This window comes from Aquirufa avitistagni (assembly GCF_042715545.1).
Taxonomy (GTDB): domain Bacteria; phylum Bacteroidota; class Bacteroidia; order Cytophagales; family Spirosomataceae; genus Aquirufa; species Aquirufa avitistagni.
On sequence record NZ_JBBKXZ010000003.1, the window covers coordinates 57,672 to 173,014 of the forward strand.

97 protein-coding genes and 1 riboswitch (2 of these 98 cut by a window edge) are annotated in these 115,343 nt (G+C 42.7%); of the genes, 46 read left to right on the top strand and 51 right to left on the bottom strand.

What is annotated here, in order from left to right; genetic code table 11:
* A protein-coding gene (locus tag U0R10_RS08685; protein ID WP_377983578.1) for a DHH family phosphoesterase crosses the window boundary here: on the bottom strand, positions 1-639 show its 5' portion. 390 nt of this gene lie to the left of the window's left edge; 639 of the gene's 1,029 nt are visible here — the first part of the coding sequence; it begins with the start codon at positions 637-639; its stop codon lies beyond the left edge, outside the window.
* Between the two features lie 76 nt (positions 640-715).
* Here U0R10_RS08685 and U0R10_RS08690 point away from each other — a divergent pair, with 76 nt between their 5' ends.
* Positions 716-1,135, top strand: coding sequence for a nucleoside-diphosphate kinase (locus U0R10_RS08690; RefSeq protein WP_377983579.1), 420 nt, complete (start codon positions 716-718; stop codon positions 1,133-1,135).
* Positions 1,136-1,137: 2 nt separating this feature from the next.
* Here the strand turns inward: U0R10_RS08690 and U0R10_RS08695 are convergent, their stop codons facing one another.
* Positions 1,138-2,769 carry an ArnT family glycosyltransferase gene (locus U0R10_RS08695; RefSeq protein WP_377983580.1) on the bottom strand — a complete coding sequence of 544 codons (1,632 nt, stop codon included), beginning with the start codon at positions 2,767-2,769 and terminating at the stop codon, positions 1,138-1,140.
* Positions 2,762-3,385: a phosphatase PAP2 family protein gene (locus tag U0R10_RS08700; protein WP_377983581.1), complete on the bottom strand. Its 624-nt coding sequence runs from the start codon at positions 3,383-3,385 to the stop codon at positions 2,762-2,764. The genes U0R10_RS08695 and U0R10_RS08700 overlap by 8 nt, the downstream gene beginning before the upstream one ends.
* A gap of 103 nt (positions 3,386-3,488) precedes the next feature.
* On the opposite strand from U0R10_RS08700, the gene U0R10_RS08705 reads away from it, so the two are divergent.
* From U0R10_RS08705 to ftsA, 17 genes are all read left to right on the top strand, one after another.
* Positions 3,489-4,031: a YceD family protein gene (locus U0R10_RS08705; protein ID WP_377983582.1), complete on the top strand. Its 543-nt coding sequence runs from the start codon at positions 3,489-3,491 to the stop codon at positions 4,029-4,031.
* A gap of 18 nt (positions 4,032-4,049) precedes the next feature.
* Positions 4,050-4,241, top strand: coding sequence for a 50S ribosomal protein L32 (rpmF, locus tag U0R10_RS08710; RefSeq protein WP_315577081.1), 192 nt, complete (start codon positions 4,050-4,052; stop codon positions 4,239-4,241).
* 128 nt (positions 4,242-4,369) lie between these two features.
* Positions 4,370-5,314: a phosphate acyltransferase PlsX gene (plsX, locus tag U0R10_RS08715; protein ID WP_377983583.1), complete on the top strand. Its 945-nt coding sequence runs from the start codon at positions 4,370-4,372 to the stop codon at positions 5,312-5,314.
* A gap of 6 nt (positions 5,315-5,320) precedes the next feature.
* Positions 5,321-6,322 carry a beta-ketoacyl-ACP synthase III gene (locus U0R10_RS08720; protein ID WP_377983584.1) on the top strand — a complete coding sequence of 334 codons (1,002 nt, stop codon included), beginning with the start codon at positions 5,321-5,323 and terminating at the stop codon, positions 6,320-6,322.
* Positions 6,323-6,334: 12 nt separating this feature from the next.
* Positions 6,335-6,898, top strand: a complete 564-nt coding sequence (gene efp / locus U0R10_RS08725; protein ID WP_377983585.1) for an elongation factor P — start codon at positions 6,335-6,337, stop codon at positions 6,896-6,898.
* A 50-nt stretch (positions 6,899-6,948) separates the two neighbouring features.
* Positions 6,949-7,398, top strand: a complete 450-nt coding sequence (gene accB, locus U0R10_RS08730) for an acetyl-CoA carboxylase biotin carboxyl carrier protein (protein WP_377983586.1) — start codon at positions 6,949-6,951, stop codon at positions 7,396-7,398.
* A 59-nt stretch (positions 7,399-7,457) separates the two neighbouring features.
* Positions 7,458-8,801 (top strand): acetyl-CoA carboxylase biotin carboxylase subunit, encoded by a 1,344-nt coding sequence (accC, locus tag U0R10_RS08735; protein ID WP_377983859.1) that lies wholly within the window; start codon positions 7,458-7,460, stop codon positions 8,799-8,801.
* A gap of 218 nt (positions 8,802-9,019) precedes the next feature.
* Positions 9,020-9,463, top strand: coding sequence for a 50S ribosomal protein L13 (rplM, locus tag U0R10_RS08740; protein ID WP_377983587.1), 444 nt, complete (start codon positions 9,020-9,022; stop codon positions 9,461-9,463).
* A 12-nt stretch (positions 9,464-9,475) separates the two neighbouring features.
* Positions 9,476-9,865: a 30S ribosomal protein S9 gene (rpsI, locus tag U0R10_RS08745; RefSeq protein WP_377983588.1), complete on the top strand. Its 390-nt coding sequence runs from the start codon at positions 9,476-9,478 to the stop codon at positions 9,863-9,865.
* Between the two features lie 78 nt (positions 9,866-9,943).
* The gene (rpsB, locus tag U0R10_RS08750) at positions 9,944-10,753 is read left to right on the top strand and encodes a 30S ribosomal protein S2 (RefSeq protein ID WP_377983589.1); all 810 of its coding nucleotides are present in this window, start codon (positions 9,944-9,946) and stop codon (positions 10,751-10,753) included.
* Between the two features lie 14 nt (positions 10,754-10,767).
* Positions 10,768-11,601, top strand: coding sequence for a translation elongation factor Ts (gene tsf, locus U0R10_RS08755; protein ID WP_377983590.1), 834 nt, complete (start codon positions 10,768-10,770; stop codon positions 11,599-11,601).
* A gap of 148 nt (positions 11,602-11,749) precedes the next feature.
* On the top strand, positions 11,750-13,081 hold the full coding sequence (gene murD / locus U0R10_RS08760) for a UDP-N-acetylmuramoyl-L-alanine--D-glutamate ligase (protein ID WP_377983591.1): 1,332 nt from the start codon (positions 11,750-11,752) through the stop codon (positions 13,079-13,081).
* A complete protein-coding gene (locus U0R10_RS08765) occupies positions 13,071-14,255 on the top strand; it encodes an FtsW/RodA/SpoVE family cell cycle protein (protein ID WP_377983592.1) in 1,185 nt (394 codons plus the stop codon). Before murD ends, U0R10_RS08765 begins: the two co-directional genes overlap by 11 nt.
* Before the next feature lie 5 nt (positions 14,256-14,260).
* On the top strand, positions 14,261-15,364 hold the full coding sequence (murG, locus tag U0R10_RS08770; RefSeq protein ID WP_377983860.1) for an undecaprenyldiphospho-muramoylpentapeptide beta-N-acetylglucosaminyltransferase: 1,104 nt from the start codon (positions 14,261-14,263) through the stop codon (positions 15,362-15,364).
* Positions 15,355-16,734, top strand: a complete 1,380-nt coding sequence (gene murC / locus U0R10_RS08775) for a UDP-N-acetylmuramate--L-alanine ligase (RefSeq protein ID WP_377983593.1) — start codon at positions 15,355-15,357, stop codon at positions 16,732-16,734. Before murG ends, murC begins: the two co-directional genes overlap by 10 nt.
* A 1-nt stretch (position 16,735) precedes the next feature.
* Positions 16,736-17,527 (top strand): cell division protein FtsQ/DivIB, encoded by a 792-nt coding sequence (locus U0R10_RS08780; RefSeq protein ID WP_377983594.1) that lies wholly within the window; start codon positions 16,736-16,738, stop codon positions 17,525-17,527.
* 70 nt (positions 17,528-17,597) lie between these two features.
* Positions 17,598-18,911 (top strand): cell division protein FtsA, encoded by a 1,314-nt coding sequence (gene ftsA, locus U0R10_RS08785; protein WP_377983595.1) that lies wholly within the window; start codon positions 17,598-17,600, stop codon positions 18,909-18,911.
* Here ftsA and U0R10_RS08790 read toward each other — a convergent pair.
* From U0R10_RS08790 to U0R10_RS08810, 5 genes are all read right to left on the bottom strand, one after another.
* Complete coding sequence (locus U0R10_RS08790; RefSeq protein ID WP_377983596.1) at positions 18,908-20,137, bottom strand: DEAD/DEAH box helicase; 1,230 nt, start codon at positions 20,135-20,137, stop codon at positions 18,908-18,910. The genes ftsA and U0R10_RS08790 overlap by 4 nt on opposite strands.
* Before the next feature lie 97 nt (positions 20,138-20,234).
* A complete protein-coding gene (lpcA, locus tag U0R10_RS08795) occupies positions 20,235-20,819 on the bottom strand; it encodes a D-sedoheptulose 7-phosphate isomerase (protein ID WP_377983861.1) in 585 nt (194 codons plus the stop codon).
* A 27-nt stretch (positions 20,820-20,846) separates the two neighbouring features.
* Complete coding sequence (locus U0R10_RS08800; protein WP_377983597.1) at positions 20,847-21,605, bottom strand: TPM domain-containing protein; 759 nt, start codon at positions 21,603-21,605, stop codon at positions 20,847-20,849.
* Positions 21,583-22,008: a TPM domain-containing protein gene (locus tag U0R10_RS08805; protein WP_377983598.1), complete on the bottom strand. Its 426-nt coding sequence runs from the start codon at positions 22,006-22,008 to the stop codon at positions 21,583-21,585. The genes U0R10_RS08800 and U0R10_RS08805 overlap by 23 nt, the downstream gene beginning before the upstream one ends.
* Before the next feature lies 1 nt (position 22,009).
* On the bottom strand, positions 22,010-22,603 hold the full coding sequence (locus tag U0R10_RS08810; protein ID WP_377983599.1) for a LemA family protein: 594 nt from the start codon (positions 22,601-22,603) through the stop codon (positions 22,010-22,012).
* Between the two features lie 137 nt (positions 22,604-22,740).
* On the opposite strand from U0R10_RS08810, the gene U0R10_RS08815 reads away from it, so the two are divergent.
* Positions 22,741-24,801, top strand: a complete 2,061-nt coding sequence (locus tag U0R10_RS08815) for a S9 family peptidase (RefSeq protein WP_377983600.1) — start codon at positions 22,741-22,743, stop codon at positions 24,799-24,801.
* Here the strand turns inward: U0R10_RS08815 and prmC are convergent.
* Positions 24,776-25,624 carry a peptide chain release factor N(5)-glutamine methyltransferase gene (gene prmC / locus U0R10_RS08820; protein ID WP_377983601.1) on the bottom strand — a complete coding sequence of 283 codons (849 nt, stop codon included), beginning with the start codon at positions 25,622-25,624 and terminating at the stop codon, positions 24,776-24,778. The genes U0R10_RS08815 and prmC overlap by 26 nt on opposite strands.
* Positions 25,625-25,754: 130 nt before the next feature.
* Between prmC and U0R10_RS08825 the strand changes: the two genes are divergently transcribed.
* The 3 genes from U0R10_RS08825 to U0R10_RS08835 are packed head-to-tail and all read left to right on the top strand — an operon-like array spanning position 25,755 to position 29,049.
* Positions 25,755-26,318, top strand: a complete 564-nt coding sequence (locus U0R10_RS08825; RefSeq protein ID WP_377983602.1) for a gluconate 2-dehydrogenase subunit 3 family protein — start codon at positions 25,755-25,757, stop codon at positions 26,316-26,318.
* Complete coding sequence (locus U0R10_RS08830; RefSeq protein WP_377983603.1) at positions 26,315-28,027, top strand: GMC oxidoreductase; 1,713 nt, start codon at positions 26,315-26,317, stop codon at positions 28,025-28,027. The genes U0R10_RS08825 and U0R10_RS08830 overlap by 4 nt, the downstream gene beginning before the upstream one ends.
* A gap of 32 nt (positions 28,028-28,059) precedes the next feature.
* Positions 28,060-29,049 carry an SMP-30/gluconolactonase/LRE family protein gene (locus U0R10_RS08835; RefSeq protein WP_377983604.1) on the top strand — a complete coding sequence of 330 codons (990 nt, stop codon included), beginning with the start codon at positions 28,060-28,062 and terminating at the stop codon, positions 29,047-29,049.
* 21 nt (positions 29,050-29,070) lie between these two features.
* Here the strand turns inward: U0R10_RS08835 and U0R10_RS08840 are convergent, their stop codons facing one another.
* The gene (locus U0R10_RS08840) at positions 29,071-29,778 is read right to left on the bottom strand and encodes a 3-keto-disaccharide hydrolase (protein WP_377983605.1); all 708 of its coding nucleotides are present in this window, start codon (positions 29,776-29,778) and stop codon (positions 29,071-29,073) included.
* A 125-nt stretch (positions 29,779-29,903) separates the two neighbouring features.
* Between U0R10_RS08840 and rimO the strand changes: the two genes are divergently transcribed.
* The gene (rimO, locus tag U0R10_RS08845) at positions 29,904-31,226 is read left to right on the top strand and encodes a 30S ribosomal protein S12 methylthiotransferase RimO (RefSeq protein ID WP_377983606.1); all 1,323 of its coding nucleotides are present in this window, start codon (positions 29,904-29,906) and stop codon (positions 31,224-31,226) included.
* Here the strand turns inward: rimO and U0R10_RS08850 are convergent.
* Both U0R10_RS08850 and rpmB read right to left on the bottom strand, forming a co-directional pair.
* Complete coding sequence (locus U0R10_RS08850) at positions 31,223-32,293, bottom strand: ThiF family adenylyltransferase (RefSeq protein WP_377983607.1); 1,071 nt, start codon at positions 32,291-32,293, stop codon at positions 31,223-31,225. The genes rimO and U0R10_RS08850 overlap by 4 nt on opposite strands.
* Before the next feature lie 64 nt (positions 32,294-32,357).
* Positions 32,358-32,597 (bottom strand): 50S ribosomal protein L28, encoded by a 240-nt coding sequence (gene rpmB / locus U0R10_RS08855; protein WP_377983608.1) that lies wholly within the window; start codon positions 32,595-32,597, stop codon positions 32,358-32,360.
* A 137-nt stretch (positions 32,598-32,734) separates the two neighbouring features.
* Here rpmB and U0R10_RS08860 point away from each other — a divergent pair, with 137 nt between their 5' ends.
* Complete coding sequence (locus U0R10_RS08860) at positions 32,735-33,847, top strand: endonuclease/exonuclease/phosphatase family protein (RefSeq protein ID WP_377983609.1); 1,113 nt, start codon at positions 32,735-32,737, stop codon at positions 33,845-33,847.
* Here U0R10_RS08860 and U0R10_RS08865 read toward each other — a convergent pair.
* Positions 33,839-35,080: an aspartyl protease family protein gene (locus U0R10_RS08865; RefSeq protein ID WP_377983610.1), complete on the bottom strand. Its 1,242-nt coding sequence runs from the start codon at positions 35,078-35,080 to the stop codon at positions 33,839-33,841. The two genes, U0R10_RS08860 and U0R10_RS08865, sit on opposite strands and share 9 nt — an antisense overlap.
* 56 nt (positions 35,081-35,136) lie before the next feature.
* Between U0R10_RS08865 and U0R10_RS08870 the strand changes: the two genes are divergently transcribed.
* Entirely contained in the window at positions 35,137-36,456 is a 1,320-nt protein-coding gene (locus tag U0R10_RS08870; protein ID WP_377983611.1) for an APC family permease, read from the top strand.
* Here the strand turns inward: U0R10_RS08870 and U0R10_RS08875 are convergent.
* Entirely contained in the window at positions 36,439-37,680 is a 1,242-nt protein-coding gene (locus U0R10_RS08875) for a D-alanyl-D-alanine carboxypeptidase (protein ID WP_377983612.1), read from the bottom strand. The two genes, U0R10_RS08870 and U0R10_RS08875, sit on opposite strands and share 18 nt — an antisense overlap.
* A 63-nt stretch (positions 37,681-37,743) precedes the next feature.
* Here U0R10_RS08875 and U0R10_RS08880 point away from each other — a divergent pair, with 63 nt between their 5' ends.
* On the top strand, positions 37,744-39,162 hold the full coding sequence (locus tag U0R10_RS08880) for a high affinity choline transporter 1 (protein ID WP_377983613.1): 1,419 nt from the start codon (positions 37,744-37,746) through the stop codon (positions 39,160-39,162).
* Here U0R10_RS08880 and U0R10_RS08885 read toward each other — a convergent pair.
* On the bottom strand, positions 39,107-39,547 hold the full coding sequence (locus tag U0R10_RS08885; RefSeq protein WP_377983614.1) for an NUDIX domain-containing protein: 441 nt from the start codon (positions 39,545-39,547) through the stop codon (positions 39,107-39,109). The genes U0R10_RS08880 and U0R10_RS08885 overlap by 56 nt on opposite strands.
* Before the next feature lie 76 nt (positions 39,548-39,623).
* On the opposite strand from U0R10_RS08885, the gene U0R10_RS08890 reads away from it, so the two are divergent.
* Positions 39,624-40,718, top strand: a complete 1,095-nt coding sequence (locus U0R10_RS08890; protein WP_377983615.1) for a Nif3-like dinuclear metal center hexameric protein — start codon at positions 39,624-39,626, stop codon at positions 40,716-40,718.
* A gap of 40 nt (positions 40,719-40,758) precedes the next feature.
* The gene (locus U0R10_RS08895; RefSeq protein WP_377983616.1) at positions 40,759-41,583 is read left to right on the top strand and encodes a zinc ribbon domain-containing protein; all 825 of its coding nucleotides are present in this window, start codon (positions 40,759-40,761) and stop codon (positions 41,581-41,583) included.
* Positions 41,584-41,657: 74 nt separating this feature from the next.
* Here the strand turns inward: U0R10_RS08895 and accD are convergent, their stop codons facing one another.
* The 7 genes from accD to U0R10_RS08930 form a co-directional block, all read right to left on the bottom strand.
* Positions 41,658-42,500: an acetyl-CoA carboxylase, carboxyltransferase subunit beta gene (gene accD, locus U0R10_RS08900; RefSeq protein WP_377983617.1), complete on the bottom strand. Its 843-nt coding sequence runs from the start codon at positions 42,498-42,500 to the stop codon at positions 41,658-41,660.
* Between the two features lie 81 nt (positions 42,501-42,581).
* Complete coding sequence (locus tag U0R10_RS08905) at positions 42,582-45,506, bottom strand: T9SS type A sorting domain-containing protein (protein WP_377983618.1); 2,925 nt, start codon at positions 45,504-45,506, stop codon at positions 42,582-42,584.
* Positions 45,507-45,526: 20 nt separating this feature from the next.
* The gene (locus tag U0R10_RS08910; protein WP_377983619.1) at positions 45,527-46,177 is read right to left on the bottom strand and encodes an HAD family hydrolase; all 651 of its coding nucleotides are present in this window, start codon (positions 46,175-46,177) and stop codon (positions 45,527-45,529) included.
* Between the two features lie 3 nt (positions 46,178-46,180).
* Positions 46,181-46,942, bottom strand: a complete 762-nt coding sequence (locus U0R10_RS08915; protein ID WP_377983862.1) for an MBL fold metallo-hydrolase — start codon at positions 46,940-46,942, stop codon at positions 46,181-46,183.
* A gap of 13 nt (positions 46,943-46,955) precedes the next feature.
* Complete coding sequence (locus U0R10_RS08920; protein ID WP_377983620.1) at positions 46,956-47,324, bottom strand: response regulator; 369 nt, start codon at positions 47,322-47,324, stop codon at positions 46,956-46,958.
* A gap of 122 nt (positions 47,325-47,446) precedes the next feature.
* Positions 47,447-47,956 carry a DUF2911 domain-containing protein gene (locus U0R10_RS08925; RefSeq protein ID WP_377983621.1) on the bottom strand — a complete coding sequence of 170 codons (510 nt, stop codon included), beginning with the start codon at positions 47,954-47,956 and terminating at the stop codon, positions 47,447-47,449.
* A gap of 21 nt (positions 47,957-47,977) precedes the next feature.
* Positions 47,978-50,212, bottom strand: a complete 2,235-nt coding sequence (locus U0R10_RS08930; RefSeq protein WP_377983622.1) for a DUF5916 domain-containing protein — start codon at positions 50,210-50,212, stop codon at positions 47,978-47,980.
* A gap of 109 nt (positions 50,213-50,321) precedes the next feature.
* Between U0R10_RS08930 and U0R10_RS08935 the strand changes: the two genes are divergently transcribed.
* Complete coding sequence (locus U0R10_RS08935; protein ID WP_377983623.1) at positions 50,322-51,038, top strand: YebC/PmpR family DNA-binding transcriptional regulator; 717 nt, start codon at positions 50,322-50,324, stop codon at positions 51,036-51,038.
* Positions 51,039-51,163: 125 nt separating this feature from the next.
* On the opposite strand, the gene U0R10_RS08940 is transcribed toward U0R10_RS08935, so the two are convergent.
* From U0R10_RS08940 to U0R10_RS08970, 7 genes are read right to left on the bottom strand one after another with little or no spacing between them, the layout of a single operon-like run.
* The gene (locus tag U0R10_RS08940; protein ID WP_377983624.1) at positions 51,164-51,877 is read right to left on the bottom strand and encodes an NUDIX hydrolase; all 714 of its coding nucleotides are present in this window, start codon (positions 51,875-51,877) and stop codon (positions 51,164-51,166) included.
* On the bottom strand, positions 51,867-52,508 hold the full coding sequence (locus U0R10_RS08945; RefSeq protein WP_377983625.1) for a GDSL-type esterase/lipase family protein: 642 nt from the start codon (positions 52,506-52,508) through the stop codon (positions 51,867-51,869). The genes U0R10_RS08940 and U0R10_RS08945 overlap by 11 nt, the downstream gene beginning before the upstream one ends.
* Positions 52,501-53,493, bottom strand: a complete 993-nt coding sequence (locus tag U0R10_RS08950; protein WP_377983626.1) for a Gfo/Idh/MocA family protein — start codon at positions 53,491-53,493, stop codon at positions 52,501-52,503. Before U0R10_RS08950 ends, U0R10_RS08945 begins: the two co-directional genes overlap by 8 nt.
* Positions 53,494-53,505: 12 nt before the next feature.
* The gene (locus tag U0R10_RS08955) at positions 53,506-54,582 is read right to left on the bottom strand and encodes an aminotransferase class V-fold PLP-dependent enzyme (RefSeq protein WP_377983627.1); all 1,077 of its coding nucleotides are present in this window, start codon (positions 54,580-54,582) and stop codon (positions 53,506-53,508) included.
* A 1-nt stretch (position 54,583) separates the two neighbouring features.
* A complete protein-coding gene (serA, locus tag U0R10_RS08960; protein WP_377983628.1) occupies positions 54,584-56,494 on the bottom strand; it encodes a phosphoglycerate dehydrogenase in 1,911 nt (636 codons plus the stop codon).
* A gap of 4 nt (positions 56,495-56,498) precedes the next feature.
* Entirely contained in the window at positions 56,499-57,452 is a 954-nt protein-coding gene (locus tag U0R10_RS08965) for a YheT family hydrolase (RefSeq protein WP_377983629.1), read from the bottom strand.
* Positions 57,452-58,276, bottom strand: coding sequence for an SDR family oxidoreductase (locus U0R10_RS08970; protein ID WP_377983630.1), 825 nt, complete (start codon positions 58,274-58,276; stop codon positions 57,452-57,454). Before U0R10_RS08970 ends, U0R10_RS08965 begins: the two co-directional genes overlap by 1 nt.
* A gap of 107 nt (positions 58,277-58,383) precedes the next feature.
* Here U0R10_RS08970 and hemA point away from each other — a divergent pair, with 107 nt between their 5' ends.
* The 4 genes from hemA to U0R10_RS08990 all read left to right on the top strand — a co-directional run bounded on the left by hemA (position 58,384) and on the right by U0R10_RS08990 (position 62,303).
* Positions 58,384-59,655: a glutamyl-tRNA reductase gene (hemA, locus tag U0R10_RS08975; RefSeq protein WP_377983631.1), complete on the top strand. Its 1,272-nt coding sequence runs from the start codon at positions 58,384-58,386 to the stop codon at positions 59,653-59,655.
* Between the two features lie 4 nt (positions 59,656-59,659).
* Positions 59,660-60,121: a regulatory protein RecX gene (locus tag U0R10_RS08980; RefSeq protein WP_377983632.1), complete on the top strand. Its 462-nt coding sequence runs from the start codon at positions 59,660-59,662 to the stop codon at positions 60,119-60,121.
* Positions 60,122-60,277: 156 nt separating this feature from the next.
* Positions 60,278-61,453, top strand: a complete 1,176-nt coding sequence (locus U0R10_RS08985; RefSeq protein WP_377983633.1) for a pyridoxal phosphate-dependent aminotransferase — start codon at positions 60,278-60,280, stop codon at positions 61,451-61,453.
* Positions 61,443-62,303, top strand: coding sequence for a prephenate dehydrogenase (locus U0R10_RS08990; RefSeq protein ID WP_377983634.1), 861 nt, complete (start codon positions 61,443-61,445; stop codon positions 62,301-62,303). The genes U0R10_RS08985 and U0R10_RS08990 overlap by 11 nt, the downstream gene beginning before the upstream one ends.
* A 32-nt stretch (positions 62,304-62,335) precedes the next feature.
* Here U0R10_RS08990 and U0R10_RS08995 read toward each other — a convergent pair whose 3' ends face one another.
* From U0R10_RS08995 to yidD, 10 genes are all read right to left on the bottom strand, one after another.
* Entirely contained in the window at positions 62,336-64,279 is a 1,944-nt protein-coding gene (locus U0R10_RS08995) for a M1 family metallopeptidase (RefSeq protein ID WP_377983635.1), read from the bottom strand.
* A gap of 27 nt (positions 64,280-64,306) precedes the next feature.
* Positions 64,307-66,073 (bottom strand): acyl-CoA dehydrogenase, encoded by a 1,767-nt coding sequence (locus U0R10_RS09000; protein ID WP_377983636.1) that lies wholly within the window; start codon positions 66,071-66,073, stop codon positions 64,307-64,309.
* Between the two features lie 146 nt (positions 66,074-66,219).
* The gene (locus U0R10_RS09005) at positions 66,220-67,278 is read right to left on the bottom strand and encodes a DUF4249 domain-containing protein (RefSeq protein WP_377983637.1); all 1,059 of its coding nucleotides are present in this window, start codon (positions 67,276-67,278) and stop codon (positions 66,220-66,222) included.
* Positions 67,278-69,782: a TonB-dependent receptor gene (locus tag U0R10_RS09010; RefSeq protein WP_377983638.1), complete on the bottom strand. Its 2,505-nt coding sequence runs from the start codon at positions 69,780-69,782 to the stop codon at positions 67,278-67,280. Before U0R10_RS09010 ends, U0R10_RS09005 begins: the two co-directional genes overlap by 1 nt.
* Entirely contained in the window at positions 69,779-71,260 is a 1,482-nt protein-coding gene (locus tag U0R10_RS09015) for an FG-GAP repeat domain-containing protein (RefSeq protein ID WP_377983639.1), read from the bottom strand. The genes U0R10_RS09010 and U0R10_RS09015 overlap by 4 nt, the downstream gene beginning before the upstream one ends.
* Complete coding sequence (locus U0R10_RS09020) at positions 71,260-74,553, bottom strand: VCBS repeat-containing protein (RefSeq protein WP_377983640.1); 3,294 nt, start codon at positions 74,551-74,553, stop codon at positions 71,260-71,262. Before U0R10_RS09020 ends, U0R10_RS09015 begins: the two co-directional genes overlap by 1 nt.
* Positions 74,554-74,561: 8 nt before the next feature.
* Complete coding sequence (locus U0R10_RS09025) at positions 74,562-77,864, bottom strand: VCBS repeat-containing protein (RefSeq protein ID WP_377983641.1); 3,303 nt, start codon at positions 77,862-77,864, stop codon at positions 74,562-74,564.
* 102 nt (positions 77,865-77,966) lie between these two features.
* Positions 77,967-79,436: a RagB/SusD family nutrient uptake outer membrane protein gene (locus tag U0R10_RS09030; RefSeq protein WP_377983642.1), complete on the bottom strand. Its 1,470-nt coding sequence runs from the start codon at positions 79,434-79,436 to the stop codon at positions 77,967-77,969.
* A gap of 56 nt (positions 79,437-79,492) precedes the next feature.
* On the bottom strand, positions 79,493-82,492 hold the full coding sequence (locus U0R10_RS09035; RefSeq protein WP_377983643.1) for a SusC/RagA family TonB-linked outer membrane protein: 3,000 nt from the start codon (positions 82,490-82,492) through the stop codon (positions 79,493-79,495).
* Between the two features lie 459 nt (positions 82,493-82,951).
* Positions 82,952-83,161: a membrane protein insertion efficiency factor YidD gene (yidD, locus tag U0R10_RS09040; protein WP_377983644.1), complete on the bottom strand. Its 210-nt coding sequence runs from the start codon at positions 83,159-83,161 to the stop codon at positions 82,952-82,954.
* Positions 83,162-83,245: 84 nt separating this feature from the next.
* Here yidD and U0R10_RS09045 point away from each other — a divergent pair, with 84 nt between their 5' ends.
* Together U0R10_RS09045 and U0R10_RS09050 are read left to right on the top strand one after the other, a co-directional pair.
* Positions 83,246-84,511 (top strand): serine hydrolase domain-containing protein, encoded by a 1,266-nt coding sequence (locus U0R10_RS09045; protein WP_377983645.1) that lies wholly within the window; start codon positions 83,246-83,248, stop codon positions 84,509-84,511.
* 8 nt (positions 84,512-84,519) lie between these two features.
* Positions 84,520-85,050 (top strand): nuclear transport factor 2 family protein, encoded by a 531-nt coding sequence (locus U0R10_RS09050; RefSeq protein WP_377983646.1) that lies wholly within the window; start codon positions 84,520-84,522, stop codon positions 85,048-85,050.
* A 130-nt stretch (positions 85,051-85,180) separates the two neighbouring features.
* Here the strand turns inward: U0R10_RS09050 and U0R10_RS09055 are convergent, their stop codons facing one another.
* Positions 85,181-86,008, bottom strand: coding sequence for an inositol oxygenase family protein (locus U0R10_RS09055; RefSeq protein ID WP_377983647.1), 828 nt, complete (start codon positions 86,006-86,008; stop codon positions 85,181-85,183).
* Between the two features lie 39 nt (positions 86,009-86,047).
* Positions 86,048-86,518 carry a DUF3592 domain-containing protein gene (locus U0R10_RS09060; protein ID WP_377983648.1) on the bottom strand — a complete coding sequence of 157 codons (471 nt, stop codon included), beginning with the start codon at positions 86,516-86,518 and terminating at the stop codon, positions 86,048-86,050.
* Positions 86,519-86,825: 307 nt separating this feature from the next.
* Here U0R10_RS09060 and U0R10_RS09065 point away from each other — a divergent pair, with 307 nt between their 5' ends.
* Positions 86,826-88,013 carry a nucleoside permease gene (locus tag U0R10_RS09065; RefSeq protein WP_377983649.1) on the top strand — a complete coding sequence of 396 codons (1,188 nt, stop codon included), beginning with the start codon at positions 86,826-86,828 and terminating at the stop codon, positions 88,011-88,013.
* Here the strand turns inward: U0R10_RS09065 and U0R10_RS09070 are convergent.
* The gene (locus U0R10_RS09070) at positions 88,010-88,807 is read right to left on the bottom strand and encodes an SDR family oxidoreductase (protein ID WP_377983650.1); all 798 of its coding nucleotides are present in this window, start codon (positions 88,805-88,807) and stop codon (positions 88,010-88,012) included. The two genes, U0R10_RS09065 and U0R10_RS09070, sit on opposite strands and share 4 nt — an antisense overlap.
* A 70-nt stretch (positions 88,808-88,877) precedes the next feature.
* Positions 88,878-89,957, bottom strand: a complete 1,080-nt coding sequence (locus U0R10_RS09075) for a homoserine O-acetyltransferase family protein (protein WP_377983651.1) — start codon at positions 89,955-89,957, stop codon at positions 88,878-88,880.
* A 4-nt stretch (positions 89,958-89,961) separates the two neighbouring features.
* A riboswitch (SAM riboswitch) is annotated at positions 89,962-90,078 on the bottom strand.
* An 80-nt stretch (positions 90,079-90,158) separates the two neighbouring features.
* Between U0R10_RS09075 and U0R10_RS09080 the strand changes: the two genes are divergently transcribed.
* The 6 genes from U0R10_RS09080 to U0R10_RS09105 all read left to right on the top strand — a co-directional run bounded on the left by U0R10_RS09080 (position 90,159) and on the right by U0R10_RS09105 (position 93,572).
* Positions 90,159-90,518 (top strand): hypothetical protein, encoded by a 360-nt coding sequence (locus U0R10_RS09080; RefSeq protein WP_377983652.1) that lies wholly within the window; start codon positions 90,159-90,161, stop codon positions 90,516-90,518.
* A gap of 127 nt (positions 90,519-90,645) precedes the next feature.
* Entirely contained in the window at positions 90,646-91,704 is a 1,059-nt protein-coding gene (atpB, locus tag U0R10_RS09085) for a F0F1 ATP synthase subunit A (protein WP_377983653.1), read from the top strand.
* A 35-nt stretch (positions 91,705-91,739) separates the two neighbouring features.
* Positions 91,740-91,985: an ATP synthase F0 subunit C gene (gene atpE / locus U0R10_RS09090; protein ID WP_377983654.1), complete on the top strand. Its 246-nt coding sequence runs from the start codon at positions 91,740-91,742 to the stop codon at positions 91,983-91,985.
* Between the two features lie 129 nt (positions 91,986-92,114).
* On the top strand, positions 92,115-92,609 hold the full coding sequence (gene atpF, locus U0R10_RS09095) for a F0F1 ATP synthase subunit B (RefSeq protein ID WP_377983655.1): 495 nt from the start codon (positions 92,115-92,117) through the stop codon (positions 92,607-92,609).
* Between the two features lie 11 nt (positions 92,610-92,620).
* Positions 92,621-93,157 (top strand): ATP synthase F1 subunit delta, encoded by a 537-nt coding sequence (atpH, locus tag U0R10_RS09100; RefSeq protein ID WP_377983656.1) that lies wholly within the window; start codon positions 92,621-92,623, stop codon positions 93,155-93,157.
* Between the two features lie 43 nt (positions 93,158-93,200).
* A complete protein-coding gene (locus tag U0R10_RS09105; RefSeq protein WP_377983657.1) occupies positions 93,201-93,572 on the top strand; it encodes a DUF423 domain-containing protein in 372 nt (123 codons plus the stop codon).
* Here the strand turns inward: U0R10_RS09105 and U0R10_RS09110 are convergent, their stop codons facing one another.
* From U0R10_RS09110 to U0R10_RS09130, 5 genes are read right to left on the bottom strand one after another with little or no spacing between them, the layout of a single operon-like run.
* A complete protein-coding gene (locus U0R10_RS09110; protein WP_377983658.1) occupies positions 93,573-94,595 on the bottom strand; it encodes a hypothetical protein in 1,023 nt (340 codons plus the stop codon).
* Positions 94,595-95,827 carry an MFS transporter gene (locus U0R10_RS09115; protein ID WP_377983659.1) on the bottom strand — a complete coding sequence of 411 codons (1,233 nt, stop codon included), beginning with the start codon at positions 95,825-95,827 and terminating at the stop codon, positions 94,595-94,597. Before U0R10_RS09115 ends, U0R10_RS09110 begins: the two co-directional genes overlap by 1 nt.
* Before the next feature lies 1 nt (position 95,828).
* A complete protein-coding gene (gene rodA / locus U0R10_RS09120; RefSeq protein WP_377983660.1) occupies positions 95,829-97,121 on the bottom strand; it encodes a rod shape-determining protein RodA in 1,293 nt (430 codons plus the stop codon).
* Positions 97,118-98,983, bottom strand: a complete 1,866-nt coding sequence (locus tag U0R10_RS09125) for a penicillin-binding transpeptidase domain-containing protein (RefSeq protein ID WP_377983661.1) — start codon at positions 98,981-98,983, stop codon at positions 97,118-97,120. Before U0R10_RS09125 ends, rodA begins: the two co-directional genes overlap by 4 nt.
* A gap of 51 nt (positions 98,984-99,034) precedes the next feature.
* Positions 99,035-99,220, bottom strand: coding sequence for an AtpZ/AtpI family protein (locus U0R10_RS09130; protein ID WP_377983662.1), 186 nt, complete (start codon positions 99,218-99,220; stop codon positions 99,035-99,037).
* A 95-nt stretch (positions 99,221-99,315) separates the two neighbouring features.
* On the opposite strand from U0R10_RS09130, the gene porW reads away from it, so the two are divergent.
* The 3 genes from porW to U0R10_RS09145 are packed head-to-tail and all read left to right on the top strand — an operon-like array spanning position 99,316 to position 105,198.
* On the top strand, positions 99,316-101,409 hold the full coding sequence (porW, locus tag U0R10_RS09135) for a type IX secretion system periplasmic lipoprotein PorW/SprE (RefSeq protein WP_377983663.1): 2,094 nt from the start codon (positions 99,316-99,318) through the stop codon (positions 101,407-101,409).
* 1 nt (position 101,410) lies between these two features.
* Positions 101,411-103,723, top strand: a complete 2,313-nt coding sequence (locus tag U0R10_RS09140) for a penicillin-binding protein 1A (protein ID WP_377983664.1) — start codon at positions 101,411-101,413, stop codon at positions 103,721-103,723.
* Positions 103,724-103,725: 2 nt separating this feature from the next.
* Entirely contained in the window at positions 103,726-105,198 is a 1,473-nt protein-coding gene (locus U0R10_RS09145) for an FG-GAP repeat domain-containing protein (protein WP_377983665.1), read from the top strand.
* Here U0R10_RS09145 and U0R10_RS09150 read toward each other — a convergent pair.
* The 3 genes from U0R10_RS09150 to U0R10_RS09160 all read right to left on the bottom strand — a co-directional run bounded on the left by U0R10_RS09150 (position 105,187) and on the right by U0R10_RS09160 (position 113,722).
* Entirely contained in the window at positions 105,187-108,675 is a 3,489-nt protein-coding gene (locus U0R10_RS09150; RefSeq protein ID WP_377983666.1) for a VCBS repeat-containing protein, read from the bottom strand. The two genes, U0R10_RS09145 and U0R10_RS09150, sit on opposite strands and share 12 nt — an antisense overlap.
* Before the next feature lie 79 nt (positions 108,676-108,754).
* Positions 108,755-110,506 carry a RagB/SusD family nutrient uptake outer membrane protein gene (locus tag U0R10_RS09155; RefSeq protein ID WP_377983667.1) on the bottom strand — a complete coding sequence of 584 codons (1,752 nt, stop codon included), beginning with the start codon at positions 110,504-110,506 and terminating at the stop codon, positions 108,755-108,757.
* Positions 110,507-110,536: 30 nt separating this feature from the next.
* Complete coding sequence (locus U0R10_RS09160; protein WP_377983863.1) at positions 110,537-113,722, bottom strand: SusC/RagA family TonB-linked outer membrane protein; 3,186 nt, start codon at positions 113,720-113,722, stop codon at positions 110,537-110,539.
* Positions 113,723-114,269: 547 nt separating this feature from the next.
* On the opposite strand from U0R10_RS09160, the gene uvrC reads away from it, so the two are divergent.
* Positions 114,270-115,343: the 5' portion of an excinuclease ABC subunit UvrC gene (gene uvrC, locus U0R10_RS09165; protein ID WP_377983668.1), read on the top strand. It continues 744 nt past the right edge of the window; 1,074 of the gene's 1,818 nt are visible here — the first part of the coding sequence; it begins with the start codon at positions 114,270-114,272; its stop codon lies off the right edge, out of view.

Below are 115,343 nucleotides of genomic sequence, written 5' to 3' on the forward strand. Positions count from 1 at the left end.
TTGCAAGCTCGCAGAATCAAAAACCTTGCGATGTACCGCATTCGTATTGACCCCCTTATTTATCAATGCCGCAACCACCTCATGCACGTGCGCCGTCGTATTCGGATGTCTAAATGATCCTGTATCCGTCATGATACCTGAATATAAACAAGAGCCCATTTCGGTATCAATGAGATCGCCATCTCCCCACTCTTGAATCAAATCAAATATCAATTCGCAGGTAGATGCCGCAACCGTTCGGTGGTAATAATAATCCGCAAAATCCTCTGGGTCTAGATGATGATCAATCACCACTTTCTGACAACGTGCCGCTTCCACCCATTTGGCTAATCCATGCAATCGCTGCATGCCAGAAAAATCCAAGCAAAAAATCCAATCTGCACGCTGGATTAATGCTTCAATTTGAACTTTATGTAAAATATTTTCGAAATCCAATATATCAGCAGCGCCGGGCATCCAGGTTAGGTTGGCCGACAAGCCTGATGGAACCACAACAATTGCATCTAATCCCTTCTTAATCAAGTACTTCTGCCATGCAAGCGTAGAGCCAATTGCATCAGAGTCAGGATTAAAATGCGTCGTGATAACAATTTGTTGGCCTGGAACTAAGGCGGCACGGAGTGCTGTAATTGAAGACATATAGCTGGGTAAAGCCCCTATGATTTGGGCGTTCGCAAAGTTAAAGATAAATTTGTCAAAAAGTAGAAAAAACGAAATGCCAACAAACAGAACATTTACCATGATTAAACCCGATGCCATCTTGGATGGGTTTACGGGTCCAATCATTCAACAAATTGAAGAAGCGGGATTTAAGATCGTCGCGATGAAAAAAGTACATTTGAGCGCAGCGGATGCGGGCAAATTTTATGAGGTTCATAAAGAAAGACCATTCTATGGAGAACTTTGTGAATACATGTCTTCGAATCCGATCATTCCTATGGTCTTAGAAAAGGAAAATGCAGTAGAAGATTTTCGTGTACTAATTGGGGCCACAGACCCTGCCAAAGCAGCAGAAGGAACTATTCGGAAAAGATTCGCACGCTCATTGGGCTCGAATGCGATTCACGGATCTGATTCCGATGAAAATGCAGCGATTGAAGGAGCTTTCTTCTTTACCGCAACTGAATTAAAATAAGCCTATTTGTGCTTATAGAATAAAAATCCATTCTCTTCCTTGATCAAAATCAAGTTCGGATGGTAACGGTAACGATCCTCGGCATTCGTCTTCATCACCAAATAGGTGGGGCGATCTGTCGAGGATTGTTTCATTAACTCCTCCCCCGATGGACTATAGGCCTGCTTTTGAAAATACAGGAGGTGAGCGAAAGATTTAAAGCCAACCGGCTCGATGTAGACCTTTTGGCCAACATGTGAAATGTAAAAATCCAACGGAGTTGCCTGCGTGTATCCCTCAATTTTCGGCACGACGACAGCCATGTACAGGATAATAACCATAATCACAGCGCCCATCATGCGGGCGATGTGTTTGAATTGTATGTGCTTCTGCCAAACCGTCCCTAGCACCACTACCCCGAAAAACGCACCAATTCCTACTTCCCAGCCCTCCCAGTAGACTGGAGCTTGCAAATTACCTTGGACAAAAACATCTTTTATGTATACACTGTAAGCTCCTGCATGCCTCCCAATCCATGGAACTAGAGAAAAAACAGTAGCCAAAATCAAGCCAACTGAAGCTAAAAAGATCGTATATCCGCGTTTCCAGGTCCAGGTCCCTGCCAACCAATCATGCAAAACGAGCGCAGAAAAATAGGTTAATGGCAACCAGCACATACTTGAATAATGCACGATTTTCGTTTTGACGAGGCTAAAGAGAATCAACACAACCCAAAACAATACTTGCATCCATTGACTTAAACGAGCTGGTTGATTGCGCGAAAACAAGCGCGGACCCGCCCAGATCGAGATCGGAAAACAACCCAAGAGTAAAACAAAAAAATGATAATAAAACGGTTGGCCATGACCGGCATCTCCGGTCGTCAACAAGCGTATTTGATAGGCAAAAAAGTCAACTAAAATTCCCCAACCGAACTGCCAAACAATCAAGGCATACCACGTGACAAAAAGGGAAATTGCCAGTAGTGCGGCCAATACCACCCCAGAAAATAAGCGCTTGAAATGGGTCAAAACCTCAGCCCGATGGATCACAGCAAAAACAAAAATGGTCAAGCCCCAGAGTAAAAGTGCCACGGGGCCTTTGGTTAGCATCCCTAATCCGATGCAGATACCGGCCCAAACGGCTGATTTCAACGAAATGGGATTCGCATAAAATTGGCTTATTTGATATACCCCCAGAAAAATAAACAGATTAAATAATGGGTCAATGATACCTGAACTGGCGTACACATGAGGTGTGATGGCCGCGAGGTAGGAAAATGCCCAGAGGTGCCCCATGCGTTCGGATACATGCTTCGACCCGATTCGATAAACGACTAACAAAGTTGCGATGCCAATGAATGCATTGGGAAAGCGAGCAGCAAATTCCATGGATGTCCATGCTGACTCAGTAAACGTGCCAAAAAACTGAAAACTCAACACTTGAAGCCACATAAACAGAGGTGGCTTTTCCCAAAACGGCTGAAAGTTAATTTGGACGCTGAGGTAATCTCCGCTGACCATCATCTCGCGTGCAGACTCGGCAAAATTAATTTCGTCCCAGTCAAACAAGTGAGAAGCCCCCAAAAAAGGAATGTAAATAAGCGCCCCGATGATTGACCAAAACAAATACGGTTTTCGCAGCAACTTAGACATGATTCGCATGAGGTTTATAAAGCATAAAATAATAGACAAGCGCCGAACTCAGAAATCCAATACCGGCACCTACCGCAACATCGATCGGAAAATGCTGCATGAGATACATACGCGAGTAGCCTACGCCCATCGCTAAAATAGCCATACCCAAGCTCCAGCTGCGTGATTTTCCCAACAAAGCAAACCAAAAAAACATGAACCAAGCCGCGGCAGTATGCCCGGAAGGAAAGCTATTCTGGGTGTGAACTTCGACACCAGGAACGAGATACCATGGTAAATGAAGTTGCTCAAAAAAGGCAATTGGGCGCAAGGAATTTGGAAAAATCAGATGTTTGATGCCTTGAACAAGTAGCGTCGAAACGGCATACGAAGTCAAATAAGGGATAAAAAAAGTATGTTTCTTTCGATATAAGTTTACAGCTAGGGCTATCGGCAAGAATATCTCAGCTAGCGACGTCAAAAAACGAAACAAATAATCTGCCCAATCCGCATGATGGGCATTCACCCAGGTCATTTGTTCCAATCGGGAAAACTGGCATATAACTGCGATGCAAAGGCTTTCAAAAGCCAAAAAGGCTAAGCTAAAGGTCCACAAAGATTTTTTCGATTGGGTCATCCGTTCAAAGGTCGGAAGATTTTATGAAAAAGGTAAGCGTCACACTTGCTGTTTCCGAAAATTTACCTAATTTTGCATTCCTTTTTTTAACACAAGCCGTGTCATGAAAGTTTTAGAAGCGTACCAGATACCCATCATTTCATTAGAAGATAAAGCGTATCAATACACTTTTAGCGGAGATGATTCATTTTTCGCAGCTTTTGAGCAGGATTGGGTAGAGAAAGGCACATTTAATGTGACGGTTGACTTAATGAAGTCGGCCTTAATGATTCAGGTTCAGTTACAGATTACAGGTTCTTTAGAACTAACCTGCGATCGATCACTGGAGCGTTTCGATTCTCCGATTGCGGTGAATGAAAAACTTATTTTTAAGTATTCAGACCACAATGAGGACATGGGAGACAATTTATTTTTATTGGACCGCAAGGAGCCCAAATTAGATTTATCGCAAGATATTTTTGATTTCATCGCCTTGGAAGTCCCGATGAAAAAATTGCATCCCAAGTTTTTAGCGGAAGGAGCAGATACCGAAACGGATGAATTTATTTACACAACAGATCGTGCGGATGCGAGTCCGTCACAGTCGGCAGAAGAAGCAACAGCCCCACGCTGGGCTGCACTTCAAAAACTAAAAGATTTAAAATAAAATTAATTAACAAATACGATGGCACATCCTAAACGAAAAATCTCTACTACACGTCGTGATACTAGAAGAGCACATGATTTCGGAACTCCTAAGCATTTAGGCGTAGACCCACAAACTGGCGAAACTCACCTATATCACCGTGCACACGTGCATGAGGGAAATTTATATTACAAAGGTAAAATGATTGTAGAAGGATATTCTGCACGTTAATTTTACCAGGCTAGCCAAAAAAATCAGTTTTTTTTGAATATTGCCGAAAAAATCCCGTTAAAATACTATTTTTTGACTAAAATTAATACTATTTTTGTCCTTAGATTTAGTATTTAAACACCTAGTGAATGAACATAGCAATCGACGTGATGGGCGGGGATTATGCCCCAGAAGCAGTAGTTGATGGGATTCTTTTAGCGATTTCAAACTTAGCCCCGGAAGAAACTATTCTGGCGGTAGGACCAGCCGATACAATTAATACATTACTGACTGAACGAGGTTATACGGGTAGTCAAATTCGCGTGATTCATGCGGAAGAAGTAATTGAAATGGGAGAACACCCCACCCGAGCATTATCGCAAAAACCCAATTCCAGCATCGGAATTGGGTTTGCGCTTTTAAAGGAGGGCAAAGCCGACATTTTCGCATCAGCCGGAAATACAGGCGCCATGATGGTAGGCTCACTATTCTCAGTCAAAACAATCGAAGGTATTCAGCGTCCAGCCATCGCAGGATTTATCCCACAAACGGATGGATCTCATGCGGTGATGTTGGATATTGGTGCAAATGCCGACTGCAAGCCGGAGATGCTTGATCAATGGGCGGTATTAGGTTCGGTGTATGCTTCGGCGACACGCGGAATCGATCGACCGCGCGTAGGATTGTTGAACATTGGCGAAGAAGAGCAAAAAGGATCCATCTTAACGCAAGCAACGCATGCTTTACTGAAAGCAAACGATAAACTAAATTTTGTTGGCAATCTAGAAGGAAAAGATGTTTTCCGCGGAAAGGCAGACGTAATTGTTACGGATGGTTTTACGGGAAATATTGTCCTGAAAATGGGGGAATCCATTTACAACATTATGAAGGAACAAGGAATGGTCAATGAATTTGTAGACCGGACCAATTATGAAAATTACGGAGGAAGCCCTATCATTGGTATCAATGGAAATGTCATCATTGCCCATGGAGCATCTAGCCCAACGGCCATTATGAACATGATTAAATTATGCCAAAACATAGTCAAATCGAATGTCTGCCAAAAAATTAAGGCAGCTTTCGAAAACAACTAATATAAGATGTCAAATAAAATAAGCGCAGCCATAACGGGAGTAGCAGGATACGTTCCGGATTATGTGCTCACGAATGAAGAGTTAGAGAAGTTAGTAGATACAAACGACGAGTGGATTACCTCACGCACGGGAATCAAAGAACGTCGCATCCTGAAAGGCGAAGGACAAGGTACTTCTGTCATGGGAGCGAAAGCGGTAGAGGATTTACTTCGCAAAACAAATACGACACCGGAAGAAGTGGACCTATTAATCTGTGCCACCGTAACGCCTGATTATCTATTCCCTTCCGCATCGAACATGATTTGCAAGGCAGTGGGTATTCGCGAAACAGCGTCATTTGATTTGGCAGCTGCTTGCTCTGGTTTTTTAAATGCCTTAGCAGTAGGATCCGCATTCATCGAGGCAGGCCGTTACAAAAAAGTCATTGTCGTAGGTGCAGATAAAATGTCGGCCATCGTCGATTACACAGACCGCACTACGTGCATTCTTTTTGGGGATGGCGCTGCAGCTGTTATGTTGGAGCCAAACACAGAAGGATTAGGCGTTCAAGATTTCATCTTGAAATCAGATGGCGAAGGTTGTGAAAGTTTGATGCAAAAAGGTGGCGGTAGCGCCTACCCTCCGACGCATGAAACTGTGGAGCAAAAATTACATTATATTCGTCAAGAAGGGCAAGCTGTCTACAAATTTGCGGTCACGCGTATGGCAAATGTGTCAGCAGAGATCATGGAGCGTAATCACTTGGTGGGAGATGACATTCGTTTCTTGGTTCCACATCAGGCTAACAAACGGATCATTGATGCCACGGCGAGCCGGATGGGCGTGAGTGAAGACAAGGTCATGTTGAATATTCAAAAATATGGCAACACGACAGCGGCGACAATTCCATTATGTTTATGGGATTATGAAAATCAATTGAAAAAAGGAGATAAATTAATTTTGGCAGCCTTCGGTGGCGGCTTTACGTGGGGTTCCGCTTACATAACGTGGGCATACGATCCAAAATAATCAACAAACACAATGGCAACTACAGCAGATATTAAAAATGGTATGGTGATCAAGTACAATGACGATTTATATTCGATCATTGAATTTCTTCACGTTAAACCAGGAAAAGGTCCGGCATTTGTTCGGACAAAATTACGTTCATTGACTTCGGGCAAAGTGATTGACAACACCTTCAATTCAGGGGTTTCAATTTATCCAGTTCGTGTGGAACGCAGAAAATATCAATTCATTTATAAAGATGAATTTGGATTTAACTTCATGGACAACGAGACCTTTGAGCAAATCTTATTAGGCGAAAATCTTTGCGTGATGGCGGATTTGATGAAAGAGGGACAAGAAGTGGAGATCTTAATCAATACGGAAAATGATTCAGCACTTTCATGCGAATTGCCTCCGTTTGTTGAATTGAAAGTTACTTACACGGAACCAGGGGTACGCGGAGATACAGCGAACTCACCTAAAAAACCAGCTACCGTGGAGACAGGGGCAACAATTACTGTGCCTATCTTTATTGAGCAAGATGAATTAATAAAAGTAGATACAAGAACTTATTCGTACGCGGAGCGCGTCAAATAATTTTATCTACATTTGTCAAAGTAAAAACGGTCACCTATTAACAAACCGAAATGGATACGAAAGAAATACAGCGATTATTAGATTACATCGCAAAATCTCCCCTAGCGGAAGTGAGCATTGAAACTGAAGGATTAAAAGTATCAGTGAAAAAAAATAGCGCAGTGGCACCCGTCGTTTCAGTTGCTGCAGCACCTGCACCCGTGGCAGCAGCGGCTCCGGCAGCACCTACAGCTCCCGTGGCAGCACCTGTTGCCGACAACCTATACACGGTAAAATCACCGATGATCGGTACATTCTACCGCGCAGCTGGTCCAGATAAAGATAATTTTGTGGAAGTTGGCTCAGAAATCGCACCAGGTAAAACCTTGTGTATGATTGAAGCTATGAAGTTGTTCAACGAGATCGATTCCGAAGTTTCTGGAAAAATCGTTCAAATTTTAGTGGACAATGCAAGCCCAGTGGAGTTTGACCAGCCCTTATTTGTAGTAGAAAAAGCTTAATTATGAGCCTGAAGCATACTTCGCATGGACTAAGTGTGCGCACAGACAAATCAAATTATATGTTTAAAAAAATACTCATTGCAAACCGAGGAGAGATTGCGTTACGCATCATTCGCACGTGCAAGGAAATGGGAATAAAAACAGTTGCCGTCTACTCGACAGCTGACCGAGAAAGTTTACACGTTCGCTTTGCGGATGAAGCCGTTTGTATCGGACCTCCTCCAAGTCGGGATTCCTATTTAAGTATACCGGCTTTAATTTCTGCCGCTGAAGTAACTGGCGCAGATGCGATTCACCCAGGTTATGGATTCTTATCTGAAAATGCGGAATTTTCTCGCATTTGTTCCGAGCATAGCATCAAGTTCATCGGTGCATCCGCAGAGATGATCAATCAAATGGGAGACAAAGCCACAGCCAAAGATACCATGAAGAAAGCGGGTGTTCCCGTAATCCCAGGTTCCGATGGATTGTTGGACACCGTCGAAGAAGCCATTGAATTAGCTAAAACAATCGTTTACCCGGTGATCATCAAGGCAACTGCCGGTGGTGGTGGACGCGGGATGCGTATCATCCGGGAGGAATCTGAATTCCGTAAATTATGGGATGATGCCAAAATGGAAGCAGCAGCGGCCTTTGGCAATGACGGTATGTACATGGAGAAATTCGTGGAAGAGCCGCGCCACATTGAAATTCAAGTGGTAGGCGATAAGTTTGGTAAAGTATGTCACCTCTCCGAGCGTGATTGTTCGATCCAGCGTCGTCACCAGAAATTATGTGAAGAAACTCCTTCTCCTGCGTTAACAGAAGAATTACGCACCAAAATGGGGAATGCAGCCATCGCGGGTGCAAGTGCTATTGGGTATGAAGGAGCAGGAACCATCGAATTTTTAGTGGACAAAAACGGTGACTTCTACTTCATGGAAATGAATACGCGTATCCAAGTAGAACACCCGATTACGGAAGAAGTGACTGATTTCGATTTGATTAAGGAGCAAATTAAAGTAGCAGCCGGAATCCCGATTTCAGGACAAAATTATTTCCCGAAATTATATGCGTTAGAATGCCGGATTAATGCGGAAGATCCTGCGAATGGATTCCGTCCTTCTCCAGGTAAAATCACGAATTTACACTTGCCAGGTGGCCACGGTGTTCGGATTGACTCACACGTCTACTCGGGCTATACGATTCCACCAAATTATGACTCGATGATTGCGAAAGTAATCGTGAGTGGTCAAAGTCGGGAAGAAGTATTGCGTCGCATGAAGCGTGCCTTACAAGAATTTGTGATTGAAGGTATCAAAACGACGATTCCATTCCACATTAAATTGATGGATGACCCTGGTTTTCAATCAGGTAAGTTCACGACAGCATTCATGGACACCTTCGATATGAGCGGTATCTAGTGTTTAAATGCACTTTTAAGGAAGGAGGCCTCGGCCTCCTTTTTTTATTCACAAATAATTTAGAATCAGGTTTGGATATTAGTTCTTGAATTTCTAAATTTGCACTCCCATTTTTCGATTGAATGCCCGTTTGAAAGATAAAATAGGTCATAATCAAATCCTTAAGGCAAATTCCGTGGTCTTGGTGGAAATGATTCAACAGTTAAACATTATTAATAGTGGATACTTTAAGTTACAAAACGATCTCTGCCAACAAAGCTACAGTTCAAAAGGACTGGGTGGTAGTAGACGCAGAAAACCAAATTTTAGGTCGTCTATGCTCTGAAATCGCGAAAATCATTCGTGGTAAGCACAAGGCTTCGTACACTCCTCACGTTGATTGTGGTGATCAAGTGATCGTCATCAATGCGGAGAAGATTCGTTTGACAGGTAAAAAAATGACTGACAAGGTTTACATCCGTCACACGGGGTATCCAGGTGGTCAGCGTTTTGCTACACCACGCGAGGTTTTAGTTAAAAACCCAAGAGGTGTTGTCGAGGCAGCCGTAAAAGGTATGTTGCCTAAGAATCGTTTAGGACGTTCTTTGTTCAACAACTTATTTGTGTACGCAGGATCTGAGCATCCACATGCAGCACAGCAACCTAAAGAAATCAAGTTTTAACGGACATTTAAAATGGCAGAAATAACAAATAAAATCGGTAGAAGAAAGACGGCAGTAGCGCGTATTTCGATGACACCAGGTAAAGGCCAAATCAAAATTAATGGCCGTACATTAACGGATTACTTCCCATCTGAGATTCTTCAGATTGTGGTAAACCAACCGTTCGCTTTAACGAACACAGTAGGTTCATTTGACGTAACTGCTAATATTGATGGCGGTGGTATCAAAGGACAAGCTGAAGCGCTTCGTATGGCGATTTCACGTGCACTTCAAACGCAAGATGCTGAATTACGTTCTCCTTTGAAAAAAGAAGGATTCTTAACGCGTGACCCTCGTATGGTTGAGCGTAAGAAACCAGGACGTGCGAAAGCTCGTAAGAGATTCCAGTTCTCTAAGCGTTAAAAAGGGTTCGTGGGAAAGGCTTGTCTGTTGCCGATGCCTTTTCCACATTTTTATTTTTCACATTCTTAAACAACCAAAATGGCACAATTAAGCTACAACGACTTGCTTGACGCAGGCGTTCACTTCGGTCACTTGACACGTAAGTGGGATCCAAAAATGGCTCCATACATCTTTATGGAGAAAAATGGTATCCACATCATTGATCTTAACAAAACTATTTCTAGCCTTGAAGAAGCAGCTGCAGCAATGCGTGCTATCGTTCGTTCTGGTCGTAAGATCATGTTCGTTGCGACAAAGAAACAAGCGCAAGAAATCGTAACAACAGAGGCAGATAAATTAAAGATGCCATACGTAACTGACCGTTGGTTAGGTGGTATGTTGACAAACTTCGCGACCGTACGTAAGTCGATCAAGAAAATGTCAAGCATCGACAAGATGTTAAAAGACGAAGTAATTGTTAAAACTCTAGCTAAGCGTGAGCGTTTAATGATGACTCGTGAGGAGGAGAAATTAAAGCGTGTGTTAGGTGGTATCACCGATTTGACACGTCTACCAGCGGCATTGTTCGTGATTGACGTGAAGCGTGAGCACATCGCGGTATCTGAAGCTAAGAAATTGGGTATCCCAGTTTTCGCTATGTGTGATACAAACTCAAATCCAGAATTAGTAGACTACCCTATCCCAGCTAATGATGATGCTTACAAGTCGATCGCAGTGATCGTGAAAGCAATCAGCCAAGCGATCGAAGAAGGTTTATCTGAGCGCAAGCAAGATAAAGATGACGCGCGCATCGCGGAAGAGGAAGAAGCAAAACGCGCAGTAGACGCGGATGCACAAGAAGCAGCTAAGGTAGCTGCCAAATATGAAAAAGAAGCAGAACAAGAATAACTAATATTCAAATTATGTCAATTACAGCCGCAGACGTTAATAAATTACGCCAAATGACTGGCGCCGGTATGATGGATTGCAAGAAAGCTTTGACAGAAGCCGATGGCGACTTCGAAGCAGCCGTAGACATCCTACGTAAAGCAGGTCAAAAAGTAGCAGCGAAACGTGCCGACAATGAAACAAATGAAGGTGTAGTTTTGATCGCTATGAACGCAGATCACTCAAACGGTAAATTAATTGCCCTTGCATGTGAGACTGAGCCAGTTTCTAAAGTAGATGCTTTCAACGATTTAGCTAAAAATATCTTAGATGCTGCCGTGAAATCTCACGCACCATCTGCACATGATTTATTAGCTGAGCCTTTAGCTGATGGCCGTTCTGTAGAAGGACATATCATCGACCTAACAGGTAAAATTGGCGAGAAAATTACATTAGCAGCTTACGAAAATATCTCAGCTGAGAAAGTAGTTTCTTACATTCACTCGAACAACAAAATCGGTGTTCTTGTAGCGTTCGAAAACGTTCAAGGAGCTGATGTTCAGGAAGTTGGCAAAGATATCGCGATGCAAATCACGGCTATGAAGCCAGTTGCTTTAGACAAAGACGGCGTTGATGCGGAAACAATCGAGCGTGAAATCGAGATTGGAAAAGACCAAGCACGTCAAGAAGGAAAGCCAGAAGCTATGTTGGAAAAAATCGCTGTAGGTAAACTAGAGAAATTCTACAAAGAGTCTACGTTATTGAACCAACAGTTCGTGAAAGATTCATCGATCACGATCCGTCAATATGTTGAATCAACGCAAAAAGGTCTTACGATCGCGTCATTCAAACGTATCGCTTTGGTATAATTCAACCAGCAGAATCATCAAAAGACCAGCCGAAACGCTGGTCTTTTTTTTGTGTAAAATTTCCTAGAAAAGCCGTAAATCAGGTTTGAAAAAATGACAGACATTTTCTAAATTGTAAACAAATTACGTTTAGTCAAAATCAGCGCGCATGGGCCATATTGTCATATTAGGAGGAGGAGAAAGTGGTGTTGGCGCAGCCCTTTTAGCCCAATCAAAAGGCTTTAGCGTTTTTCTTTCCGACCAAGGAAAACTAAAAGAACATTACCAAGATCAATTACGTCGTCAAGCCATTCCTTTCGAATCCGAAAAGCATACCGTATCCGAAATTTTAAAAGCGGACGAAATTATCATCAGTCCCGGAATACCCGAAAAAAGCGAACTCGTACAAACCATCAAGAAACAAGGAATACCTCTCGTTTCTGAAATTGAATTCGCCGCACGCTACACTAAAGCCAAATTGATCGCCATCACCGGAAGCAACGGCAAAACGACAACTACCCTACTCACCTACCACCTGCTCAAAGAAGCCGGATTCAACGTAGGCCTAGCAGGGAATATTGGTCAAAGCTTTGCTAAACAAGTCATGGACAACAGCTTCGACTATTTCGTACTCGAAATATCTAGCTTCCAATTAGATCGTTGCTTCGACTTTAAGCCGGATGTAGCCGTACTCATTAACATCACACCCGATCACCTCGATCGCTACGACTATAAATTCGAAAATTACATTCACTCCAAATTCCGAATCTTCCAAAATGCGAACACGCAAACCGCGTGTATCTATTGGGGAGACGACGAAGTGATCCAACAATACCAGGATTTAATTCCGCAAGCAGCACAGCTGAAGACTATTCATTTTGGCCAACAAGCCGGTGCGGCAAATATCACGGATGATGCAATTCAGTTTGCGTTTGGCCAGATTGAACGCGCCACTGCTCCGATTCAAGGACCACATAATGCCATCAACATGGCCGCTGCCGTTTTAGCGGCTACCGAAGCGGGCGTATCGTGGTCGGACATTCAAGCAAACCTAGGATCGTTTCAAAATGCACCGCACAGATTAGAACCTTGCGGCAACTGGCATGGAATTCAATTCATTAATGATTCGAAGGCCACCAATGTGGACGCGGTATTCTATGCGCTAAACTCCTTTCAAAAGAATTTAATTCTGATTATTGGCGGTGTAGACAAAGGCAACGAATACGACGTCCTAAACGATTTAGTCAAGTCAAAAGTGAAAGGCATGATTTGCCTGGGGACAGATAATGCTAAATTAATGGCACATTTTGGCGACCGAGTACCTCAGATCCTGTCGACAGATTCGCTGGAAACTGCAGTGTCAACGAGCATGCAATGGGGTGAATCAGGAGATATCGTACTCCTCTCGCCTGCCTGCGCTAGTTTTGATTTATTTAAAAATTACGAAGACCGCGGGGATCAATTTAAGGCAACCGTTAACCGATTAACTCATGGAAGCTAGAATAACCAATTTTATCAAAACGCGTTTAGCAGGCGACTACCAAATTTGGTTCATCGTTTTTCTGCTGAATATTTTTGGTTTACTTATTCAATTTTCTGCCAAAGGAAAAATGTTTATGGGGGGTCCTATGGTACCCATTTTCAACATCGCTAAATCGATATTCCTGCTGGCCGGATCCTTCGCGATCATGTCTTGGATTTCCCGCCAAAACTACCTGCGCGTAACCAAGTACAGTAACATCTTCCTGATTTTTTCTTGGATTCTCATCCTCGTTGCTTTCTTCTTTGGCGAAAATAAAGGAGGAGCCAGCCGCTGGATCGACCTAGGATTTATTAGTTTCATGCCGTCCGATATGGCGAAACTTTGCCTAACAATGAGTTTGGCGAAGATATTTTCGACCCGACAAGCCGACCAGAGTGCGTATAATTTCGGGGTTATCTTAGTCATTCTTATCCAAGTAGGCATCACCTGCTTCTTGGTTATGTTATCTAATTTCTCGACAGCCATTTTGATTTTCTTAACCAGTATCGTCCTGATGATTTTTGGCCGTGTACCATTTAAATCAATTTTCTTGATCGTAGGCATTGTAGGCTTCATAGCTGGCTCGGTGGTTACGTTGGGTATCGGCCAACGGGCAGCAACGGTAAAAGCACGTTTGGCAACATACGCGCAACGTACCTTATCGTCGAATAAAAATGGCTTAAAGAACCTAGAGGATAAAGACGAAAATTACCAACTTAAACGTAGCTGGTACGCGATTGCAACCGGTGCACTTATTCCTAAAGGACCAGGAAATAGTCAATATCGTTTCATTTTATCTCAAGCAGAATCTGATTTCGTTTACGCCATTATTTTGGAAGAATACGGTCTCATTATGGGACTAGCTATACCGCTGCTATTCCTCTGGTTTATGTGGCGAGGCTCCTCCGTGATTCGCTATAGTGGTAAACCACTCGGAGGTTTGCTTTCCGCCGGCTTAACATTTTCCATTGTAATTCAGGCGTTCATTAACATGCTGGTAGCGGTGGGTGCAGGTCCTGTGACGGGCCAACCGATGCCTATGATTTCTGCGGGAGGAACTTCGCTTGTATTTACAGCACTTAGTATTGGTCTGATTCTATCCATTAGTCGCGATAAGGAAATGGAAACAAAAGACCTTAAATCAGTTATTTAGTGAGCATTAAACGAATCATCATTTCTGGAGGCGGAACTGGAGGACATATCTATCCAGCGATCGCCATCGCCACGGCACTAAAAGACCAAGACCCTTCCCTCGAATTTCTATTCGTGGGCGCCGAAGGCAAAATGGAAATGGAAAAAGTTCCCAAAGCAGGTTTCAACATTCAAGGTTTACCGATCGTGGGCATCAACCGCCAGAACATGGCCAAAAACCTGATGTTTCCCTTTAAACTCATTCAAAGCTTACGCAAAGCATTTCAAATTATTGCAGAATTCAAACCCGATGTAGCCATCGGTGTGGGTGGTTATGCCTCAGGTCCGATGTTAATTGCCGCTTGGGTCAAAGGAATTCCTTTCTTCATCCAAGAGCAAAATTCGTTTGCAGGGATCACCAATAAAGCACTAAGCGGCAAAGCCAAACATATTTTCGTTGCTTACCCCGGCATGGAAAAATTCTTCGGGAAAGATAAAATTACCTTATCCGGAAATCCAGTACGAAAAGACTTAATTGACCTAGCTGGAAAAAAAGATAAAGCAAGCTCGTTTTTTGGTCTTGATCCGAATAAAAAAACAATCCTGGTTATCGGCGGTAGTCAAGGGGCTCGAAGCATCAATCTAGCCATCCAAAACGGATTAGCTGCCATAGCGGAAGCGGATGTCCAATTAATCTGGCAAACAGGGGTGTCGTTCGAAAATGAGGCAAAAAAGGCCTCAGGGGCCACTAATGGACTCAAAAGTTATGTGTCGGCCTTTATTTACGAGATGGATTTAGCGTATGCGATAGCCGACTTAGTGGTTTCCCGTGCTGGGGCGCTCAGTGTTTCTGAAATTTGTTTGGCAGGGAAACCGAGTATTTTGGTTCCATTCCCGAATGCTTCCGAAGATCATCAAACTGAAAATGCAAAAAGCCTGGTGAATAATGGGGCTGCCCGCTTAGTATTGGATAAAGATGCGCAAGCAGATTTGGTACCTACCGCATTAAAGACACTAACAGATAAAACTGTATTAACTGAATTGGGACTTCAAAGCTTAGCCATGGGTAAACCATACGCGGCCACAGAAATCGCCCAAGCTATTTTAAACGACATGAACCCATGCGCATAAACGTTTCCATGACAGACTTGAAACAAGTCTACTTTCTAGGCATCGGCGGCATAGGAATGTCGGCCATCGCCCGCTGGTTTCTGTACAACGGATACCCCGTCGCTGGCTATGACAAAACCGAAAGCCCATTAACGCGTACGCTCGCTAGCGAAGGAATGGTCATTCACTACGAAGATTCAGTTGATCAAATCCCGGCCATCTGCTTAGCTGAATCTGAGAAGTGTTTGTTTATTTATACGCCAGCGATTCCGGCCGACCACATTGAAAAGAATTATTTGTTGGCCGCCAACATCCCCTTGTGGAAGCGTTCGCAGATTTTAGGCTGGATCACGGAACAAATGCCCACGCTAGCCGTGGCAGGAACACACGGAAAAACAACGACTTCCTCATTATTGACCCATTTGTTAGTTCATGCCAAGCAAAATGTGACGGCATTTTTAGGTGGAATAACTCAGAATTACGGGACAAACTTCATTCCAAATCAAGGGCGTGAAAACATGGTTTGCGTGGTTGAGGCCGATGAATATGATCGATCGTTTTTGACATTACATCCCACGGCAGCGGTAGTTACATCAACGGATGCAGATCATTTAGACATCTACGGTGGAGCGGAACAAGTGCTTGAATCGTTCCAATTGTTTGTGGACCAAATCAAACCTGACGGATTTTTCATACAAAAATCAGGCTTGACACTAAGCTCGAAAGAAACGGGGTACACCTTTGGGATTAATCAAGGGGATTATCAAGCAACGAATATTCGCATTGAGAATCACCGCATGGTGTTTGACATGCTTTACCCAGGGGGTAAAATAACGGATATCCCGATGCGTATTCCTGGGTTTCACAACATTGAAAATGCCTTAGCAGCTAGTGCGTTAGCGATGCACCATGGTTTAGGACCTGATGAAATCAAAGCGGGAATTGCTTCATTTAAAGGGGTCAAACGCCGGTTTGAGTACCATGTAGAGACTGAGGACCATGTGATGATCGATGATTATGCACATCATCCGACCGAAATTAGTGCTTGCCTGACATCCGTGAAAGCTTTATATCCGGATGAAAAAATTGTTGCTATTTTTCAGCCCCATTTATTTTCGAGGACACGTGATTTCTTGGATGATTTTGGCAAGAGCTTGGCGATTGCAGATGAGATCTATTTATTAGACATTTACCCAGCCAGGGAATTACCAATTCCAGGCATTACATCGGAATTACTTTTGAGTAAAATTCCCCTGGAGAAAAAATCTGTCATCAGCAAAGAAGACTTTATTCAGCGTATGCAAGCCGATAAACCACGCTTATTAGTCACGATGGGTGCAGGAGATATTGACTTGCTTTTGAATGATTGTAAATTGGCCTTAACTTCGTAGCATGAGTCCCTCCACAAAAATCAAAATACAGCGTTTAAAAAAGATCCTGAGTATCGTAATACTCATGGGATTGGCGATTGCCGCTGTTGTCTATGAGGAGATCAGCTACAACGAAATAAAATGTACAGGACTCATCGTTAAGTTAGATTCTGAAAACGAAAAACCTTTGTTGGGCAAGCAGGATATTAATTTAATGGTGACCAATCAGGGGAGCGATTATTTTCTAAATAAGCCCTTGAATGAGATTTCGTTACATCAAATCGAACAACGTGTGAAGCGCATTCCACTGGTTAAATCCTGCGAAGCGCACCATGATTTTAGTGGAAAAATAATTATTTCGGTTAAAGAATATAGTCCTATTGCACGGATATTGCGCTTTACATCGGGGGAATCGAATTTGAGAGATCAGTATGTGACGCAAGAAGGCCGACTCATCTCCACGAGTGATTTGTTCACCCCGCGTATTTTAGTTGTCTCCGGACCATTCTTTAAGGACAGCCGGCGCGACCTACGCGACGCGCGCGGCAAAACGCTTTTACCCTTCTTGGAATTCATTAATCAGGATGAATTTTGGAAAGCACAAATTGCGCAAGTTATCGTGGCAGAGGATGGTGGAATTGTGATGGTACCCACCATGGGAAGAACGTATATAGACTTCGGTTTGCCTATTCACATCGAAACGAAATTTAAAAAACTGGCTTTATTTTATAAGAAAATCATTCCAAATAAAGGTTGGGATACCTACTCGTGGATACATCTAAAATATAAGAATCAGGTAATTTGTGATTATTAGGCATTTTAGGTAATTTCAAAGCTAAATCACCTTTCCGAGGTGAGTTCATTATACAATACATGTAATTTTTATGCGGAACGATTTGATCATTGGTCTAGATATTGGTAGTTCATTTGTTAAAGCAGTAGCGGGCAAGCAAAATGCACAAGGTCAGCTGGAGATAGTAGCCACTGGAAAAGCATCCACAACAGGATTCATTTTAAACGGTGAAATTGTCAATATCAATAAAACTTCCGCAGCTATTTCTGAGGCAATCAACCAAATTGCGGTTGCCCTACCTGGAAAATCAAAAGAGTATTATTTCTCGTCCAACTTATCAGGAAGTCATATTGCTGTTAGCCCGTATACGATCACGAAACAGCGTAAAAATCCATCTGAACCTGTCTCTGTTAAGGAGATTTTGGAGATTACAGAGGAAGCTAAAAAATCAATCGCGGAGAAAAATCCATGTGTATTGCACACGCTACCTACAGGTTTTACCGTAGGCTCATTACCTGAAACCTTAGATCCAGTAGGCCAAGTGGGTCCACGTATTCAAGGGGATTTCATGGTCATCACAGCGCGTCAAGATAAATTTGATTTATTCCGCAAGACCTTAGCTTCTGCGGAGTCAGACCACATTAAGGGTGGTAATTTATATTTTAGCCCCTTGGCTAGTTCAAGCTCGGTATTAAGTGCAGAAGAAAAGCAGCAAGGTGTTGTATTAGTGGATATTGGCAGTGGAACAACTGAAATTAGTATCTATCAAAACAGACGATTGAAGCATGCCAAAGTGTTAAACTGGGGTGGCGATCGCATTACAGAAGATATCAAAGTGGGGCTTGATGTGACTTTAGAGCACGCAGAAGCCTTGAAAGTAAATTTCGGTTCGGCACTTCAAAAATTGATTGAAATCAATGAGGTTGTCATGATTCCAGGAATGGCTGGACGTAAACCTACGCCGGTCTCCGTTCGGAATTTAGCGATCATTATCGAGGAGCGCATGAAGGAATTAGCTGCTGTTGTCATGGCAGAAATTCAAAAAACAACGAATGTTACGGCATTGCGTGGCGGAATCGTCCTATGTGGCGGTGGCGCAACCTTACCTTACATCGATGAATTATTCCAAAAAGTAACAGAGTTAGAGACGCGTGTGGGCATTCCAAATGCAACCGCATCCGACGAAATCAAAGATCCATCGTACGCTACGTCCGTGGGACTAGTCCAAGTATATTTCGACCAATTAGAAAATACGGATGATGCGGCACCTGAGACAAGCTCTCAAACGGATTATATCCCAACCAGTGGTAATTCGACGAAACAAAAGCCTCCATCGATCAAATCGATTTTCGGCCGTTTAGTTGAATCGCTTGTTGGCAGTGATGAAGAAGGCGGCGAATACTAATCCTTTTTACGCCAAGGTTTTTTCTTGCCTCCTTTTTTGAAACCTCCTCCTGAGAAAGCTGGCTTTTTCGATTCTGGACTATATTCAGGTACGGGTCCGAATTCTTCGGGTACGGCTGATTTGGTTACCTCTTTTTCCAATAAGCGCTCGATAGCCGCAAACTTCCGTTGTTCCGATTCCGTAATTAAGGTGTAGGCAGTTCCCTTCGTTTGGGCACGGGCCGTACGACCTATCCGGTGAATGTAATCTTCCCCGTCATTGGGCACGTCGTAATTGATAACTAATTCGATTTCATCGATATCGATTCCCCGACTCAAAATATCGGTGGCTACTAAAATCTTCGTTTTCTTATTTCGGAAATCTTGCAATACTTGCTCGCGCACATCTTGCTCCAAATCGGAGTGAATTTCTTCCACCGAGAAACGTGCACGCTTCAAGTCGGACGTCAAGGACTTCACATTCTGTTTCCGGGAACAGAAAACAATCACACGGGTATAATCCTGGCGTTTCAATAAATACTTCACCAAAGGACTTTTTTGCTTTTCATATACCACAAACGCTTCCTGGACAATAGCCTCCGGGGGTTTGGAAACGGCGATATTTACTTCTACGGGATCTTCCATCAACTTCCGAGCAAGATCGCGCATCTTCGGCGGCATGGTCGCAGAGAACAAGAGGTTTTGACGCACCTTAGGTAGGTGACCTGTGATCTTCATCAGGTCATCATGAAAACCCATATCGAGCATGCGGTCCGCCTCATCTAATACTAAGTATTTAACATGCGATAGATCTACATAACCCATATTTAAATGGGCAATCATGCGGCCAGGAGTACAAACTACGAGGTCGACCCCCGAAGTTAGTGCCGTCTTTTCAGTCGTAAATGAATTACCATCACCGCCACCATAAACCGGCATGCAGCTAACATTGGTAAAGTACCCTAAACCTTCCATGTTACCGGCAATTTGCACGGCAAGTTCACGAGTAGGTACAATAATCAAGGCATTGATGTGATCTTCGGAATGCTCTTCCGTTAAAATCTTATGGATGATTGGCAACAAAAACGCAGCCGTTTTCCCAGTACCTGTCTGCGCCGAAGCTAGGACGTCTTTCCCCGCTAAAATTGGCTTCATCACCTGCTCTTGCACAGGTGTCGCCGTCTTGTAGCCCATGGAATCAATCCCTTCTAATAATCGTTCGGCTAAGCCAAGTTCTTTGAATGTCAAAATGTTCTTTTTAAGACTTACAGTCACTATTCGCTAGTCACCAGTCATGTTATGTATATTATTTTACTTCTTACCTCTCACCTCTTAACTCTCACCTCTAAAAACCCATTTCCTTTTCAATCAATTGAATCAGAATATGAATCACTTTAATATGAATCTCTTGAATACGATCAGCGTAACCAAAATGGTCCACACGAATTTCGAAGACATTTTCGAAAGCGGCCAACTGACCCCCATCTTTTCCAGTTAATAAAACAACCGCCATACCTTTGGCTTGCGCGGCTTTTACGGCTTCAATGATGTTTGCAGAATTACCACTTGTTGACAGTCCAAACAGCACATCACCCGCATTTCCCAATCCTTCAATAAACCGAGAGAACACATAATTATATCCAAAATCATTACTCACGCAAGAGATATGCGATGGATCCGAAATGGCCAAAGCAGCTAAAGCTGGTCGGTTTTCCCGGTAACGGCCCGACAACTCCTCCGCGAAATGCATCGCATCGCAATGGCTTCCCCCATTTCCACAGGCAATGATTTTTTTGCCTTGTTGGAGTGCGCCAACTAAACATTGTGCTGCTTTTTCGATGGATTGAATTTTAGCTGGATTGCTAAAAAATTGATCTAAGACGTGTTGGGCTTCCTGAAGGTTTGCCTGGATAATATCTTTCAAATGAATCTAATTTTGCGTAAAGATACGCATTATTTAAAAATCCCCACCGGCTCCACCACCACCGAAATCTCCGCCTCCAAATCCACCAAAATCAAATCCGCCTCCACCTGATGAGCCACCCCGATCAAATCCACCACCGCCAAAAAACACGGGTGGGAAGAACATTCCGCCCCCGCGCGATCCAGGACCTGATCCGCCACCGCGATTTTTGTAAGCTTTGATGATCGAAATAATAATGAATACTAATACGATAATAAATACGACCGGTATACCCTCAGGATCATCCGAACCATCCGATTGAAATTGACCCGAAGCGCGTTGCATCATTTCAGTTGTGGCCATATCTAAACCACCATAATAATCACCGCGCTTAAATTTAGGCTTAAGAATTCGGTTGATAATCCGCTTACAAGTAGCGTCTGGTAAGACATCCTCGATGCCGCGTCCCGTCACAATCCGAATCTTTCGATTGTCCATGGACACCAAAATCACGACACCATTATTCTTGTCTTTTTGACCTACTCCCCACGATTTACCGATGGCCATCGCATAATCGTATGGATCAGAACCACCTGTGGTAGGCACAAGTACAACTGCAAATTGAGTGGATGTTGAATCTGCATACCCACGTAGCTTTTGCTCTAATTGTTGGACCTCATTCGCTTGCAGCAAACCCGCTTGATCCAACACATAACCCGAGGGTTTCGAAGGAATTTCCTGTCCGAAAAGGCTAAGCGAGACCAATAAAAATCCAATAATTAATCTAACGCTATTCCCCATACGAAAGCTCATCCGACAATTCATTTACATCTTCCCGTTGATACGGAAAATAAACAGCTAAAGCCTCTCCAATGCGGCGAACGCCTAAAGCAAGACCTGAACCATATTCATTTTTGGCTAATAAAGGGCGCATCTCATCCCGAATGGTTTCCCAAAATTCAAGAGGTACATTCGCATCAATTCCCTTATCGCCTATGATCGAGAACTTCCGATCTTTGACAGCCAAATACACCAAAACTCCATTTTGCAAATCCGTCTGGTGCATGCCTAATTGAAAAAAGAGCACCTTCGATCGTTCGATCGGGTGCCCTTCACAATGACTTTCCACATGCACACGAATCTCTCCAGAAGTCTTTTTTTCGGCCTCCTGAATCGCTTGAATAATTTCTGCTTCGTGCGCTGCGCTTAATTGCATCTTATTTCTTCTCGTCAAAATTTACTTCCGGCGCTTTTTCAGCACCTGCTTCTGCTTGGAAGAAGCCTTTCTCAGCAAATCCTGAGAAGGAAGCAATCAGGCTATTCGGGAAGGTTACGATTAACGAGTTGTAGTTTTTTACAGCCCCATTAAAACGATCACGCTCTTCTTTGATGCGGTTTTCAGTACCCTCTAACTGCGCTTGCAATTCAGAGAAATTCTCAGTCGCACGCAATTGTGGATAATTCTCCGCTACAACCATTAAACGAGATAAAGCACCTCCTAAAGAAGATTGAGCTGCTTGATATTTTTGCATATTCTCCGGACTCAAGTCCTTCGCATCTAATTTCATTTGCGTCGCAGATGCACGCGCCTGAATCACTGCTGTTAATGTCGACTTTTCAAAATTAGCTACTCCTTGTACCGTTTTTACCAAATTCGGGATTAAATCCGAACGTCTTTGATAAGCACTCTGTACGTTAGCCCAAGAAGCCTTTACTTCCTGATCACTTGTGGCCATGCTATTTCTCGATCCAATTCCCCAAAAAATCACCAAAGCAACTACGCCTAAACCAATCCAAATTTTCTTATTCATTGTTTTAAAATTTAAGGTTTTTTTGTCCTCGCAAAGGTATGCATAAATACATTTCCCTTGCGAATTTTTCCATCAAAATGCTTTTTCAAGGATAAACGTTCCTTTTCCCTCCATTATTTTATTTTTATCTTGTGCCCATGTTAAAAAATATTCCCAATCCTCCGCAAGCAACGGAAATTCCGCACGCATTAACGATACATGGTGACTGCCGACAAGACCCCTATTTTTGGCTAAATAATCCTGAAAATCCAGCAGTCATCGACTACCTCACGCAAGAAAACGCGTATACCGAGAGCGTACTCAAGCCTACCGAAGCGCTACAAAACGAGTTATTTGAGGAAATGAAGGGACGGATGGTTGCCGATGAACAATCAGTTCCCTATTTCAATGGCAAAGATTGGTTCTATCACCGCTATGAAACCGGTGGCGAATACCCATTGTATTGCCGGAAAAAAGGTAGCCTCGATGCGCCGGAAGAAATACTTTTGCACGGGAACCAATTAGGCAAAGACGAAGCCTATTTCGCCGTAGGCGGTTTGGCATTATCCGATAATGAACAAATGCTGGCTTATGCCACCGATACGGTGAGTCGGCGCAATTATACGGTTTACTTTAAAAACATGTTGACGGGGGAATTACTCGCCGACAAGATTGAAAATACCGAAGGAGGTTCCTATGCGTGGTCGGCAGATTCAAACTACTTTTTTTACCTACTGCGTGACCCACAAACTTTATTGGCCTCCAAGGTACTCCGCCATGAAATAGGTACAGATTCTTCGCTCGACGTGCTCGTTTATGAGGAAAAGAACGAGGAATGCTACATGGGGCTGAGCCGGAGCAAGTCGAAGGAATATATATTTTCGGTGTCGAGCCAACAAGGCGTTTATTCTGAATACCGGATTTTAAAGACAGACAATCCAACGGGGTCATTCGAGGTATTTCAACCAGGCGAACGTGGATTAGAATATTTTATTGAACACCAGGCGGATCGTTTTTTGATTCGAACGAATTTTCAAGAGGCGACCAATTTTCAATTAATGGCTTGCCCAGTAGATGGTCCCACCCACAAGTCGCATTGGCAAACCGTGGTTGCCCATCGCCCCGATGTTTTCCTAGAGGATTTTGATGCGACGACCGCGTGGATTGCCTTAGAAGTAAAAACAAATGGCCTCTCGCAAATTCAATTGATTCAAGGGGATTCCAATGAATTCATTCGAATGGAAGAGGACGTTTTTCAAGTCAACATTGGCATAAATGCACACTATTCAAGTCATACCCTTCGCTACAATTACACCTCATTAACCTGTCCAAATTCAGTTTTGGAATATGACGGAGCCACGAAAAAGTCAACCTTATTGAAGGAAGACCGGGTGCTTGGGGGATTTGACAAAAACGAATACCAGTCGGAGCGCCTCTGGGCCACCGCGCGTGACGGGGTAAAAGTGCCCATTTCGTTGGTCTATAAAAAAGGATACCAAAAAGGTCCGCTCCTACTGTATGCTTACGGCTCATACGGTTACAGCATGGATCCTTATTTTTCTTCCAGTCGTTTGTCCTTGTTGGATCGTGGATTTGCGTTCGCGATTGCGCATATTCGCGGCGGGCAGGAAATGGGGCGCCACTGGTATGAGGATGGAAAAATGATGCGTAAAATGAATACGTTCACTGACTTCATCGATTGTGGAAAGCATTTGGTTAGCATCGGTCAAGTGGACGCGCACCGCTTATTTGCCCAAGGCGGATCTGCCGGTGGGATGCTGATGGGTGGAATTATCAACATGGCCCCTGAATTGTTCGCGGGCGTAATTGCAGCGGTACCGTTTGTGGATGTCGTGACCACGATGTTGGATGAAACGATTCCGTTGACGACAGGTGAATGGGAAGAATGGGGAAATCCGAAAAACGAGGAACATTACCACTACATGAAATCGTATTCGCCCTATGACAATGTGACGGCGCAAAATTACCCACATGTATTTGTGACTACAGGTTTACATGATTCGCAAGTTCAGTATTGGGAACCTGCCAAATGGGTCGCTAAACTACGTAAGTTAAAAACCGATGACAAGATCTTATTGCTCGACTGTGATATGTCGGCCGGTCACGGTGGCGCCTCGGGACGTTACAAACGCTTTAAGGATATTGCCAAAGATTTCGCGTTTTTGATTGGCATTAATGAGACGATCGCTGCGCAATAAGCATGCGATCGTTGCCATGAAAATCTTTTAAAAGTTGGACGTTTTCAAATCCTTGTGCTTCCGCCATGGCAACGTTTTGTGCACCAAAAGCTCGATTAATTTCAAAGCAAAGGTATCCTCCGGGATTCAATCGCTCCTGAGACATTTCACCAATCACCCGGTAAAATTTCAGGGGATCTTCATCCGGAACAAACAAGGCCAAATGCGGCTCGTAGTCTAGAACGTGAGCTTCCATTTCCGCCTTTTCGGCGTCCAACACATAAGGCGGATTTGAAACGATGATGTCCCACATTTTTGCATCGTCTTGCCAGGCAAAAACATCTTGTTGCTGGAAAGTAACATGTGCGCCTAAATGACTGGCGTTTTCTTGTGCTTTCGCGATCGCTTCTGGAGCCACATCCCATGCACTGACCTGGGATTGGGGTGCTTCCAACGCCAGTGAAATCGCAATACAGCCGGAACCGGTACCTATATCTAAAACATGTGTAGTTTCAGAGCTTATCAATTTCAATACCTGACTAACTAGCTCTTCCGTTTCCGGTCGCGGAATCAGTGTATCGGAATTCAAGGAAAATAATCGGTCGTAAAAATAGGCTTTCCCTGTCACGTATTGTAGGGGTACCCCGGCGGCAAGTTGGGCCAAATCAGCTTTAAAATTGACCGGCTCCTCCACCGCTTTTTCCATCAAAATATCCAAGGTATTTACCCCGCATTTCATGTTCAAATATGCATGTGCAATGGCCTTAGCTTCCGTGGCTGGATAATTTGCGGCAATGGCCTGCTGAATTTGTTGAGATAATGCGTTTACTGATACAATGAACATACAATAAATTTCGTTTCTCTATTGAACTGAGCTTTGCCAATCCTGAAAGGTTTGGCAAAGCTACGGAACTCATAGTTGTTTGGCAAAGAAAAAAATTATCCTATATTTGAAACGTAAAATCCAATTAACTATGAACGTAAACAGAAGAGAAGCCATCCAGCGGGTAGCCATCCTCATGGGCGGCATGATTTCCGCCCCCGCCATGGCCGGCATTCAGGGACAAAAATCACATCCCACCTTCGTGCAATTCTCAGCTTCACAAGAATCATTAGTAGCTGAAATCGCCGATGTAATCATTCCAACAACCGATACACCAGGTGCCAAAGCGGCAGGCGTAGAAAAATTTGTCCTACGTGTAGTTCAAGATTGTTATCCAGAAGCAAGCCAAAAAACATTCGCGGCTGGGTTGGCGAAATTGGACGCCGACTGCCAAACGCGATTCGGTAAAGGCTTCGTGGATGCATCCTTAACGCAACGCAAAGACGCATTAACCACTTGCATGTTAGAATCCGATGCAGCACGCAAAAGCTCAAAAGGCCAACCGACCTTCTTCTTCATGATGAAGGAATTGACTACCACAGGCTATTTTACGTCTGAAATCGGGGCAACCAAAGCATTAGACTACCTGTCGATACCAGGTAAATTTGACGGCTGCATGCCATTATCTCCAACTCAAAAAACCTGGGCACTATGAATCTGAATATTGACGCAATCAAATCCATGACCTATGACGCCATCGTGGTGGGATCTGGAGTTTCCGGTGGTTATGCCGCCAAAGAATTAACTGAAAAAGGCATGCGGGTACTTGTTCTTGAAAAAGGCAAGAAATTCGACCACGTGACCGCCTACGAACCTAGCTATAAAGATCCTTGGGATTTTAAATATAATGGCTTACTGACCAACGAGCAGAAGGCTTCGCACCCAAAACTTTCCCGTGATTATCCGTACAACGAGATGACAGAGAAATATTGGATGAACGACGCTGACTCCATGTACAAAGAAGTAAAGCGTTTTGACTGGTTCCGTCCCGATATCGTAGGTGGAAAATCCATCATGTGGGGCCGCCAAACATATCGTTTATCTGATATTGATTTTGAAGCAAATCTAAAAGACGGCATCGCCGTTGACTGGCCGATTCGCTACAAAGACATCGCACCTTGGTATTCATACGTAGAGAAACACGTAGGTATTTCGGGAGAGGCATTGGGATTACCGCAATTGCCGGATTCGGAATTCTTGAAACCAATGGACATGTACTGTGTGGAAAAAGAAGTGCGTCAGCGCATCGAAAAGAATTTCCCGGGTCGTAACATGACGATTGGTCGGGTGGCCAACTTATCTGAAGCCAAAGAAGCACAATTGAAAATTGGCCGTTCTGCGTGTCAATACCGTAATAAATGTAGACTAGGTTGCCCTTATGGCGCTTATTTCAGTACGCAATCATGCACGTTGCCACCAGCAGCAAAAACAGGTTTATTGACACTGCGTCCAGATTCAGTGGTTTCTGAAATTTTGTTCGATAACGCTAAGCAAAAAGCAACCGGTGTACGTGTGATCGACACCGTTACTAAAGATGTACGTGAATACTACGCAAAAATCATCTTTGTTTGCGGTTCTACGGTAGCAACAACTGCGTTGTTATTAAATTCAAAATCATCTCGTTTCCAAAATGGATTAGGCAATGACTCCGGTGAATTAGGTCACAACCTAATGGATCACCACTTCAAAGTAGGCGCTTCAGGAACTTGGGAAGGCGATGAAGATAAATACTACATTGGCCGTCGCGCAAATGGTATCTACATTCCACGTTACCGGAACATCGGAAACGATAAGCGTGATTATTTACGTGGATTTGGTTACCAAGGTGGTGGCTCACGTGCCAGCTGGAATCGCGGCGTGAACGACATGAGCTTCGGTTCAGATTACAAAGATGCGATGACAAAACCAGGTCCATGGATGATGAACTTAGGTGGATTCGGCGAAACGCTACCGTATCACGAAAACAAAATGTATTTGGATCCGACGACCAAAGACAAGTGGGGAATCCCAGTGGTTGTCTTCGATGCTGAATTCAAAGAGAATGAGAAAAAGATGCGGAAAGATATGATGGAAGATGCCAAAGAAATGTTGGAAAGCGCAGGCTTGAAAAACGTTCGCGCATTCGACAATGGATCTTATCCAGGTATGGCCATTCACGAAATGGGAACAGCCCGCATGGGTCGCGATCCAAAAACATCCGTGTTAAATGGCAATAACCAAATGCACGGCGTGAAGAACGTATTTGTGACAGATGGCGCTTGCATGACTTCAACCTCATGCGTGAATCCGTCACTAACCTATATGGCACTGACAGCACGAGCGGCAGATTTCGCAGTCAAAGAAATCAAAAAACGTAACCTTTAATGAAATGGGCTTCGGCCCATTTTTTTTGCCTTATGAAAAAAATATTCACAACCCTCAGCCTGCTAACCCTCGGACTTACTGCTATGGCGCAATACCCAACGATAGGGAAGATTCACCGCTACGATGCGACACTCGACGCCTTGATCGATACAACAGCCAAAATTGAAATTGTGGCTAATGGATTTACGTGGTCGGAAGGGCCCGTTTGGGTGAAAAAAGAAGGGTATTTGCTCTTCACAGATGTCCCTGAAAATACCATTCACAAATGGTCAGAAGCGAAAGGACTTGAGGTTTTCTTGAAACCTTCCGGATATACAGGCACAGGCGTTTACTCACAAGAACCTGGCGCCAATGGCCTAATCATCAATAAAAAAGGGAATTTGGTTTCCTGTGAACATGGCGATCGCCGCATTGCCGAAATGCCCCTGAATCATCCAGAGCAGAAAAAAACATTAGCGCACCTCTATGAGGGCAAGCAACTAAATAGCCCAAATGATCTCGTTCAAAAGAAATCTGGTGACTATTATTTCACTGATCCACCCTATGGTTTACCTGGGCGTGGCAAACCAGAACCCGGCAAAGAACTCGATTTTCAAGGCGTATATCGAATCAATACCAAAGGAGAAATCAGTTTACAGATTAAGGACTTAGGCCGACCGAACGGTCTCGCATTCAATCCTGATGAAAGTATTTTGTATGTGGGAACCTCCGAACGACCAACACTCATCACGGCATACCCCGTGGATAAAGCAGGAAATCTAGGTGAAGGCAAACTGTTTTTCGACGCGGCGGAATTAGCCAAGCAAGGAATTCGAGGTGGCTACGATGGCATGAAAGTAGATGCCAAAGGCAATGTGTGGACCACCGGACCAGGTGGGGTTTTGATTATCAACGCATCGGGCAAATTACTGGGGCGCATCGCCACCGGTAACCCAAATTCAAATGTGGCTTTCGGGGGAGCAGATGGAAAATACCTCTTCATCACCTCCGACATGAACTTACTTCGCGTAAAAATAAAATAGGGGGCTTTCGCCCCCTATTTCTTATAATTCCTTAATCTTAATATTTCGGTACCAAACTGGATTTCCGTGATCTTGCAAAGCAATGCGCCCTTGCATATTCACCCCAAAACCTGGCATCGTTTTGAATTTAGAGCCGGCAACCATCGCCTTCCAATTCGCATCATCCGTACGTGTCTCCACCACTTTCGATCCATTTAAATACAATTGCAATAAGCCACGATTGTTGACAATACGTGCCGTATTCCACTCGCCCACTGGCTTAGTCACATTAACTGATGATTTAATCAAATCATATAAATCACCTGAATTATGCTTGTTGATTTTACCATCTGGATGACCTGCATCGTCTAAAACCTGCATTTCAGGGCCTGTATTGTATGTACTGTGGTATTTTACAGGATCTTCCGTAACGTTGAAGATGATTCCACTGTTTCCGTTTGGTGAGATTTTCCAATCAACCGAAAAATCGTAATTCACAAATTCCGCATCCGTGATTAAATCACCGCCATCTTTGCGCGCTAAATCAAATCCGATAACGCCATCCATAATCGTCCAAGAAGCGCCCACTTTACCTGGTTTACCGTAAGTATGCCAACCAGCAAATGTTTTACCATCAAACAATAATTTGAAACCTGCCTTCTTCTCTTGCTTGGAAAGTGTGTTTAGACCTTGCCCAAATGCCATCAAACCCGATGCCATACAAGCACAAAATAATATCAATTTTTTCATGAGTATAAATAAGTTTTTGAACTACAATACTAAAAAAAGAAATCTACACTTGTATCCCTCCGCGCAATATTTCCGCTGAAACCCTCCAAATTTATTCGTAAATTGCACGCTTATTCAACATACGTATGAAAACCAAAGTCAGTCCAAAGCCATCCATCAACATCGTTACACTCGGTTGCTCGAAAAATTTAGTCGATTCCGAAGTGTTATTTACCCAGTTGAAAGGCAATGGATTAGAGGTAACCCACGAAGCAAAAAAAGATACCGCTAACATCGTCGTGGTCAATACCTGTGGATTCATCGACAATGCTAAACAAGAATCAATCGATACTATTTTGCGCTATGCAGATGCCAAAGAAGCTGGCAAGATTGACAAACTATATGTAACTGGTTGCCTATCACACCGGTACAAAGATGATTTAGAAAAAGAAATCCCACTAGTAGATTCCTTCTTTGGGACAAACGAATTGCCCCGTTTATTGAAAGCGTTAAAAGCGGATTACAAACACGAGCTCGTGGGCGAACGCCTATTAACCACCCCAGCACATTACGCCTATTTGAAGATTGCCGAAGGTTGCGACCGCCCATGCAGTTTCTGCGCCATTCCATTAATGCGCGGCGGACACGTTTCGCGCCCCATGGATGAGTTGGTGAAAGAAGCGACTTCATTGGCCAAAAAAGGAACCAAAGAACTGATCTTAATTGCCCAAGATTTAACCTTTTACGGGTTGGATTTGAAGGGAGAAGGGAAATCAGGCCGACAATTAAAAGAGTTATTAGAACGTCTTTCCGATGTGCAAGGCGTGGAGTGGATTCGATTACAATATGCGTATCCAGCAGGTTTCCCAATGGAAATTTTGCAAACCATGGCTGAGCGTGAAAATATTTGCAATTACCTAGACATGCCACTTCAAAGTGGTTCAGACGCCATGTTGAAACACATGCGCCGTGGAATCACCCGCGAAAAAACAGAACAATTGATCACGGACATCCGTGAAAAAGTACCGAGTATTGCGTTGCGTACTACCTTAATTTCAGGCTACCCAGGTGAAACGGAAGCCGATTTCGAGGAAACGTATTCGTTTGTTGAACGCATGCGTTTTGACCGATTGGGGATCTTTAATTATTCGCACGAGGAAAATACCCACGCGTATTCGGTAGAAGATAACGTACCTGAGGAAGTGAAACAAGAGCGTTCGGATGAGATTATGGCGCTCCAACAAGGCATTTCGGAAGAATTGAATCAAGCGAAAATTGGAAAAACGTACAAAGTGATGGTTGACCGTAAGGAAAGCGGATTCTTTGTAGGCCGTACCGAACATGACTCCCCAGAAGTAGATAATGAGGTCTTAATTCCTGCGGAACAATATGCTCGTCAAGGAGATTTCGTTCAGGTGAAAATCAATAAGGCAGAGGAATTCGACTTATACGGCGATATCGTTTCTTAATAGCGCGGTATAGATGTGTCCACTTCCCGTGACCAAGCATCGATACCTCCAGCTAAATTCACCAAATTCGTAAATCCATGCGCCTGTAAGTGCTTCAACACATACATGGAACGCATGCCGTGATGACAAAGCACTACACCTTTAGCTTCTTTAGGAATTAGATCAATTTGTAAGGAATTCATTGGCATTTGAATCGAACCAGGTAGACTGGCTAAATCCCATTCAAACGGCTCACGTACATCCAGCACAAACTGAATCTCCCCAGATTGCAGTCGGCCAGCAGCTTCCAAAGCCGAAACTTCGATAGCCTCCACGGATTTAACAGGGAATATTCGATCCTCCGCATCCGCCGAACGCTCCATGCGAAATGTGTGCATCCGCATACTGCGTGAATCCCAGCGAAGTAAATTATTTTGGGCAGGAGAATCCATGCCAGTTAAATAGAAGATCGCTTCTTTGGCTTGCATTAAGCCGAGCATCCCTGGTAAAAATCCAAGCACACCCGCTTCGTTACAGCTCGGTATTTCGCCCGCACTTGGCTCATCGGGAAACAAACAGCGGTAGGTTGGCCCAGTCCCAAACGCATTACAAACAGCTAATTGCCCCTCCCAGGTATGAATAGCGGCATATACAAATGCCTTGCCGAACTTCACGCAACTATCATTAATCAAATAGCGGGTATCGAAATTATCCGTGCAGTCAATCACTAAATCAACATCCTGCACCAGACGATGATTAGCCAAAGAAAATTTAGCTTGAATGGCCTCCACGGAAACATGTGGATTGAGTGATTCGGCAAAAGCTTTGGCCAACAACGCCTTCGATTGCCCCACCTGATCGGTTCGGTAGATGATTTGTCGGCCTAAATTACTCAACTCCACCAGATCATGATCGATGATGGTCAGCTTACCCACTCCTGCCGCAGCTAAATAAGGAATCACGGCGACACCCAATCCTCCAGCGCCCACAATCAGCACGTGCGCATTTTTAAGACGCATTTGCTTTTCTGCATCCCATTCGGGAATGGCTAATTGTTTTTGGTAACGATTGATTTCTTCTGGTGACATGAGCAAATAAAAAAAGCCTCCTTGGTTTCAAGGAGGCTAATTTCGATAAAAATCTTGATATTATTTAGATCGACAAAGTACCCTTACGAGCAGAAGCGATTAACGTTTTCTCGAAACCGTTTTTGTTGATCGTACGAATTGCTTTCGCAGAAACTTTCATACGTACCCAAACACCTTCAGACTCTAAGAAAAACTTCTTTGTCTGCAAGTTTGGAAAAAACTTACGTTTTGTCTTATTGTTCGCGTGTGATACGTTGTTACCTACACGAGTTCTCTTTCCAGTTAATTGACAAACCTTTGCCATAATATGTTATTTTAAAAATTGAATGCGTTCTAAAAACTATTCCCCCTAAAAGGGATTGCAAAAGTAGGAAATAAATTGAAAAATCCCAAAGGTCAATACAAAATTTATAAAATGCATTTCAATGTGTATCTTTGGGCATGGCAAAGCGCAAGCAAGAAGAACCTGTTGTCAAGAAAATCATCTCCTCCGTCATCTGGCTGGGGACTTTGCCATTGTGTCTTTACACACTCCTCACCTACTTATTAAGTTACTCCCTCGTCATCGATCACTGGCTCGCCGGATTTATCATGATGACCTTGCCTTACGCACAATTACTTTGTTTTATCTCGTTGGTTTACTGGATTTTCCGTCGGGCCAAACGCGCCTTACTTCCCCTACTCGTATTAGCACTGGGTTACAGTTTTATTCAACGTAGTTTCGCTTGGAATACCTCGGTTAAATCGCCCAAATCTGCCATTCGCGTCATGAGCTATAATGTCTACGGCATGTATTCCAATAGTTTTGAAGCGAATAAAGAGAAAGTAAAAAACTTGAAAAAGTTTATGTTGGACTACAGTGCCGACATCAAATGCTTTCAAGAATTTTATTCCCATGCGGATCGGAAGGCGTATCGGTCCATCAATATGATGAAGGAGAATTATCCGCATTATGCATTTATTCCGCTGAAGGAAGAGTTGTTTGATGCCAATGAAAAAATGGGATTATCCATCTTTTCAAAATTCCCAATCATTCATCAGGAAGGAAAGCAATTTGGAAATTCAGCCAATGGTTATTTATTGGCCGACATCGTCGCCAAAGGAGATACATTTCGGGTCATTAATCTTCAATTATGGTCGATGGGCATTCGCGTCGGTAAAGTGACTGGCAAGATTCGCGATCAGGATTATGAAGATGCCAAACGTGAGGGACGCGGAATCGTAGCCTCGTTACGCAAGGGATTTATCCAACACAAGGATGAGATGATGCAGATCAATCGCCTGATTCAGCAGAGCCTCTACCCCGTGATTTTAGTGGGCGATTTAAATGAAACACCTTACGGGTGGGCCTATGGCACCTTGCGGGAGCGCTTGAAAAATTCGTTTGAAGAATCAGGACGAGGCTTTGGATTTACCTTAAATCGCAGCCCATTTTTCGTTCGGATAGACAACCAATTCTGCTCAGCAGAATGGCAAGTCACCCAATTTAGAACATTGCGAAACATCCGGTATACGGACCATTTCCCAGTAATAGCTGATTACACGCTAAAATAATTTACGCAATCGGAATCGTATCAGTCTGAATTCGCGCTCTCGGCGAATCATCAGCTCAATCGCACTACCCTCCTTTTTTTTCAGCATGCGGTAAATATCACCTAATCGAAATTGATCAACACGCTTGTTATTGATCATCCAAATTTCATCTCCAGGTAGCATACCAGCAACATCCGCGGGGGAGTCTGGATGAATGGTTTCCACCACAAACTTTCGGAAATCAGGACCTATGGCCCGCAAACCAAGTCCCGACATCCCATATTCAAAATCCTTTTTCCATAGCCTACCTATCGGCTTGATGACCACATACTGATCCAAGTAATGAAAGGTCAATGTAAAGCGACGAAAAAATTCACCCCCCAAACTAGCCTGCCAGGGATCTGCCGATTTACGAGCTGTCGAATCTGGAAATGTAGCTGGAACCTGCGACCATGACCACGGCCCTATCTCCAGTGCAGGCACGCGTCCCAAGCGACCGATGATTGGTCCATTTAATCCCTTTCCTAAATTAAACCGTTGCTTCGATAGCTGAAATTGTGTGCTATCGGATGCGCTTGCCTCGACCAATAACACATGGCCAGCACCGGTATCCATCAACAGCCGATTGGGTAATTTCCCTTTTAATCCCGTCAATCCCGCCTGATGTAAATAAGGCTTATTGTCGGTGAGATCAATGGGCAAACGCAAACCTTTTCGCCGCTTGTATCGATACCGACTAGGTTGCGTTAATATCAAGCGCGAATGCGCGTAATCGATGGTCACGACGACATTAGCAAATAACTCATAGCCAATAATCCCATGAATCTTGGTCCCGATTGAACTTGACAAATTCAATAAATCATCGTTGACATAAATCAAATTTTGATGCAGCGCATACGCCGGTCCCACTTGAAGTTTGGTATCGATGACCACATGGGCTTTGAGGGATTTGTGAATGCCTAAGCCATTTAATTCGACGGTGCGAATGGATGTTAGGCCCAGTTTGGTCACGACAGTGGTATCTGTTAATAACGTGGCTCCCAAGCCCGAGTCAACGAGAAAACGAAGGGTGTCTGAATGGTTAATGCGCAACGGAATTACCACCAGATTGGCATGCAATTCGAATGGAATTTCCACCGACTTCCTTCCTGAATTCCAATGAAAGCCAATAAACGATTCGCCTGCTGAAGTGGGGGCTTGGCTAAATGCCCCCAGCGTCACACATAAAAAACACCAACATAGGAATGTTCTCATCTTGGGCAAATTGGTCCCTGAATAACGGAAAATTAGTTTATTTTTGTTTCATCCTTATGAAGAAAAAATCCTCAAATCAGCTTTGGAAAGTTCTCGGAACGAGCTTCAGCGTAGCCGTGACAATCGGGGGTACCATAGGAACAGGCATTTTACGCAAGCCAGGACCCATCGCAGAACAATTACATAATCCATGGCTCATTATCTTTTTATGGGTAGCTGTGGCCATCTATGCACTTTTGGGTGTGAGCTGCGTGTTGGAATTAAGCTTATCTATTCCCAAAGCAGGTGCTTGGTACGGCTATGCTGAACGGGCATTTGGTCGATACATTGGGTTTATCGTGGGACTAAGTTCATGGCTGGGAACGGTCAGTGCGTTGGGATTCGGCTCGTATACATTCAGTGAATATTTAGCCCTTTTGATTCCTGCTTTGGAGCCCTATTTGATTTACAGTGCCGTCGGAATTCTCGTCATTTTGTGGGGCTTTCACCAGTTAGGTGTTGTGATGGCCGGGAAGTCACAAGAATGGTTAAGTGGGATCAAAGCCGTTGCCCTCCTACTTTTCATAGGCATTTGTTTCTGGTATGGTGAAGGGGGTGTTTGGGCCGAAAATGCACCTATTCCAAGTCAGAGTACCCTCTGGTCGGGAATTTTAGCGGCTCTATTGTCCATTTTTTATGCCTTCGATGGCTGGCATACGGCCGCCTATTTTACCGAAGAAAATAAGGATCCTGTAAACACCATGCCCAAATCCATGTTCATCGGCGTGATTTCCGTAGCCAGCATCTATGTATTAATCAATGTGGGGATTTTATATTCTATGTCGCTGGCAGATCTAAGCCAAAGCAAATTAGCGGCTTCTGACGCTATTGGGCACTATTTTGGACCGGGAGCTGGTCGGTGGATTACCACTTTTCTAATGCTCAGCATCTTAGGGATTTTAAATACCCAGGTCATGTTTGCTCCGCGAGTAATTTACTCCATGAGCCGCGATGGCCTATTTTTTCCGCAAGCATCACGCGTAAATGCGGCGGGTAGCCCAACTTTCGCTACGCACTTAACGGTGGGAACGGCCTGTTTATTTTTGTTTAGTAGTAAAGCCATCAGTGACCGACTTTCAGATATCGCAACCTTCTTTTTTGTGGCCAGTTATTTAGCAGGATTTGCTTCGTTGATTCGCTTGCGCAAGACAGAACCTGAGCTTCACCGACCATACCGCGTGTGGGCCTATCCGATGTTGCCCTGGTTATTGGTATTTATTTCAACTGCTTTTCTAGTGGGTACTTTGGTGCAAAACTTGAGTAGTCTACCCTTCGTGGGACTATTCATGCTCGTCAGTTATGGAATCTATAGATTCGTTTTAACGCAACGCGTTTAACAACGTAATCACATCCGCCTTACTCGCAGCGACTGAACGATTCGCCAAATTTGATAGGATACTAAAGCGGTACATGTTGCCTTTGGCATTCTGGTAAAAACCAGAAAGATCATACGTATTTCCAAATGAACCCGACTTGGCCCAAGCCGTACCGTGTTGGAGTTTAACATTGCGCATCGTACCTGATCGACCTGATTGCGGCAATAACACTTTCAATTTTTCCATCGGCACCTCATTTTCCAATTCCCGAAGGATCTGAATCATGTCTGTTGGCCGCACTAAATTATAGCGCGACAAGCCCGAACCATCCACCCAGCGGAGGTCGGCAACCACCGAATTTTCCTTTTTCAATTGCTCAATGATTTTGGCAGTGGGCCCTGACCAACCGCGTTTCGCGGCGATCAAATACAACAATTGTTCCGCAATTTGATTGTCGCTCGTATACATCATGGGAACAAGCAGGCTGTCGACGAGTCCAGCATAATGGATTTTTGCGGCAGCAGGTATCGCGCGCGTTTGAGTCACGATTGATTTCTGCAAGGTATCCGCTAATAAACGAGCCGTCAATTCTACCGAGGTCATAAATGGGATGGCTTGTTTAGGATAGGCCGTGGTGTCGGGCAAATCTAGGTGATTGGAGTCACGCGCACGCAACACCTCTTTTTGCTTGGTGATGCGTATATCTTGGCTAAATCGTTTCGGAGAAATCTGCCAAACACCCTCCTTTTTTTGTACACTAATTTGGTTGTTGTAGAGCGGCAAAAGCGAAATTTCCGCTGAGTAATCATCATTATAATCATCCCAAGCCCAGCCGTCACCTAAGGCTTTTACCTGACTTGCATCATCTGCGTAAACGAGTACTTTGTTACTTGCCTGTAATTTTTTCAGTAAGGCATCGCCTTTTAAATGGGGATGCATCAAACTGGGATCTCCCGTACCCCAGAAAAACAAGGTATCGGCGGTTTCATGATATTTGAATGACGGGATGGAATCGGAAAGATTTCGTTTGGCGAGGAGCATGGTGGCCAACTTCATATTGGAAGCAGGCATAAAAAACTGGTCAGCCTGATACGTAAATACGATATTTCCCGTGGCAACTTCTTCAATGAGTACGCCACTGAATTGCTTGGGAAGCGAGGTTGAATGAAAGGCTTTTTTGACGCGAAGCGAGGTACATGAACTTAAGAAGGCCAACAAAACTACGAGGTAGGTTAATTTAGTCATGCGTCAAATTTGGTCTTTAAAGGTACCAAAATTTCTGTATTTTCGCGTTTTCGCTCTGTTTAGATGCTCATCGGATTTGTTGTTTTTTACCTTCTTTTGAACTTGGTCGTTGGCTGGTGGGCCAGCCGGAAAGTCCATACCGCAAGCGATTTTGTGCTTGCAGGTCGTTCATTGCCGTATGCATTAGCCACGATGGTCACGTTTGCAACCTGGTTTGGATCCGAAACATTGCTAGGTGCGCCACGCGAATTTGTCCATGGCGGAGTTCTATCCATTATTGAAGAGCCTTTTGGCGCAGCGCTTGGTTTACTGATTGTGGGCATGATTTATGCCAAAAAACTATATCCCCTCCCCGTCCTCACCTTCAGTGATTATTTCCGCATTCGGTTCGGAGGATTATCCGAAAAGCTATCTGCCCTCGTGATGATTCCTTCGTATTTTGGTTGGATCTCTGCGCAATTGGTGGCCCTAGGATTAACCATGCATTTATTACTCCCAATTTCCACGGAATGGGGCATTGTAATCGGTGCTGTTTTAGTGATGACCTATACGCTGATGGGTGGAATGTGGTCGATTTCAATCACCGACTTCCTGCATAATCTAATCTTGATTGCCGGGCTTTTGTTTTTAGCTTATTTAATGTGGGACAAGATTCCAGATTGGCAGGTGTTTTTAGCGGAACAACCCAACGGTTTTTTCCGCTTCACTCCAAAAGAAAATACGACAACTTCTTGGTTGACCTATCTGGCGGCATGGATTACGATCGGGTTTGGGAGCATTCCGCAACAGGATATTTTCCAACGGGTGATGTCGGCCGCCTCCGGAAAAATCGCTGCCAAAGCCAGTATCACCGCGGGCATCATGTACATTTCCATTGCCTTGTTACCCTTGATGATTGCCTTGGTGGGTGTGCGTTTATATCCGGAATTGTGGCAGGATGATATGCTTTTGATTCCACATTTGGTAATGAAGTTCACACCTTATGCGATGCAGATTCTATTTTTAGGGGCTTTATTATCTGCCTTATTAAGCACGACAAGTGGGGCAATTTTAGCACCCGCGAGTGTTTTGGGTGAGAATCTTTGGAAGCCGATGTTGAAAAACCCATCGGACAAATCTGTTTTATTGGTCATTCGAATATCGGTCGTCTTGGTGACAGGGGCGTGTATCGTGATGGCGATCAGCCGACAAAACATTTTCGAGCTGGTGGGTGAGGCGTCGGCCTTTAGTTTAGTTTCACTGTTTATTCCGTTGAATGCGGGACTTTGGTGGAAACGTGCGAGTGCGATGGGCAGTCACTTAAGTATGTTGGGTGGTTTATTTGTCTGGGCCTACTTCCATTTTATTGCACCCACAGAAATTCCGTCGATTTGGTATGGTTTATTGGCCAGTGGATTGGGATTGTTGGTGGGAACTTACGTTTGGCCTAATCGATCCAAGGCTGATCAATCGTCCCCACATATCTCCCCTGCGACTGAGTAAAGATTAAATCTTGCAATTCCACCCCTACGTTTGGATACATGTGGACGTCGCTTAGTTGGGAAACAGGCAACCAAAGCACCTCCATAGCCGTCGTTTCATCCGGCTGAAGCACTGGAATTCCGCCAAGAATCTCACCAGAAAACAAAATATGAAGTGATGTGGGACGTTTGTCTGTTGCTTGAATTTCACCCATGAGCATTAATGGGCCCACTTCCACATCGATACCCAGCTCTTCCAAACATTCGCGGGCAACGGTTTCCGGGAATGATTCCCCAGGATCTGTATTTCCACCGGGCAGATTATAAATGAATTGCGTACCGTACTGGTACTTCATGACTAAAACGTGATTGTTTTCGAGGATTACTAAGGCAGGTCTACAACGCATGTGCTACTTAAATACTTGTCGAAATATACATTAATTTTTTTATTGTCTACCTTTGTCTGTCCTAAAACACAATGGTATGTTGGTACACGATATTTGTTCATCCATGGAAGCATGGGCGCCGCTCGCTTGGCAAGAGTCCTATGATAATTCAGGGTTGTTGACGGGTAACCGTTCGCAAAAAGTCACGGGCGTATTAGTCAGTTTTGATTGCACGGAGGCGGTAGTTGAGGAGGCGATTGCCCAAGGTTGTAATATGATTGTGGCACATCACCCCATTTTATTCAAGGGAATTAAGCAATTGACGGGGCGAGATTATGTGGAGCGGACGCTCATTTTAGCCATCAAAAATGACATTGCGATTTATGCATCGCATACAAATTTAGATCATGCGCCTAAGGGAGTCAGCTATCAGTTGGCCCAAAAACTGGGACTTCAAGCCGGTAAGGTCTTGCGTCCGATGCGTGATGCATTGCGCCAACTCACCTATTTTGTGCCTGAGACGGATGCGGAGCAAGTTCGACTAGCGCTGCATGCGGCGGGAGCTGGGAATATAGGGGAATATTCAGCGTGCAGTTTTTCAGGTGCGGGAACCGGTCGGTTTACGCCATCGGATGCCGCGAATCCCACTATCGGCCAGGCTGGCAAATCAGAAGAGGTCGCAGAGTTAAAAGTGGATATGTTATTCCCAAAACACCTCGAATCAACTGTTTTAGGTGCACTTTTCACGTCACACCCCTATGAGGAGGTTGCCTATTTTGTCACATCCTTGGGAAATTCGTGGCAAGATGTGGGCGCTGGCTTTGTGGGTGAATTACCTCAGGCCATGTCATCGAGCGAATTTACATCGTACATAAAAGAAAAGCTTGGCTTGACCTATTTTAGACATACGCCATGGATAGGCAAATCGATCAAACGAATTGCCTTGTGCGGAGGAGCGGGAAGCTTTTTATTGGCAGATGCCATTCGCACGCAGGCCGATGTTTACATAAGTGGTGATTTTAAATACCATGAGTTCTTTGATGCGGAAAATCACTTGACGATTTGTGATATTGGGCATTATGAATCCGAAGTCATGATAAAGGATACAATCCATGAATATTTATCAAATAATTTTAGTACTTTTGCCGTTCTGAAAAGTATGACCCACACCAATCCTGTGAGTCTTGCTTAGAGATTAGAGCGAATTAATATTTTCAAACGCAACAATAATAATGGCTACAGTTACCGAAACTACAATTGCCCAAAAGTTAGAAGCATTATTAAAGCTTCAAACCATTGATTCAGCCTTAGACAATATCAAGAAAGTACGAGGTGATTTACCTGAAGAGGTTCGTGATTTAGAGGATGAGATCGCAGGTTTAGAAACACGTTTAACAAAATTCCAATCTGAAATCGCATCATTTGAGGAGCAAATCGCAAATTACAAGGTTTCTAAAAAGGATTCTGAGAAGCTAATTGTCAAATACAAGGAGCAACAAATGAATGTACGTAACAACCGTGAGTTCGAAGCAATTTCGAAGGAGGTTGAGTTACAAGGTTTGGAAATGGAGATTGCAGATAAGCGCATTAAAGAGATTGATTTCAAAATTTTGAACAAAAATGATGAAGTTGCTGGCGTAGAATCTAACTTATTTGAGCGCAAAAAAGACCTTGAGATTAAGCAAAAAGAACTTGAGGTGATCATTGGTGAGAGCGAGGAAGACGAGCAAAAAGGCTTGAAAGATCGCGAAAAAGCGGTTAAGACCGTTGACGCTCGCCTATTGAAGTCTTATGAGAAATTACGTGGAAATGCGATTAATGGCCTAGCGGTTGTTTTAGTGAAGCGTGGTGCATGTGGTGGATGTTTTAGTTCAGTACCTCCACAACGTCAAACAGACATCAAAGACAAGAAAAAACTAATCGTTTGCGAACATTGCGGACGTATTTTAGCCGGTGTTGAGGATCCAATTCCTGCACCAGAAAAAGAGAAAAAACCTCGGGGTAAAGCTGCAACCGCAGCAGCAGCGGCAGCAGCAGCAGCGGCTACCGCAGAATAATTCCTCCAAAGGGACACAAAAAAAACCTGATGATTAATTTCATCAGGTTTTTTTATGGTTTAACTAAGCGTTTCTTACTTCAACATCTCTAGCAAGGCGCTCAACTTATCTTTCATCTCTTTGCGATCTACGATAAAATCCAAAAATCCGTGATCCAAAACAAAGTCGGCACTTTGAAAACCCTTCGGTAAATCCTTTCCAATCGTCTCTTTAATAACACGTGGTCCAGCAAAACCAATTAACGCGCCAGGCTCTGCGATATTAAAATCACCCAGCATCGCAAATGAAGCAGTAACTCCACCGGTAGTGGGGTCAGTCAACAAGGAAATATAAGGGATTTTAGCTTCCGCTAATAAGGCTAAGCGAGCAGACGTCTTCGCCATTTGCATTAAGGAGAACCCCGCTTCCATCATACGCGCCCCACCTGAACGTGAAATCATCAAGAATGGGGTTTTTGTTTTGAGGGAATGGTCAATCGCACGTGAAATTTTCTCTCCTACTACTGAACCCATCGAGCCACCAATAAAACTAAAATCCATGGCTGCAATCGTAATAGGTAAGCCATTCATCTCACCATAGGCTGCACGAACGGCATCTTTTAAGCCTGTCTTATCTTCCGTCGCTTTGACACGATCCGTATATTTCTTCGTATCTGTGAAATTCAATGGATCTCCAGAGCTCATCATGGGATCGATTTCCGTATACCTAGATTGATCAAATAATAACTCAAAATACTCTTGTGAGCCTATTTTTTCATGGTAATTACAGCTTGAACAGGTAAACGCGAATAAGCGGTGCTCACGTGTGTGAAGGGCTTTTTTGCACGATGGACATTGATACCAAAGACCATCTGGAGAATCACGTTTAAACTCTGTTGGGGTTTGAATCCCTTTATCCTTTCGCGTAAACCAAGACATAGACAATTTATTTAATGATACCGATTACTCGGATGAACTGCAAAGATAATTAAAAAGCTTCGCAAGGAAAAAACCACCTGGCTATTTCACCAAAATCACGCGCCGATTAATCACCCGTTTTTCCGTTCTAAGCTCTATGAAATACGAACCTGCTGCTTGTTCACTTAGGTCCAACAAATAATCTAGTTGGCTTTGAACAGGAATAGATTCCGGACGTAGCATCACTTTCCCCTGCATATCCAATACACGTAACATAACACTGCGTTCATCAGGCGCCAAGCTAGCTTGCACACGCAGACGACCATTGGTTGGGTTTGGACTCAGCGTAACACCAGCCCCTAACGCACTCGGCTCATTACTCAAAATAACAATGGTAATCGCATTCGATAAACCAGTCGCACACACAGCAGTCACCTGCGCTTTTACGGTGTAAACTCCCGGCTCGGTGGTGGTCAAAGTAGATGAATTTATGCCTGGAATCACATTTCCATTTCGGAACCAAATGAAGGTTACCCCAGGATACTCTGAAGTAACGGCAAGTACTTGCTCCGACTGCTTAAATAAAAATGGCACATTGAATGCGCATTTTTGGACTTCAGAACAGCCATTCGCATCTACTTTGTCACCTGGAGCTGTACCTAAACATTTATCAATCGAATCATCAACTCCATCTTTATCTAAATCTACGGGGATAATGGGTTCTTGAATCTTCAGATTATCAACAGACCAGCCCCAGCCATGTGCGCCTACATCCGCGTGTAAACGGAAACGTATCAGCACTTGATCTCCAGATTTAAACTTACCAGAGGAAAGTAAATTGATTTCACGACTTCTGATCAGTGCAGCTGTGGGTGTTGCGGTTGAATTCCCCTCATTATCTACTGCACTATTCCAGGCATTTAACCAGATGGAACTCGCATTTGAATCCCAACCATTCGTGAAATTAAACCAGGTTAATCCACCATCATTGGACCCTTGAACGATGACATAATCAAAGAAACTCCGGTTAATAGTTCCATTTGAATTCAAAAACGGTTCACCCGTATCTCCAGGCTCCACCAAGACAATCTCGTCAAAAGTCATGATGGATTTATTCGCATTTAACTTGATCGGCTTAAGCAAAACAGCATCTGAATTCGTAAACCGATCGGTTCCATTGCCTCCATCATACGATTCCTCTGAACCATCAGCATACGGATGCGCCGTTTGCAATGCGGATGTTGAAAATCCAGCAGCCCTTCCGATACTCATACCCTTCAAATAGAAATCCGTTGAATTCGAATCAAACGATTGTATGTAGGTAGTTTCCGTGGACAAAATACCCAGCACCTTAATCTCAAAAAATCCTGAACTCGGGCTTGTCACGGTATTGGCTATTTTGGCAGCATCTTGCACAATCACCCGATAGGTAATGACGTCTCCCGCTTTAATTTCGCCCGCGGTAAAATTGAATGCATTTGAAAAACTCGTAGTCGTACCTGCTACCAATTGAAAATCTTTACGCTTTAGCGGCCCTTTATTAATCGCATATTCCATATAAACCGCGCTCAAGCCGATATTGTCGGATGCCAAAAGCGTTGTCAACGGAACCGTAGTCTGTGAAGAAAAAATGTAGTTCAGTCGGTTTGCATACGCCACTTTAGGCTTAACCGTATCTGCACCAATCGCAAATTGGTAAAAACTACCAAAATTCGTATTCGCTATCACAGGTGCTTCCGCGGGCGTAGTCACTTTTTTACCAGATGACTCATTGGCCATCCAATAATACCTAACTGTCCGATTCCCTGCCGCTGGAGGTAATTTATAAGTATACACATTGCCTGCTCGGGTTAGAGGCATGGACGTGGCCGATAAAATACTTTTATCGATGGACAACATTAATTTGACTGAATTTTCGGCCAATAGGGTATCCGAATACACCGTGGCAGAAATGGAAATATCGGAAGTCGTATTTTCTGTATCGGGTAAATTTGCAGCAATGATATTGGTCGAATACCAACCAAAATCAGCGAAGGCGGATGTTACGATTGGACCAATCTCGGGAGTAATTTCACCTCGGGCAATCTGAGGTGTCATTAAGGAATTTGGATCTCCTACTTTATAGGTCGCTTGGTCTACGTGGTATACACTGGATCCAACTGAATAGGTACGCGGCGAATACAAAATAGCATTGGCACGCGAATTATTCTGCAGAATCTTAGGTGACACTAACTGAAGATTAGGCGACGTTATCGCCGACTTTAAAGCAATGGATGGATTAGGGATTTTGAGCGTATCTGTCACTGAAATACCTTCCGAATTTTGAATAAACTGATCAAAAATACCCGGAAGTCCATATTCTCCTTGGTTCTGATCATCACTTAAACCTAACTCTCCAATAAATCCGAGGCCATGTCCAAATTCATGCAAAACAACCGAGAAAAGATCAATTTGGCTGACCGTAGGCGCACCATCCGTTCCAATATACCAATCTGAAAAATCGGAATTAAAGGTTGCCACCACATCGGGATCTGTACCATTCAAATTGCGGTGAGACATCTTTTCGGCCAACGCGATGGGGTACCAGGTATTCAAGCGTTGAGCACCTGCAAAATTACGTACTGCGGTAGATGCGCCTGCGCTGCCTAAAACACCTTGGGCTAATGAGCGCCAACGAACAAAAATCTGAATCGGGACATCTGAAGTAAGTGTATTGGCCCATACCGCTGCAGCTTTCTCGAACACCGCTTTTACGTTGGCCGGCGGTGGCGTATCATACGAAACAAGTACATGAGTTGAACTTTGGGTCCCTTTGGTGGCAAAAGTAGCCATGGCTGCCCGATTTTTAGCCTCTTCTAAGATTCGCTGCGAATAACCTGCTGGCAATTCCCGGTGAATCCCCGACTTCTCAGGCGTATACTCTTCGACTTGTTGGCCCGGCTTAAACTCCATTGGGAAGCTTTTTTGCCCCAAGACAGATCCTGCCACACAGCAAAAAACAAGCACGAAAAAGTAAAATCTATTCATGGTATAAAATTAAGAACGTATTAATGAAAATTAATTAATGTCTCAAACAACTGCATAAAGTCGGGCCGAACCAAATCCGTATGCGCTAATTCCGTTGGGGTATGCGAAGTACTCATTCCGACCACACGCATCCCGGCAGCTTGACCCGCGGCAATACCTTGTAAAGAATCTTCGATAACCCAACAATCCACTGGGTCCACGCTTAATAAACTAGCAGCCTTCAGATAAATTTCAGGATCTGGCTTCCCTTTAAGAACCTCTGCACCGCCGATAATCGCATCGAATTGATCTCGAATACCTAAACCGTCCACGATGAAATCAATATTCCCAGGGCCAGCTGAAGTAGCTAACGCAGTTTTAATGCCTTGGTCTCGCAGATCTTTGAGGAATGTCAATAGACCTGGAGCTGGTTTGAGATGATCCCGATAAAATGCCCGGTAAATAAGCTCTTTTTCTTCCTCGAGTACCTCCACTTCAGCACGCGACAATTCCCGCTTATAAAACCATTCAAAGGTATCTTTGGAATTCATCCCGTTTAACTCTTGGTAAAAAATCTCTCGGGTCAGGGGAATTTGTTTGCGTTCACAAAAAAGCAACCAAGCGTCTACGTGATAGGGTAAGTTATCCACCACCACACCATCCATATCAAAAAGTACCGCTTGAAAATTCATGAGTTATACCGCTAAAGTCAATCCATCATAGGCCAAATGCACATGTGCCGGCAATTCTTTTTCCACCGCTGCATGCAAACCCATCATGTGACTGATATGGGTTATATAAGCCTTTTCTGGCTTGATTTTATCAATCACCTCGAGTGCTTCGTCGAGGGTAAAATGCGAAATATGCGTAGTTTTTCGAAGGGCATTAATCACCAGGACTTTAGATCCTTTGACTTTTTCTAGCTCTTCATCGGAGATAAAATTAGCATCCGTGATGTATGTAAAATCGCCAAAACGAAAGCCTAGCACATCTAAGTAATAATGCTTAACTAAAATGGGCGTGATGGTGACACCCGCAATCGTAAATGGCTGATTTTCAATTTCATGCACCTCGATTTCAGGCACACCTGGGTATTTATCTTCGGCAAAAGCATAGGCAAATTCACGCTTCAATTGCTCAATAACGGGTGCTTGTGCATACAAAGGAATACTCGACTTTTGGGCATAATTAAATCCCCGAATATCATCCATCCCGGCGGTATGATCCTTATGTTCGTGGGTATATAAAACGGCATCCACACGCTGAATACCCGCCCGTAATATTTGTTGGCGAAAATCAGGCCCCGTATCAATGATAAAACTTTTGCCTTCGGTTTCAATATGCATGGAAACACGGAGGCGCTGATCGCAAGGATCTGTGGAACGACAAACTTCACACGTACAGGCAATCATCGGAATCCCTTGAGAGGTCCCGGTACCCAGAAACCTAGCCTGGATCTGGGTCATCGAATTATTCCGTTAGTGACTTAACAGTCGAAACGAGCGCATCAAAATTAAGTGGCTTGGCCAAGAAATCATCGAAACCCACGGCTTTGAAATCTTCCATGGAATAATTGCGCGCATTTCCCGTAATGGCGATCATCGGGATTTTGGATTTTTTGGTATCAGCTAGCGCACGTACAGCTTTAGCGCAATCCATTCCATCCATAACGGGCATATTGATATCTAATAAAAGCACGTCAAAATCAGCTTTGGCTAATTCGTCTAACACTTGCTGACCATTTTTAACGGCGTGAATCTCAAAATTTTGAAATTCTAAAATTTTACGCGCTAAATTTTGAATGACAGAACTATCTTCGGCGATCAATACTTTTTTCATAGGAGTACGTTATACATGATAGAGGCAAACCTCACAATTGGGTAAAAATAGGGAAACAAAAGAAATTAAGCAATAAAAAAAGCGACCCTTTTGGAGTCGCTTTTAAAAAGAATTTGAATCACTTATTTCACATAGATGGAAACAGATGATTTATCCCAATCAAAGGTAATTTGTCCTTCTGGAGAAACACCGATGTTGAACTGCTCCGTCATCGCATGCTCGCTAACTTTTCCAGTTACACGCAATACATCTTTTTCAGCTTTGTACGTGTAAGCTCCCCATTGCTTTGGATCGCTATTAAAAATAATCGTCCATTCAGTAGCGCCAGGGATTGAAAACACAGAGTAAACACCTTTTGCTAATGGCTTACCTTGAATCGTCACATCATTCGAAAATTCGATTGTTGTTGCCTCATTTGCACCTGTTCTCCAAACTTCCCCAAAAGGAACGATGGCTTTTTGCTCTTTTGTACCAAATACCAAACGTCCTTTGACAGAAGGCTTTGCATACTTAACCATTACTTCGGTCTTACCCACCTTTTGAATAACAACAGCTGGTGGAGATGCTGGCGCTTTTTGCGCGAATGCACCAAAACTCAACACACTCATTAAAATAACCAAGTACTTTTTCATAATACGTTTTCGTTTAAATTTTTACAAATTAAGCCAATAATTCAATTTCAACACTACGGTTCGATCACGAATTTGAAAATTATTTGGACTGTAATTATCCGAATAAACAACAAATAAATCCGAAGCTGGCTTATAACGCCATTGCAAGCGCATGTATAGATTCATGAAATTGTTTTGTTGGTTCAACTGAAAGAAGGTCGCAAAAAATAATTTATTCGTAAACGTAATGTCTACTTTCGGACGAATGATCCAAAACTGCGAAGAGATCTTATTGGCGGCCACTTTATCCGTAGCAGGAATGTACACGTTTTGAATGTCGTTATAATCTACTGCCATGGATATAGCACCGAATGGCTGGAATCGATAACCGATATCTGCGGTGATTCCGGTACGCCAACCGTCACCGAAATATCCACCGAAACGGGAGGTGATTGCATACGTGAACAACTTGATAGGTGATGAACTATAGCGCATGTTTAACGCGTACCAATCATGCTCGGTACCTTTCAACACCTTCGCTTTTCGCATCCGGGTCGCATCGAAATCATCTTGCAACTTGACAAAATCATACGACAAATAAACCCCAAAGGTAGAACGATCCTTCATCGTTCCCTCGTAAGACACATAACTCGTGTTGTCCGTATACTGACCCTGATTATTCCACAAGTTCAGCGTCATGAGTTTTAATGAGGAATAAAATAAGTTGATGGACTTATTCTTCGGATAAAAGATTTTAGCTCCATCTGTCTGTACCTGAAAATAATTTACGCGGGGAACATATCCCGTTTCCGGATTATAATTCTCGCCGACCCACTGTTCTTTGATGGAAAAAACCCAATTGTTGTCTCCATAGATCAAAGATGCTGCTTGCGAAAAATCCCTAGGTTTGTCTAAAGGGCTTAATGTTTTGGCATAAAATAATGATCCAGTCCAAAAATTATTGGCTGACGCGAGGTTATATTCAAAGCCAACGTCCCGGTTATAGGATTGAAAACCATACTTTTTTTGCAATTCAGGTGTGCTAAACGACTGTTTATTTACCATGTACATGCCAAAATTTGATCGCGCAAATAACTTACGCTGCAAAGCGACCATCGAGTAATTTTGCGTTGGGATACCTTTCGCATCGATTCGCTCGGATTGGACATTCAATGCGCCGATGCGCCAATCTTGATTAAGCTTACCACTCAAACGGGCTCCATACGTAATGGGCGTTTGCTCATAATTTCCATTCTGAGGATTGATGGTTAAACCAATTCTTCTGGAGAAAAATGGCCGAATATTTTCCGTCCCAAAGCCATCAAATAAGTCCGAATTCTCGATAAAAAACTGCCTTCTTTCGGGATAAAATAATTCAAAGCGATCCAAGTTTGTTTGTTGGCGATCCACATCCACCTGCGAAAAATCTGGATTTATCGTCATGTCTAAATTCAATCCAGAATTGATCGCCACCTTGATATCCCCTCCAAATTGCTGCCGGAATGCCGTAGGCTTATCGGAACGGTAATTAGCTGAGACACCGGAAAGGGTATAAGGAATAACGGAGATATTCTTTTTGGGTGCTGGAGGCGGCGTATCCCAAACAAGTACCCCAGCATAGGCGAGCGATGCCGTGGGAAATTGACGTGGTACGGGCGCCCAAGCTGATTTTTCTTTGGCCTTTAAATCATAGCGGGAGAAGTTGATGCCCCAGCGCTTGATATTATCCTTATACCGAATCGACTTAAATGGAATGGCTGCCTCGAAAATCCATGAATCCTTTTTGTACGTGGTAGCGGATTCCCATTTGTTGTCCCAATTTAAATTGACACGAAAACCCTCTGACATTTGGCCGTCCCATTGCGCTCCTGCGGCATTCGCACCAAAAGCAAAACCGGTCGTTTTATCTTCAAACGTATCGATAAAGACTAAAAAATTATCATTCACGCCAAAGCCGAAATCCCGTTTCATCGATTCCACTACGTAAGCTCCTGGCTCTTTCAAAAAACATTCTGCTGAGATGTAGATGTATTTGTCGTCATACGCAATTTTGACATCTGTACGAACCTGCGCACACAAGGAGTCATAGGGATTACACATCACAAAATCGCTAACTGCTGCTGATTCCAACCACGCATTTTCATCCAAAATCCCGTCGACCCGAATAGGCCCCGTGCTTTTTTTAATATTTACTTGGAAACGTTCGTTGATTTTTTGCGCATTGGCAACATGAATAAAGCCAATTAACCAGCAGGTGAGAAGTAGCAGTCGATTCATACGTTTCAAATAGGTCTAACAGAAAATCAAAGATAAGTTATTTTCGTGAGGGACTTGTGGGTCTTATGGGGCTTGATTATTTTTGCACCATATTTAACCGAGACTACCCATGGGAAGAGCCTTCGAATTCCGAAAAGCGAGAAAGTTTAAACGTTGGGGCCAAATGGCCAAAACCTTCACTAAAATTGGCAAGGACATTGTTATTGCCGTGAAAGCGGGTGGTGGTGATCCCACTTCCAATTCGCGTTTACGTGCCATCATACAAAATGCGAAGGCAGTTAACATGCCTAAGGAGAATGTTGAAAGAGCCATCAAGCGGGCAACGTCCAAGGACCAGGAGGATTACAAAGAGATTGTATACGAAGGATATGCCCAGCATGGCATTGCGATATTAGTGGAAACTACCACAGATAACATTAACCGCACGGTGGCCAATATACGTTCTTCATTTACCAAATGTGGCGGATCCTTAGGAACTACGGGGATGTTGGACTTCATCTTCACCCGTAAATCAGTGTTTAAAATTGCTCCCAAACCGGAGATCGATTTGGAAGAATTGGAATTTGAGTTGATTGACTTAGGTGGCGACGAGGTTTTTTTAGATGAGGAGACGAATCAAATCAACATTTATGGGGAATTCACGGCTTTTGGTGGGATACAGAAATTTTTGGAGGAGCGTGGCTATGAATTAATGGGTGCGGATTTCGAACGTATTCCTGATGAAACGAAAGAATTATCTGACGCACAGGTTGCTGATGTTGAAAAACTCATCGAGCGACTCGAGGAGGATGACGATGTGCAGAACGTCTACCATAATATGGGATAAAGCAAAAGGCCAGGAAACTGGCCTTTTTTGTTGTATTCCATTTTTGAATAGGAAAAAGCTCTTTTCCCCCTTAGCTTTGGCAAACCTCAAAGGATTGCCAAAGCTTAAAACCATGAATCCGAGTCCTACGATTTTAAGCGGTATAAATACGGTGCTTTGTGTGCCCCTCCGGTGAATTTCTTTTCGATCCGCTCGAGAATATCTAAACTTAACATCTTCCGCTGAAAATTTGTCCGCACTAATTTCTTTCCTAAAATCGTCTCATACACCATTTGTATGTCAGACATGGTAAAGGTTTCCCCGAGTAAATTAAATGCGACTAATTTCTCATCTAATGATAGCCTTAATGCCTCCAAAGCCTTATTCACAATTTTATTATGATCTAAAAAGAGATGAGGCATGGCTACGATATCAACCCATTCCGCTGCATCAGAGAATTCTCCGGGATTAACCATCACTTTGGAATAGTCAACTAATGCATAATATCCGATGGTAATGTAACGTTTGGCCATCCAGGATAAATCATTATCCAGGGACCCCATCGCCGCATTAACACCACGATGCTCCTCCGCCGCCCGGTCATTGCGCGCTAAATCGCCAAAGGTATAAAATTGCTCCAGATATATATCCGACAATCCCGTACGCTCTAGCAATACACGAGCCGCCGCTTGATCGACATCCTCGTCAACACCCACAAAGCCTCCAGCCAGAGACCAGACACGTGTATTTTGAAATTTCAACAACAAGACCTTGAGTTGATCTTCATGAAAACCGAAAATCACACAGTCAACGGAAATTCCAGGTAACCAAAGTTCTGTTTGCTTAAATCTACTTAACATATTTTAGAACAAATGCGCGAATTTGATTCGCAAAAATCACATAGCCCTTCTCATTCAAATGAAGCTTGTCGGCCACAAAAATATCTTGCATCAACGACCCATCGGGCAAGAAAAATGGGGAATGCATATCAATAAAATATCCACCTTTTGACTGAATCAAACTATTCAGCTCGCGTTGTTTGGCCAATAAAGCGGTCCGAGCTAAACTTGGCCTTGCAGCCACAAAAACTAATTTTGCTCCGGGAACCTGCTTCGCTAAACGCGCTTTAAATTCATCATATTCAGCCGCAATGACTTCCGGTGTTTTCCCCTTCGCTAAATCATTGTCGCCCTCATACATGATCACCCACTTCGGCTGATATTTCACCACCATCCGATCAAAATAATACAAAGCATCCGCTAAGGTTGACCCGCCAAATCCCCGGTTAAAGGCTGGCGGCAGGCCCTGCATATCGGTAGCAAAAGTCTTCCAAAGACGAAAACTAGAAGAACCAATAAAAAGGATTTGTCCCTTGGCAGGCATGGCCAACGAATCTTGTTTCTCGTAAGCAACAATTTCCTTTTCAAACGGATATTGAGCTACTAATGAGGTACTTACAAAAAGTAATAAGGCAAAGAGTATCTTATTCATTTGGATATGTTAAACCGATTTGTGAACGAATTTCATCTAATAAACCCATCAATTCCTGACTAAATTGATGCGACATCCAGGCATTTTCCGTGCGACCTGCATGCAAATCTTCCTGCACTGCATCCGCCTCATAACTGTAGCCCCAACCTAAACGCTCCGTCTCCATCACAGTCTCCTCTCCCCCATAAATCGTCAAAGTCATCCCCTTCGTTTCATGAAAACGCGGATGCATATAAATTTTACCAAGCGTTCCATATACCGTGCAGGTCGTATCCGTTTGTGCTGCAAACGTCGAAAACAAACTTGCCGTAGCACCAGAGGCATATTTCGTCGCAATCGAGCAATTCATATCCACCCCAGATGGCGCCATGACGCCCGTCGCCTTCATTTCAAGCGGTTGGCCTAATAACAGTTTCGAAATAAATAAGGGGTAAATACCGATGTCCAACAACGATCCTCCAGTCAGATGTGGATTAAACCAACGAGCCTCCTCATCATATTCAGCCTTAAAGCCAAAATCAGCGACCACATGTTTGATATCACCAATAAGTCCTGAAGCAATGATTTCTTGTAATTTGGCAATAGACGGATGAAAACGCGTCCATAATGCCTCCATTAAAAACAACTTCTTTTCGCGCGCCTTCGCAATCATCGCAGCGACCTGCTTGCTATTGATAGCAAATGCCTTTTCGCATAATACAGGAATTCCCGCTTCCAAACACAGTATCGTATGTTCATAATGCAAGCCATGCGGTGAAGCAATATATACCACATCAATTTCTCCACTGGAAAGCATGTCTTCATATGAGCCAAATGCCTTCACGGAAGGGTCATAATGGGAAGCAAATTCCTGAGCCCGTTTGATATCTCGAGAGGAAACAGCGGCTAAATGGCCATTTTTGGCATGCGTAAGATCGTCGGCAAATTTACGCGCAATGCCTCCGCATGCGAGTATACCCCAACGAATGGGTTGATCTGTTTTCATAGTAGGTTTAACTTATAACGAACCCAATGTAGCTATTAAAGCCTCCACCTGGTCCAAATTTACTGCAGGAAAATTCGCAATACGTATTTGGGTCTCCTTCATTTTTCCATATCCCGCTCCCAAAATAAAATCACTTTTTGCCTGTACTTGTTTAATAACATCGCCAGCCATCTGCTTGCAGTTTAACACCACAACAGTCGCCGAACGATGTGACTCATTTGTTACAAATATGTCAAATTGGTCCGACTTCTTGGCAAAATCATATAATGCCTTTGCTTTGCGATCCGTTTCCTTCCGCATCACATCTACCCCAATACGATTGAAATCTTCGGCCACTTTCCCCAACACATAAATCCCCATCACATTAGGCGTTTCAGGTGTTTCAAAATTCTTGTAATTCTCCCAAAGACTCGGTAACGAATGATAGGTTCCCACCGTATCTCCGTGAAGTTTCATGCGCTCCGCCTTCGCTAGCATCTTTTCATTCGCAATCCAAACACCTAAACCTGCCGGCATTCCAAACGCTTTTTGCACCGAAAACATCGCCGAATCAACTAAATTGAAATCTAAATTCGGATAAGGAGCGGATGAAACCATGTCCACCATCACCAACTTATCTTTGTTTGCCTTCTTAATCTTATGAATCTCAGCTGCGCGCATCTGAACACCGGAACTGGTTTCATTGGCCGTGCAACAAATCAACTCCGCATATTCTGGCACCGTCACTTCTGCCGCATCAAAACCCTCACCAAAAGGCTTATGCATCGCATGCGCATATTTGTGAAGCTCTTGTGAGAAATCAAAAAACTTCTTAGAAAACGAGCCGTTCACTAAGTGAAAACTTTCATGCTCCACAGAATTCATAATCGCTCGCTCCCAAATTTCCGTAGCCGATCCTGTAAACAACACCGCAGTTTCTTTCGGCAAGGCAAATAATTGGCGCAACTGCTCATCGGCATGTTGGTAAATCTTACGAAATGCCGCCGAACGATGTGAAATCGATCCAATATTTTGACGAAATGCCGCTGCATAATGTGCCTCAACGGTAGGGAATAAGGCTGCAGGACCGGGTGTAAAAAACGTGCTCATATTAATATAACATTCTGAATTTGATCGTATTATCAATCAATTTCAACTCATTGACAATTTCCTCCGCATATTCTTTCGCGACATCCGTAATCACATAACCTGTCTGCTCCGTCGTTTTCAAATATTGACCGATGATATTCACATGGTATTTGGCAAATACATTATTAATTTGTGCCAAAATACCCGGCACATTGTGGTGTATATGCAACAAACGGTGTGCATTTTCCAAAGGTGGTAACTGCAGTTCTGGGAAATTCACCGAACCGTATGTACTACCATTGTTCATGAATTGCAACAACTTCGAAGGCACAAACTCCCCGATATTCGCCTGCGCTTCTTCTGTACTTCCACCAATGTGTGGCATCAAAATGACATTAGGCAAGCCTCGTAATTCATTGACAAATTCCTCATCGTTCGTTTTCGGTTCATACGGAAATACGTCGATTGCCGCACCCCAAATCTTACCTGATTTAATCGCCTCCACTAATGCGGGGATTTGAACGACGTGACCCCGTGATAAGTTCAAGAAGATCACATTGTCTTTCATCCAAGAAAACTCTTGCTTTCCGATGATGTCCGTATTTGATTTACGCCCATCTACGTGTAAACTCACGAAATCGACGGTCGACAATAATTCCTTTAAGCTATTACATTTTTTGGCGTTACCGAGCGCTAATTTGTCTACGATATCGAAGAAATAAACCTCCATACCTAATGCCTCCGCGATGACAGAAATCTGTGTACCGATATTTCCGTAACCAACTAAACCGATTTTCTTTCCGCGAATCTCGAATGAATTGGTCGCTGATTTATCCCAAACACCAGCGTGCATCTTCGTAGATTTTTCGAAAATGTTACGGGTCAACATCACCATTAAGCCAATCGATAATTCGACGACACTTCTTGTATTTGAATAAGGCGCATTAAATACGGCAATCCCGCGATTCTCACATTCCGCCAAATCAATTTGATTAGTACCGATGCAAAAAGCACCCACACACATCAATCGGGCTGCATTTGGATGCTCGAGTACCTTCTTTGTTAAATTAGTTTTTGAACGCAAACCGATGATCGAGACATCCTTGATTTTCTCAATCAATTCCTCCTCGTCTAGTGCCCCCTTCAACAGCTCAACCTGGAAACCTTCCTTCTTGAATAATTGAACAGCCGCTGGATGCACGTTCTCTAATAATAAAACTTTGATACGTGACTTTGGATAGGACTGTGCCCGACTTAAGCCATTGAGATATAAAAACTCATCCAAAGAGGGAACCACAAAATCCGCTTTATCAGTCACCGCTTTGCGTGAAACATTCTCTGTAAACGCGAAAAATTTATTCGCTAAACCGGCCTCGCGTAATTCATAATCTGTATATCCATCACCGATCACATAGACTTCTCCGTCTAAAGCTAATGATTGCAATAAACTAACTTTACCGCGATCTTGAGATAGCAAATTAGCTTGATCATATCCCGTAATGGTACCGTCGGCATCATAGGTAAACGTATTCGCGTACACATTTGCAGCAGCAATACCCATTTCTTCTACGACAGGAACGATAAAATCTTTGAAGCCGCTAGAGACAATTAAAATTTGATCTGCATGCTCTTTGATAAACGTTTTATTGCGCTTAAATGATTCTGAAATTTTGCCCTTTAAGAAAGTGATTAATTGGTCTACATGCGAACGATTCGCAGGCAATAACGCCACGCGATCTCGCAAAGAATCTGCGAATGAATAATTTCCGGTCATCCCTTTGTCGGTGATTTCGCGAATCTTTCCCACGATCTCAGCTTGTTTGGAATTCCCTTCTAACGCGATGCGCGCTAATTCATCGAGGCCCTCGACCTTGGTGAATGTACTGTCAAAATCGATGACAATCGTTAATTGTTCCAGCTCCTTAGTAGACATAATATCAAATTTCAATTTCCTTAAACCACCTGGCAGCCCGTTGTTCGGACCAAGTTTCTCCTCGATAATTCCGAGGATAAAACCCGCAATGTCCTCCTTGTTTGGGCAACTCAATCTGAACGTGATCAGACTGAATCGCTTCAGGAAGACATTCCTGCGACAAAAAAGGATCGTTTTTCGCATTCACCACGAGGGTTGGAACACGAATACCATCGAGGAAATACAAGGAACTATTTTGTTCATAATAATCCTCTGCATCCTTAAATCCATGTAATGGGCCTGTTATGACATCATCAAAATCGTACAAACTACCTATAGCGGAAAGCATAGACGGCGTAATATCCTGTGGATATCGGGCCGACTTTTCAGTCACTTTTTCTAATAGCGTTTGTAAGAAGCGATGTGTGTAGAGGCTGTTTTCCCGGCGAGTCAATTGCTGACTACTGCTGGAAAGGTGTAAAGGTACAGAAAATGCTACAGCTTTTCGAATGAATTTTGAAGCTTTTTCCGCGTGTTCGCCCAACCATTTTAGTGTCAAGTTGCCACCTAAACTGAATCCTGCCAGATAGATATCGCGTACGCCCAATGAAATGGCATGTTGAATCACGTGGTCTAAATCATCCGTAGCTCCACTGTGGTAAAAGCGCAAATTTCGATTGGGCTCACCTGAACAGCTCCGGTAATTCCATGCGAGCGCATGAAAATTCGGCAATGCGCGGATCAATCCCGTAACGTACGGTCGGCGACTACTCCCCTCCAATCCATGCGACACAATAACTAAGGGTTTTTGTGACAGCGTACCCCCTCGGATGTACCAATCTAAATCAACAAAGTCGCCATCTGGTAATTCCAATCGTTCCGTCTTCGGAAGCATGTCTGGAATTTTCCGAAAAAGTGCCGGGTAAATACTTTGTGAATGACCTTCAGGTAACCAAATAGGAGGCTTGTAACTGTGCATTAAATAAAAAAGTCTGGAATTAAAGAGCGATCATCCACCGTTGGATCCACTTTATAAGCGCTGAAGTCTGTTATGCCTTCTTCGGCCAGGACCGCATCATCGATAAAATAATGACCCGTACACGTCTTATGATCGCGTGATAAAATGACCGCTGCGGCATCCGCCATGATACTCGGCTTACGCGCATTGCGCATCATATCCGCATTCCCCACGGCAAATTCGATGGCAGCTGTCGCGATAATGGTACGCGGCCATAAAGAATTAAAAGCTACTTTACCTTCAAATTCCGCAGACATCCCTAACGTTACTAATGACATGCCAAATTTTGCCATCGAATAGGCGACATGATGCTTAAACCATCGTGCCTCAAAATTCAACGGAGGCGAAAGGGTTAGGACGTGTGGATTTGCCGACTTCATTAAGTGAGGTAGGCAGGCTTTAGAAACCAAAAAAGTCCCGCGGGCATTTACGCCATGCATCAGATCGAATCGCTTCATCTCTGTTTCTAGAGTCCCTGTCAACTGAATAGCTGATGCATTATTGATTAAAATATCGATACCTCCGAACGTGGCCACCGCTTGATTGACCGCTTCAAAAACCTGATTTTCATCACGAATGTCGACCATGCAAGGCAGGGCACGACCTCCTAAGCGTTCAATCTCTTCTGCGGCGGAAAAAATAGTCCCTTGTAATTTGGGATGAGGTTCAGCTGTTTTGGCAGCGATAATGATGTTTGCACCTAATGAGGCTAATTTTTTAGCTATTTCCAAACCAATACCTCGAGAGGAACCAGTAATGAAAACTGTTTTGTTTCTGAAGTCCATGTGCGTCTAATTAAACTTTATCTAAATTACGATTTTATTGCAAAGACTTGTCAAATTTTAATTTTTGCGTTGTACTTTTGTAAACTAGTTTTTGCACGAATAATCGAATGATCACACCGTTTAAGTCAGTAAGTATTTCTCATCGCAGCGCACCACTCACCATTCGGGAAATGGTTGCATTGAGCGAGGAAGAAAGTCGGGCATTTACACTCAAGTGTAAAGATTTATTCGGCCTACAAGAATTATTGATTGTATCGACGTGCAACCGCACCGAACTATATTACACCTCACAAGAATCCTTCTCAAATGACCTAATCAAGGCATTGCTAATCGAAAAAGGATTAACAAATACCAGCGATTATGTGCATTACTTCATCCAAATGGATGAAACAAACGATTCCTTGAAACACCTTTTTGAGGTTGCCACTGGCCTACAGTCCAAAGTGGTAGGTGATTTGCAGATTCCAAACCAGATAAAAAAAGCGTATCAATTGGCAGCCGACTTAAACATGGCCGGTCCATATTTGCATCGCTTAATGCATACCATTTTCTATTCGAATAAGCGTGTTGCGCAAGAAACCTCATTCCGTGACGGGGCTGCATCTGTTTCTTATGCGACCGTTGCCCTAGCGGAGGAACTAGCTCAAGCTATTGCTACACCTAAAATCTTAATCTTAGGATTAGGTGAAATTGGGATTGACGTATGTAAAAATTTAGAGGATAAAGATTTTGCTGAGGTGACGGTGATGAACCGGACCATCGAAAAAGCAGAACGCGTGGCACAAGGGAAAAACTTCCGTGTCGCTCCGTTTGAAGATATCTGCAAGGAAGTTGAAGCAGCTGACATTATCATATCCTCCGTGCGGACAGATGCTCCGATCATCACACAAGAGAAATTGAAAGGCATGCAATTACTTTCATTTAAATATTTCATCGATTTATCTGTTCCTCGGAGCATTGAAGAAGCCGTTGAAAAAGTATCAGGCATCTTGTTATATAACATCGATTCGTTGAAAGAACGTGCAGATGAGGCTTTAGCTGCCCGCATGGCATCCATTCCAGATGTGCGTGTCATCATCGAGGAAAGTATTGAAAGCTTCAATGATTGGTCTAAAGAGATGGAAGTTTCACCGACCATTCACAAATTAAAAGGTGCTTTGGAGCAAATCCGCAAGGAAGAAATCAATCGTCACCTGAAAGGTCTAAGTGCAGAAGAAGTAGAGAAACTAGAAAAAATCACAGCTTCTTTGGTACAAAAAATCATCAAGCAACCCATTATTCATTTGAAAGCAGCCTGCAAACGTGGGGATTCTGAAACGATGGTGGATGTATTGAATGACCTCTTCAACCTCGAGCAATTCGAAGAGCACGAATCCTAATCGCATGGACAGCGCAATACTGACTAAATTGGCCCGCTATTGCGCCTATCAGGAACGCTGCATCTCAGAAATCAAACTAAAAATTCAGGAATTAGACGGCACTGACCTGCAGGACGATTATATCCAGTGGTTGCAAGAAAACAATTACCTGAATGAGCAAAGATTCATTGGTCTATTTATCCGCTCCAAATTCAACCAGAAAAAGTGGGGACGCGGGAAAATTCAGTTTGAATTGCGTAAAAAAGGAATTTCAGATTCGGACATACAAGCGCATTGGGATGAAATTGCTGAAGGAGATTATACAGAAGCCCTAAAAGTCCTACTCGAAAAAAAAGCAACTTCGCTCAAATCAGGAACCCCGAACGAAAAATACCAAAAGTGTTACCGGACGGGTTTGTCCAAAGGCTTTGAGCCTAGTCTTGTTTCTCAGGTCTTGAAAGGTCTTTTTCCGAAGGGATTTGCATAAAATCATTTTTTTCCTACCTTTGAGACATGGATTTCAAATCAACTACTTATTACGCAGGTTATTATTACGCAGGATACTACGTCTGCGCGTAACCGGTTTGATAGGTTTTTGATGTTAACTTATTTTCGCCGGCCTGTGAGTCGGCATTTTTATTTTATGAGCTTTTCTATTTCACCCGCTTCGCGTTTACAGTCCGTAGAGGAATACTATTTCTCCACGAAACTCAAGCAAATCGCTGCATTACGCGCTGCCGGTATTCCGGTCATTAACCTAGGTATAGGCAGTCCAGACCTCGCTCCTGCTACGGAGACAATCGAGGCATTGACTGCGTCCGCAGCTAATCCTGCCAACCACGCCTATCAGGGGTATCAAGGAATTCCAGCTTTACGCGAGGCTTTTGCCGCGTTCTATGCCAAGCATTACGGTGTGACAGTCGATCCAGCTGCTGAAATATTGCCATTAATCGGCTCCAAAGAAGGCATCATGCACATCGCCATGGCCTATTTAGAGGCAGGAGATGTGACCTTGATTCCGAATCCGGGCTACCCAACTTACCAAGCAGCGTGTTCGCTGGCTGGGGCAACGGTTCAAGCATACGAGTTAACGGAAGCGAATGGTTGGCTACCTGATTTAGATGCGTTGGGCCAACAAGATTTATCGAAAGTAAAAATTATGTGGGTAAACTATCCGCACATGCCCACGGGTGCCAAAGCAGATATCGCATTTTTTACTAAACTGCGCGATTTCGCAATTCGCCATTCCATATTATTGGTCAATGATAATCCGTACAGTTTTATCTTGAATGACAATCCCGTTAGCATGTTGGCCGTTCCCGGCATGAAAGACGTAGCCATTGAATTAAACTCACTTTCCAAATCCCACAACATGGCCGGTTGGCGCATCGGTGCGGCTTTCGGTCGAGCGGAGTTATTGGGGCCGGTGTTGAAATTCAAGTCCAACATGGACTCTGGTATGTTTTTACCTTTACAAGAAGCCGCGGTAAAGGCTTTATCTGCAGATGCTCACTGGTTTGCGCGTCAAAATGAAATATACTTGTCACGTCAAAAGAAGGTATTTGAATTAATGGATCTTTTGGATTGCGTATATGATTCCGCACAAACTGGTATGTTTGTTTGGGCTCGCGTGCCAGCTTCCGTTGAATCTGGCTATGCACTATCCGACCAGGTATTGGATGAAAATGCGGTGTTTATCACCCCTGGGGGGATTTTTGGCACACAGGGCAACGGGTATGTGCGGATTTCGTTATGTGCCAAAGAAGAGGTTTTTCAAACGGCGATAGATCGCATTAAAACGCAGAGCAATGGAATCTAAGAAAGTAGGTATTATCGGAATTGGGTTAATAGGTGGATCCATCGCGAAAGGCTTGCGCGCATCTGGTTGGGCTTCAGAACTTATTGGAATTGAAGCTAATCCGGCCCACGCAATCAAGGCGCTTTCCCTGCGGTTAGTTGACGAAGTTTTACCTTTATCCGAAGCCATTGACCGTGTGGATATCTTTGTTTGCGCAACACCGGTAGATATTTTGGTACAAATCATTCCGAATGTTTTGGATCAATTAAAGCCGGGCCAAATCGTGATTGAAGTTGGCTCAACCAAAACACCCGTGTACGAAGCACTAAAAAATCACCCGAAACGTGCGCAATTTGTTTCGACCCACCCGATGGCTGGAACGGAATTTTCTGGACCGGAAGCTGCGGTGGATGGATTATTTGTAGGTAAACGTGGGGTTATTTGCGATAAGGAATTAAGTTCACCCGAAGCTATTGAGACCATTGAAAGTTTATACCGCGATGGATTGGGAATGAACTTGATTTACATGGAATCGATTGACCATGACGTACATACGGCCTATATCTCACATATATCGCATATTTGTTCGTTTGCGTTAGCCAATACGGTATTGGAAAAAGAAAAAAATGAGGAGCGTATTTTTGAATTAGCTTCGACCGGTTTTGAATCGACGGTACGTTTGGCGAAATCTTCTCCTGAAACGTGGAGTCAAATTTTTCATCAAAATCAAGAGAACCTGATGGATGTGCTAGATGAATACATCAATACCTTATTGAAATACAAAGGCTTGATGCTCTCCGGCAGTTATGACAAATTGAAAGATGAACTGGGTAAGGCCAATGATATTGGCCGAATCCTGAATAAGCAATAAAAAAAGCCCCGATGTGTGTCGGGGCTTTTTTATTAGTTTCCTCTTGGAGCCTTGTAAGCAATTGGCTTCCATGCATTATTCTTGCCATTGATATCTGGGAAGACATGGTCTGGATCAATTGTCACCGACTTGATCGGAAGATTCGTTGATGTCTTGAAGGTCCATGTAGCTCCACGCTGCCAAATTTCTACCGGGAACGTGAAACGTTCTTTCGTGCCACCCGCCATTTCTACTTCGACAATCGCTGGCATAGCCATCTTGTCTAGGTTTTCAATCGTGATTAAAGCGCCTTTGGCAGGATCTTGATCAATGTAAACGACATCTTTCACCGACTGATCAAGTTTCCATAATTCGTAGAACCAAGCACGCCAGAACCAACCTAAATCTTCGCCGGCGCCATCTTCCATCGCACGGAAGAAATCACGTGGTGTTGGGTGTTTGAAAGCCCAATTTTTGATATACTGCTTGAATGCGTAATCGAACCGATCAGCACCTAGGATATTTTCACGTAAAATTCGTAATCCAAAACCTGGTTTATTGTATGCCTCCCAACCTAAATTACGTGCTTGAATAACATCAGGAATCGACATGATCGGATCAGCTTCTGCACGGAACATGCGCGGAGCGATTTGATGCATATCAAACTTTGGATTCTTGTACTCGCCTTTATTGAAGGCATCTGTTGAGTAGAAATTGATAAACGTATTAAATCCTTCATCCATCCAAGCGAACTTACGTTCGTTTGTTCCTACGATCATCGGGAACCAGTTGTGACCAAATTCGTGATCCGTCACACCCCACAAAGAAGCGGTTTGGTCGCGGTAGCCACAGAAAATAATACCTGGATATTCCATACCTGAAACAATACCCGCGACATTTGTCGCGACTGGATACGTGTATTCATATAACCAATTTGAATAGTGTTCAATCGATGCCTTCACATATTCGGTAGAACGGGCCCAGGCTTTATCTCCGTCTGATTCAATTGGATAAACCGAAACTGCTGTAGCCTTTTTGCCGCTTGGCAAATTAATCATCGATGCATCTTGGATGAAGGCTTTCGATGTAGCGAAAGCTACGTCACGTGCATTTTTACAAGAAAACTTCCACGTCAAACGATCTTTAGCTGGACGCGATGCTGCATCAGTAACCTCAGCCGCTGAACGAATAACAACCGTTTTATCAGATGTTTTTGCGGCAGCCCAGCGCTTCATTTGCTCTGCTGTGTAAACCTCCGCTGGATTCAATAATTCACCCGAACCTACCACAATATGTGAAGCAGGCACATTGATGGAGTACTCAAAATTTCCATATTCTAGATAGAACTCGCCTGCACCTAAATATGGTAACACATTCCATCCTTCAATGTCATCATATACACACATGCGTGGAAACCATTGGGCAACCGTATATACATCACCGTTTTTAGTTTCCTGAATACCCATACGGTCTGAACCGTTTTTCGGGGAAGTAAATGAATAAACGATTTTGATTTTTGCGATACCCGCTTTCTCCACTAATGGAGTCGCTAAGCGTATTTGCATCCGCGTATCCTCCACAATAAAGTTGGCCGGTTTTCCATCAACCAATACACTTTCAATGGCATAACCTCCATCAAAAGCAACGTTACCAAAACGGCCACCCAACACAGGAGTAGTTTTGCCTCCGCGCGATTGCGTGTTAAACGAATTTTGGTCTAATTGTAACCAAAGAAAAGGTAATTTATCGGGAGAATAATTCTTGTAGGTAATCTCCACATCTCCTGAAATCTTGCGTTTGGTATCGTCTAAGGAAGCAGATATTTTATAATCAGCGACATTTTGCCAATACCCAGGGCCTGGAGTTCCAGCTGCAGAGCGCGCGGAAGAAACGGGGCCATAATTCCAAAGTGGATGAAATATTTCGTACGCATTGTATTGCGCGTTAGCTTGCAAGGAGCCTAGTAGCAATCCGAATGCAATGAGCTTTTTAAGCATAATGATGAAGTTTAAAGTCGATTAATTTTATTCAAAAATGGTTAAAATCTCGTCATCAAGCAAACGTTTTGTCAAACCTAAGGCCTTAGGAACCTCATAATGGTAGAAAAACTTCATGGTATGGATCTTATCTTGATAGAAAGCTTGTTCGCCGCTATTGTTTGCTAATGCCTCCGCTGCCACATTCCCTTGCTTCAACCATTGCCAAGCAACAACAATCAAGCCAAACAAATCCATGTACAAGGTAGAGTCGGCAAGGAATACATCCGGCTGAGCGGATTTGCTTAATTTATGCATGGTTACCTGATTGAGACTAGCTAATTCGTTGGCCAACATCTCTGCGTAGGGTTTCGTCTTATCCAGTGACATTCCTTTTTGGATATCGGCTTGGATCAATTTCACCAAAGCTTGTACTGCTTTTCCTTGGGCGCTTGGGATTCCACGACCCAATAAAGTTAATCCGTGAATACCGGTCGTTCCTTCATAAATGGACATAATCCGGGCATCACGTGACATTTGCTCCAGCGGAAAATCCTCGGTATATCCGTAACCTCCTAGCACTTGAAGCCCTTGATTAACGGCTAAAAATCCTTGCTCCGCGGGATATGTTTTCGCGACAGGAGTCATCAGATCTAATAAAATTTGTGCTTCTAATTGCGCATCCCCTTCCAAACATTTGGATAAATCCTCCCAAAGGAAACATTGGAAAAGTAATCCCATGGCTCCTTCAACAATTGATTTTTGGTAGTACAACATCCGCTGAACATCGGGATGATTTTGAATGAGCGTTGGTGGAGTCTCCGGATCTTTATTCGTCAACTTTCTTCCTTGGCTACGCTCTGATGCATATTGTTTGGAGAAATGATACGCGGCTGAGGCGATGTAGGCGCCGCCCATACCCACGCCTAAGCGTGCTTCGTTCATCATTTGGAACATGTACATGAGGCCTTTATTGGGCTCACCTACCAGATATCCGATTGAATCACCTTGATCGCCAAAAGACAAATGTAAAGCCGGTGTTGCCTTTTGACCCATTTTATGATAGAGACCCATCGACAAAACTTGGTTGGAAACCCATTGACCGTTTTCTTGTCGGCGCTTCGGAACCACAAACAACGAAATCCCTTTCGTTCCTTTGGGAGCTCCTTCTAAACGGGCTAAAACTAGGTGGATGATGTTTTCTGAAAAGTGATTATCACCTCCAGAGATGAATATTTTTTGCCCTTTGATGGCGTAGGAACCGTTTCCTAAATCTTTGGCAGTTGTCATCACATCGTTCAACGAACTTCCTGCTTGCGGCTCTGTCAAACACATGGTGCCTGTCCACTTACCGGAAAGCATGTTGGGAACATAGGCCTGCTTAAGTTCTTCTGATCCAAAACTAGCAATTAAGTGTGCGGCGCCATTACTGAGACCCGTAAACATAACAATGGAATTATTAGCCGCACCGCGAATAAATTCATGGGCACCACCGACGATCGAAGGGAGTTGTTGGCCCCCTTTTTCATACGAGAACGTAGCGCCAATCATCCCCGAATCACCCATTTCTTTTACATAAGCTTCTACGGAGTGATGAACTTGTACGGTACCGTCAATCAGTTCGGCTTGTTTGCGATCTGCATCTACAAAATGAGGGCGCAAGTGACGTTCGGCTATTTGCTCTGATGAGTCCAGGACCATGTCAAACATGTCTGGGGTGTAATCCGCATAACGTGGATAGTTACACAGTTGACCATAATTAAATACCTCTTTTAGGATAAAATCGAGGTTGCGGCGATCGTATTCTCTTGGCATACTTGTTCTGTTTAGATGGAAACAAATTTGCAGAGAAAAAATTTATTATGCAAGCATACTACTTTGGGCTTCCCCACCTACCTTTGGCAAACCTTGGAGGATTGCCAAAGGTAAGGAGGAGCGAGGAGAAAAACGGGAATTTTAAATCAGTAAACTGGTAAATTCAAACCGATATTATAGGGAATCCAAGCGGCCTGCCGACAATCCCACAAAGGTGAATCTTGATAACGCAACTTCTTGAAATTGACCAGATTGACGAGTTTTTGATAAGACGCTCCTGGGATTCCATTATAGCGATCCACGAGCACACGCTTTTTCGTCTTACCCGCCACCATAAAATAACCAAGTACCTGGCGATCCGGATTATTCAAACATGTCAAATTACCAATAATCTGCGCCGGGACTTTATCAAATATCCCACCACCTAAAGTGCGTTGATCCTCTTGACGCTTCCAATATTGATGCGTTGCCTTATCTACATGATACACCTCCATCTGCACAAACCACTCGGTAAAATCATCATAAGGAATCGCAGCCAAAGGCACCTTTATCTCGCGGCCATCCAAAAATGCGTCGTCCACTAAGATAGGCTGGGTGTTTTGAACAGCTTGCCAACACTTACTATAACAAATTGGCACAGGCGCTGGTGGTGCCGGTGGCGTCGGGCAGGTCGTTAAAAATTGAATGAAATCTTGGCGTTTGATGAAATAATAATCATCAGACCCGCGTGTGTCTTGCAGACTAGCCTGCATCTCAAAATACATATCCTCCACTTTTTCCGCATTCACATACTTGGAATTCAATGTCTTTAATTCCGTAGGCGCAGAAAGCACCTGCCAGCTCGAAGCAATGTCCAAACCATCCGGCGTCATAATCTTTAGCCGGTACTTTTTCCCCACTTGACCCTGGAATGAAGCCGGCGTTTGATACATCCCCTTTTGAATCTCCTTTAATACAATCGCCGACCCAGACTCTTCCACAATGCGAACATCCGCACCCGGAATCGACTGACCCTGAAACTGCGTAGGATCAAAAGGCGAATAACCCGATGTAAAATTCAAACGAACCGTATAAGGCCCCGCTAGATTAGTCATTTCACCATATACCACCACCGCATCACTCAAATTCTCCGTCTTAAAATCAGTGATTTCCGTTTCGCACGAAAGCAACCCTAACAAGCCCACAAATGCCAATATCCTCCTCATTAAAACTTGAAATTATAGGTGACGGATGGAATCGCAGCTCCCAACACAGATAATTGATACGTTCGAGCCTGATTGATCAAGCCCGTAGAAGACCTGAAAAAGATTGAATAGGCGTTTTGGCGCGATAAAATATTGTAAACAGAGAAATTCCAACTCCCTTGCCAGCGTTTTCCCTCTTTCGGCTCAACCGTAAATCCAATATCCAAACGCATGTAAAATGGAATACGCTCCTGATTTCGTAAGGTAAAACTTGGACTCGAATAACCATCCAACAAAGGCCTAATGGTCGTACTCGTCAAAAAGGTATTATTCGACCCGCCATATTGATACGTCGTAGGCGTTAAACCGGGTCTGGGAAAAACACCATTGGCATAGCCATAATCGTATAAATCATTAAATGCATAAATCTTATACCGGCCATTTGGATAAGTAATAGGCCGACCAGACGTGTAGGTAAAGTTTGCATTAAACGAAATGCGTTTAGTCAAACGATTATTCAACACAAATTTAAAGTTATGCGGCATGTCGAAATTCGCTGGAAATTCCTTGCCAAAATTGGCAGCAAACTGACCCTCCGTTGCACCAACTTGTCGGAAAGACCGCGCATACGTGTACGAAACCCAACCAGTCAACCGCAATCCGCGCGCCTTCTTTAAGAAAAATTCCGCCCCATACGCACGTCCTTTTCCTACAACTAATTCTGTTTCAACCGTCGGATTTAAATACAAAGCCGCACCGTCCACATAATCAATCACATTAGCCAAACGCTTGTAATAAAACTCAGCAGAAGCCTCAAAAACAGCATTTTGCGCATTGGTGAAATTCTTAAACACACCCATGGAAAACTGATCCGCCACTTGCTGAGGCAAATAGGCATTCGAATTCTTCCAAATATCCACGGGCGATATCGCCATGGTATTGGACAATAAATGCATAAACTGTTGCATCCGATTAAATCCAAATTTCACCGAGGTACTCGAATCCAATTTCACTGCCAAAGAGACCCGCGGCTCGAATCCTCCATACGTTTGAATCACATCTGAAGACGCAAAACGCAAGGTATCCGTTAACGAATTCAAAGTACGCGGCGTTCCTACCCGATATTGAAAAGTTTGCAAAGGACCCAGCAATTGAAAATAGGCAAAGCGCAAACCATAATCTAAACTGATACGCTTACCGATAGGCACACTATGCCCCACATAAATCCCCATCTCTCGAGAATTTTCTACCTGCATCGGAAATTCATTCACTTCAGACGATGATGATGTAGGTCTAAATGTTCCCGCATCATTTTGATATTGATTAAACTCTGCACCAAAATCCACACGCCCTTTCCCCTTCAAATCCAAACTCAAATCCTCCCTTACCGTTTGCTGCTTAATCGATGGTTTCCAATCAAATTCCAATCCCTTTTTCATCCCCTCAATCCCATATCGATAATCACTAACGAACGCCGTAAAATTATGAGCTAGCCTTCCCCACAGTGCGTTATGCTTAAAACTAATGGACTGAGTTTGCCAAGAATAAAGCGTATCCGAAGCAAATTTAAAACCATCATGACTGACATATCCGGATAAAGAGATTCGTTGGTTTTCATTCAACTTGTGTGTCAACTTAAAATTGACATCATAAAAATCTGCCTTACTTTTTTGCAATGCAGGATTAGGAAAATAGCCCAAATAAAAATCGGAAATCGAACCACGGGCGCCAAGAATTAAAGAAGTTTTTCCTTTCACCAAAGGCCCATCAAACAATAATCGGCTGGAAATCGGACCCACACCCCCTTGGATTCCCCACTGGTCAAAATTCCCTTCCTTCACGCGCACATCTAACACAGAAGATGCCCGTCCGCCATACATACTCGGTATACCACCCTTATATAAGCTCAAATCTTGAACCATATCGGCATTAAACCCCGTAAAAAATCCAAACAAATGCGATGTATTAAACAAAGGAACGCCGTCCAATAACACGAGATTTTGATCCACATTTCCACCCCGCACGTTAAAACCGGAGGCCCCCTCGCCGACCGTTGACACACCCGGCAACAACATAATACTTCGGATCACATCTGCCTCTCCCATTAAATTTGGCAGCTTTTTCAGGGTTTTGCTAGACATTTTTTCAACGCCCATGATGGTGCGATTGACATTCGCGTCCGACTTTTCCGTCGAAATAACGACTTCATCTAAAATCTCTTCTGCCTTTTCTAGGAATACCGACATGCGCGTATTTTCCTTTAAATCGACCCGACCCGTTTTGAATTTATAGCCCAAACTGCGAAAAACAATTTGGTAGGAACGTGAAGGTAAAGTCACGGAAAAATGACCTAAGGAATCTGTTCGAGCACCGATCGATAAACCCGAAAACAATACCGAAGCCCCTTCCAAGGGAGCCTTGGTTTCAAGGTCTTGAATGGTTCCAGAAAAAATAAAATAGCCTCTTTTTTGACCAAATGCGGTACAAGAAATCAACAACAACACAGCTAATAGCCTACACCTCATTTTCGTTTGTTTCGCAAGATTAATATCCCTTTGGAATTTTTCCAAGCAGGATCAAATCCGCCAGCAGGGAACTTGGCAACCGCATGGCTACCTAAAACCACATCCAAATCTCCATCCCCTTCAAGATCCCCGATATCCATCACTGACCACCGACCGAGGTGATTGACAGGAATGGTTTTTAAGTCAAAAGATTTACCCAAATTTTTGAAGTAAATCAATCCCTCCGCAGGTCGCTTCTCCACATCCGGAAATAAAGCAATCGACAACATATCTTGATCACCGTCCGCGTCTACATCCGCAAGCATCACTTTCGTAGCTCCATTTTGAGGATAAAAAGCTTGTTGCTTAAACGTCATTTTGCCTTGATTCGTATATACATAAACTCCATGATACGGTTTCAAGATGGTTGAAAAATCCGCATTATCCCCAGCCGTACACACAATATCTAAATCTCCATCGCCATCCACATCACCCATATCAAACGAACTTGTTCCATAAATAGATGGGAAACGCAATAATCGAGTCTCACTAAAATTCAACCCACCCTGATTCGTGTACAACATAATTCGCTCATCCCCTTGCGCAAATAAAGCCACAATGTCCGGACGGCCATCGCCATTAAAATCGCGAACATCCACATGAGTGGCCCCAGTTTGTGCATTAAGCACCTTTTTCGTCCAAGAGCTCCCCATTTGTTTCCAAACGGTCATCCCGCCAATCATAAACCCAAATTCACTCGTGATCAATTCTTCTTGTCCATCTCCATCGAGATCAACGGCCTTCAATTCAATTGGCCGATTTAATCCTTTCAATAGTTCCTTAGGCCCCCCTTTTCCAATCACTTGGACAGATCCATTCACATCCGGATTCGCTTGGGTAGTCGTACCTATAAAGGTGTACAAATACTGCTCCTTCCAGGGTTCAATGTAGGTAAGCGCGTTTTGATTCTCTGATTTTCGGATGGGTTTTCCTTGCGCATCCAAAACCCAAATGACACGATTCGACTGATCCCCAGCAATAATTTGATGGTTTTTAGCATCAATCCGAACGGCCGTGAAATTTGGTATGGTACCCTTAGGTAAGGCAACAGGCAAATCTTCCACAGAGAAAGATTGATCCTCTGCCAAAGGTGCGTAGGCTGGAATGTCTAATTCCTTAGGCGCCTTGGTCAAATAATATTCCTTGATTTTTTCCCAATCATCATCAGCAATCAGCTGAGATTGAGGACGCATAATCGCATAATCTGACAGAGGCTTTTGCAATTGGTCAATTTCCTTTGAAACGCCAAGCATGACCGCCATGTATGGAAGCGTACTGTATTTCCAAACATTTTGGGGCAATAAGCCTGGTTCAGGAAATGCATGACACGACTGGCAATACTGCTTAGCTAAAGCCTCCCCTTCTGTGACATCTTTCGAGCAACTTGGAAATTCATAAGAGAATACCGAGAAAAGGGCAATTGCCAGGATTATCCGCATCAATTGAGCTTTTTAAACACTTGCATGCGATCTGAATTACGTGTGACAAAATACAAGGGACCCTTAGGTGTTTGGATAATTTTGATGTCGCGCACATCCCCTTCTTGCAAGAATCCAGTATCCGTAGGCACCAGCGCTTTAAATCCTCCCTTTCCATCACCCTTTAAAATAAGTCCGAAAAAAGCATCATAACGCGCTTGATACATGGAAGCCCCATTGAAGTTTCCGCCCAAAATAACATCCAAATGTCCATCCTTATCCACATCTTCCGCGCGTAAAACCATCACTTTGGACACCTGAGCCAAAGCCGGCAAATCATGTCTTTCAAATTTTCCTTGGCCCTTATTTTCCAGATAAATGGATTCAAAGGTATTTACCAAACGTTCAGTAGCACCTTTTAACTCACTATCGCCAAACAATTCTTCAATCGTATTGCCAGCAAATTCTTTGTACTTCGTATACTTTTTAGAGATAATGCTCGGAATCTGTTTCCCTATTTCATCTTTGCTATTAATCGGATACCAATCATCTCCTCGGTTATATCCGATGATATGCTCCTCCGTCTCATTCTTATCCACATCCTTAATTAACATGCGGAGTTTCCCATCTACTTGTTTCCGCAATTTCGTATTGGTCCCCAAGTTCCCTACCACGAAATCAACATCACCATCGTGATCAAAATCACCAGCCGTTAATCCACTCCAGAAACCTGTCAACTCCTCCAGGCCATTTTCCATTAATGTGAATTTCCCCTTTTGATTTTCAAACATTTTTATCGGCATCCAATCACCAATTACCGTTAAGTCTTGGTCTCCGTCTTTGTCAAAATCAGCCCAAATCGCTTCGGTCAGCATCCCCGCTTCTCTTAGTTCTGGAGCTAAGGCCGGGGTGCGGTCAGTGAATTGTCCTTTTCCATTATTCACCAACAAATAAGATTTGGGTGAATAACCATAATGGTAGGCCACTACGCGTCCGCCAACAAATAAATCGATATCACCATCGCGATCAAAGTCGCATGGACGAACAACGGATTTATTATCATACATCGCTGGCAGAGCGTTTAGGTCACGTGTAAAATTACCTTTGCCATCATTTTTGTAGAGTCGGTCAAACTGCTCAGGCATTTTGTCGAAAAACTCGTTTCCACCTGTCACCACATATAAGTCTAGATCTTTATCGCCATCGGCATCAAAAAACAAGGCATCCACATCTTCATACAGGCTATCCACATGAAAAGAAGTCTGGGGTGAAAGGGCAAAGCCATTCGCTTTTTGAAGGTACAATTGACCCGACTGGTATTTCGGTCCACCCACATAAAAATCTTCTAAACCATCTCCGTTTACATCCCCCACGGCCATTTTAGGGCCTTCCATGGAAACCTTAAATGGAATTAACAATTCACGATTAAAGTCAAAATAGGTGTTTTCTAAATGCAAATAAGGAATTCCCGCCGCAGACGTCACCTCTTCAAACATAGGCTTCGGTTGGACAAAGAACTGAAAATCCTTTACCAGCATCTGTGCATTTTTCTGATCGAGTGTCAACAATTCATTAATCTTCGGATTTTTAATGATTTGCATTTTCTCATTTTCCCAGATCACAATCAATGAATCTACTTGCGCTAATTGGCCGATTCCAAATAACAAAGTAGGCTCTACAGAACTCATAAATCCACGCGTCGGCATCATCTGCTGGAGTTGTTGGCCTTCCTTCGTCTTCAAAATCACCTTCGCCCCGATACCAAACGTATTCATACCCTCGCCTTTGAACTTCACTTTCACAAAGTTATTCTTCAATAATTCGCGCGAATGATTCTCGTAAATTCCCGCAGGCTCATTTAGATTATTTGAAATCAAATCCAAGTCCCCATCATTGTCCAAGTCGGCATACGAACTCCCATTCGAAATCCCGGCTTCCTCAAAACCCCAATCCATAGACTTGTCTTTAAAACGCAAATCTTTGGAACCTTGGAATAAGTAATTATGCACTTTACCACTCGGCATTAAATCGATGGCCTCTTGGTCCAATTTATGGGAAGTAGGTAAGCCATAATGCAGCGAATCTCCGATAACGAATTTGAGGTAATCCAGGTCGTTTGGCCTGCGTAAAATACCGTTTGAAACGAAAATATCTTTCAGACCATCCCCATCGTAATCAGCCATTAAAGTACCCCAACTCCAGTCGGTGGCCGCAACGCCTGACGAAGCTGCGATATCAGAAAACTTTTGCCCCCCCATGTTCAACTGGAGACAATTCCGGCTATACTGATTGAAATAGCCAAACTGCAATTTGTACATGTAAATATCTAATGGGTCCTCGCCAACAGACGATTTCTCAACCTTTTCATCCTCTGGATACATGTCCAGCGTCATCACATCTTGATACCCATCATTGTTGATATCCGCAATATCAGAACCCATCGAGAAGCGGCTTAAATGCTTAAAATGCTCTTTGATTCCTTCTTTATATGTACCATCTTTTTGGTTGATGTAGTAATAATCATCTTCGTGAAAATCGTTGCTGACATAGATATCGAGCCAACCGTCATTATTCAAATCCGCTACAGAAATCCCTAAACCATACCCCATCGCAGCTTGATAAATACCAGATTCTGCAGAAATATCCTTGAATTTGCCGCCATCGTTGCGGTACAGGTAATCTCCAGCTTCGTTATCTTTCAACATCCGCGTATTGACACGGTCATACGAACGGGTGTTATGTACGGCATGATTCAACAAATAACAGTCCAAATCCCCATCTTTATCGTAATCAAAAAAGGCAGCTTGTGTTGCAAAACCGGTAAAATCTAGGCCGTACTCACTTGCTTTCTCCGTAAATGTATTATCGCCATTATTGATGTATAATTCATTGGAACCTTCAAGCCCTTTAAAATTACTGACCGAACAAACATAAATATCGAGTAATCCATCGCCATTCACATCGGCCATGGTCACACCCGTCTTCCAATCTGAAAATCCTTCAATACCCGATTTTTCGGATATGTCTTCGAACTCCATATTGCCCTTATTCAGGTACAATTTATTCTTACCTTGGTTAGACGTAAAAAAAAGATCCACGAGGCCATCATTATTGATGTCACCCGAAGCAACGCCACCCCCATTATAGAAATAGAGGTAATCCAAAATGTTAAATTCAGGTGTTTCCTTGATTTGATTGGTAAAATCAATGTGTGTTTTCGAGGCGGGCAATTTCTCGAATAATTGCACATCATCACCCGATTTACATGAAAGGAAACCAATGGATAAAATGAAACATGCGAGATACTTATTCATACTACTTATTATTTTACTTGAAACACTTGTGCTTTGTCATTGTTTTTTGCGAGGACAACAAAATTCCCTCCTTTACCTTTTGCAATAGCCATTTTACGCACTTGACCCATCGTTTTAAATCCAGTCTTTTGCGAAGTTTTTACGGCAAATTTTCCTTTTCCAAGGCCTTGCAACATCAAACCATACGTGGCATCAAAACGCCCCCATTCAGGAAGCGAGTCAAAGAAATTACCGGCCAACAAAATATCTAACTTCCCGTCGCGGTCGAAATCACTTACTTCAATTCCTCGAATAGGTGAATATTGTGCTTGGTAGGGCAATGCTTGTAAACTAAAATTCCCTTTGCCATCATTGATTAAAAAGGCTGACTCCGTAGTTGTGATTTGGCGAAGTACCATACCGTCGCGCTGTTCATCGGAATACAATTCTTCCACGGTCTTATTGGCATAATCCTTGTACTTGATAAACTTTTGTTTGATACCTGGCGTTGCGCGCTGCAATTCCCCCTTCAAGACCATTGGATAGGTATTCCCGTCCTCAGTGACACATGAAATAAGCTGTTCAACCGTACCATTTTTATCAAAATCATTCACGGATAATGTTGCTGGAAATTCTGCGGAAGCTTTAATTTTTGAATTTAGACCAAAGTTCCCCGCAATGAAATCCATGTCCCCATCTCCGTCAATATCAGCAGGTTTCAAGCATCCCCAAAGACCTTCTGATCCAGGAACCATTTCTTGCTTAACTAATTTCCGGCCACGCTCGTTTTTGAATACCACGATTCCTCCCCAGTCTTGGGCAACAACCAAATCAGCATAGCCATCTTTGTTGACATCCGCCCATTCCGCATCAGTCACCATGCCTAACTCCACAATCTCAGGCATAAAACGTTTCGAATAGTTTTTGAAACCACCTGTGCCGTCATTTATGTACAGATTACTGCTCGGACTCATGCCATATTTCGTGGAAAGCATTCGGGAACCAACAAACAAATCCAAATCACCATCGTGATCCATATCAGCTGCTGTCACACAAGAGCCATTTTCATAGATCGTTGGGAAGCGAAGGTCGCGTTTGAAATTCCCCTTTCCATCATTTAAATACAATAAATCGTGTAATTCAGGCGCATTAATTTCGAACTCATTACTACCTGTCACGACAAATAGATCTAAATCTTTATCGCCATCTGCATCGAAGAAAATCGCGTCCGTATTTTCCGTCGTTTGATCCAGATTGAAATCAGCCTGCACACTTTCCTTAAACTGCCCACTCGCCTGTTGGACAAATAGCTGCTTTTTCTGTCCGGCAGCACCTCCCAAATACACATCATCTAAGCCATCCCCATTCACATCACCTACCGCCATGGCTGGACCTTGAGTAGATAACTTTTGCTTCAACAACACATCGCGATCCCAATCATTAAACAAACTTTCTTGGTGGGTATAATTCAATGACTTCGAAGTGACATCGGCGAAAAGGGAATTGCCAACAGGTTGCTTAAAGGTAAATTTACCTGTTGCCTTAGCATAATCGAGTGTGAGTACTTGATCCACTTGAACGGATTTAAGCACTTGCATTTGATCATCAGGCCAAATAACCTGTAAGGAATCAACTCGACCATTTTGACCTAAACCAAAAACCATTTGATGATCACTGGAAGATTGAAAACCACGGTTCGGCATTTGCTGCAACACTTTAATTTTACCTTGTTGGAACACGGTCACCTTCGCACCGATCCCATTCAAATTCCTTCCAGTTCCCTTTAAGTGAATAGTCAAAAAGTGGTTTTTCAACTTCTCGTTGGTCTTATTTTTATACACCGAAAGCGGTGCATTGACGTTATTGACAACTAAATCCAAATCACCATCATTATCTAAATCCCCATAGGCAGACCCATTCGAGAAACCTGGACCTTCTAATCCCCATGATTTAGCTTGGTTCGAGAACTTTAAATCCCCTTCATTTTTATAGGCATAATTAGGAATGGGCACCGAAGAGATCTTATCGGTAAACTCTTTATAATCGAATTTCTTTCCATTCAACATTTGTTGCATGGTGTTTCGATCTCCCAAGAAATCCACAAAATCTTGATCCGTTAAATCTTTGGCAATTCCATTGGCGACAAAAATGTCTTTTTGACCATCGTTGTCCATATCAAAAATCAATGCTCCCCATGACCAGTCGGTGGCATGTACGCCAGCCAACTGCCCTACTTCACTGAAAGTACCGTCGCCGTTATTCAACTGCAAATTGTTGCGCATGTATTGATGCCAAAAACCGCGTTTCAGCTTCAAATCCACTAAGTTATAGCCTTCAAAAATGGATGTAGTTTTCAAGCGACGGTCATCACCTGGAAGCATATCTGTTACGAAAATATCCAGGTTCCCGTCATCATTGATATCCGCGATATCTGCTCCCATCGAACTCAGGGAGATATGTGGCATTTGATTTTCTAAGTCTTCTTTAAATGTTCCATCGTGCTGATTGATGTATAAATAATCACGCTCGTAGAAATCATTTGAAATATAAATATCTGGCCAGTTGTCATTGTTGACATCGCCAATCGTAATTCCTAAACCAAAACCGATCAAGCTACCATAAATACCAGCTTTTTCGGATACATCCGTAAACTTGATGCTCTTACCGTCGGGACTGTCGTTACGAAACAACTTATCACCGCCTAGTTTGTCGCGCATGTCGCGCAAATTTGTATATCCTAATTTATCGATGGGTGTAAAGCTGTTATTCAGCAGATACATATCTAAATCACCATCACGATCATAATCGAAGAAGGCAGCATGCGTAGAAAGACCACCGTCCTCTAGCCCAGCTTCTTTGGCCATTTCCTTGTAAGTTGGAATGCCACCCTTAATTCCTTGGTTGATGTATAATTGATTTCCACGCGCATCGCGAGAACCAGAATTACACACATAAATATCCATTAATCCGTCCCCGTTGACATCTGCGAAAGTTACCCCGGTGGACCAAAATTTCTTACCAACAATACCAGCTTTAACGGTAATGTCTTCAAAATGCATCCCTCCTTTATTCAGGTAGAGTTTATTATCCTCAAAATTAGAAGTAACAAACAGGTCGGAAAGCCCATCATTATTCACATCACCGATCGCCACACCACCACCGTTGTAGAAATTACGGTAGTTGAAAATGTTAAATTCCTTTTTCTCTAAACTTCGATTCACGAAGTCGATACCTGTTTCAGATGCGGGTAATTCTTCGAAGAGCGTATCTTCTTTCGTGGAGCAAGCACAAGCAAGGATGGCAAAGCTACAAAGTAGTACAAAATGCTTCATGGAGTGTTCAACTAATGGACTGCAAAAATACGAAAAAGGCCAAGTTTAGAAAATAAAAAGGCAGAACCAATGGCTCTGCCTTTTTATTAAAATTGGGATGAATTAATACCCAGGATTTTGCTTTAACAATGGGTTAGCATCGATACGTGGTTGTGGAATTGGGAACAATTCACGTCTCTTATCTAAATTCTTCATGAACTTACGCTCTAAAGAGAATGTACCGAAACGAATCATATCGTTACGTCTCCATCCTTCCCATGCAAACTCACGACCACGCTCAGCTAAGATATCAGCTGCTGTGATTGAAGTCAATGGATCAACACCTGAACGTCTACGGATTGCGTTAACATCAGCTAATGCCTCAGCAGTTCTTCCTAAACGGAAAGCAGCTTCAGCACGCATCATGATCGCATCAGCCAAACGGAATACTACGTAGTCATTTGATTGATCCCCGTTCGGGTTGTTCTTTTGGATCTCATATTTTTGAGAACGGATACCAGCAACTTGGAATTCTGGATCAGCATCTGTCATTTGATCCTTATTGAAGTCAGCGATAAATGCTAATGGAGCACCTTTTGCATCTTTCAATTCAGCACCAGAAGCAGCATATTGCTGTCCTTTGATCCACATAGAGTTACGTAAATCTTTTGACTCAAATGAGTTGTAGAAATCCGCTAATGTACAGAAACCGTTCCAAGGTGAGTTACCTAAACCATAAGTTGCTTGGTTCGCATAGTGTAAGGTTCTCATGTGAAAATTCATACCACCTGCTTTGAAGCTATCGTAAGGAATAGTCCAAATGTTCTCTCCAGAACCTTCATTTGCAACGATAAAGTTAGAAAGTGTAGAAGATGCTAAAGACCAACCATTCTTAGACTTGATTACTGCATCAGCAGCATCATAAGCCCCTTGCCAATCAGCTGAACCTTTGTAAACCGCAGCATTCAACTTCAATTTAGCTAACAACATACGCCCAGCATCTTGCGTCATACGTGAGTATGCTTTTCCAGTTACCAAGTTAGGGATAGCTTCAGTAAGTTCCTTCTCAATGAAAGCATAAACCTCAGCACGAGATTTAGTTCCACCCGCCGAAGCATTATCTGTTACGATAGGGACGTTTCCAAACGCATCAATTGCCATGAAGTAATAGAAAGCACGTACTGCACGTAACTCATCTACGGCTTTTTGGTTTGTCTTCACTACTGGGATCAATTGGTTAATCTGAGAGATGTTACCAAAAATGAATCCCCACATACCGTTGATAGGACCGTGTTGTGGAGTCCATGTGTGGCGAGAATACGCCAACCAGTCACCACCGTCAAACCAGTCACCACCACGTGTAGGAACGATCAACTCATCCGAAGATGCTTCACTAGGATTGAACCAATCCCACGTGATACCACGAAGACCACCATAAGCAGGTCCAAGTGCCGCAGCAATTTGAGCGTCAGTTTTTAAGAATTGATCCGCTGGGATCGCATCATAAACTGGCTCAGTTAAATCTGTACAAGACGATAGGGCCAACGAAGCGAAAACACCTACTGAAAGTACTTTATAGATATATTTTTTCATTTTATTAAATTTTTATTGATTCGATTATATAACTAATTGAATACGATTTTGTTTGATTAGAACGTAAGATTTACACCCGCAGTTAACGCACGAGTTTTGTAGTAAGTCTCACGAACATCAATACCTGGAGCAGCTGATCCAATAGCTAAGTTTTGGCTAATCTCTGGATCAACACCTGTGTAGTTTGTAAACACAGCCAAGTTGTTACCTGCTACGTAGATACGCGCACGCTTGAACACTCCCTTAACAGGAATTGTGTATCCAAATGATGCGTTGTTGATACGTAAAAAGTCTCCTGACTCAACATAGTAGTCCATTGGAATCGTACGCTCATCATTAATAATTGAAGTCGCTGCAGATTTCAAAGTACCTGATTCAGCTAAACGACCATCTTGACGACCTAACAACAAGTTGTTTGTGTTAACGATCTTAGCACCTAATTGGCTTGTCAATTGGAATTGGAAGTCAAATGCTTTGTAACGGATGTTTGTAGTCAAACCACCTACGAAAGTAGGGTTAGGATTTCCAATGTATGTACGGTCCTTAGAGTTTGGATCTACAACACCATCACCATTTAAATCTTGGAATACATAACGTCCATTTTCGATCTTAGCGATTTTAGCACCATAGAACTCTCCTACTGGACGACCTGCTTGTAATACTGAGAAGTTTACAGCTGATGTACCACGGATGAATGAACCTAAAGATGTAGGCAAGAATACCTGATCAGGAGCAGCGAATGAATCATTCTTCAATGAAACGATTTCGTTTTTGTTGAATGAAGCAGCTAACGTAGTAGCGATGTTCCAATCTTGAGTTTCTAAGATTTGGTAAGTTAATGACAACTCAACCCCTTGGTTTTTCATCGAACCGATGTTAGCCAACATAGTTGGGTATACATAACCTTTCTCTTGAGGTACGTTTACTGTGTATAACAAGTCTTTTGTTGTACGTGAGTAAAAATCCAAGCTACCAGTCAATTTACCTTTGTATAATGAGAAGTCGATACCACCACCGTAGTTTTCGTTAATCTCCCATTTCAAGTTAGGATTTGGGTTAGATTGGATTGTGTATGCTGGCAAGAAATCATTTGCACCACCATCAAAGTATGTACCTGAAGCTCCGTAGAACGACTTAGATAACAATGGACGAATACCTTCTGAGTTACCAGTTTGTCCCCAGCTAACACGCAATTTCAAGTTATCGATTGTTGAATTACCCTTCAAGAAAGCCTCTTCAGATAAAGTCCAACCAACTGAAACTGATGGGAAAATACCCCACTTGTTGTTATCTCCAAATTTCGTAGAACCGTCACGACGCACGTTAACTGTTGCGAAATATTTGTTCAATAATGAATATTGAGCACGAGCTAAGAAAGAAACCAATTTGTATTGGTTCTTGTAAGAACCCAATAAATTTGGATTAGCACGGATACCTAAACCTGCTCCTAAGTTATTTGCTTCGAAAGCATCTGTCAAGAAGTTGTTGTTTGAGGCACCAAAACCATCAGCAACTACATCTTGATATGTGTAACCAGCCAATACGTTCAATGAAGAAACATCATTCAATTTCTTTGAATATGTTAACGTAGTCTCTAATTGCTTATCAGTAACTGAGTTCAAATTACGGCTTGCCGCGTTACCACCTACTGTAGCTAATAAATTAAGCGGAGTTGATTTCGCAAAGAAAGAACCATCAGCAGTTTGCGTACGCAAAGTTCCTGATACGTTAAATACCAAACCATCTAAGATTGTATAACCAGCAGATGCATTGAATAAGAAATCGTGTAAACGTTGCTTATTAATTCTGTTTTCAACAGTTGCTAACGGGTTAAAGTTGGCAAATGTACCTGGAATTTGGAAGTAAGTTCCATCTGAATTATACACTGGATCCGTAGGACGCATGTTCATCGCAAAACCAATCGCACGGTTATCTGAAAATTGGTTATCAGTTTGTGAAGCAGACATGTTCACTTTCATGGCTAATTTACCATCTAAAGCTTTCGCATCTAAGTTCAAACGACCTGTTAAACGCTCTTTACCAGAACCTTTCAAAGTACCTGTTTGATCTAAATATCCAATAGAAGCACGGTATGATACATTTTCAGAACCTCCTGACACACCCACGTTGTGGTTTTGTGTCAAAGCAGTTTGTGTAATCACATCTAACCAATCCGTGTTAGCACCCAAGTCATCAAATTTTTGATTGAACTTAGCTGCAGCAGCACGAAACTCAGCACCATTCATTAACTGAGGACGTTGAGAGATTGTCTCAGCACCTACATAGTTTGTGTAATCAACTGTAGGAGTTCCTGACTTACCACGCTTCGTGTTAATCAAGATAACACCGTTCGCTCCACGAGATCCGTAGATCGCTGCAGAAGATGCATCACGTAATACGTCCATTGTCAAGATATCCTCTGGAGCAATGTTTTCGATTGGAGCACCAATCACACCGTCAATTACATATAAAGGCTCAGAACCTGCGTTCAATGAACCCGTACCACGTAAACGAACGGTTGGACGTGCATTTGGATCACCAGAAGCCTGTGTGATAACCAAACCTGCTACTTTACCTTGAGCAGCAGCTAATGGGTTTGTTACAACTCCGGCGTTGAAATCACGAGAACCTAAGCTAGTTACTGTTCCTGAAATTTCTTTACGCTTTTGCGTACCGTAACCTACAACCACAACTTCTTCTAAAGATTTGTTGTCAGCAGCTAAAGCAACGTTCACAACAGACTTACCGCCTACTGAAACTTCTTTAGTTGTATAACCTACAAAAGAGAATACCAAAGTCGTGTTCGACCCAGCATTAACTTTATAAGTACCATTTGCATCTGTTTGAGCACCACGCGTAGTACCTTTAACAGCTACAGAAACACCTGGGAGACCTGAGCCATCAGCAGCATCAGTGACTTTACCCGTTACTACATCTTGAGCAAACGCGCCCAAGGAAATTAACAGTGCAACAGCAACACTAAAAGCTTGTTTGAAGCCTAGGTTACTAACACTTGATCGCACAAGGCGACCCACTCTTTTGTAAGAATGAATCATAAGTGAAAAATTAAGGGTTAAAAATAATTAATGATTCTAAGCGGTTCATCTCATTCATCTTTTCGCGTTAAAATGCCTTTGCAAACGTTTACGGTTTAAGGCGAATTTCAAAACCGACACAAAAAACGAAAGAATAAATTGAATAAAAAAATGATTTAAGGTAAGTAATCGGTGAATTGCCAACTAAAAATTGTACGAAATTTAGAATTAGTTGATTTGTAGCACAGTGTAGTACAGATTCCCGAAATAATCTAATTCTGCCCCTATATTACTACATACGAATATTTTTTATCTAAAAACCGCTCAAACAGTTCAAAAACGATTGTAATTTTTCAAGAGAAAATTTTTTTCAAAAAAAATAAATAATTTTTCGGCAATAGATTACTAGCTGATTGATTAGTCATCATTGGAATAATCCTATTAGTTGGAAAAAATGGACAGTGCTAGTCTGTTGAAAATTCAAGGAAGTGGATCATACCCGCTTCCACCCCACGGATGACAAGAAGAAACACGGCGCAACATCAAACGAAATCCCTTCAAGAATCCATACTTTTCAAAAGCTTGCTTGGCGTATTCTGAGCACGTAGGCTGATATCTACAGGAATTAGGCAATAACGGCGAGAGAAATAATTGATACAACTTGATCAAAAAAATGAATAGGTATTTCATGGGATTTGGAGGTGGGCCAACAAATTAAATAAAAGATCTTCAATTCATTGATTAAAATTCTGAATTGAATTAAATTGCTACTCAATGAAGCGCTTAATCGAATACATGAATCAATTACCCAAACGCTCCAAGATCCTCGGACTTGTTGGCATTACCCTTTTCATCGGCATATTAATCCTGGCTAACTCCCATCCTTCGCAGAGCTTTTTCCACGTGAAAACGGTAACGGAAAAAAGAAATGATAGTTTGGCCAACTTATATAATCCGCAAATAGCGCAACAAAAATCCATTAAACTGGATACCTTTTTCACTAAGCTGCGCGAAAAATCAGGATTTAATGGTGCTGTATTGATTACTCAGTACGGAAAAATCATTTACAAGAAGGGCTTTGGCTATTCAAATTACTTCACCAAAAGTGCGATTAATACGCATACCCACTTTCAACTAGCTTCTGTTTCCAAACAATTTACCGCAGTTGCCATCATGCAACTCAAAGAAAAAGGACTACTGAATTATGATGATGCAATCTATAAGCACATCCCAGGTTTTCCATACGACTCTAGCTTGACCATCCGTAGTTTACTTACGCACCGTTCTGGCCTTTCCGACTACGCCTATAATATGGATAAGGTCTATGATAAAAAGATACCACTGACTAATCAAAAAGTAGTCGAGATGATGATTCGTCTTAAGCCGCACATCGACTACCGGCCGAATGCTAAATTCAGTTATAATAACACGAACTACATGTTGCTGGCCTACATCGTTGAAAAACTCAGTGGATTGGGCTTCCGAGAATACTTAAAGAAAAACATTTTTGAACCGGCTGGCATGTCGGAAAGCTTTGTATACGACCCAATGCACCCCGAGATGCTCAAAACCGCAGCGACCGGATATGTTCCTAGACGCGGGGGACCAGTCGTATCCGAGTTCAACCACCTAGATGGGGTAACCGGTGATAAAGGCATATATTCCACGGTGGAGGACCTGTATCACTGGGATATGGCTTTGAACGAAGAAAAATTAGTGAAATATACTACGTTAGAGGAAGCATTTACGCCCCAACATACCACGCCGAAAGTGTTACCCAAAAACTATGGCTTCGGATGGAGGCTAACCCAATTGGAAAACGGCGATTGGTTGACCTACCACACTGGCTGGTGGCATGGATTTAAAAACTATTACCTCCACAACCCGAAAGATAACTCGGCCATCATCATCTTGGGCAACATGGCCAATCATGCCTTAGCCAAAGTAAATATTGTACAATCTATTTTATATCCAGAAAAATCAGCCTTATTTATGAAAGGCGAACCACTTCCTTTGGAATTCACCCTTGGAGGAAACTAATTCAAACCATGAAAAAACTACTTTCTCTTTCCATGTTCTTATTCGCAAGCATAGCTGCCTGGGGACAACAATCTGCTGACGATGCCATCAAAGCTACGGTCACCAATTATTTTGAAGGCGTAACCACGGGTGACGCGGCCAAATTGAATAAAGCATTTCATGAATCAGCCATCTTACGCACATTTAATGCGGCTACGGGAAAGATTCAAGATATCCCTGTCAAAACTTTCATCAGCAAAACACCTGCTGGAGGAGTGAAAGCAAGCACTAAACTGATTTCGTATTCCTATGCCGGAGTTTCAGGATTAGCTGCAGTCGAAATGCAGTTCGACGAATTTAAGTACATCGATCTACTTTCTTTATTACAAGTCAATGACGAATGGAAAATTGTCGCACGTGTATTTAGCCGTGTTGATCTAGATACACAACTCAAAGGTTCCGCAAGCACAGCTACTAAAGCTACTGGCAAAGCGCCTGCAGCGGCTCCTGCAAAAAAGAGCACAGCGAATATCAAACCGAAAAAAGATGACGGTTGGTAATAATTAGACGTTGGACGTTAGACACTAGACGCTGGACCTCAATGTAATAAATAGACGTCGGACGTTGGACTTTAGACGCTGGACCTAAATGTAATGTCTGATGTCCAACGTCTAATGTCAAACGTCTTTTTTACCAATTGATGGGTCCTTTACCTAAGTATTTCTCTACGATAGGCTTATAATACGATTTCAATTCCTCGAAAACAGGAACTACCGGAGATTTGGTATACAAATCATATTTATTGAAATCACGAATCCATTCGAGATATTGTTCGTCTTTGGCCGTCATGAATTGACGGTAACTTCCACCCGAATGCCACGGATAAAACGAGTGATAGCGAATCATCGCCATACCCGCTTCCGGAATTTTATTTTCAGGGTGAGTTTTTAACACCTGATACAAGTACTCATCATGCCCCCAAGCCAAGTGCACATTGTCTAATCCACAACCTTCCGTATAAACACCTAAGTCGGTGTTATAGCGCGAGTCAGCCATATCTGGATTTAACGCATTAAACTCTGGATATACGCACGAATCTGGTAATTTACACCCTACGACAAATACATCCCCTACCAATCCCCACTGCTCAGCCTGACTTGTTCCATCCTCATCTGAACCAAATAAATACATCGCTTTACCCAAATCATGAATCAAACCAACCAATTGCATCCAATCCGGACGACCTTCGGCACGAAGACCTTCCGCTGATTGCAATAAATGAATGATATTTGGAAGGGTTAAATCGGGGTCAGAAACGTCAACCAAGACATTCAAGCGCTCCATCATTTCCCAGATGTCCATCGGACGCTCAAAAGTCAAGTACTTCTTTTTCATTCGAAGTACATATTCATACGTTTGACAAGAACGCATCTTACGGTAATGCTCTTTGACGGCAGCGGTGATATCCCCCTGCTCATAATTACGAAATTCAGATTTTTCTTTGGTGATGGTTTCCATCTCGTCTTGGTTTAGAGCGATGAAATTACAGAATGATTTTTAATGCTGCAAGAACGACAAGATGATCGAACTCAACAACATTAAGAAACCCAACACAAAAAAGACGGTTGGATTCAAAACCGGCAAACTAGATTCGCTCAATGAGGCTTCATACGGATTGTCACTTAAATACCGCACAGGGATTTCTTGACCAATTTCACAATGCTTCGCTAAACCCTTTTCCGCTTCCCGACGAAACTCAGCGCCATTGACATAATAAGATACAATCGGAAAATAAATTGGAAATCTGCCTGAGTGATCATCCCGCGCATACCTGCGGGAAATCTCAACGATTTTACCGTAGGTGGTTTTTGAATGAGCAATCCAAACTTTCCGCTTGTTGTATAAATAAACACCAACGCCAATCAATGCAAAAGCGATAAAGGAAAACAACACTAAAAACAGTGTCATCGATCCTTGAAAAGAACCGGTAGGCCGACCAGAAATCAATAAAATGCCAACTAAATTCATTCGTCTATTTGCGCAGACAGGGAACCCCTGCCCATAATTTTCATCAAAAGACGTACAAAAAATACTGAAAATCAAATACTTAGCATTTGCGCAAAAAGACATGCGAAGTACACAATTCAAGCACTTTTTAGTATTTTTTGCTGATTCTCGAAAAACAGGATTTCATTTTGACCCATTCGTAGAAAAAATTAGAGTATTTTCAGAAAATAGGTTTTCAAAATGAAGCACAAAGCCCGAAAAATTTATTTTTCTAAAATTTGATATTTATTTCAAATTCGTATTTTTGACCCGCAAGAAACCTATATCTATGAAACAATCGACTAAAATTCAACTCATGACGATGATGTTCCTCATGTTCTTCGGATGGGGAGCCTGGTACGGTCAAATGAGTAAATATTTGTTAAGTACCCTGCATGCTACCGGCGATCAAGTAGGGAATGCATATCTTACCTTCTCCATTGCATCTTTAGTGGCTCCATTTTTTGTAGGATTAATAGCCGACCGCTTTTTTGCCGCACAAAAAGTAATGGGCGTACTCAACATCATCGGGGGTATACTGCTCTATTTACTAAGCCAAACAACAGATCCTGAAATTTTCTTTTGGTATATACTCGCCTACACGATGTGTTTCGCGCCCAATTTAGCTTTATCCAATTCCATCGCGATGAAGCAAATGCAAAATCCAGAAAAGGAATTTGCCAATATTCGTGTTACGGGTACCGTGGCCTGGATTGTTGTGACGAATATCATCGGATTTTATGCACTTGGAGACAATGTAGCCATTTTTCAAATCGCAATGTATAGCTCATTTGCCCTAGGAATCTACTCCTTTTTCTTGCCAGATACACCTCCAAAAGCCGACAAAAATGCATCTGTCGCGCAGATTGTTGGCCTGGATGCGTTAAAGCTTTTCAAAGACCGTTCGTTCTTGATTTTCTTTATTTCATCGATATTAATCTGCATTCCACTTTCGTTCTATTACGCGATGGCGAATCCTTCATTAACGGATTCCCACATGAGTAATGTCGAAAACAAAATGTCCTTAGGACAAGCTTCCGAAGTGATTTTTATGCTATTAATCCCATTTGCATTTACCCGATTGGGAGTCAAAAAAATGCTTATCGTTGGCTTAATCGCCTGGATTATCCGTTTCGTATGTTTTGGCTACGGAGATGGCCTTTCCAGTGAGTGGATCTTATATATTGGTATTATCCTTCACGGTGTGTGCTACGATTTCTTCTTTGTCACAGGACAAATATATACCGATCAAAAGGCCGGTCCGCATATCAAAAACTCAGCGCAAGGGCTAATTACTCTAGCAACCTACGGTGTGGGGATGGGAATCGGATCGAAACTTTCGGGTATTGTGCTAGATATGTATACCACGAATGGCGTCCATGACTGGCAGTCGGTATGGATGGTACCTGCAGCCATTGCCGTACTGGTTTTGGCGCTATTTATACTTTTCTTCAACGAACGAAAGCAAGTCGCCTAGGTATTCTTAATTTTTCGAAGCATCCAAGGCACGATGGATGGGAAGAGGCGTTGTACAAGTAAGCCGAATCTCTCTAAAGCTCCGCCAACAAAAAAGTAGTTTTTGCCCTGAGAAACGGCATGAACTATTTTTTGGGCGGTGATATTTGGATCAAGTCCTTTGGCTTGATTCGGATCCATTTTCCCATATTTTTCGCCGTCTTCATTCATCGCATGCAAGGAAATTTCCGTACGGATGTAGCCTGGCATGATGGTGGAAACCTGAACTCCATGTCCATGTAATTCTGCGCGCACTGAATCGAAAAACCCAATTAAGGCATGTTTCGTGGCTCCATAAGCTGCCCGACGCGGGGTAGAAATTCGGCCTGCAACAGAGGCGATGGGTACAAAAACACCCGCATGCTGTTTTTGAAACACCGGAATAACTTGTTGGACCAAATGCACAATCGAAAAGAAATTCACTTCAAACAAACTCCGGTACACATCAAATTTAGTATCCAACACAAAAGACCGTTGGCTCACTCCAGCATTTAAAACCAGCACATCTATGCGGCCAAATGTCTGCAAAACCTGGTTGACTTGTTTGGCATGTGATGGAAGATCCACCATATCAAAGGGCAAGACCAACACGCTCCCTCCATGTGTTTCGCAAGTCTGAGCCACCCGTTGTAATTCGCTTTCTCTGCGCGCCGACAACACCAGATGTGCTCCCTGGGCAGCAAATTCATAGGCTAAAGCCTCTCCGATTCCGGAAGATGCTCCTGTGATCCAGACAATTTTGTTTTTGAATTCCATACTCCAAATATAAAAAAGTGGAGACGCGATACCTCGCGTCTAAATTAAAAAGACGCGAAGTGTCGCGTCTCTACAATTGCTCTAGCTCCCGAAAGAACTCCGCCATCGGATTGACTTCCAACAGCTGTAGTTTCTGCCACAAGCGAATCGCCTTCGTCATCAAACCACTTTCAATTAAAAAGCCGTCGTGCCCGTAAAGTGAATCAATAACTTGAAAAGAAGCACCGGGGATGTGTTTGGCTAAAAACTCCTGTTCAACGATCGGAAAAAGTGCGTCGGATTTAATCCCAATCACCAAGGTGTTCGATTTGATCTGCTTGAGTGCAGGTATAATTCCACCGCGATTACGACCAACATCCTGGGAATCCATCATTTTGGAAAGGATGTAATAGGAGTAGGCATTGAAACGCTGGGCCAACTTCTCCCCTTGGTATCGTTGATAAGATACCGCACGTAATGTTTTTTCTAAGGAATGGTCTTGCCGGGACTGGGTCACTTGATACGTTTCATAGTTACGATACGAAATCAAGGCCGTGGCCCGAGCTGCTTTCATCCCCTCAATACCTGCTTTTGGATGCGATTCGCCCCATGTCTTATCTACCTCGATCGCCATCCGCTGGGACTCATTAAACGCTACTCCCCAAGGAGAATGTACCGCATTCGTAGCCACTAAAATCAAATTCTGAATCAAATCGGGACATATAATTCCCCACTCAACGGCTTGTTGGCCACCCATCGACCCACCAATACACGTTTTAATCGTATGTATTCCTAATTCTTTGCGTAACAGTTCAAATGAGTGAACAACATCGCGAATACTTATATCTGGAAATGAATGAAAATAGGGGTTACCCGTTGATGGATCCGTAGACAATGGCCCCGTGGAACCATAATGTGAACCTAAAATATTGGCACAAACAATGAAATTATTCTCCGGGTTAAATAATTTACCGGGGCCTACCAACCCCTGCCACCAGTCGGCAACATCCTGACTTCCCGTGAATGCGTGGCAAATCCAGATCACATTATCGCCCACGGCGTTCATCTGACCCCAAGTTTGGTAAGCCAAATCGAGTTTAGCAAGCGATTCTCCGCTTTCTAATGGAAATGTATGGGGATAGTGATAGTGTCTAAATTCTGCTTGCATCATCAACGCTTTATATTTCCCTAAACAGGCATTTGCCTGGGGTAGGAATTAGCACCGGGGTCAAAATTTTGACGGGTTGCCAGAAGATCAATGAGCCTAGTCTCTCCCTTCTTCTTTATAATTCAATGCTTAACAGCGACTGAATGAGGTGACAAAGTAAATCATGAAATCAGGAAATTCCAAAATTCTCTTGATATTTGCCGCATGAAACAACTAAATCTCTTTTATGTAGGCTTCGCTGCAATTCTCTATGCGGTGCATGTAAGCCCGTGGTCACAGTTGTTACATCCCGACGTACGCATGATTTTTGTATTTTTAGTATTTCAGTCCTATTTAACTTTCAACATTGCACAAATTGGCCTAAAAGACGGAAAAGAAAAATTCGTCCAATTTCAATTGGTTAATCTTACCATACGCTTCATTTTAAGCCTTTCGTTCATTGGTTTTTTCGCCTATTCGGGCACCCCAGAAATTTACTTGTTCGTAATCAACTTTTTTGTACTCTATTTATGTAGCGCAAATTTTGAAATAATTGGCTTGCTTCGTAACTTGCGACGTTTTTAGAAAAAGGCTAACTGAAATTTAATTTTTTTATGCCCTAAAAACGGCTAATCAGCGAATTAGCTGATCATTAGAAATCAATAAAGTAAAAGCAAGAATTACGATGCCGATTAAGACTTTTTTAAAGAAAATGTATTTTTCAAATATAATCATTGGATTATTATTCAGTTTTTCAAGCTTTTCACTGCTCGCTAATGAGGAGTCTGTAACACATGATTCAACGCAAGCTCATGTGAATGTACCGGCAACTAAAGAAGCTGAATCTACCAAATTTGATCCAGGTAAATTAATCTTACATCACATTGCAGATGAGCACGAATGGCATTTCTTTACTGTGGGCCATTTCCATGCTACTTTGCCACTACCTTGTATAGTTTATACGCAATCAACGGGTCTACAAGTTTTTTCTTCGTCTAATTTCAAAAATGAGCACCACGAGGAGGTTCCTTATAATGGTTTCGTTTTGGAGCATGGTAAAATTCATGCTGAAAATGGCGAGAAGGTATATGATATTTCAATTACCAAAAACGTGGCTTCCCTATTGATATCAGCTGTTTTATTGTTGACAATCTTCATTGGAATCGGTAAAAAATACCAAGACAATCCACACAGAGCTCCTAAAGGACTTCAATCCATGTTCGAACCGATCATCATTTTCGTTCGGGATGAAATTGCAAAGAACAACATTGGCGAAAAGCATTACCGTCGATTCATGCCGTATTTATTGACGATCTTCTTCTTTATCTGGTTTAACAATATGTTGGGCTTGATTCCAGGAGGAGCAAACGTAACTGGAAATATCGCGGTAACGTTAGTATTAGCGATTATTGCTTTTATTGTCACCAACTTCAATGGTCGGTCAACCTATTGGACACACATCTTCGCGATGCCAGGTGTTCCGAAATGGATGTTAATTATCTTAACCCCGGTAGAAATTGTGGGCGTATTTATGAAACCGTTCTCGTTAATGGTTCGTTTGTTCGCAAACATCACCGCAGGTCACATCATTTTATTAAGTTTAGTATCCTTGATTTTCATTTTTGAAAATGCTGCTTTAGGACTCGCTGTAGTTCCTTTTTCACTTTTCATGAACGTAATTGAGCTAATTGTTGCCTTCATCCAAGCCTTCATCTTTACGATGTTAGTTTCGAATTATATCGGATCGGCGGTAGAAGAGCATCACCATTAATTTGTAAATTTTTTTATTATATAAACCCAAATCGTATGTCTATTTTGTCGATTTTATTAGAAGTTTCTGTAGGTCTTGGTCTTGCAGGTATTGGTGCTGGTTTAGCTGCTTTAGGAGCTGGAGTAGGTATCGGTAACATCGGTGGTTCTGCTATGGAAGCTATCGCTCGCCAACCAGAAGCTTCTGGAAAAATTCAGGGTGCGATGTTGATCGTTGCTGCCTTCGTTGAGGCGGTTGCGTTATTCGCTGCTGTAATTTGTCTATTGGTTACTTTGAAATAAGAAACCAATCGAATGAGCCCAAGGGTTAGCCTTGGATTCCTTATTCAAAACATTTAAAACGCAATTTGGAAGGCATTAGGCGCCAAATTGCGTTTTCTAAAATTGAAATACTGTAAATATTAATATACCATGGAGTTAATTACCCCAGACTTTGGACTAATCTTCTGGCAACTGCTTGTCTTTGGAATTCTATTTTTCCTTCTAGCCAAATTTGCTTGGAAACCCATCATTCAATCGTTAGCTGAGCGTGAGCAATCCATCGACGAAGCGATTAAATTGTCAGAAACAACACGTGCTGAAATGGCTGAGTTGAAAGCTGGTAATGAACAATTAATTGCTTCTGCACGTGCAGAGCGCGATGTATTGATCAAACAAGCAAAAGAAGCGTCTGATGCGATGATTGCACAAGCAAAATTAGATGCACAAACAGCTGCCAATCAAGAAATTGAAAAAGCGCGTGTTTCTTTTGAACAAGAAAAAGCAAGTGCTGTCGCAGCAATCCGCAAGGAAGCTGCAACGCTTTCGCTAGACTTAGCTGAGAAAGTGTTAAAAAGCCAATTAAAAGACAAAGCAGCTCAAGAGAAATTAGTCACTGAGTGGATGGCTGACGTTAAATTATCATAATCGAATAAACCATGTCAGAATTAATTGTAGCTCACCGGTACGCTAAATCATTGCTTGACTTCGCCATTGAAAAAAATGCCGTAGAAGCAGTAGCTAAGGATATGATTGATTTCGCAGAAACATGCGAAGGAAGTTATGAATTAGTATTAGCGCTGAAAAGCCCAATCATCAAGCATTATACGAAGCTTGCTATATTAGCGAAGCTATTTAAAGATAAATTCAACCCGGTGACATACGGTATTTTCGTAATCATTACGAATAAAAACCGCGAGAAAATTTTACCCGCAGTAGCGAAAGAATTCATCTCGATGTACACGGATTATAAAGGAATTCAAAAAGCGACCGTGACGACAGCATCTGCATTAACGGCAGAACAAAAAGTGACGGTATCGAAGATTGTCAAAGATTACACAGGTAAAGAAGTAGAATTGATCGAACAAATAGATGAAAGCCTAATTGGAGGTTTCATTTTAAAAGTTGACGACCAACAAATCGATGACTCGATTAGACGGAAGCTCAATGATCTAAAAGTTTCTTTAGCATCTTAAATTGAAAGGCCTTGGGAACAAGGCCTTTTTTTAGCTCTTCCTTATGAAAAAATTCTCACTGTTTACAGGCTCATTAATTTCTGGATTAGCGATAGCTATTGGTGCTTTTGGTGCGCATGCTTGGAAAGACTATTTACGCGAAATCAATCGCCTAGATACCTTTGAAACGGCGGCACAATACCAAATGTATGGCGGATTAACCTTATTACTTTTGGGCGTTTGGCAAATACAAGTGTCGAACCGACTGTTAAAATCGGCCGGATATTTGATCTTTACCGGTAGCTTGATTTTCCCCGGATCGCTCTATTTGATTTGTATCACGCAAAATACGTTTTGGGGAATGATTGCCCCTATTGGAGGTTTGGCCTACATCACGGGATTCTGCTTCATGGCCTACGGGACGCTGAAACAATAATTAGTGACGCATCACTAAATCGAGACTATTCCAGACAATCTCTCCCATCGTTTTGCATTGCAAGAATCGCGGATCATCGTAATGTTTCGCGAGTTCACTCTTTAATTGATCCACATTTTCCTGTGGCGCAATCTCATCTTTCGACATTACCGTCATTAAATCAGATACGCGCTGGCTTTCGGATTTAAGCCTACTGGAGATCATGGAACGCTCTTCGATTTGGTACTGCCAAACAGATTCTGGCGTCATATATTTCATCCCCAGCTCGATCAAGGCATTATTCTGCTTGAAGTACTGTGGCATGTAAACCGAGCGTTTTCCTTCAAAACACTGTTGGTCAAAGTCAATTGGCCGAATTCGATAATAAATCTCCTCAAAATCAGGATTCGTAATCACCACAAAATTGGCACTATGCATATCCCCCAATAATTGCACGAGACAACGCTCATTAAACTTGACAAATTCTTTGGCTAAACGAATCGGGGATTCTAATTCAGCCTCCAAGTCTTGCTTTAAAAATGTATCCCCTGGAATTCCAGCAATATGCTCCTCCACCAATGTATTGTCATAAGTCACGTAGTTGATGCGATTAGGCGACAAAATATGCTCAAGTTCTAAGCCATACACCCGTGAGGCATCCGCAATTTTGATGTAGAAATAATCAAAGTTGTCATTCACCCGATTCACAATACGAATCCGAAAGGGATGCGTATTTCCATAGGTACAATAATCTACTCGATCAATGACTAAGTGTTTAATCACCTCCTCATTCCCGTCTGTTTTCAAATCCGCATAGATTTGCTTGAGTGCCTCATAGACCTCCGGCTGATCCGCTGGTGAGTAAAAAACAGTTTCCCAGAGCGTATCTGCACCATTTTTATCGTAGAGTACGATAGCATTATCATAACGCAATAAATCCTGATACGATATATTCATCTCGTGCTCCCGATTGTATTTGTGCAAATACCGCCTAAGCTGATTGTTAATCCGATAAAGTATCTTCTTCTTGGAGATTAAGGCCATTATTCAACGAAGTCTAGCGATTTACCAAAGGTATCCTTCAGTTGGCTGATGGCAAATAAGGCCAAACTAAAACATAGCACGCCTACCCATGCTGCCGCATGAATAAGACCGAGCGATGGAATGAGGAATTTAAATAGCAAGCTGATGGGAATCAAGGCACCCCGAACAAAATTGGGTACCGTTGTCGTCACCGTCATGCGGATGTTGGTGCCAAATTGCTCCGACGACGCCGTCAAAAATACGGCCCAATATCCCCCAAAAAAACCCAATGCGGTTATGAGTGTATTCGCAAATACTTGTGAAACATCGGTTGCCACATACAAGAAGTACAAGGTAAGGCCCCAGGCTAACACGAGATATAAGAACACGACCTTGTTCCGACTCTTGAACCATTGGCTTAATGCGCCGCTGACAAAATCTCCTACCGAAAGCCCTATGTAACAATACATAATGGCATCTCCACCTGTGATGGCTCCTTGAATGCCAATGAGCTGCGTGATCTCGGGAGCAGAGAAAACTAAAATCCCGATGATATACCAAATGGGAAGTCCCATTAAAATACAATACACATATTTTTTAAACGTAGGCCACGATGTAAAAAGCTGAAAGAAATTTCCTTTGGATACATCGGCCTGCATGCCTGTATACATACTTGACTCAAACGTGCCCAGCCGAAGTAGCAATAAGGCGAGTCCCATGCCTCCACCGATAAAATAACAGGTACGCCACCACTCAGGATCAGCACTTAAACTGGCAACAATCGGTGCAAACACTGCACCCGCTGCCCCGACCCCAGCGATGATTAATGTACCTATTCCTCGTTTAGAGGCAGGCAAGGTTTCATTCACTAACGTAATTCCGGCACCTAACTCGCCGGCCAATCCGATACCAGCAATAAAGCGCAAAACCCAATAGGTATTTAAATCAGTCACAAAACCATTCAGCGCATTGGCTATAGAATAAAGTAAAATAGAGCCAAAAAGAACCGATTTGCGGCCTTTTTTGTCGCCGTATACCCCCCACAATATACCACCGAGCAGCATGCCACCCATTTGGACATTCATCAGGTTCAGCCCTTGGTTCAATAATTCAGCGCCCGATAAACCCAAACTTTTTAAGCTAGGATTTCGTACGACAGAAAAAAGTATGAGGTCATATACGTCAACAAAATAGCCAAGAGCGGCTACGGCAATGAGCATTTTGGCTTTCGAACTTATTTTTTCTGTTTCCATATTAACGCGATAACATATCCGATCGATGGGAATCGAGCTTCAAAAAGATAAATAACAACACAGTGAATGACCATAATGATGAGCCCCCGTAACTCAAGAAAGGAAGCGGAATTCCCATAATGGGCATGAGGCCAATCGTCATGCCAATATTAACCAAAAAGTGAAAAAAGAGAATACCTGCAACCCCAAATCCATAGGCGCGGGCAAACCGAGATCTTTGCAAATCAGCTAAATACATTAAACGCCACAAAAATACCATAAACAAAATCACGACTACCGAGACACCAAAAAAGCCAAACTCTTCACCAATCGTACAGAAAATAAAATCTGTACTCTGCTCAGGCACAAAATCAAATTTTGTCTGCGTACCTCCCAGGTAACCCTTACCCCAAAAACCACCAGATCCAATCGCAATTTTAGACTGGGTTACCTGGTATCCTAAGCCGCGCGGATCAAACCCAGGATCCAATAAGACCTTAATTCGATTTCGCTGATGCTCCTTTAACACATGGTTCACGACCCATTCCACAAGCATCGCCAGCGTCATAATAACTGAAATACCCAACGCCATTTTTACATAGGTTTGCCACATCCGCTGCAAGTATATGGGCATGAGTATAACCAATATGATGGCAAAAAATAACAAAATCAAAAAGATAGTGAGCGGCTCGAGCATCAACGCACTCACAAAAAGAAAAATACCCCCGAGTAATATACTGGGATACTCACTAGGCAAACCTTCCCGATAAAGCAAGATGATAAATGATACAAAAACGAGAGCAGATCCCGTTTCGTTAGAACCAACAATTAATAAAATCGGCAAGGCAATAATAAGGGCGGCACGCCATTGATCTTTAAATCTTCCTAAATTTACCTGTGGATCATTTAGATATTTAGCTAACAATAATGCTGTTGCTGTTTTAGCAAATTCGGCCGGTTGGATCGTCGCCGAACCAAACTTAAACCAAGAATGTGACCCATTAATCGTTACCCCTAAAAAGGGCACTGCGATGAGCAGCAGAATAAACAAGCCATAAATGAAGACCGCAAACGATTCAAAAAATCGAAAATCTAGCGCGAAAATAAACATGATCAAGACGAAACTCGTCCCGATCCATATCAATTGTTTCCCCGCATTGGACGTATAAAAAGCCGCATCCGTCAGCCCTAAAGGAGATTCTGGATTGTATATTGCTGAATAAATACTCATCCAGCCGAGCAGCACAAAAAGCGCATAAAGCCCTACGCTTATCCAATCAATCCGACTCTTTAATTGTCCTGACGATCCGCTCATTTTTTTAAAGTATCCGTTTTAACACGATTGGCTGGTCGGTTATACACCACATTAGCCAAATAACTCATATTCATAAACTTCGTCTCAACCGCCTTGCGATCTACACGTCCTTTCAAATATTTCTCAATAATCAACGAAGCAATAGGCGCGGCAGCAAAACCACCGAAACCCGCATTCTCCACAAACACCGCAATCGCAATCTTCGGATTATCCTTGGGAGCAAAGGCGATAAACACCGAGTGATCTTTTCCTTTTTGATTCTGCGATGTACCCGTTTTCCCACACATCGTGATATCCGGAATACGACCATCTGCCCCTACCGTACCGTGTAAAACCGCATCTTGCATACCTTGAATGACAACAGTATAGTATTTGGCGTCTACGCCAACTGACACCGGATTTTTATAAAATGGATCCAATGTCCGACGAGGACCAACGCCTTTCACTAAATGTGGGGGAATGTACCAACCGCGATTAGCAATAATCGCAGCAAAATTGGCCATCTTCAATGGACTAACAACCAGCTCTCCCTCCCCAATACTCAACGAATAAATATTCGAGAATTTCCACGTATTCTCCCCTTTGTATACTTTATTATAATACTCCACGGTAGGCAAATTACCCCGTTTTTCATTACTCACATCCACCCCTAGCTTACGTCCAAAACCAAAATTTGCGACTAACTCCGACCACCTCTTCAGACCCTGAGCTGATCGTTCATAGGTATCACCCGTTGTCCCATCATACAATATCTTACGAAATGCATGGTAAAAATAGGGGTTACAGGACCACTGAATGGCATTATGCAAATCATTATGCGCCGTTGTATGCACGTGACATTTCACAGGTGCCCCCGCATGGCCAAAGACAGATCCCGCCGATATAATACCGAGCTGCTGACCCACTAAAGCTTGCACCAATTTAAACGTAGATCCCGGTCGGTAATACGCAGATGGCGGCCGATTGATCAAAGGCTTCAACGGATCTAACGCTAGTTTTTGGTAATATTTTGAAAAGTTTCTGCCCGCTAACAAACTGGGATCATAAGAGGGAGCTGAAACCATGGTTAAAATCTCTCCGGTGGCCGGCTCAATAGCCACGACACTTCCCACCTTATGCATCATCAAACTATCCGCATATTCTTGCAAGCGGATATCGATACTCGTATATAAATTTTGACCAGCCACTGGATAAACATCCAATTTCCCATTTTTATAATCGCCTTTCTCTACTCCATTACTGTTCACCATCCGGTATTTAACCCCACGCTGACCTCGCAATACATCCTCATAATACGACTCAATTCCCGAAACCCCCACAAAGTCGCCTTGACGGTAATAATCATCCGGCTGCTCCTTTAACGAATTGGGATTGATTTCAGCTACATAGCCGAGCGCATTGGAAAAAGCGATTGATTGATAGGTCCGAAACGCGGTAGTCGTGATCGAAAAACCAGGATAATCAACCATCGCATCTTGAATTCGAGCAAAATCTTGTTTGGATAAATGCTTCAGAAAAATAGATGGCTTCACGCGGGAATATGACCTAGCCTGACGGGTAACGGTATCAAAATATCCCCGTGTAATACCAAACAAGGCACAAAAACGATTCGTATCCGCCACATAAGCTTTGCGCGGCGTAATGTACACATCGTAAACTGGAGTATTATATACAATTAATTTCCCGTGGCGGTCATAGACTTCTCCGCGAAATGGAACCTGAATGATCTTCCGAATGGCATTGTTATCCGCCGCCTTCTCATAGGTGTCATCGATCAATTGCAGGTAAAACAACTTGCCTAAAAAGACTACCGCCACCGTCAAAAAAACAAGAAATAAGATTAGTCGGCGACCCTCAAACACGTTTAAATTACATTTATGTCAATAACATGGCAATTTAAGCATATTTCCGAATTATTTGGGAAGACTTTTGATCAATGCAATCATCGCAAAAGCGATGGATCCTAAGGATAAGCCCAGTGTAAACCAAGGTGTTGCTAAATGAAAATAACCGTCTAAATAGCGACCAAGATAGACACCTCCTAAAATGGTGACCAACATTTGAAATGCTGCTCCAATAAATCGCTGATAATTGTTCATGAAAAAATTAAAATAATCGGCTAACCACACACTAAAATTATCCCTTTTTCATTTATATATATTGTAAATTTGAAAATTATACGCATTCCATCCCTATGAAAAAACTGTTGGCAGCTTTAATCCTCGTGATGCTCAACTGGGCCTGTTCCCAGCAAAGCACTCGACCTGCTGCCGTAGCTTTTCATAATGTGAATGCCAAGTACAACGCGATTTTTCAGGCAGACCGATTGCTAATCTCATTGACGAACAAAGTAAGGGAAGAGAAAAAAGAAAATTTCTCTAATGCTTTACCCATTCTAGCCCCCATCGATACAAGCTTTTCACAAAGCTATGCCAAAGAGATTGCGAACCTCGTTCGTAAAGCAACCTTAGTCATCGATCGGCATCAAAACTCCCGCTTCGTAGACGACGCCTATTTGATTATTGGCCGTGGTCGACTCCTTCAGCATGATTTAACAAACGCATTAGAGACGTTTAAATACATCAATTCGATCGAACACGACCCGAAAACACAGCAGTCGGCACTCATCGAATTAGCTACGATCTACCTATATCAGGCCGACTACCCTTCTGCGCAGAAGGTGTTTAATTTCATCGCGGAAAATCCGATGAATGCAAACCAAGAGCAACACCTATTATTGGTTCAAGCCTTCGCCTACCAAAAACAAAATGCCATTGCCAAATCGATTCCGCTACTAGAAAAAGCCGCTCCCCGCGTAAAAAATCGAGCAGAACGTGGCCGACTGTTCTACATACTTGGCCAAATGCATCAAGAGCTTGGGCAAACCGCTGCCGCACGAAAAGCTTATGAGCAATGCCTAAAACAAAAGTCTAGCTATAGCCTAACCTTGCATGCGCAAATAGCGATTTTATCCTTAACTGAAAATATCCCAGGATTAGAAAAACTTGTCAAAGACCCGAAAAATCAAGACCTACAATCTGATATTTTTCTAGCCATTGGTCAAATCCATTTCCAGCATAAAGACTATGAATTAGCCCGAAAAAACTGGGAAAATGGAGGAACAAACAATCCCAATAAAGGCGAATTGTATTTCCAATTAGGCCAGCTTTTCTCCAATCAATTGAAAGACTACCGCAATGCCGCAAACTATTTCGACTCAGCAGCGACATTTTTACCTAGCCAACACAGTCAATATCAATTAGCCCAAAAATTGCGGACACAATGGGGCGAATTTGCCCGCCTAGATGGTTCGATTCAATTACAGGACTCCTTATTAAAATTAGGTCAACGGTCAGAAAGTGACTTAAAGGCGATGTATGAAAAAATCCAAAAGTCGAAAAAAGCGAAAAAGGATTCGGTTCAATTAACAATTGCCTCTTCGTCGAATGTAAGTTTGGCCACATTTACGCGCAGGCCTTCAACGCCCGAACAGCAAAGTTTTTATTTCTACAACGATCAGGCTCGGGTGCAGGGCCAACAAGAATTTAGCACCAAATGGGGTATCCGTACCTTAGAAGATTTTTGGAATCGCAAAAACAAACAGGCGGCAGTACTGACTGATGCACCGCTTATGCCAAGTAATGTGGCTCAAACGAATATGGTAGGCGAATCAGCACAAACGCAAGATTCACTTCAGATTTGGCTTAACTCCATTCCGCGTACCGAAAAACAACAAGCTGACATTCAGAAAAAACGAGAAAAAGCATTGTTCGATTTAGGCAAATATGCCAAACTTGAATTGGCGAAAAATGACTTAGCAACCAATTCATTAACGCATCTGCTGGGCGATTATCCTCTGACTTCCTTTGAGGCTGAAGCGCTTTATCTACTCTATTTAAGTTCGGATAAACCGAAGACATATCGTCAACTTCTTTTTGACAAATACCCTAATTCATATTTTAAGCAAGCGATTTTGACCTTGGAATTTGGTGGCTTAACCGAGGGAAAAGAATTAGAAGCACAGAAAAATTACGAAAAAGCTTTTGCGCAATTTAAATCTGGAGACTTTACCGCCTGTATCGCGCAAGCTGATTTACTGCTTCAATCTTTTCCAGGTAGTAAATGGGAAGATAAAATTGTATTTTTAAAGGCCCAAAGTTATGGCGGCCTAAAGGATTTTGACCGATATAAAAAAGAACTCAAACAATTTGAACAGGCCTATCCGAAAAGTCAGCTCATACCCGAAGTGAAAGCCTTGTTGGAAAAATTTACCCAAAACAACCGTTAACATGTTTGCATTCGAAGCAGGAAAATATGCCAAATTTATCCGATTCATGTACCGATTTTTTCTCGGAACGACCGCCGCATCTATCCTGTTTATTGTGGCCGTGAATTACAATTTTTTATGGTTGTTTGGTGGTATGCCTAGTTTGTATGAATTAGAGAATCCCAAAAGCCAGATGGCTTCGCTCGTGATTTCCGAGGATGGTCAAGAGATTGGAAAATACTTCCGCGAGAATCGCAATCCACTTGAATTTGAACAGCTCCCTGACAATATCGTTAATACGCTTGTGTCTACGGAAGACGCCCGCTTTACGTCACATTCGGGTATTGACATCCGCTCTATGTTTCGTGTCGTATTTTCATTAGGTACTGCCGGCGGAGGAAGTACCATTTCACAGCAATTAGCCAAGAATTTATTTCATACGCGCTCTATGGAATTTGGCGAAGATGATCCCGTTTACTTAGGCTTATTAATGAAAATCGATGGCGTAAGAACCGTGATTGCCAAAGTCAAAGAATGGATTTTAGCTATCCGTTTGGAACGTCGCTATACCAAACAGGAAATCATGGCCATGTACCTGAATGAGGTAAGTTTTGGTAATAATGCCTATGGCATTCAAGTGGCCTGCCGGACCTATTTCCAAAAAGACCTGCAAGACGTAACTCTTCCGGAGGCCGCCACGCTGATCGGTCTACTCCAAAATCCTTCGTTGTATGACCCGCGCGTTCGTCCAGAAAGGACGATGGAACGTAGGAATGTGGTGTTAGGCCAACTAGCCAAATATGAATTCATCACGGAAGAGGAACTTCCCAAATTACAAGATGAGCCTCTCAATTTGCACTACCGTGTCGAAAATCAGAATACGGGAGCAGCGCCATATTTTAGGGAAGCAATTCGCCAGCAGGTATTAGCTGCGATCAAAGAGTTAAATCAAGAACGTCCAGAGGATCAGCAATTAAACCTATATACCAGTGGGTTACGCATATACACGAGTATCGATTCACGCATGCAGAAATACGCAGAGGAATCCGTTCGTGAGCACATGCGTGCGGAACAAAAGTTATTTTATGATCATTGGCGTGGACGCAATCCATGGGTCAATGAAGAAATGAAAGAAATCAAGGGCTTCTTGCGCGATGCCATGAAACGCACCCAGCGCTACCGCGATTTAATGTCGGCCTATAACAACGACGAATTCAAAGTATGGGAAGAATTACGCAAGCCAATCAAAATGACCGTCTTTACTTACGACGGCGACAAGGACACCACCTTGAGTCCGATGGATTCGTTAAACTATTATAAACGCATATTAAACTGCGGCATGATGGCGATGGATCCAATGAATGGACATGTCAAAGCCTGGATCGGAGGAATCAATTACAAGTACTTTAAATTCGACCATATTTCGCAAAGTAAGCGTCAGCCGGGTTCGACCTTTAAACCATTTGTGTACGGAGCCGCTATTGAAAATGAAATCGTTACTCCATGTGATGAATTAGTGGATGAACCTGTGACTTTTGGTGAAGAAGATGGACTAAGCGGAGGAACATGGACCCCTCAAAATTCAGATGGCAAATACAGTTACCAAAATATGAAAATGCGGCGAGCAATGGGATTATCCATTAACTCCATTTCTGCCAAACTAATGAAGCAATTAGGCCCGGATAAGATTGCAGAATTTGCCCATAAATGCGGAATCAATAGTCCATTAAACGAAGTACCTTCCTTATGTTTAGGTGCATCTGAAGTATCCTTATTGGAACAAGTCTCTGGCTACGCCACGCTCGCCAATGGTGGTGAAAAAATTGAACCTATTTTAGTGTTAAAAATTACAGATAAAGTAGGCAATGTACTCCGCGAGTATTCTCCTCCTGTCAAAGCGGTCATCAAGCCAGAAACAGCATATTTAATGACGTATATGTTACAAGGTGCGGTCCACGAACCTGGTGGTACAGCCGAGGGTTTGAAGCGTACATCGATTGTTGCTGGGAATGAAATAGGGGCCAAAACAGGTACGACCTCAAATTATTCAGATGGCTGGTTTATGGGAGTTACTCAAAAATTAGTGGCTGGTGTATGGGTTGGCGGTGACGATCGCAGTATCCACTTCCGTAGTTTGGCGCTTGGTCAAGGGGCCAAAATGGCGATGCCAGCTTATGCGAAATTCATGGAGAAGGTATATGCCGACCAGTCTTTAGCGATCGAGGGGTATCGAAAGATGCCATTCATCAAACCTGAAAATTTTGTTTTTGATTTTAGTTGTAATGGTCGCGTGGCGGTAGATTCAACTGCCACTGAAGCACCTCTCACTCAATAAATATGCGTTTTTTAGCCCTTATAGTCGTTATTTTTTGTTTTTCATGCCAGCAAACACCTGAAGAAAAAGGGGAAGCACTTGCCAAGCAAAACTGTGGTTCTTGCCATAAATTCCCAGATCCAAGTTTGCTAGACAAGAAAACATGGAACGAGGGGGTATTACCAGAAATGGCTTATCGATTAGGTATTGGCAATCGCTTTGAACTACTCACCAAAATTCCAGATGAGCAATATCAAAGTGCCATGCGATTAGATATCTATCCAGAAACCCCTAAAATTAGCCAGGAGGATTGGGATTTAATCGTAGCCTATTACACGGCAAAAGCACCCGAAAAACCATTGCCCCAACCGAAACGCAGTCCAATTAGTTCCGATCTTCTACATTTCAAACGGGAATCTTTTATTTCACCCGCTGATCCCATGGGAGGTGTTACATCCATTCGCATACACCCGCAGAAATCTGAGGTTTGGGTAGGTACTCGCATGCAGAAACTATGGATATTAGATGAAAAACTGAAAATTAAGCAAACCATTCAGACACCTACGCCCATTGTTCACACGCAATTCGTAGGAAAGAATGCGTATGCTGTTGGCATTGGAAAGCTGTATCCGAATGATCAGCATATTGGCCAACTCGTTTCGATTGACGAAAACAAGAAGCAAGTCACACTTGCAGACTCCCTAACAAGACCTGTTGACGTACAACTGGCAGACTTAAATCAAGATGGCACGACTGATTACTTAATTTGTGAGTTTGGATTTGAGGCCGGAAAGCTCAGTTGGGTCGATGGAAAAACCAAGAAAAAAAACAACTTAAAAGTAGCTCCGGGAGCTCGAAACGTCGTAGTGAAGGATTTTACTGGCGATGGGAAACCCGATTTTATGGTGCTCATGGCGCAGGCTAGAGAAGGGGTTTCGCTGTATATTAATAAGTCAAGTGGCATTTTTGTTGAAAAGCCATTATTACAGTTTGAAAGTGTTTCCGGAAGTAATTACATGGAAGTTGCTGATTTCAACCAAGATGGCTTTGATGACATTATGATTACGAATGGAGATAATGCGGATTACTCGTATGCTAAAAAAGGATACCATGGCGTGCGTATTTATCTAAATGACAAGCGCTACAATTTCAAAGAAGCCTTTTTCTATCCAGTTTATGGGGCATATAAAACACTGGCGCGAGATTTTGATCAAGATGGCGATTTAGATTTAGCGATGATCGCATTCTTCGCTGAGAATGACCAGGGAAAAATTGAGTCTTTTTTATATTTCCAAAATCAGGGAAACATGAAGTTTAACGTAAGCAATTTGAAGATACCTGGAGATGGACATTACATCGCGATGGATGCGGGCGATGTGGATCACGATGGAGATATTGATATATTGCTGGGCAATTATCAGTTTGGAAATAGAAAACCAGGTGCGAATAACACACCTGGCCTCCAGTTAACTTACTATAAAAATCTACTTCGTTAGTTTCGCACCATGCGGAACGAATCCTTGAGCTAATTGACTTTGGCTTAAGTAAGAAGCGCCATAAGTCCATGCGACTTTTTGAGTTTTTCCTTTAAATTGATAGGTAAAGTCTTGGTTGACAGGCAGATAGTCAAATGCCATACGCGGTTTAAATGCGTACATTTTGCCTCGATTCTGAAGTGCGACAAAGGCTAATTGATCTTTTCCTAGTCGAATACGCACGAATGATTTGGCATCGCCGGGCACAAACAAACCTGAGCCCGTTTGGAATGTGAAACTGCCACGACCATTTCCAAGCAGTACGCCGCCGTTTGAAGCATCGTAGCGACCCATCGCGACTTCATTTCCAAAATTATTTCCTACATAAAGGATATCTAGATTCCCGTCTTGGTTAATATCTAAGATTTGCATCCCGTTCAACGCAGATACTTGAGCTAACCGAGGTAATTCATGGGATTTAAACTTCCCATCCCTTAAATTCTCTATATATACCGAGGCGTTTTCTGTCATTGAAATCTTAGTAGCTTTCGCTTTTTCTGAATCTAAGAAGAACTTATCCTGTGAAACAGCACCAAACTCCTTGTAATACACGAAGCGCGCGCGTGTGGCATTCAATTGTTTATGCGTATCATCTTTACCAAAAAGAGGAGCTGAAATAGCCGTTCCAGCTTGCGTTTGGAAATAAACAAATGGGAAAACATCATATACCCCATTTGCATCTACATCTCCATGCCAAACATCTACAGGTTGTTTTGATGACGCACGTAACAAGGTATTTTTACCCATATTACCTGCAACAAAATCCATATCTCCATCCTGATCAAAGTCGGCCGTTGAAATCGACCCCCACAAACCGGTCAAATGCTCAACCCCTGTTTCGGTCAATTTTTTCAGGTGCCCTTTTTGATTTGCAAAGAATTGAATCGGAGCAAATTCACCCGCAACGACGATATCTATCCAGCCATCTTGATTGAAATCCGTACAGACTGCATCACATGCTAAACTCTCCTGGAGTAATTCTGGCGCCCACGACTTAGTCATGTCGGTGTACTTAATCAACCCAGGCTTTGAATCATTCCGGAATAAACGGGAAACGGTACCCATGGGATACTGAAATGCCACATTTCTGCCGCTGACATATAAATCCAGATCGCCATCGCGATCGAAATCTAGGGCCCGCACCGCTGCATTACTTTCTGTAAAGGCAGGCAATGCGTTTGAACTCAGAGTAAAGTTACCTTTACCGTCATTCGTATAAATGACATCTTGGAAACTTGCGGCACCTACTTTACCCTCAGTACCACCCCGAGCAATATATAAATCTAGATTGCCATCGCGGTCCATATCGACCAATAATGATCCTAAATCCTCTCCTAATTTCAATTTATCTTCAGCTACACCTTCCAAGAAATTAGATTTGAAGGTTCCGTTAGCTTGTTGGAGATAGAAAATCCCTGAATAGAATTTGGCTCCACCCACGAAAATATCTTCCAATCCATCGCCATTCACATCACCCACGGACGCTCCCGGGCCTAATTGAGACATTTTAAATGGCGATAAACTCTGGTAATTAAAATCGATGAAGTCGTATTCTTTCGGCGTATCCGTTAATAAGACTTGTGAAGAAATATCATCCAATAAAGGATCTGGTGTCTTCATAAGTGACACAGCAGGCATCCGTGCATCAGCAATAGATACGTTTAAAATCTGGTCAGACTTAGGTGCATTAATGACTTGCATGGAATCATTTGGCCAGATTATTCGCAATTCTTTAACTTTTTGTTTCGTTCCTAAGCCAATATGTGCCACAGGTTCTACACTAGATAAGTAGCCCCGATAGGGTGAATTTTCATAGTAGAATAGGGTACCATCCGCAAATACCCCTTCGACGTGCGCACCCAATCCCTGTTTATTTTGACCTTTACCGGTAAACTTAACGCGTAGAAAGTGACTTTTGTCTGGGTTTTGCTCAACGGAATTATTGCGGTAGACAAAGGCTTTATCATTGATATTATTAACTACGTAATCTAAGTCTCCATCGTTATCTAAATCACCGTAACTGGCTCCATTGGAAAATGAAGGCACTTGGATTCCCCAAGCGGCACTAACATCTTCAAATTGCAATCCGCCCTTATTCTTAAATGCATAGTTATTCACCTTGATAACGGGCAACTGCTCTAATAAAACGGCATCCGAAGCGAGGCGTTGGGCATTGGCTCGGTAAGACATAAAATCTCGATCGGTGACATCACGCGGAAAACCATTGGTAATCATCAAATCTCGAAAACCATCATTATCAAAGTCGGCTAAAGATGGGCACCAGCTCCATTCCGTCTCAGATACACCAGCCATTAAACTTACTTCTTGAAACGGGATCGCAGAACCATCTGCCTTTTTGCCTGAATTTAGCTGCAAGGTATTGCGCATGTATTGATAGGTATACCCATGCATGTCACTATTTTGATACGATTGATAGCTGTTTGGTGGCGCTAATTGCTTTTTACGCTCGTTGTCTTTGGGTAACATGTCTAAGGCAACGATGTCAGCCAAACCGTCATTATTAACGTCAGCCACATCATTCCCCATCGCACTTAAACTCGTATGTTTAAAATAGGTCTTAGCTTGATCGGTAAAAGTACCATCGTGGTTATTGATGTATAAAATATCATCTGAAACATAATCATTCGTCACGTAGATATCTGGCCAATTATCTTGATTGATATCACAAATATTGATGCCTAAGCCATATCCTTCAATCGTGATACCCGCTTCCTTGGATACATTTTTAAAAATGGGATGACTGGCGCCAGCCACATAATCATTGCGGTATAATCGGTCGGTATTTGGATAGGAACCATCAGTTACCTTGGGACGGTACAGGGAAGGAAATTGATCAATAACATCAGTCAAAACATATAAGTCTAAATCACCATCACGATCATAATCAAAAAAGGCCGCATGTTCACTGTGACCAGCATCGTTGATGCCATATTCAGCAGCCATCTCTTTAAAACTCGGTTTCCCATCTTTAATTCCTTGATTCACGAAAAGCATGTTTTCGCGATCTTTAGCGGAAAGTTTCATGGTTGCAGACAAATAGATATCTAGTAAACCATCGCCATTAATGTCGACGATAGAAACACCTGAACACCAGCGACCAGCTGTTTCGATGCCTGCCGACTTCGTAACATCCTCAAATTTTAATTCTCCTTGATTTAAATACAGGGTACTCGGTGCTTGATTCCCTGCAAAAAACAGATCAAGCCTCCCATCTTGGTTGAAATCACCCATGCCTACACCACTACCATTGTAGAGGTATTCATACTTCAAAATATTCAATGTGTCATTCTCGGCAATTTGATTTGAAAAATGAATACCGGTATCCTCATCGGATAGCAGCTCAAACGTAGTTTTTGTTTTACAAGAAAATAAACTGATAGCGAACAAGAATAAGAACGCAGATGCTTTTGTGTACATAGGGTAAATTTGAAAAACTAAAATTAAAAAAGGTGAGAACAAGTTCTCACCTTTTTTAAAAATAAACTTAATTGATAATTTATTTGATCGGATTTTGTGTTAACACATCCGCTCCTTGAATATCAATTTGTTGCTGTGGAATAGGTAAGAACTTGTCTTCCTCATTGTAAGCAGCACCACCGAATTTAGTTATTAACCACTTCGCTTCATACTTTAAGTATGCGTTCAAAGTTCTGCTAGCAACATTCCAACGAACTAAGTCGAAGAAACGGTGACCTTCTGTAGCTAATTCCAACAAACGCTCCATACGAACAATACGACGCGCATTTGCTTGATCGCCTAATGTAGTATATGTAGAGATTGAATAGTTAGCTTCTGCTTTTCCACCTTTAGTTACGAAACCAGCAGGATTAGCTGCACGGCTACGCACTTGGTTGATATAACCTAAAGCTGTAGCTAAGCTTCCACCTTCGATTTCAGCCTCAGCAGCCATCAACAATACGTCCGCATAACGGATGATGTTGAAGTTCATTGTCGCATATCCACGTGTCCAAGAAGATCCATCAGTCAACGTATTCTCTTGACGCTTGTAATAGATGTATTTCTTAGGTGAATAAGGACCTGCATAAGGTTGAGCACGGATCCAGTTAGCTCCTGGATGCTCGATCCAGTCTAAGTATTGGATACCACGACGACCGATTGTATGGTCAATACGTGGATCTAATGGATCTGTATCTTCTGTAAATGCAGCAGCAGAGTTGATACCGAAGTCATTCTTAACTGCATTAGCCGCTAAGTTATAATCTGGAGTACCGTCAGCTTGCTCGCCTAACAATGGTAAACCATTGCTTGTACGATATGCATTTGCCATCGAGAAAGATGGTTGGAAGAATCCGCAGCAGTTACCTGGACCGTCAGAACCTGTATTGTATGGGTAGTTCAAATCATCGAAACCATTCGCGTTGTTCACGTTACCTGTGTTCATAGATGACTGAATTGCAAATATAGCTTCTTCGTTGTTGTCATTCTCCGCATTGAAGATTTCAGCAAACTTAGATACTAAACCATACTTCTTACCATTCGTTGTCTTACCGTTAGCAATAACGTTAGTAAACATTGAACGTGCATCTGCAAATTTATTTTGGTATAAGTATGCCTTACCTAAATAAGCACCTGCAGCCCACTTGTTCGCACGACCTGCAGCAGACGATGTCTCTGGCAAGTTGTCAAATGCAAATTTGAAGTCAGCTTCAATCTTACCCCAGAAATCTGGAGAGTTCTTCACTTTCTCAATTCCCTTACCGTAATCGATTGTTTCATCCACGTAAGGTACTGAGTTAAACAAACGCTTCAATTCGAAGTAGAAGTGACCACGTAAGAATCTTGCTTCTGCAATTACACGAGTTTTATCTGATGCAGACAACTCTTTTGACTCATTAGCCAATCTAATTGTTGCATTCGCACGTGCAATACCTTCGTATTTAGCAGCCCATGTTGAGTTTAAGTCACCATCCGTAGGATCTGTCTCATAACGTTGCATGGCATTGATGTTTGAGTAGTCACCTGGGTCAGTACCCTTGTTACTCTCTCCACCACGAATAGAACCCCAAACCCAGTTGTTTGCAGCAGCTAAACGAGAGAAGCCTTTACCTGCTAATTGTGCATAAGTACCAATTAGCGCTCCCTCTACACCAGCTCTTGAAGTTAATTGCGTTTGAGCTAAAGAGCCCGTTGGCAATACTTCCAAAAACTGATCCTTGCAAGCGAACGTCAACATAAATGCTGACGCACTTACTAAACTTAAACGCTTTAAAATCTGATAATTTTTCATGTTCTTAATTTTTAAAATTGGCTTCTTAAATTAGAAATTCAAGTTAAGTGAAGCTACGAATGAACGCGTAACTGGGTAGTTACCTACGTCAATACCAAAGCTTGTATCAGCAGCACCACCAACACCTGGATCTAGACCTTTATATTTAGTAAAGGTCAACAAGTTGTTAGCTGATAATGTTACTTTTGCTCCTTTAACACCAATCTTAGAGATAATGTTTTTAGGAACTTTGTAACCTAACGCGATATTTTGAAGACGGATATAATCGCCATCCTCTACGTACCAAGAGTTTTCTGCAGCAGAAGTAGAAATGTTAGATGCAGATTCCCAAATTGGAGCCTCAGCAGCGTTTCCTAAAGCTGGAGTCCAAGATTGCTTCGCGCGCTCTCCTTTTCCAGATCCTTCAAATGTTCCGTAGAAATCAGTAAACCACTTAGATTGGTTCCAGATTTTGTTTCCTGCAGATGCATATAAATACATATTCAAGTCAAAATCTTTGTATGTCAATCCTACGTTAACACCACCTGTGTATGTTGGCACTGGTGATCCTAAATACGTACGGTCAGCTGGAGTAATTTTTCCATCTCCGTTCATATCCGCATAACGGAAACGACCTACGCCAGCACCTGCTTGCGCTGGAGCTGAAGCAACCTCTTCTTTAGATGCAAAATAACCCATTACTTGATATCCGTAGAATGAAGACAATGAACGTCCTACTTCCATACGGATTGGTGTAATTCCACGGAATGCACCACCTACTAAATTCGTAATACCTGGAGCAAACGCAACGATCTCATTCTTTAAGAATGAATTGTTGAATGTCAAGTCGTATTTCAAATCTGCAGTGATGTTACCACGGTTGATAATTTGCATATCGATACCTTGGTTACGCATTTTTGCTACGTTAACTGAAGGTGCAGAAGCTGAAGGTCCAACAACCGCTGGAAGAGGTACGTTGAATAACAAATCCTCAGTATCTTTTCTCCAGATATCAAATACAACTTCCCACTTACCGTTTAACAATGTAGCATCGATACCGATGTTAGATGTAACAGCAGTTTCCCATTTCGCAGCAGGGTTACCGATACGAGAACGGAAGTATCCCTCATCAGCTCCAGAAGATTGACCTCCGATTGGATAGAATGAGTTTCCACGATCAGCAGCATATAATGAATACTGATTCGCAGGGTTTACGTTGTTTGAGTTACCCATTGTACCCCATCCACCACGGATTTTCAAATCTGTGATTGCAGGAATATCACGCATAAACTCTTCTGACGTTACACGCCAAGCTGCTGAGAACGCAGGGAACACACCATAACGATTCAATGAACCGAAACGTGAAGAACCGTCACGACGAACAACTCCAGTGAAATAGTACTTCTCGTTGAAGTTATAATCTAACTTACCGAATAATGAATAGAAGTTTACACCTGAGAATAAGTTAGAGTTAACTACTGGTGATTGAACTGCATTCAATGTTACGAAATCTAAGTCCATAGAGAATGGATTGATACCTGAACCACTGATTGAACGACCACGTCCTGTATTCAATGACTCTAAACCACCCAATACTTTGATTCCGTGCTTTCTCCACTGATACTTGTAGTTAACAGTGTTAGTCAATACCCAAGCAAATGAATAACCTGAACCTTCAGAGAATGAGTTTGAAGCCTCTGGCTCTGAATCACCTAAGTAACGGTAGTTATAGTTTTTGAATGCTGAGTTATTGTATTGACCTCCTAAACTCGTACGAATTGTCAAGTCTTTGATTGGCTCATAATCAACATAGATGTTACCCACTGCATTTGCATTAAAGTTGTCATCATTTGAATTATTCAATACAATTTGACGAACTGGGTTACGTGGATTGTTGAATCCTGCAGCTTTCGTAGAAGCATAAGAACCGAACTCATCAAATACCGGGATGACAGTAGGCATACGGTAAGCAGACAAGATTACAGACTCATCACCTGCAACTCCTAAACCATTGTTACCACCTGCTTGACCACGAACTGAACGATAAGTAAATTGTAAGTTTTCACCTACTTTAACTTTTTTACCTAAGTTAAACTCAGAGTTAAAACGAACAGAGTAACGCTTGAAATCATTTTGAATCAAGATACCGTCTTGTTGCTGACCTGATAAACCTAAGTAGAAACGTCCTGTTTCAGTACCACCAGAGAAACCTAATGAGTGACGTTGCGTCATACCCAAACGAGTGATTTCATCATACCAGTTAGTACCTGCTTTGTTCGCTCTAATTAAGAATACGTTCTCAGGGTTAGCTGCACGAGCAGCTGCAATCGCAGAAACGTCAGCGTTATTTACACCGTTAGCACCATTTGCATGCAAATAAGTTGGCAATGTAGCTTGAGCTGAAGTACCGTATTGTGGGTGCGTGTATTGTGGAGCAGTTCCATTAGCCGCCGCATTGTTACGGTAAGCTACGTGTGTCCAATCTGCTTGCTCTTGAGGAGTCAACATTTTAGGAGCACCATTTACGTTTGGATCAGTTGCACCATACATACCATTGTATGTAATCTGAAGTGGTTTCTTACCACCTTTAGTTCCTTGCTTTGTTGTGTAAACGATTACACCGTTCGCAGCACGAGCACCATAGATAGAAGCAGCCGCCGCATCTTTCAATACAGTTGTTGACTCAATATCATCTGGAGACAAGAAATCAGTAGAACCTACTGGAACTCCATCCACTACATATAGAGGCTCGTTACCACCAAAGGCACCGAAACCACGTACACGAATGATTGAGTTTGTTCCTGGCTGACCGTTTGTGATCAAGGTAACCCCTGCCACACGACCTTGCAACATCTGCTCAACGTTACCCGTTGGTGCAATTTGCAAATCGGCCGCCTTAACGATCGAAGCAGCTGCTGTAGACTCTTTCTTGTTAGTTACTGAGTAACCTGTTACGATTACTTCGCTTAATTGACTAACATCTTCATCTAAAACTACTGAGATAGAAGATTGAGAACCTACGTTAACTGTCTTTGTTTTGTAACCTACTGCAGAAATGCTCAATACTGCATTTCCTGATTTAACCGTCACACTAAATGCACCATTTGCATCTGTTGTTGCACCAGTTGTTGTTCCTTTAACAGCAACACTTACTCCTGGAATTCCCTGAGCATCTGTATCCGTCACTTTACCTGATACCTTGCGATCTTGCGCAAATGACGAAAAACTCCCTAGCATCACAATCGCGAGCAATTAAGAAGCTTCGAAGACTTTGGTAAAAATTGTTTTTCATAATACGTTTTAATTAGTTTTCTAAATAAGATTAATTGGGGTGATAAAATTGTTTTTTACTTCAATAGTGGGTCTCCTTTCTTTTTAAGTTAAGCACATACAGGTTTATAAAATTTTCTTTTAAAAATACAATAAATAGGTTTAGAGGTTATTGTATTCATTTATCGGAATGATACAATTAGCTCACTGTGCTATGCTATTCCAATGAACCAAAGATGTAAAATGCCAATTAATCCTGCAAACATTTTGTTGATATTTTTTAACTTTTTGCATTAAAAATGGCATTTAACGACTATTCAACTGTTAAAACGCTACTTATTTATCTGAAAAATACCTTAAATAGAGAGAAAATAGGAAAATTTGGACAGTAGAAGAACCGATTATTTGCCGGAACAGTCCAATTTTTGGGTCATGTAAACGTTTGCAAAAGAAATTAGGCCAACAACCAATAGTACAAAAACACAAATTCATCATTAATGCCTAATTTTGATCAATGACAAAATTCGAACCCAAAAATATCTTGCCTAGCCTACCAGAAGAACCTGGAGTGTACCGCTATTTCGATGCGTTCGATACCATTATATATATAGGGAAAGCTAAAAATCTAAAAAACCGGGTTAGTAGCTACTTCACCAATATCCAAGGACACAATACAAAGACTCGAAAATTGGTCCAGCAAATTTGTCGGCTCGAATTCACCATCGTGCATTCTGAATTTGATGCGTTGCTTTTAGAGAATACGCTGATCAAGCAGTTTCAACCGAAATACAACATCCTACTTCGAGACGATAAAACATATCCGTTTATCTGTTTGACCAAAGAGCCATTCCCACGCTTAATCACTTCTCGCCGCATTGATCATACGATCGGTACATTTTTTGGACCGTTTGCTAATCCCAAAGCGATGAACGGGTTGCTGGAAATGATTCATCAATTATATCCTTTACGAACGTGTGCCCTCGCGCTTAAACCGGCTAATATTGAACAAGGGAAGTTTAAGGTCTGTCTTGAATACCACATCGGCAATTGCAAAGGCCCCTGCGAAGGATTACAAGACGAAAATGCGTACCTCATTTACATCGAACAGGTGACGCACATTTTAAAAGGCAACTACCAAAAGCCTAAAGCATATTTCCAAGAGCGCATGCACGAGTCTAGTGGACGTTTGGCATTCGAAGAGGCACAAGAATGGAAAGAAAAATGGGAACTACTCGAAAACTTCCAAGCGAAATCCACCGTCGTTAATCCGTCCATTCATGACGTGGATGTATTCACTATGGTTTCTGATGAACAAATGGCTTATATCAATTTCATGAAAGTCATTAATGGGACCATCTTACAATCACAAACCTATGAGGTCAAAAAGAAATTGGACGAAGATGAGTCTGATCTATTAACCATGTTGATTTGGGAGAAGCGAGATCAATTCCATAGTGAGGCGAAAGAAATTTTGACCAATATCCCCATGTCTCTTGAATTCCGAGGTGTCAAGAATATCATCCCGGTCATGGGTGACAAGAAAAAACTGTTAGACATGTCGCTCAAAAATGTGCTCTATTTCCGAAAG

Excerpts from the sequence above, each read along its gene's own strand:
- murC (WP_377983593.1), top strand. The coding sequence starts at position 15,355 with ATGCGCATAAACGTTTCCATGACAGACTTGAAACAAGTCTACTTTCTA.
- U0R10_RS09015 (WP_377983639.1), bottom strand. The coding sequence starts at position 71,260 with ATGCGGATAATCCTGGCAATTGCCCTTTTCTCGGTATTCTCTTATGAA.
- U0R10_RS08895 (WP_377983616.1), top strand. The coding sequence starts at position 40,759 with ATGGCTACAGTTACCGAAACTACAATTGCCCAAAAGTTAGAAGCATTA.
- U0R10_RS08980 (WP_377983632.1), top strand. The coding sequence starts at position 59,660 with ATGGACAGCGCAATACTGACTAAATTGGCCCGCTATTGCGCCTATCAG.
- rpmB (WP_377983608.1), bottom strand. The coding sequence starts at position 32,597 with ATGGCAAAGGTTTGTCAATTAACTGGAAAGAGAACTCGTGTAGGTAAC.
- U0R10_RS08720 (WP_377983584.1), top strand. The coding sequence starts at position 5,321 with ATGTCAAATAAAATAAGCGCAGCCATAACGGGAGTAGCAGGATACGTT.
- U0R10_RS08940 (WP_377983624.1), bottom strand. The coding sequence starts at position 51,877 with ATGTTAAGTAGATTTAAGCAAACAGAACTTTGGTTACCTGGAATTTCC.
- U0R10_RS08850 (WP_377983607.1), bottom strand. The coding sequence starts at position 32,293 with ATGTCACCAGAAGAAATCAATCGTTACCAAAAACAATTAGCCATTCCC.
- U0R10_RS08875 (WP_377983612.1), bottom strand. The coding sequence starts at position 37,680 with ATGACTAAATTAACCTACCTCGTAGTTTTGTTGGCCTTCTTAAGTTCA.
- U0R10_RS09155 (WP_377983667.1), bottom strand. The coding sequence starts at position 110,506 with ATGAAAAATTATCAGATTTTAAAGCGTTTAAGTTTAGTAAGTGCGTCA.
- U0R10_RS09150 (WP_377983666.1), bottom strand. The coding sequence starts at position 108,675 with ATGTACACAAAAGCATCTGCGTTCTTATTCTTGTTCGCTATCAGTTTA.
- accC (WP_377983859.1), top strand. The coding sequence starts at position 7,458 with ATGTTTAAAAAAATACTCATTGCAAACCGAGGAGAGATTGCGTTACGC.
- U0R10_RS09000 (WP_377983636.1), bottom strand. The coding sequence starts at position 66,073 with ATGCCAAGAGAATACGATCGCCGCAACCTCGATTTTATCCTAAAAGAG.
- U0R10_RS08690 (WP_377983579.1), top strand. The coding sequence starts at position 716 with ATGCCAACAAACAGAACATTTACCATGATTAAACCCGATGCCATCTTG.
- U0R10_RS09070 (WP_377983650.1), bottom strand. The coding sequence starts at position 88,807 with ATGGAATTCAAAAACAAAATTGTCTGGATCACAGGAGCATCTTCCGGA.
- U0R10_RS09055 (WP_377983647.1), bottom strand. The coding sequence starts at position 86,008 with ATGGAAACCATCACCAAAGAAAAATCTGAATTTCGTAATTATGAGCAG.
- U0R10_RS09025 (WP_377983641.1), bottom strand. The coding sequence starts at position 77,864 with ATGAAGCATTTTGTACTACTTTGTAGCTTTGCCATCCTTGCTTGTGCT.
- hemA (WP_377983631.1), top strand. The coding sequence starts at position 58,384 with ATGATCACACCGTTTAAGTCAGTAAGTATTTCTCATCGCAGCGCACCA.
- U0R10_RS08810 (WP_377983599.1), bottom strand. The coding sequence starts at position 22,603 with ATGAATAAGAAAATTTGGATTGGTTTAGGCGTAGTTGCTTTGGTGATT.
- U0R10_RS08705 (WP_377983582.1), top strand. The coding sequence starts at position 3,489 with ATGAAAGTTTTAGAAGCGTACCAGATACCCATCATTTCATTAGAAGAT.
- U0R10_RS08860 (WP_377983609.1), top strand. The coding sequence starts at position 32,735 with ATGGCAAAGCGCAAGCAAGAAGAACCTGTTGTCAAGAAAATCATCTCC.
- yidD (WP_377983644.1), bottom strand. The coding sequence starts at position 83,161 with ATGAAATACCTATTCATTTTTTTGATCAAGTTGTATCAATTATTTCTC.
- rimO (WP_377983606.1), top strand. The coding sequence starts at position 29,904 with ATGAAAACCAAAGTCAGTCCAAAGCCATCCATCAACATCGTTACACTC.
- U0R10_RS09010 (WP_377983638.1), bottom strand. The coding sequence starts at position 69,782 with ATGAGGTGTAGGCTATTAGCTGTGTTGTTGTTGATTTCTTGTACCGCA.
- U0R10_RS08835 (WP_377983604.1), top strand. The coding sequence starts at position 28,060 with ATGAAAAAAATATTCACAACCCTCAGCCTGCTAACCCTCGGACTTACT.
- U0R10_RS08885 (WP_377983614.1), bottom strand. The coding sequence starts at position 39,547 with ATGCGTTGTAGACCTGCCTTAGTAATCCTCGAAAACAATCACGTTTTA.
- murD (WP_377983591.1), top strand. The coding sequence starts at position 11,750 with ATGGGCCATATTGTCATATTAGGAGGAGGAGAAAGTGGTGTTGGCGCA.
- U0R10_RS09045 (WP_377983645.1), top strand. The coding sequence starts at position 83,246 with ATGAAGCGCTTAATCGAATACATGAATCAATTACCCAAACGCTCCAAG.
- rpsI (WP_377983588.1), top strand. The coding sequence starts at position 9,476 with ATGGCAGAAATAACAAATAAAATCGGTAGAAGAAAGACGGCAGTAGCG.
- U0R10_RS08890 (WP_377983615.1), top strand. The coding sequence starts at position 39,624 with ATGTTGGTACACGATATTTGTTCATCCATGGAAGCATGGGCGCCGCTC.
- U0R10_RS08955 (WP_377983627.1), bottom strand. The coding sequence starts at position 54,582 with ATGAGCACGTTTTTTACACCCGGTCCTGCAGCCTTATTCCCTACCGTT.
- U0R10_RS09130 (WP_377983662.1), bottom strand. The coding sequence starts at position 99,220 with ATGAACAATTATCAGCGATTTATTGGAGCAGCATTTCAAATGTTGGTC.
- U0R10_RS09110 (WP_377983658.1), bottom strand. The coding sequence starts at position 94,595 with ATGGCCTTAATCTCCAAGAAGAAGATACTTTATCGGATTAACAATCAG.
- U0R10_RS08700 (WP_377983581.1), bottom strand. The coding sequence starts at position 3,385 with ATGACCCAATCGAAAAAATCTTTGTGGACCTTTAGCTTAGCCTTTTTG.
- accD (WP_377983617.1), bottom strand. The coding sequence starts at position 42,500 with ATGTCTTGGTTTACGCGAAAGGATAAAGGGATTCAAACCCCAACAGAG.
- tsf (WP_377983590.1), top strand. The coding sequence starts at position 10,768 with ATGTCAATTACAGCCGCAGACGTTAATAAATTACGCCAAATGACTGGC.
- efp (WP_377983585.1), top strand. The coding sequence starts at position 6,335 with ATGGCAACTACAGCAGATATTAAAAATGGTATGGTGATCAAGTACAAT.
- U0R10_RS08765 (WP_377983592.1), top strand. The coding sequence starts at position 13,071 with ATGGAAGCTAGAATAACCAATTTTATCAAAACGCGTTTAGCAGGCGAC.
- U0R10_RS09065 (WP_377983649.1), top strand. The coding sequence starts at position 86,826 with ATGAAACAATCGACTAAAATTCAACTCATGACGATGATGTTCCTCATG.
- U0R10_RS09060 (WP_377983648.1), bottom strand. The coding sequence starts at position 86,518 with ATGAATTTAGTTGGCATTTTATTGATTTCTGGTCGGCCTACCGGTTCT.
- atpF (WP_377983655.1), top strand. The coding sequence starts at position 92,115 with ATGGAGTTAATTACCCCAGACTTTGGACTAATCTTCTGGCAACTGCTT.
- serA (WP_377983628.1), bottom strand. The coding sequence starts at position 56,494 with ATGTCTACTAAGGAGCTGGAACAATTAACGATTGTCATCGATTTTGAC.
- ftsA (WP_377983595.1), top strand. The coding sequence starts at position 17,598 with ATGCGGAACGATTTGATCATTGGTCTAGATATTGGTAGTTCATTTGTT.
- U0R10_RS08805 (WP_377983598.1), bottom strand. The coding sequence starts at position 22,008 with ATGCAATTAAGCGCAGCGCACGAAGCAGAAATTATTCAAGCGATTCAG.
- U0R10_RS08825 (WP_377983602.1), top strand. The coding sequence starts at position 25,755 with ATGAACGTAAACAGAAGAGAAGCCATCCAGCGGGTAGCCATCCTCATG.
- U0R10_RS08945 (WP_377983625.1), bottom strand. The coding sequence starts at position 52,508 with ATGAATAAGATACTCTTTGCCTTATTACTTTTTGTAAGTACCTCATTA.
- U0R10_RS08800 (WP_377983597.1), bottom strand. The coding sequence starts at position 21,605 with ATGAGCTTTCGTATGGGGAATAGCGTTAGATTAATTATTGGATTTTTA.
- U0R10_RS09080 (WP_377983652.1), top strand. The coding sequence starts at position 90,159 with ATGAAACAACTAAATCTCTTTTATGTAGGCTTCGCTGCAATTCTCTAT.
- U0R10_RS09030 (WP_377983642.1), bottom strand. The coding sequence starts at position 79,436 with ATGAAAAAATATATCTATAAAGTACTTTCAGTAGGTGTTTTCGCTTCG.
- U0R10_RS08985 (WP_377983633.1), top strand. The coding sequence starts at position 60,278 with ATGAGCTTTTCTATTTCACCCGCTTCGCGTTTACAGTCCGTAGAGGAA.
- U0R10_RS08930 (WP_377983622.1), bottom strand. The coding sequence starts at position 50,212 with ATGAATCGACTGCTACTTCTCACCTGCTGGTTAATTGGCTTTATTCAT.
- U0R10_RS09160 (WP_377983863.1), bottom strand. The coding sequence starts at position 113,722 with ATGCTAGGGAGTTTTTCGTCATTTGCGCAAGATCGCAAGGTATCAGGT.
- U0R10_RS08865 (WP_377983610.1), bottom strand. The coding sequence starts at position 35,080 with ATGAGAACATTCCTATGTTGGTGTTTTTTATGTGTGACGCTGGGGGCA.
- U0R10_RS09050 (WP_377983646.1), top strand. The coding sequence starts at position 84,520 with ATGAAAAAACTACTTTCTCTTTCCATGTTCTTATTCGCAAGCATAGCT.
- prmC (WP_377983601.1), bottom strand. The coding sequence starts at position 25,624 with ATGTTCATTGTATCAGTAAACGCATTATCTCAACAAATTCAGCAGGCC.
- U0R10_RS09105 (WP_377983657.1), top strand. The coding sequence starts at position 93,201 with ATGAAAAAATTCTCACTGTTTACAGGCTCATTAATTTCTGGATTAGCG.
- U0R10_RS08925 (WP_377983621.1), bottom strand. The coding sequence starts at position 47,956 with ATGAAAAAGTACTTGGTTATTTTAATGAGTGTGTTGAGTTTTGGTGCA.
- U0R10_RS08935 (WP_377983623.1), top strand. The coding sequence starts at position 50,322 with ATGGGAAGAGCCTTCGAATTCCGAAAAGCGAGAAAGTTTAAACGTTGG.
- rodA (WP_377983660.1), bottom strand. The coding sequence starts at position 97,121 with ATGAGCGGATCGTCAGGACAATTAAAGAGTCGGATTGATTGGATAAGC.
- U0R10_RS08990 (WP_377983634.1), top strand. The coding sequence starts at position 61,443 with ATGGAATCTAAGAAAGTAGGTATTATCGGAATTGGGTTAATAGGTGGA.
- atpE (WP_377983654.1), top strand. The coding sequence starts at position 91,740 with ATGTCTATTTTGTCGATTTTATTAGAAGTTTCTGTAGGTCTTGGTCTT.
- U0R10_RS08780 (WP_377983594.1), top strand. The coding sequence starts at position 16,736 with ATGAGTCCCTCCACAAAAATCAAAATACAGCGTTTAAAAAAGATCCTG.
- U0R10_RS09020 (WP_377983640.1), bottom strand. The coding sequence starts at position 74,553 with ATGAATAAGTATCTCGCATGTTTCATTTTATCCATTGGTTTCCTTTCA.
- U0R10_RS08920 (WP_377983620.1), bottom strand. The coding sequence starts at position 47,324 with ATGAAAAAAGTATTGATCGCCGAAGATAGTTCTGTCATTCAAAATTTA.
- U0R10_RS08815 (WP_377983600.1), top strand. The coding sequence starts at position 22,741 with ATGTTAAAAAATATTCCCAATCCTCCGCAAGCAACGGAAATTCCGCAC.
- U0R10_RS08880 (WP_377983613.1), top strand. The coding sequence starts at position 37,744 with ATGCTCATCGGATTTGTTGTTTTTTACCTTCTTTTGAACTTGGTCGTT.
- plsX (WP_377983583.1), top strand. The coding sequence starts at position 4,370 with ATGAACATAGCAATCGACGTGATGGGCGGGGATTATGCCCCAGAAGCA.
- U0R10_RS09035 (WP_377983643.1), bottom strand. The coding sequence starts at position 82,492 with ATGATTCATTCTTACAAAAGAGTGGGTCGCCTTGTGCGATCAAGTGTT.
- U0R10_RS08905 (WP_377983618.1), bottom strand. The coding sequence starts at position 45,506 with ATGAATAGATTTTACTTTTTCGTGCTTGTTTTTTGCTGTGTGGCAGGA.
- U0R10_RS08870 (WP_377983611.1), top strand. The coding sequence starts at position 35,137 with ATGAAGAAAAAATCCTCAAATCAGCTTTGGAAAGTTCTCGGAACGAGC.
- rpsB (WP_377983589.1), top strand. The coding sequence starts at position 9,944 with ATGGCACAATTAAGCTACAACGACTTGCTTGACGCAGGCGTTCACTTC.
- U0R10_RS09115 (WP_377983659.1), bottom strand. The coding sequence starts at position 95,827 with ATGGAAACAGAAAAAATAAGTTCGAAAGCCAAAATGCTCATTGCCGTA.
- U0R10_RS08695 (WP_377983580.1), bottom strand. The coding sequence starts at position 2,769 with ATGTCTAAGTTGCTGCGAAAACCGTATTTGTTTTGGTCAATCATCGGG.
- U0R10_RS09140 (WP_377983664.1), top strand. The coding sequence starts at position 101,411 with ATGTTTGCATTCGAAGCAGGAAAATATGCCAAATTTATCCGATTCATG.
- U0R10_RS09145 (WP_377983665.1), top strand. The coding sequence starts at position 103,726 with ATGCGTTTTTTAGCCCTTATAGTCGTTATTTTTTGTTTTTCATGCCAG.
- atpB (WP_377983653.1), top strand. The coding sequence starts at position 90,646 with ATGTATTTTTCAAATATAATCATTGGATTATTATTCAGTTTTTCAAGC.
- U0R10_RS08840 (WP_377983605.1), bottom strand. The coding sequence starts at position 29,778 with ATGAAAAAATTGATATTATTTTGTGCTTGTATGGCATCGGGTTTGATG.
- rpmF (WP_315577081.1), top strand. The coding sequence starts at position 4,050 with ATGGCACATCCTAAACGAAAAATCTCTACTACACGTCGTGATACTAGA.
- porW (WP_377983663.1), top strand. The coding sequence starts at position 99,316 with ATGAAAAAACTGTTGGCAGCTTTAATCCTCGTGATGCTCAACTGGGCC.
- U0R10_RS08995 (WP_377983635.1), bottom strand. The coding sequence starts at position 64,279 with ATGCTTAAAAAGCTCATTGCATTCGGATTGCTACTAGGCTCCTTGCAA.
- accB (WP_377983586.1), top strand. The coding sequence starts at position 6,949 with ATGGATACGAAAGAAATACAGCGATTATTAGATTACATCGCAAAATCT.
- U0R10_RS08830 (WP_377983603.1), top strand. The coding sequence starts at position 26,315 with ATGAATCTGAATATTGACGCAATCAAATCCATGACCTATGACGCCATC.
- atpH (WP_377983656.1), top strand. The coding sequence starts at position 92,621 with ATGTCAGAATTAATTGTAGCTCACCGGTACGCTAAATCATTGCTTGAC.
- U0R10_RS09005 (WP_377983637.1), bottom strand. The coding sequence starts at position 67,278 with ATGAGGAGGATATTGGCATTTGTGGGCTTGTTAGGGTTGCTTTCGTGC.
- U0R10_RS08910 (WP_377983619.1), bottom strand. The coding sequence starts at position 46,177 with ATGAATTTTCAAGCGGTACTTTTTGATATGGATGGTGTGGTGGTGGAT.
- U0R10_RS08965 (WP_377983629.1), bottom strand. The coding sequence starts at position 57,452 with ATGCACAGTTACAAGCCTCCTATTTGGTTACCTGAAGGTCATTCACAA.
- U0R10_RS08970 (WP_377983630.1), bottom strand. The coding sequence starts at position 58,276 with ATGGACTTCAGAAACAAAACAGTTTTCATTACTGGTTCCTCTCGAGGT.
- U0R10_RS08950 (WP_377983626.1), bottom strand. The coding sequence starts at position 53,493 with ATGAAAACAGATCAACCCATTCGTTGGGGTATACTCGCATGCGGAGGC.
- U0R10_RS09075 (WP_377983651.1), bottom strand. The coding sequence starts at position 89,957 with ATGATGCAAGCAGAATTTAGACACTATCACTATCCCCATACATTTCCA.